Here is a 98,880-nt window from a genome sequence, read left to right as displayed (position 1 = left end):
CCGTCCCGCCCCCCCCCCCCCCCCGCCGCGTTTGTTGCTCATGGGGGGGGGCGGGCGGGGGGGGGGGCCCCCCCACCCCCCCCCCCCCCCCCCCACAACTACATTCTCGGCACGCCATACCTCATGATTCGGCGCGAGGTCTGTAGTCTGCGAACAGACGTTCGATGGAGGTGTCTGCGTGAGGGTGCTTGGGATCGACCCCGGCCTGACCCGGTGCGGGATGGGCGTGGTCGACGGATCGCTCGGCCGGCCGCTGTCGATGGTGGACGTCGGCGTGATCCGTACGTCCTCCGACCTTCCCGTCTGGGAGCGGCTGGTGAGCATCGAGAAGGGGATCGACGCCTGGATCGAGGAGCATCGGCCCGACGCGGTCGCGATCGAGCGGATCTTCGCGCGCTCGAACGTCTCCACGATCATGGGTACGGCTCAGGCCAGCGGCCTCGCCATGGTCTGCGCCGCCCGGCGCGGTCTGCCGGTCGCCCTGCACACGCCCTCGGAAGTCAAGGCGGCCGTCTCCGGCAACGGCCGGGCCGACAAGGCTCAGGTGACCGCGATGGTGACCCGCATCCTGCGGCTCCCGACGCCGCCGAAGCCCGCCGACGCCGCCGACGCGCTCGCGCTGGCCATCACCCACCAGTGGCGCGGAGGCGCCCAGAACCGCATCGAGGCCGCGCTCGCGGCTGCTGGAAGGCACCCAATGAAAGGGCACCAGAAGTGATCGCGTCCGTGCGCGGCAAGGTCGCCGCCGTCAGTCTCTCCACCGCCATCGTCGAGGTCGGCGGCGTCGGGATCGAGCTGCTCTGCACGCCCAACACGCTGGCCACGCTGCGCACCGGCGAGGAGGCCCACCTGCCGACCAGCCTGGTCGTGCGCGAGGACTCGCTGACCCTGTTCGGATTCACCGATACCGACGAGCGCACCCTCTTCGAGCTGCTCCAGACCGCCTCCGGCGTCGGCCCGAAGCTCGCCCAGGCCATGCTCGCGGTCCTCTCGCCCGACGGCATCCGTCTGGCCATCGCGGGCGAGGAGGCCAAGACCCTCACCAAGGTCCCCGGCATCGGCCAGAAGGGCGCCCAGCGGATCATCCTGGAGCTCAAGGACAGGATCGGCGCACCCACCGGCACCGCCTCCGCCCCAGCGCCCACCGCCGCTGCGGCCCCGTGGCGCGACCAGGTCACCGAGGCCCTCGTCGGCCTGGGCTACAACGCCCGCGACGCCGACAAGGCGGTCACCGCCATCGAGCCCGAGGCCGGCGACCAGGCCAACATCTCGCTGCTGCTCCGGGCGGCTCTACGCACCCTGTCGAAGGCATAAGAAACCATGCACGAGGACGACCTGGACCGGGCCGAGGAGGACTACTTCTCCTCGCTCACCATCGCCGAGGCCGACGGTGACGATCGGGCCGTCGAGGCGGCGCTGCGCCCCAAGACCCTCGACGAGCTGATCGGCCAGCAACGCGTCCGCGAGCAGCTCGGCCTCGTCCTGGAGGCGGCACGGCAGCGTGAGCGGGCCCCCGACCACGTACTCCTGTCCGGGCCGCCGGGGCTCGGCAAGACCACCCTCGCGATGATCATCGCCGCCGAGATGTCGGCGCCCCTGCGGATCACGTCGGGCCCGGCGATCACCCACGCCGGCGACCTGGCCGCGATCCTGAGCGGGCTCAACGAGGGCGAGGTGCTCTTCGTCGACGAGATCCACCGGATGAGCCGACCCGCCGAGGAGATGCTCTACCTGGCGATGGAGGACTTCCGGGTCGACGTGGTCATCGGCAAGGGCCCGGGCGCGACCGCGATCCCGATCGACCTGCCGCCGTTCACGCTGGTCGGCGCGACCACGCGGGCCGGCCTTCTCCCGGGCCCGCTCCGGGACAGGTTCGGCTTCACCGGACACCTCGAGCTCTACGACCCGGCCGACCTCGAGCTGATCGTGCGCCGTTCCGCGGGCCTGCTCGACGTCACCCTCAAGGACGACGGAGCCGCCGAGATCGCCGGCCGCTCCCGAGGCACGCCGCGGATCGCCAACCGACTGCTGCGCCGCGTACGCGACTATGCCCAGGTCAAGGCCGACGGCACGGTCACGCAGCAGATCGCCGAGAAGGCGCTCGATCTCTACGAGGTCGACCCGCTCGGCCTGGACCGCCTCGACCTGGCCGTCCTCGACGCCCTATGCCGCAGGTTCGGCGGTGGCCCGGTGGGCATCTCCACCCTCGCCGTGGCGGTGGGGGAGGAGCGCGAGACGGTCGAGGAGGTGGCCGAGCCGTTCCTGGTGCGCACCGGCTTCCTGGCACGTACGCCGCGGGGCCGGGTCGCGACCCCGGCCGCCTGGGAGCATCTCGGGCTGCCGGTTCCGGCCAACGCCGAGGCTGCGGCCTGGTCCAGGGACACGCTCTGGGATGAGGCCTGATTCACAGTCGCAACCAGGTGCCTGGTTAGACTTGCACGTCGCCGTGCGCCTGCCGGCGACCACTCAGACTGTCGGAGCCGAACCCCCGTGGAATTCCTTCCTTTTATCGTCATCATCGTCCTGTTCTACTTCTTGTTGATCAGGCCGCAGCAGAAGCGTGCGAAGCAGGCGCGTGAGCTCCAGCTCAACCTCCAGCCGGGTGACCGGGTGATGCTGACCGCCGGGCTCTTCGGCACGGTGACGGAGGTCGAGGAGACCACGACGAACATCAAGGTCGAGATCTCCGACGGCGTCGTCATCCAGGTCGTGCGCCAGGCCGTGGCCCAGAAGGTCACCGAGGCGCCCGCGGAGGAGTCCGACGAAGAGTCCATCGAGGAGTCCGGCGAGGAGCGCGAGGTCGAGGCTGCGGCCGAGGAGACCTCCGCCGACGCCGAGAACGTCATCGTGGACCTCGACAAGAAGGACTGACCAACACATGGCACGCAAGAAAGCGCGCCCCGGCCGGACACTCGCACTGCTCTTCTTGGCCATTGCGATCATGTTCGGCGGCATCGCGTTCGCCGGCACCTGGAAGCCCGAGCTGGGCCTCGACCTGCGCGGCGGCACCGAGATCTCGATGACCGCGGAGAACTCCGAGGGCGGATCGGTCCCGAGGGAGAGCCTCGACGAGGCCAAGTCGATCATCGACCAGCGAGTCAACGGCTCCGGCATCACCGGCGGCCGAGTGACCACCGAGGGCAACGACGTCATCAAGGTCTCCATCCCCGGCACCGGCAAGGTGCAGCAGGAGACCGCAGAGCGCGTACGTCAGACCGCGAAGCTCCGCTTCCGCCTGGTCGCCTGCAGCCCGCAGAAGCCCTGTGGCGCCGCGGACTCGAGCGGCTCGATGGTCGAGGACCCCTCGACGAGCACCGTGCCGGGCACCTCCCCGCGCGCGGCGTTCGGCAGCGAGACCGCCAGCGCATCCGAGACCGCGAGCGCTTCGGAGAAGGCCTCGGAGAAGGCGTCCGAGAGCGCCGACCCGAGCGCCAGCCCGTCGGCCTCGGCGGGTGCCGATGCCGAGAAGCGGAGCAAGAACTCGGTCGTCCCGGTCGACGAAGCGGTCGAGTTCATGCGCAACGTCCCGCAGGAGTGGGCGACTGCCTACAACTCCTTCACCTGCCCCGCCCCGGGCGCCGAACCGGCCGAGGACATCGCCGGTGAGCCGCTGCTGACCTGCGACGAGGACGGCGTCCCCTACCTGCTGACTCCGGCAGTGATCGAGGGCACCGAGATCAGCGAGGCCTCCTACGGCATCCCGCAGCAGCAGGCCAACTACGTGGTGACCCTGGACTTCAAGTCCGACGGCAACAAGGTCTTCGCCGACACCACCGGCGCCATCGCCGGCACCGGCGAGCAGTTCGCGATCGTCCTGGACACCCAGGTGATCTCGGCCCCGACCGCTGACTCCCGGATCAGCGGAGGCGCCCAGATCAGCGGCGACTTCACTCAGGAGTCCGCCGCCGCGCTGGCCAACAACCTGAAGTACGGCTCGCTGCCGCTCGACTTCCCCGAGGACGGCATCCAGACCCGGGTGATCGGCCCGACCCTGGCCGGCAACCAGCTCACCGCCGGACTCTGGGCCGGCCTGATCGGTCTGATCCTGGTGGTGATCTTCTCGATCCTCTACTACCGCGCGATGAGCATCGTGGTGATCGGCTCGCTGCTCGTGGCGGGTGCTCTGACGTACGGGATGATCCTGCTGCTCAGCGAGACCGCCGGCGTCACCCTGGACCTTCCGGGCGTGGCCGGTCTGATCGTCGGTATCGGTATCACCGCCGACTCCTTCATCATCCTCTACGAGAGGATGCGTGACGACATGCGTGATGGTCGCTCGATGCGGGTGGCCGTCGACACCGCCTGGGTCCGGGCCCGCAACACGTGTCTGGCCTCCGACGGCGTCTCGTTCCTGGCCGCGTTCGTGCTCTACGTCTTCGCGACCAACGAGGTCAAGGGCTTCGCGTTCATGCTCGGCCTGACCACGATCATCGACGTGCTGGTGTTCTTCTGGTTCACCCACCCGATGACCAAGCTGATGGCCGGTTGGGGCTTCTTCAACAAGGGCCACGTGCTCTCCGGCATGGACAAGCGCGCTATCGGCACCGTCGACGCCCCCACGGGCACCACTCTGGTCGGAGGCAAGGCCTGATGAGCAAGTTCTCCTTCTCCCGGCTCGGCAAGGAGCTCTACACCGGCGAGAAGTCCTTCGACTTCGTCGGTCGCCGGATGCTCTGGTACGCCGTGTCCGCGGTCGTGCTCGTGGCTGTCGTCCTCGGTGTCTGGCTCCAGGGCATCAACCTCGGCATCGACTTCACCGGCGGCACGCGCTACACCGTGACCGTCGCGCAGGCCGACCAGGAGCTCGCCGACGATCTGCGTACGGCGGTCGGTGACACGGCGGTCGAGGCCGCCGACGGCGCCACCGTGCGTACGGCCGGTGGCAAGTCGATCGTCATCGAGACCAAGGCGATCGCCAACAACTCCGAGGCCGACGACTCGATCATGGCGGCGATCACCAAGACCGCCGACGTGGCCGAGGACGACATCAGCCGCACCGGCATCGGCCCCAGCTGGGGCCAGCGGGTCGCCTCCAAGGCGGCCCTCGCGCTGGGCATCTTCCTCGTGGGCGTGGTTCTGTTCATCTGGATCTACTTCCGCGAATGGAAGATGTCGGTCGCGGCCGTCGTCGCGCTGCTCCATGACGTGGTGATCACCGTCGGCGTCTACGCGATCGTCGGGTTCGAGGTGACCCCGGCAACGGTCACCGGCTTCTTGACGATTCTCGGCTATTCGCTCTACGACACCGTGGTGGTCTTCGACAAGGTCAAGGAGAACACCCGCAACCTGTCGCAGAAGAAGCAGACCTACGCCGCCGCGGCCAACCTGGCGGTCAACCAGACCCTGGTCCGGTCGATCAACACCTCGATCATCGGTCTGCTGCCCGTCGTCGCGATCCTCTACGTCAGCACCGTCCAGCTCGGCACCTCCTCGCTGAAGGACATCTCGCTGGTCCTCTTCATCGGTATGGCCGTCGGCACCTACTCCTCGATCTTCATCGCCACCCCGCTGCTGGTGCACCTGAAGTCGAAGGAGAAGGACGTCGTCGACGCCGAGAAGCGTGCCGCCGCGCGGATGAAGGAAGCCGACAAGTACGCCGCGGTCCCGGTCTTCGACGAGGGCATGCCGGTCGCGGAGAGCGACGAGCCGGACGAGCTGCGTGAGTCCGAGGACCTTCACGAGGCCGGCGTGAGCCGGGGCACCAGCCCCAACCGCTCCGCGACCGGTCGGGGCCGCAACGTACCCGACCAGCACCGTGAGGTCTCCGACAGCGGCGCCGCCGGGCGTCCGCAGCCGAAGCGCGAGTCGAGGTCGAAGCGCAAGTGACTGTCTCCGAGACGGCCGCTGGTGGCCGGTCGCTCGAGGAAACCCTCGAGCGGCTGGTCGCCGACGTTCCTGACTTCCCGGAGCCGGGCGTCGGGTTCAAGGACATCACCCCGCTGCTGGCCGACTACGAGGGCTTCACCCAGGTGGTCGAGGCGCTCGCCGCTCCGGGGCGCGATGCCGACGGCAACGTGAGCGTGACCAAGGTGCTCGGCATGGAGTCGCGAGGCTTCATCCTCGGCGCTCCCGCGGCCCTGCACCTCGGTGTGGGCTTCGTGCCCGTACGCAAGGCCGGCAAGCTGCCCCGCGAGACCCACGCGGTCTCCTACTCGCTGGAGTACGGCGAGGCCACCCTGGAGCTCCACACCGACGCGGTCGCGCCGGGGGAGCGGGTGCTGGTCATCGACGACGTCCTCGCGACCGGCGGCACCGCGGCCGCCACGATCGAGCTCGTCGAGCGTTGCGGCGGAGTCGTCGTTGGCGTCTCGGTGCTGCTCGAGCTCGGCTTCCTCGACCCGCGCAGCAAGCTGCCGGACACGCAGGTGCACGCACTGCTGGTCAGTTGACAGGTCCATTCTGCAGGTGCCGTCCTAGCCAACGCTCCGGGTGCGGCCGGTAGACTCGGGACATGGCAGAGGATCGCATCGTCGCGCAGCCTCGTGCGCACAACATCGAGGCGCGGGAGAGCAGTGGCCCGGCCCCGTCGGGCCGCAGCGTCCGTGCGCGCCTGGCCCGGATCGGCGGACGCGGCACGCCGGGCAATCCTGTGCTGGAGCCGTTGTTCCGGGCGGTAAGGTCCAACCACCCGAAGGCTGACCTAGCCCTGCTCGAGCGGGCCTACGTCACCGCCGAGCGCCTTCACGGCACGCAGATGCGCAAGAGCGGCGACCCCTACATCACCCACCCGCTCGCGGTGACCACGATCCTCGCCGAGCTCGGCATGACCGAGCCGACCCTGGTGGCGGCGCTGCTCCACGACACCGTCGAGGACACGCCCTACACGCTCAAGGAGCTCACCCGGGACTTCGGTGAGGAGGTCGCCCACCTCGTCGACGGTGTCACCAAGCTCGACAAGGTCACCTACGGCGACTCCGCGCAGGCCGAGACGATCCGCAAGATGGTCGTGGCGATGTCGCGCGACATCCGGGTGCTGGTGATCAAGCTCGCCGACCGGCTGCACAACATGCGTACGCTGCGCTACGTCCCGCAGAAGAGCCAGGAGCGCAGCGCTCGCGAGACCCTCGACATCTACGCTCCGCTGGCCCACCGGCTCGGCATGAACACCATCAAGTTCGAGCTCGAGGACCTCGCCTTCGCGACCCTCTACCCGAAGATGTACGACGAGCTCGTCCGCCTCGTCGCCGACCGCAACCCGTCACGGGAGAAGTTCCTGGCCCAGGTCATCGACCAGGTCGAGCGTGACCTGCACGAGGCCCGGATCAAGGCGACCGTCACCGGTCGACCGAAGCACTACTACTCGATCTACCAGAAGATGATCGTCGGCGGTAAGGACTTCTCCGACATCAACGACCTGGTCGGCATCCGGATCCTGGTCGAGGACGAGCGCGACTGCTATTCCGTCCTCGGCATCCTGCACTCGCGGTGGAACCCCGTCCTGGGGCGTTTCAAGGACTACATCGCGATGCCGAAGTTCAACATGTACCAGTCGCTGCACACCACCGTGATCGGCCCGCAGGGCAAGCCGGTCGAGCTGCAGATCCGCACCTTCGCGATGCACCGCCGCGCCGAGTTCGGCGTCGCCGCCCACTGGAAGTACAAGGAGGACGGCCGCGCCGGTGTCGACACCGACCGGCCGATGGACAACGACATGAGCTGGGTCAAGCAGCTCATGGACTGGCAGTCGGAGGTCAACGACCCCGGCGAGTTCCTGGAGTCGCTGCGCTTCGAGATGAAGCGCACCGAGGTCTACGTCTTCACGCCCAAGGGCGACGTGATCGCGCTGCCCGCCGACGCGACCCCGGTCGACTTCGCGTACGCCGTGCACACCGAAGTCGGCAACAAGACCATCGGCGCCCGGGTCAACGGCCGTCTGGTGCCGTTGGAGTCGACCCTGGAGAGCGGCGACGTCGTGGAGGTCTTCACCTCCAAGTCGCCCAACGCCGGCCCGTCGCGCGACTGGGCCTCCTTCGTCAAGTCCAACCGGGCCAAGGCGAAGATCCGGCAGTGGCACACCCGCGAGCGCCGCGACGAGGCCATCGAGAAGGGCCAGGACGCGATCGCCCGGCTGATGCGCAAGGAGGGCCTGCCCCTCAAGCGGCTGATGTCGCGCGAGTCCCTCATGCTCGCCGCCGACCACTTCGACCTCGCCGACGTCGACGCGCTCTACGCCGCGGTCGGTGAGAGCCACCTCTCCGCCCAGGCGGTCGTACGCCGCGTCATCGAGGACCACGGCGGCGACGAAGGTGCCGCCGAGGACCTCGCCGAGGCCATCAACGTCGGCCGCAGGCGCCACGGCAAGGTCTCCACAGCCAACTCCGACGCCGGTGTGATCGTCAAGGGTTCCCCCGACGTCTGGGTCAAGCTCGCCAAGTGCTGCACACCGGTGCCCGGCGACGACATCCTCGGCTTCGTGACCAAGGGCGGGGGAGTCTCCGTCCACCGCACCGACTGCACCAACGCCGCCGAGCTCCGCTCCCACCCCGAGCGCCTGCTCGAGGTCGAGTGGGGCTCCACCTCCAACTCGGTCTTCCTGGTCAACATCCAGGTCGAGGCGCTGGACCGGGCCCGGCTCCTCTCCGACATCACGATGGCGCTCTCGGATGCCCACGTGAACATCCTGAGCGCCCAGCTCACCACCACCCGCGACCGCGTCGCGAAGTCCCGGTTCTCCTTCGAGATGGCCGACTCCAAGCACCTCGACACCGTCTTGAAGCAGGTACGCACCGTCCCCGGCGTCTTCGACGCCTACCGCGTCACCCAATAGAAGTCACCCAGTGAAAGTGAGCATCTCGTGGATCCGTTCACCTGGTTTCTGATCGCCGCAGGCGTCGTCTTCATCGGCGCGATCGTGTGGGTGGTGCTGAGAAAGCCGACAGGAGGCATCGACGATTCCCAGGCGTCCCGAAACAGAGGACAGGCCTTGGGCGAGGCCGAATATCAGGGCCGACCGCACCACGGCGGTTCCGACGGCGGGATCTCCGGCGTCCTGTGACCATCACCGAGTCAGCGCGTCGAAGGTCGCGTCGGCTCGGAGGCCGAGAGAGACGCCAGTCGAGCCCGAAGACGTCCGCCAGGCCCAGAAGGGAAATGTCGGCCAAGGGCGACTACTACGGCGGCCTGTGAGAAACCGAGTCGTCGCAAACTGACGCCGCAACCTGCCGAGTCGGCGCGTTATGACGCGCCGACTCGGCAGGTTCTCTGGTCAAGATGAGCCGAGTCGGGGTGAGGGTCAGCTGAAGTCGGCGCTGGCGCGCTTGGCCATCTCCAGGAACTGACGGCGCGACTCGAGGTTCTCCTCGAGGCTCTTGATCTTGCGGGCGTCACCCGAGGTCTGCGCCTTGGCGAGGTCGCTCTCGACCTGGGCGATGGCCTCCTCGAGCTTGGCGATCATGTCGTCGGCTCGGGCGGACTTCTCCGGGTCGGACTTGCGCCACTGGTCGTCCTCGGCGGACTTGATGGCCTGCTCGACCTTGCGCATCGCGCCCTCGAGCTCCTTGATGCGGTCGCGCGGGACCTTGCCGGCCTCGTCCCAGCGCTCGGCGATGTCACGGAAGGAGCGCTTGACGCTGTCGAGGTCGTCGCCCTTCTCCACGAGCGGGAGAAGCTCCTGCGCCTCGACGAGCAGCCCTTCCTTGACCACGGCGTTCTGCGCGAACTCGGCGTCGAGCGCCGCGTTGGCGTCGTCACGGGCACCGAAGAAGACGTCCTGGGCGGCCCGGAACTGCTTCCAGAGCTTGTCGTCGACGTCCTTGGGCGCCGGCCCGGCGGCCTTCCAGTCGCGCATCAGGTCGCGGTAGCGCCCGGCGGTGGGGCCCCAGTCGGTGGAGGCGGAGAGCTGCTCGGCCTCGACGATGATCCGCTCCTTGATCACCTTGGCGTCCTCGCGCCGGGCGTTGAGCTCGGCGAAGTGGGCCTTGCGGCGCCGCGTGTAGGCGGTGCGTGCGGTCGAGAAGCGTCGCCACAGCGCGTCGTCGGACCCGCGGTCGATGCGGGGGAGCGCCTTCCACTGGTCGAGCAGCTCACGCAGCCGGTTGGCACCGTTGCGCCAGTCGTTGCTCTGGGCCAGCTTCTCGGCCTCGGCGACGAGAGCCTCCTTGGCGACCTTCGCCTCGGCCGCCTTCGCGGCCCGCTCTGCCTTGCGGGCCTCGCGCTGGGTGGCGATGACCGGAGCGAGAGCCTCCAGCCGGGCCACCAGCGAGGCCAGATCACCGACCGCGTTGGCGTCGGTCACCTTCTCCACGACGGTCTTGACCGCCGCGGTCGCCTCGTCGGGCGACGTCTTACCCGCATGCACGCGCCGCTCGAGCTGCTCGACCTCGAAGGCGAGCTGGTCGAACCGGTTGGTGAAGAAGGCAAGCGCCTCCTCTGGCGTGCCTTCCGGGTATTGCCCCACGGAACGTTCGCCCTCAGCGGTCTTCACGTAGACCGTTCCGTCTTCCTCGACCCGACCCCACTGCTCGCTGGTCACAATGTCCCTACTCTTCGCATGAGGCGCTAACCTCTTATGAAATCTCCCCCGCCGGACACCGTGCTCGTCACAGTCCCGGTCGGCTCAACTTGCAGGTCCCCGCGGTGTCCCGGCACACCTCGGGATGCCCATCGTAGTCAGACGCCACGATGCGGCGCTGCACTGTACCGCTGGATAGGGTGTTTCTCGTGTTGATCGCAGGCTTTCCCGCCGGTCCGTGGGGCACCAACTGCTACGTCGCCGCCACCGGTCCGGGCACCGAGTGTGTCGTGATCGACCCCGGGAAGGATGCGGCGAAGGGCATCGAGGAGATCGTCCGGGAGCAGCGCCTCAAGCCGGTCGCCGTGCTCCTCACCCACGGCCACGTCGACCACATGTGGTCCGTGACCCCGGTGAGCAAGACGTACGACTCCACGGCCTGGATCCACCCCAACGACCGTCACCTCCTCGCCGATCCGCTCCAGGGGATCTCGCCGGAGTCGGCGCAGATGCTGCTGGGCATGCCGCAGGGGACCTACGACTTCGTGGAGCCCGACGATGTCCGTGAGCTCGTCGACGGCCAGGCCATCGATCTGGCCGGGATGAGCTTCCTGATCGACCATACGCCCGGGCATACCGAGGGATCGGTCACCTTCCGGACTCCCTACCCCGACCACGCCGAGGTCAGTGACGTGATGTTCTCCGGCGACCTGCTCTTCGCGGGCAGCATCGGGCGTACGGACCTCCCCGGCGGTGACCACGCCACGATGCTGCAGTCCCTGACCACCAAGGTGCTGCCCCTCGCCGACGACATCGTGGTGCTCCCCGGCCATGGCGAACAGACCTCGATCGGGCGCGAGCGCGCCACCAACCCGTTTCTTCAGGACCTGATCACCACACCATGAACAAGCCAACACCGCTCTCCGGGTTCCCGGAGTTCCTTCCGAGCCAGCGCACCGTCGAGCGCGAGGTCATCGCGACTCTGAGCCACACCTTCGAGCTGCACGGCTTCGGCAACATCGAGACCCGCGCCGTCGAGCCGATGGACCAGCTGCTGCGAAAGGGCGACACCAGCAAAGAGGTGTACGTCCTCAAGCGGCTCCAGGAGCAGGACGAGTCTCGCGACAAGGGCATGGGGCTCCACTTCGACCTCACCGTCCCCTTCGCCCGCTACGTGCTCGAGAACGCCGGCAAGCTGGAGTTCCCCTTCCGCCGCTACCAGATCCAGAAGGTCTGGCGAGGTGAGCGCCCTCAGGAGGGCCGCTTCCGCGAGTTCGCGCAGGCCGACATCGACATCGTCGGCCGCGACACGCTCCCGTTCCACCACGACGTCGAGGTCGCCCGAGTCATGCTCGAGGCGCTCGGCAAGCTGACCTTCCTGCCCGGGTTCACGCTCCAGGTCAACAACCGCAAGCTGATCCAGGGCTTCTACGCCGGCCTCGGCGCCCCCGACGTCGAGGAGACCATGCGGCTCATCGACAAGCTCGACAAGATGCCCGCCGACGAGGTCGGCAAGCTGCTGGTCTCCGAGGCCGGGCTGAGCGACGAGCAGGCCGCGAAGTGCCTCGAGCTCGCCACGATCACCGCCACCGACGACTCCTTCGTGGAGAAGGTCCGTGCCCTCGGCGTCGAGAGCGAGCTGTTCGAGGAGGGCCTGACCGAGCTGGCCACGCTGATCACCGCCACCGCGCCGCTCAACACCGACTCCGTACGCGTCGTGGCCGACCTGAGCATCGCCAGGGGCCTGGACTACTACACCGGCACCGTCTTCGAGACCCGCCTCGACGGCTACGAGTCCCTGGGCAGCATCTGCTCGGGTGGCCGCTACGACGCGCTCGCCAGCGATGGCAAGACGACCTACCCGGGCGTCGGGATCTCGCTCGGCGTGAGCCGCGTCCTGGTGCCGCTGGTGGCCAAGGGCGTGCTCGACGGGGACCGCAAGGTCCCGAGCACCGTGCTGGTCGCCGTCGCCGACGAGGAGAGCAGGGCGGAGGCCGATTCGGCGGCCCAGCAGCTGCGCGCTCACAATGTTGCCTGCGAGGTCTCGCCGAACGCCGCCAAGTTCGGCAAGCAGATCCGCTTCGCGGAGCGCCGCGGCATCCCGTACGTCCTCTTCGCGACCGAAGGCGGCTACGAGATCAAGGACATCCGCACCGGCGATCAGGTCCCGGCCGACCCGGCCACCTGGACGCCGCAGAACGAGAGCGACCTGAAGCCCCAGGTCGTCGCGAACAACGAGGAGAAGAAGTGATCCGCACCCACGACGCCGGCACCCTGCGTGCCGAGCACGTCGGCCAGACTGTGACCCTCGCCGGCTGGGTAGGCCGTCGACGCGATCACGGCGGGGTCGCGTTCCTCGATCTGCGTGAGTCCAGCGGCGTGGTCCAGGTCGTCGTGCGCGACGAGGAGATCGCCCACGCGCTCCGCAACGAATACTGCATCAAGGTCACCGGCGAGGTCGTCGCGCGCACCGAGGAGAACCGCAACCCCAACCTCGCCACCGGCGAGATCGAGATCGTCGCGAAGGACCTCGAGGTCCTCAGCGCGGCCGCGGCCCTCCCGTTCCCGATCGACGACCACGTCGAGGTCGGCGAGGACGTACGTTTCAAGCACCGCTACCTCGACCTGCGCCGCACCGCGCCCGGCAACGCCATCCGGCTGCGCTCGAAGGCCAACAAGGCCGCCCGCGACGTGCTGGCCGGTCACGACTTCGTCGAGATCGAGACCCCGACGCTGACCCGCAGCACGCCCGAGGGTGCCCGTGACTTCCTGGTCCCGGCCCGCCTGCAGCCGGGCTCGTGGTACGCGCTGCCGCAGTCCCCGCAGCTGTTCAAGCAGCTGCTCATGGTCGGTGGCATGGAGCGCTACTACCAGCTGGCCCGCGCCTACCGCGACGAGGACTTCCGCGCCGACCGGCAGCCGGAGTTCACCCAGCTCGACATCGAGATGAGCTTCGTCGAGCAGGACGACGTGATCGCGCTGGGCGAGGAGATCGTCGCGGCGCTGTGGAAGCTGATCGGCTACGACGTGCCGCTCCCGCTGCCGCGGATGACCTACGCCGACGCGATGGCCAAGTACGGCTCGGACAAGCCCGACCTGCGCTTCGGCATCGAGATCACCGAGTGCACCGACTACTTCTCCGAGACGACGTTCCGCGTCTTCCAGGCGCCCTACGTCGGCGCCGTGGTGATGCCGGGCGGCGCGAGCCAGCCGCGGCGCCAGCTCGACGGTTGGCAGGACTGGGCCAAGCAGCGTGGCGCCAGGGGCCTGGCGTACGTCCTGGTCCAGGAGGACGGCTCGCTGACCGGTCCGGTCGCCAAGAACCTCTCCGAGACCGAGGCCGCCGGACTGGCCGCTCACGTCGGCGCCAACCCCGGCGACTGCATCTTCTTCGCCGCCGGCGCGCCCAAGTCGAGCCGCTCCCTGCTGGGTGCCGCCCGGCTGGAGATCGGCAACCGTCTCGACCTTCGTAAGGACGGCGACTGGAGCTTCCTGTGGGTCGTCGACGCGCCGCTGCTCGAGCCGGCCTCCGAGGCCGTCGAGTCCGGTGACGTCGCGGTCGGTGCGGGGGAGTGGACCGCGGTCCACCACGCCTTCACCAGCCCGCAGGACGTCGAGGGCTTCGACAAGGACCCCGGCAACGCGCTCGCCTGGGCCTACGACATCGTCTGCAACGGCAACGAGATCGGTGGCGGTTCGATCCGTATCCACCGCGAGGACATCCAGAAGCGGGTCTTCGACCTGATGGGGATCGGCGAGGAGGCGGCCGAGGAGAAGTTCGGCTTCCTGCTCGACGCGTTCAAGTTCGGCGCTCCGCCGCACGGTGGCATCGCCTTCGGCTGGGACCGCGTCGTCGCCCTCCTTGCCGGCACCGACTCGATCCGCGACGTCATCGCCTTCCCGAAGACGGGTGCCGGCTACGACCCGCTCACCGCCGCTCCGGCGCCGATCACCCCCGAGCAGCGCAAGGAGGCGGGCGTCGACGCCAAGCCTGCCGCCGAGGGCGAATCGGCGAACTGAGCCCACCTCGGCTGAATCCAACAGAGTCTCCGGGACCGGTCCGCCGGTCCCGGAGACTCTTGGCATTCTCTAAGGAATTGCGAGAAGGCATCCCGATCTGCCGTATCACTGGTTGAAATCGGATCGTTACCGGTCCGGGGCGCATCCTGGCAAAAGGATCACATAGAGTTCCATCCGTCGACCTCGTGGGTCGGACGCTGCCGTGCGACGGCGGCACCCACAAATACGACTAGACAGAGGAACCATGAGCGAATCGGCCACCGTGTTCGAAGGTGAAGAACTCTCGGGTGGATCGACACCTTCTGCTTCGCCTGAGGAGGCGAAGAAGATCGCCGGCAAGTCCCCGATGAAGCTGGCATGGATGCGGCTTCGCAAGGACAAGTTGACGATGGTGTCGCTGACGGTGGTCATCCTGGTGGTCCTGGCTGCCGTCCTGGCCCCCCTTCTCGTCAAGATGGGCGTGCTGGACCCGTTCAGCTACAACCAGGACCTGCTCGACGCCAACACCATCCCCGAGGGCAGGTTCAGCGGCGCGAGCGCCGCACACCCGCTCGGCGTGGAGCCCGGCACCGGCCGCGACGCGTTGTCCCGGTTCTGGTACGGCATCACGTTCTCGCTGATCATCGCCCTCACCGCCGCCATCTTGTCGGTGGTCATCGGCGCGATCGTCGGGATCATCTCCGGCTTCAGCGGTGGCTGGGTCGACGCAGGCCTGAGCCGCTTCACCGACCTGACGCTCTCGTTCCCTTCGACGATGATGCTGCTGGCGCTCTCGGCGCTCGGCCTCGAGCTCATCCAGATGGTGACGGGACTACCCAACGGCCCATTTGTCCAGGGGATCTACTGCACCGTGGTGCTCGCGATCTTCGGCTGGACCAGCACCGCCCGCGTGGTCCGAGGACAGGTCCTCTCGATCAAGCAACGAGAGTTCGTCGAGGCGGCGATCGTCCTGGGTGCCTCGAAGTCGCGGATCTACTTCAAGGAGATCCTGCCGAACCTGTGGGCCCCGCTGCTGGTCCTGGTCACCCTGATGATGCCGGCCTACATCTCGGCCGAGGCGGCACTGAGCTACCTCCAGGTCGGTGTGAAGCCGCCGACGCCCACGCTCGGCAACGTGCTCACCGACTCGTTGAAGTACGCGCAGGTGGACCCGTTCTACTTCTTCATGCCCGCGATCATCATCGCGACGATCGTGATCTCGTTCAACCTTCTCGGGGACGGGTTGCGAGACGCCCTTGACCCCAAGGGTGACAGGTGAGCCTCGGGGCTCCGTCCACACACAGGTGACCCGCCCGGGACACCGTTACGGCGTCAGTTGTCAGAGGCTGACGGCGACCACACCAAGGAGAAACGAATGCTCAAGAAGCGAGCTAAGTACGTAGCGGTCAGTGCCGCTGGCGTGCTCGGTCTTTCGCTGGGCCTGGCTGCCTGTGGCGGCGGGGACGGCGGCGGCTCGAGCTCGGCAAGCACGCTGACCATCGTCGCTGAGGACCCGATCGACCACCTGGACCCGCAGCGTATCTACGTCGGTGAGACCATCTCGCACACCACGCGTCTGGTCTACCGCAAGCTGCTCTCGAACCCGGCGTCGACCGACCCCAAGGTCTCGAGCAAGCCGATCCCCGACCTGGCCACCGACGAGGGCACCTCGACCGAGGGCGCCAAGACCTGGTCGTTCACGATCAAGGACGGCGTGAAGTGGCAGGACGGCTCCGACATCACGTGTGAGGACTTCGCCTACGGCGCCTCGCGCAACTTCGCCGCCGACGAGCTCACCGGTGGTCCGGGCTTCTACCTGACCGCGAAGCTCGCGCTCAAGGGTGAGTACCCCGGCCCCTACACCGCGACGCCGGAGCAGCAGGCCGACTTCGACCAGGCGGTGACTTGCGACGGCAAGACCATCACCTACAAGTTCAAGTCGCCGTGGCCGGACTTCCCGCTGGCGATCTCGTCGCTGCACATGATGGACCCCTACAAGGAGTCCGAGGACAAGGGCGCCAAGAACGACGACGTCATCTTCTCCAACGGCCCCTACAAGGTCGACACCTGGAACGCCCAGAAGGGCGGCACCCTGGTGCGTAACGACGAGTACGACCCGGAGACCGACGACAAGTCGCTCCGTGAGGCGAAGCCGGACAAGGTTGTCTTCAAGTTCGGTGAGAAGGCCACGACCACCTACGAGAAGCTCTTCTCCGACAGCCCCGACTCGCAGGCGACCATCGTCAGCGGCTCGCGCGTCCCGCCGGAGTTCTACCCGCGTCTGACCGAGGCCGGCGTCAAGGACCGCTACACCCAGGTCCAGTCGCCTTACGTCGACTACCTGGTGCCGAACCAGAACCAGATGAAGGACCCGAAGGTCCGTCAGGCGCTGGCGGTCGCGACCAACGTCGAGTCCTGGATCGCCGCCGGTGGTGGCGAGAAGGCCTACACCCCGGCCGACTCGATCGTGAACCCGGCCGTTCCGGGCTACGTCGCCAACCCGGCGTACAAGGACCGCAACCTCAAGGGCGACCCGGCCGCTGCCAAGAAGCTGCTCGCCGAGGCCGGTGCCAAGACGCCGTACCCGATCACCTTCACCTACCCGCAGAGCGACACCGCTGACAAGCAGGCCGCCGCGCTGGTCGAGGGCTGGGAGGCCGCCGGCTTCAAGGTCACCCTGGACCCGCTGGGCGACGTCTACTACTCCAACATCCAGAAGCCTTCCAACAAGGCCGACGTGATGTGGGGCGGTTGGGGTGCCGACTGGGGCTCCGCGATGACCGTCACCGCGGCGCTGTTCGACAGCCGTCAGATCGAGAAGTCGACCAACGGCCAGAACTACGGCAACTACAACAACCCGGCGGTCGACAAGCTGTTCGACCAGGCCGCCAACTCCGCCACCATCGAGGAGCAGAACAAGTTCCTCCAGGAGGCAGACGCGGTCATGGGTGAGGACGTCGCCTACATCCCGCTGGAGATCGCGACCTTCAACTGGGTCAACGGCTCCAAGGTGAAGGACTTCATCACCACCGATGCCTCCTCGTCCTACCCGGACCTGGGGCCCATCGACGTCGAGGACTGATCCTTCAGCTCCGCAACACCGTTCGGACGGCCCTGAGCCGTTCCGACCTTGGAGGCGGGGCTCGCCAGAGCCCCGCCTCTCCCCATGTACCTGGACACGATTCCCCCCGGACGACACCCCATAACGGTGCTCCGGCCGATCCCAATGAAGGTGAGACCCACCGATGGTCGCCTACATCATCCGGCGCGTGATCGTCGGTTTGCTCATGCTGGTGGCGATGAGCTTCATCGTCTTCGCACTGTTCATGAAGAACCCGGTCGACCCGGCGCAGTTCTCGTGCGGTAAGAACTGCCCCCCGGAGCGCATCGAGGAGACCCGCCAGGCCCTCGGCTACGACCAGCCGCTGCTGGTCCAGTGGGGCAACTTCGCCAAGGGCGTCGTCGTCGGCCGCGAGTACCCCGCCGACGAGGCGATGCGCGAGGCCAACCCCGAGCTGGTCACCGAGTGCGCGGCGCCCTGCCTGGGCTTCTCCCAGCAGCTGCAGATGACGGTCAACGAGGAGATCGCGGAGGCAGCCCCCATCTCGATCTCGATCGCCCTGGTCGCGGTCACCATCTGGGTCGTCTTCGGCGTTCTGTTCGGAGTGCTCGCAGCGGTCTTCAAGGGGACCCTCGTGGACCGCGGAGTCGTCGGAGCCACGCTGTCCCTCTACGCGTTCCCGACCTTCTTCGTGGGTGCCTTGCTGATCAACTTCGTAGCCATCAAATGGGGGATCTTTCCCGCACCGGGATACGTGCCGATCGCTGAAGGTGGCGTCGGGCAATGGCTGGTCCAGCTCATGCTCCCCGGGTTCACCCTCGCGGCGGTCTACATGGCGGGCTACGTACGCATGACCCGGGCGTTCGTCCTCGAGTCGATGAGCGAGGACTACATCCGCACCGCGAAGTCCAAGGGCCTCAAGGGTGGCAAGGTGCTGTTCAAGCACGCTCTGCGCGCCGCGCTGACCCCGCTGGTGACGATGTTCGGCCTCGACGTCGCTGCCGTCCTCGGCGGCGCGATCATCACCGAGGACGTCTTCAACTACTACGGTCTCGGAAAGCTCGCGGTGACCGCGAACGAGACCTACGACCTTCCCACCATCGTGGGCCTGGTGCTGCTTCTCGGCGCTCTGGTGATCATCGCCAACATCGTCGTCGACGTCCTGTACGCCTTCATCGACCCGCGCGTGCGCGTCGCCTGACCCGGGAGTTGATCCATGACTGACCTCTCCAAGACCCCCGAGACGACGCTGGCCAAGGACGGCGCGTTCCTCTCGGTGCGGGACCTGAAGGTTCACTTCTCCACCTCCGACGGCATCGTCAAGGCGACCGACGGCCTCTCCTTCGACCTCGAGCGTGGCAAGACGCTCGGCATCGTGGGCGAGTCCGGCTCCGGCAAGTCCGTCTCCAGCTCGGCGATCATGGGGCTGCACCGCGGCACCAACGCCATCCTCAGCGGCGAGATCATGCTCGACGGCGTCGACCTGCTCAAGGTGAGCAACGAGGACATGCGCAAGCGTCGCGGCCGCGACGTGGCGATGATCTTCCAGGACCCGCTCTCCGCGATGCATCCCTACTACTCGGTGGGCAACCAGATCATGGAGGCCTACCAGGTCCACAACGACGTGACCAAGAGGGAGGCGCGCAAGCGCGCCATCGAGATGCTCGACCGTGTCGGCATCCCGCAGCCCGACCGTCGCGTGGACGACTACCCGCACCAGTTCTCCGGCGGTATGCGTCAGCGCGCGATGATCGCGATGGGGCTGATCAACAACCCGAGCCTGCTCATCGCCGACGAGCCGACCACGGCTCTCGACGTGACCGTCCAGGCGCAGATCCTCGACCTGCTCCAGGACCTGCAGCGCGACTTCGACGCAGCGGTCATCATCATCACCCACGACCTCGGTGTCGTGGCTGAGATGGCCGATGACGTACTCGTGATGTACGCCGGCCGCGCGGTCGAGTACGGCCCGTGCAAGGAGATCCTCACCAACCCGGAGATGCCCTACACCTGGGGTCTTCTCTCCAGCGTGCCGGATCTGACCGCCTCGACCGAGGCCAAGCTGATCCCGATCCGGGGCAACCCTCCCTCGCTGCTCAACCCGCCGCCGGGATGTGCCTTCGAGCCGCGCTGCGACCACGTGGCGAAGGTGGGTGGCGACCTGTGCAGGACCGTGCTGCCCGAGCTCACCCCTGCCAAGAGCGGTGGCAACCACATCAGGCGCTGCCACATCAAGAATGCCGACGAGGTCTACGAGGCAGAGATCCTGCCCGAGATCGCCCCTGACCTGGTGGAGGACTGATGAGCGACACCACGACTGCCACTGCGGCCTCGGTCGCGCCGGCGAGCACCGAGACGGTGCTCTCGGTCGAGAACCTGAAGATGCACTTCCCGGTCAAGGGCAGCGGCGTGATCCGGCGTACGGTCGGACACGTCAAGGCCGTCGACGGGGTCTCCTTCGAGGTGGCCAAGGGCACCGCCCTGGGCCTCGTCGGTGAGTCGGGCTGTGGCAAGTCCACCACCGGGCGGATGGTGACGCGGCTCTACAAGCCCACTGAAGGATCGATCAACTTCGAGGGCACCGACATCGCCAACTACTCGGGGCGGCAGCTCCACCCGATGCGCCGGGAGATCCAGATGATCTTCCAGGACCCGTCGACCTCGCTGAACCCGCGTCACACCGTCGGCTCGATCATCGGCGCACCGCTCCGGATCCACAACATGGTGCCGAAGAACAAGGTGCTCAGCCGGGTCCAGGAGCTGCTCGAGGTCGTCGGTCTCAACCCGGAGCACTACAACCGTTACCCGCACGAGTTCTCCGGCGGTCAGCGCCAGCGCATCGGCATCGCCCGGGCGCTGACCCTGCAGCCGAAGCTGCTCGTCGCCGACGAGCCGGTCTCCGCGCTCGACGTCTCGATCCAGGCTCAGGTGATCAACCTTCTGCAGGACCTGCAGAAGGAGTTCGACATCTCCTTCCTGTTCATCGCGCACGACCTCGCCATCGTCCGCCACTTCTGCCCCGAGGTCGCGGTGATGTACCTCGGCAAGATCGTGGAGATCGGTGACCGCGAGTCGATCTACGAGCGGGCTCACCACCCCTACACCCAGGCGCTGCTCTCGGCCGTGCCCGACGTGAAGCAGGCCGCCGTCGGCGGTCGACGTGAGCGGATCCGGCTGGAGGGCGACGTACCTTCGCCGATCAACCCGCCCTCGGGCTGCCACTTCCGCACCCGCTGCGCCATCGCCAAGGACATCTGCTCCGTGGTCGAGCCGCCGCTGCTGCAGATCGGCAAGAAGCACAAGGTCGCCTGCCACTTCCCGGGTGAGATCCACCAGCACCCGGAGAAGCCGATCACCGCGCCGCTCCTCGGCGTCGACGAGTTCGGTGCACCGGACCCGGGCGCCAGCCCGGCCGAGGTCCCCGGCGACGGTCCCGGTTACGCCGACACCTGGTACGACCTGGCGAACAACTCGCGGGGTCGCGCCTGAGGATCTCCCGCGTCTCGGCGAGATTACGAAAGACGGTCCGCAGCCTATGGCTGCGGACCGTCTTTGTTTCGTATGTGTCACACGTCACCGTCGGTATCGAACCGTTATCTGTAGTCCCGCCCGAACCGCTGCAACTTGGCATAACTTGATCAGCGCGCCGGCTCGGGGCTGCGCGAAGTGGTCTGTTCTTGGGCGTACCGAGCCTTGGCATCGAACGGAGATCCGAGCGTATGACTGTGTCCGAAGTGTTGATCCAGGGTCCTGACCCCAAGGTCGATCCGGAACCGAGGAATGGCGACGTCGCCGGCCGTTCGCCGATGCGGATCGCCATGGACCGCCTCCTCTCGGACAAGGTCGCGATGATCTGTGCCGGCATCGTGCTGCTCTTCGTCCTGATCGCGATCTTCGCGCCGCTGCTGTGCAAGCTGTTCGGCGTCGAGGTGCGTGCCGGTGACCCGGTGACAGACACCGACTCGTTCAACTACCCCGTGATCGGACCGCCCAACTACGGGTTCACCTGGGAGGCCCCGCTCGGCCTGGAGCCCAACTCCGGCAACGACCTGCTCGCGGAGTGGTTCTACGGCGCGCGTACGTCCCTGCTGGTCGCCACGATCGCCACGGTCGTCTCGACCGTCGTCGGCGTGGTCCTCGGCCTGATCGCGGGCTACAGCCGCGGCTGGGGTGACCGGGTGATCACGTTCGTGATCGACCTCTTCCTCACGCTGCCGTTCCTGCTGGTCGCGATCGCGATCTCGCCGATGCTGGTCGAGCGCTGGCGGGAGAACCCGACGATGCTCGACAACGCCTCGTTGATCGCGCTCATCGTGATCCTCTCGATCTTCGGGTGGATGGGCCTGGCCCGGCTGATCCGCGGTGAGGTGATCTCGCTGCGTGAGCGCGAGTTCATCGAGGCCGCGCACGTCCTCGGGATGCCGACCCACCGGATCCTGTTCAAGGAGCTGCTGCCCAACCTGGTGGCGCCGATCGTCGTCTCGTTCTCGCTGAGCCTGCCGGCCACGATCGCCGCCGAGGCGACGCTGGCCTACCTCGGCGTCGGTGTCACCGGGCGCCCGTCCTGGGGGCAGACGATCCTGCGCGCCCAGAGCTGGTTCGACGAATACCCCCTGTACCTCTACGCGCCGATCGTCGGGATCGTGGTCCTGGTCTTCGCGCTCAACCTGCTCGGAGACGCCATCCGCGACGCCTTCGACCCCAAGTCTTTCCGGTGAGCACGTCGTCGGAGAGAGGCATCAACCATGGAAGGTGGAGACCTACGATGCGATTGAAGAGAACAGTGATCGCCGCCAGTGCGATCGCTGCGCTGACGCTCACCGCGGCTTGTGGTGGCGGGGGCGGCGGTGGCGAGGACCCGGCCGGCGAGTTCAAGGCCGGCGGCGGCGCCGGCGCCGGCAAGGACGCCACGGCCGAGGGGCCGCTGGAGGTCCCGTCCGACGCCAAGATGGGTGGCACGATCACCGTGCTGTCCAACAACGCCCCCCACACCCTCGACCCGACCCGGACCTACTACACCGACTCCGGTGCGATCATGTCCGGCCTGGTGACCCGTTCGCTGACCCAGTACGTCTACGACGAGAAGAGCGGCGACTCCGTTCTCGTCCCCGACCTCGCCACCGACCTCGGTCAGGCCTCCGAGGACGGTCTGACCTGGACCTTCACGCTGAAGGACGGGATCAAGTACGAGGACGGCACCGACGTCACCGCCGAGGACGTCGTCTACGGCATCAAGCGCTCCTTCGCGATCGACACCCTGACCGACGGCCCGACGTACCAGACGACGTTCTTCAAGGACGGCCAGAAGTACAAGGGCCCGTTCGCGGACACCGACGCCGAGCTGAAGAAGCTCCCCGACTACGACGCCAGCGCCGGCTGGTACGGCGGTGAGGACTACGACGGCGTCGAGGCCGACGGCAACAAGGTGATCATCCACCTGGCCCAGCCGTTCCCCGAGCTCGACTACTACGCCTCGTTCCCGGTCTTCTCGCCGATCCCGAAGGCCAAGGACAAGGACCCGCTGGCCTACGAGAGCCACCCGATGGCGACCGGCCCCTACAAGTTCGAGTCCTACAAGCCCGGCACCTCGCTGACGCTGGTCAAGAACGACCAGTGGGACGCCGACTCCGACCCCGGCCGTATCCAGGCCGCCGACGCGTTCGACTTCAAGTTCGCCCAGGACACCGCCAAGCTCGAGAATCAGATCCTCGGTGACAAGGGCGCGGCGCAGGCGATGATGACCTACGACGACGTCACGCCTCCGACCTACAAGTCGATCAAGGAGAGCGCGCCGGACAACCTCATCGAGGGCACCTCGCCGTGCACCTACATGTACCGTCCGGACCAGACCAAGATCACGGACAAGAAGGTCCGCGAGGCGATCAGCTGGGCCTACCCCTACCAGGCTGCCTGGAAGGCCTCCGGCGAGATCGTCGGCGTCACCATCCAGCCCGGCACCTCGCTGCTTCCCCCGGGCACCGCGGGCCGCGTCGAGTACCAGTACCCGAAGGGTCAGGACGGTCAGACCACCGACCCGGAGAAGGCCAAGGCGCTGCTGAAGGAGGCCGGGGCCGAGGGCTTCGAGCTGAAGTGGCACTACCAGCGTGACGACGAGAACTCGGTGGCCAAGAAGGACCAGATGGTCAAGGGCTTCGAGGCGGCCGGCTTCAAGGCGACCCCGGTGGCCTCGACCGACGAGACGTACCGCGACGACGAGAGCAACCTGGACGCTCCGATCAACCTCCGCTACGGCGGCTGGTGCTCCGACTGGCCCTCGGGCGGCTCGTGGTTCCCGGCGCAGTGGATCGGCTCGAACGCCAACAAGCCGGGCATGCCGAACCCGACCAACTTCAAGGAGGCCGACGCCGACGCGAAGCAGGCCGAGATCCTGAAGATGGACGCCGACAAGGTTCCCGCGGCCTGGGGCGAGTTCGACAAGTGGATGCAGGAGACCTACATGGTCGAGATCAACGCCGGCTACGACGCGAACGCCTTCATCAAGGGCTCGCAGGTCGGCGGGGTCGTCAACGACCCGGTCAAGGGCATGCCGAGCTTCTCCATCATGTACCTCAAGTGAGCTGATCCGGCCGGCGTGGGCGCACCCCACGCCGGCCGGACCCACACATAGGACACCGCAACGCCGGGCAAGCGCCCGTGGACAACTTCTAGGAAGCGAGACCTCCGTCCCATGATCGGTTTTGTCGTACGCCGGTTGATCTCGGCAGTGCTCGTGCTGTTCGTGATCTCGGTGGCGGTCGTCGCGCTCTTCACCTATGGCCCGAGCGACCCGGCGGACGCGATGTGCCCTGAGCCCAAGTGCACCGCGGAGCGTCAGGACGCGATCCGGGAGGCGCTCAACCTGGATGCGCCGCTCCATGTTCAGTACACCGAGTACATGACCGGCATCTTCCAGGGCCGCGAGATCGCCTTCGGCTCCGAGTCGTACGACTGCGAGGCCCCGTGCTTCGGGGTCAGCTTCATCTACCGGGTCAACGTCTGGGACGACATCAAGGACCGGATCGGGCCGACGGTCTCGGTCGCGGTCGGGGCCGGCGTCACGATCCTGCTCATCGGCGTGCCCATCGGGATGTTCGCGGCAAGACGCAGAGGGACCTCGGCGGACAAGACCGTGATCGGCGCGACGCTGGTGATCGAGTCGATCCCGTACTACCTGTTCGTCCTGCTCGCCTTCCTCTATCTCGCGGTCAGCGCCGGGATCTTCCCGCAGGAGGGCTATCACCCGCTGACCGACTCACCGCTGAAATGGGCATGGGGCCTGCTGCTGCCCTGGCTCGCCCTCGGCCTGGTCAACTCCTCCAAGTACGCCCGGTTCACCCGCGGGTCGATGATCGAGGCGTTCAACCAGGACTACGTCCGCACGGCGCGCGCCAAGGGCCTTCACGAGCGCCGGATCGTCAACAAGCACGCGCTGCGCGCGGCCGTCGTGCCGATCGTGACGATCTTCGGCATCGACTTCGGGGCGCTGCTGACGGGCACCATCTTCACCGAGCTCATCTTCGGTATCCCGGGCCTGGGTCTGCGGGCGCTCAACGCGGTCAGTCAGAGCGACCTGCCGGTCATCGAGGCGACCACGCTGATCTCCGCCCTCATCATCGTGGTCACCAACCTCCTGGTCGACCTCTTCTACAGCGTGCTCGACCCACGCGTACGCCTCACCTGACCCCACCCCTGTCGGCTGAGTCTGTCGGTGCCGGCCACTAGGGTTGGCGTGTGGATGGGTTGTTCGAGATGGGGGCGAGCGCCTCGCGTGGCGGGTCGCTGAGCCACAGTGACCATGCGGCCGCGCCACTGGCGGTGCGGATGCGGCCGCGTACGCTCGAGGAGCTCGTGGGTCAGAGCTCGCTCAAGGCGTCCGGGTCGCCGCTGCACCAGGTGGTCGAGGGCGGACAGTCGCTCTCGCTGCTGCTGTGGGGGCCGCCGGGTACCGGGAAGACGACCATCGCCTCGATCGTGAGCGGCTCCACCGACCGCCGGTTCGTCGAGGTCTCCGCGGTCTCGGCCGGGGTCAAGGAGGTCCGCGCGGCGATCGACGCGGCCCGCGCCGAGCTGGTCGCCACCGGCAAGGAGACCGTCCTCTTCGTCGACGAGGTCCACCGGTTCAGCAAGGCGCAGCAGGACGCGCTGCTTCCGGGTGTCGAGAACCGCTGGGTCACGCTGGTCGCCGCGACCACGGAGAACCCGTTCTTCTCGGTGATCTCGCCGCTGCTGTCCCGATCCCTGCTGCTGCGGCTGGAGTCGCTGACCGACGACGACATCCGCGGTGTACTCCTGCGGGCGCTCGAGGACGAGCGTGGCCTGGGCGGTGCGGTGACGATCTCCGAGGAGGCACTCGACCATCTCGTACGCCTCGCCGGCGGTGACGCGCGCCGGTCGCTGACCTATCTGGAGGCGGCCGCGGGAGCGGCCACCGAGGGCGAGATCAGCCTCGAGGCTGCCGAACGCGCCGTCGACCAGGCGGCGGTGCGCTACGACCGGCAGGGCGACCAGCACTACGACGTGGTCAGCGCGTTCATCAAGTCGGTGCGCGGGTCGGACGCCGACGCCGCCCTGCACTACCTGGCGCGGATGATCGAGGCGGGGGAGGACCCGCGCTTCATCGCCCGCCGGCTGATGATCCTCGCCTCCGAGGACATCGGCCTGGCCGACTCGACGGCGCTGCAGACCGCGGTCGCCGCGGCGCAGACGGTGCAGCTGATCGGGATGCCGGAGGCGCAGCTCACGCTGGCGCACGCGACGATCGCGCTCGCGGTCGCGCCGAAGTCCAACGCGGTCACCAACGCCATCTTCGCCGCCCGCGCCGACGTCGCGGCAGGGAAGATCGGCAACGTGCCACCGCACCTGCGCGACGCCCACTACGAGGGTGCGAAGAAGATCGGGCACGGGAAGGCGTACAAGTACGCCCACGACGAGCCGTTCGGCATCGCGACGCAGCAGTACGCGCCCGACACGGTCGCCGACGCGGTGTACTACCAGCCGACCACCCACGGAGCCGAGGCCGGAGTGAAGGAACGTTGGGAGCGTGTCCGGAAAATCGTGCGCGGCCAGGATGGATAGGGTAGGCGCACCATGACGAACTCGAGCATGCCCGCGTGGGCGCTGGTGGCGACACTGACGGCGGTGGGGGTCCTGGTCCTCATCTCGCTGGCGGCCGTGCTGCTCGCGCTCGGGGCACGCCGCCGCGCGCGGCGCCGGCTCGAGGAGACGGAGGCCAGCGAGGCCGAGCTGCGCGAGCGGCTCGAGGCGCTGGAGAAGCGGCTGACCCCACCCGAGCCGGTCGGTCGGCGACGGCGCCGGGACCTGGCCGAGAGGGAGTATGTGATCACCTCCCTCGGGGAGGACGGCGAGCCTGCCGAGGTGGAGCAGGTGGTGCAGCGTACGTTGACCGCACCCGCCTTCGCGGACGCCGTGTTCCGGGAGACCGTGGTGCACGGTGTCGCGCTGGTCCACGGGGTGCGCCGGGCGCTCTCGCCCGAGGTGCGGTTCAAGATCCGCTACGAGATGCACCGCGAGGTCAAGCGGGCACGCAAGGACCGGAAGAGCGAGATGCGCGAGGCGCTGCGCGAATACCGTGCGCGCCAGCGCGCGGCAGTTGACGAGGACGTACGTATGGAGGACTCCCGATGAGGGGCGCGATCTGGTTCGTGGTCGGCGCGGGCGCCGGCGTGTACGCGGTGGTCAAGGGGCGGCGGGCCGCCGAGGCGTTCACCGCCGACGGCCTGCGCGACCGTGCCCAGGCGCTCGGGGTCGGCGCGCGGATCTTCCGCGACGAGCTGGCCACCGGCAAGGCCGAGAAGGAGCTCGAGCTGCGCGAGTGGATCGAGGCCAGGACCGCTGGGCCGAAACAGATTGGCGCCAACGGTGCCGGTCAGCAGAAACTTGGATTGAACGGGCCAACCGAGGACCCGAGGCAGAACATGGAAGGCAGTAACCCCTGATGGAGTGGTTGAGCACGGCGGAGATCCGCCGCCGTTTCACGGCGCATTTCGCCGAGAACACGAGTGTCGGCGAGCACACGGTGGTGCCCTCGGCATCGCTCCTGCTCGACGACCCCAACCTGCTCTTCGTCAACGCAGGCATGGTTCCCTTCAAGCCCTACTTCCTGGGTCAGGCCACTCCGCCCTACGACCGGGCGACGTCGGTGCAGAAGTGCATCCGCACGCCCGACATCGAGGAGGTCGGCAAGACCACCCGGCACGGCACATTCTTCGAGATGTGCGGCAACTTCTCCTTCGGTGACTACTTCAAGGAGGGCGCGATCACGCTCGCCTGGGAGCTGGTCACCAAGTCGGTCGCCGACGGTGGCTTCGGCTTCGACGAGTCGGCCCTCTATCCGTCGGTGCTCAACGGCGACGATGAGGCGGTCGCGCTCTGGAAGAAGATCTCCGGCCTGCCCGACGACCGCATCGTCCGGCTGCCCCCGAGCGAGAACTACTGGTCGATGGGCGTGCCCGGGCCGGGTGGTCCGTGCTCGGAGATCCTGATCGACCGGGGCCCGGAGTTCGGTGCCGACCGCGACTGGGACGCCGGTGACCGCTACCTGGAGTTCTGGAACCTCGTCTTCATGCAGGACAACGTCGTCGCGGCGCGGTCCAAGTACGACGTCGACATCGACGGCCCGCTCGCCCAGACCGGCATCGACACCGGCCTCGGCCTCGAGCGCGTCGCCTACCTGATGCAGGGCAAGTCGAACATGTACGAGACCGACGTGGTCTTCCCGGTCATCGAGAAGGCGATGGAGCTGACCGGGAAGAAGTACGGCGCCTCCTATGAGGACGACGTGCGCTTCCGGGTCGTCGCCGACCACGTGCGCTCCTCGCTGATGCTGATCAGCGACGGGGTGACCCCCGGCAACGAGGGCCGCGGCTACGTCCTGCGGCGGCTGATGCGCCGCGCGATCCGCAACATGCGCCTGCTGGGCTACGAGGACCCGGCGATGCCCGAGCTGCTGCCGATCTCCCGCGACAAGATGGGGGAGACCTACACCGACCTGCACACCGGCTGGGACCGGATCAAGCGGGTCGCGGACTCCGAGGAGGAGGCCTTCCGCAAGACGCTCGCGGCCGGCACCCAGATCTTCGACCTGGCCGCGACCGAGGTGAAGTCGAGCGGCTCCACCACGTTCACGGGCGCCAAGGCGTTCCAGCTCCACGACACGTACGGATTCCCGATCGACCTGACCCTCGAGATGGCCGCCGAGGCGGGCCTCGAGGTCGACGAGCCAGGCTTCCGCGGTCTGATGACCGAGCAGCGGGAGCGGGCCAAGGCCGACGCGCGCGCCAAGAAGGGTCAGCACGCCGATGTCTCGGTCTACCGAGGCATCCTGGACAGCAACGGTCCGACCGACTGGCAGGCCTACACGACCCTCGACACCGAGTCGAAGCCGATCGCTCTTCTCAAGGAGGGCAAGCGGGTCGACGTGCTCGGCCCCGATGAGATCGGTGAGATCGTCCTCGACCGCACCCCGTTCTACGCCGAGTCCGGAGGCCAGTCCGCCGACGCGGGCATCATCGAGTTCGACGGCGGCCGGCTCGAGGTCGTCGACGTGCAGCGGCCTGTCAAGGGCCTCGTCGTGCACCAGGTCCGCGTCGTCGACGGTGAGTTCTCTGCGCGTGGACCGGCTGGCGGCCTCGTGCACGCGCAGGTCGACCCCGAGTGGCGTCTCGGAGCTCGCCAGGCCCACTCCGGCACCCACGTGGTGCACGCGGCGCTGCGCGAGGTGCTCGGCCCGACCGCGCTGCAGTCTGGTTCGTACAACCGCCCCGGCTATCTGCGTCTCGACTACGGCTGGACCAAGGGCCTGACCCCTGAGCAGATGCACGAGATCGAAGAGGTCTCGAACAACGCGCTGCGGGCCGACCTGCCGGTCGCCTGGGACTACATGACCCTCCCGCAGGCCAAGGAGTGGGGCGCGATCGCGCTCTTCGGCGAGACCTACGACGACACCAAGGTGCGGGTCGTCGAGATCGGCGGCCCCTGGTCGCGTGAGCTGTGCGGTGGCACGCACGTGGACCACTCCGCTCAGATCGGCACCGTCGTGGTCACCTCGGAGGCCTCCGTCGGCTCCGGCAACCGGCGCATCGAGGCCTACACGGGCGTCGAGGGCTTCAACTACCTCGCCCGCGAGCGCGACGTGGTCTCCGAGCTCAACCTGCTGCTCAAGACGAAGTCCGACGACGTCGTCGGCCGGGTCTCCGACCTGATGGAGCGGCTCAAGGCCGCCGAGAAGGAGATCGCCCGGGCGCGTACGGCACAGCTGCTCGCCTCCGGTGGCTCGATCGCGGCCTCCGCGGTCGACGTCAACGGCGTCCAGCTCGTCGCCCAGCGGGTCCCGGGGGTGGGCGGCGGCGACGCTCGCACGCTCGCCCAGGACGTACGCTCCCGGCTCGGTGAGGCTCCGGCGGCCGTCGTGCTCGTCGGCGACGCTGACGACAAGGTGGCGATCGTGGCCGCGGTCAACCCGGCCGGCATCGCCAGGGGCGTCAAGGCGGGTGACCTGATCAAGGAGCTCGCGCCGGTCGTCGGCGGTCGTGGCGGCGGGAAGCCGGACTTCGCCCAGGGCGGTGGCAGCGACGTCTCCAAGATCGACACCGCGCTCGGAATGGTCGCGACGCTGGTCGCGCAAGCCTGATGCGCCACGGCGTGCGCCTCGGTCTCGATCCTGGCGACGCCCGGATCGGCGTCGCCAGGAGTGACCCCACGGGGTTCCTGGCGACGCCGCTCGAGACGGTCAAGAAGGGCCGCGGAGACCTGGCGCGTCTGCAGGAGATCGTCGCCGAGATCGCCGAGGAGTCGATGATGCTCGAGGTGGTCGTCGGGCTGCCCCGGTCCCTCAAGGGAGGGGAGAACCCGGCGACTGCTAAGGTCCGGGACTTCGCCGCGTCCTTGGCGCGACGAGTGGCTCCGGTCCCGGTACGCCTCGTCGACGAACGACTTACAACCGTTTCCGCGGAGGCTATGCTCCGAGACCGAGGTCGCAAGGGCCAGGACCGCCGAGCCGTGGTGGACATGGCCGCGGCGGTTGTGATCCTGCAACACGCATTGGACAGTGAGCGCGCTTCGGGGACCGCGCCTGGAGAGATCGTTGAGGTCGGTCATTGAGTGAGCGCTACTACCCCCCGGACCCGCGCGACCCACGTCGCCCTGGCCAGGGGTCATATGGTCGCGATCCGCGCGGTGGCCCCCCGCCGCGGCAGCAGCCGCCGCAGGATCCCCGAGACCCGCGCCGGATGCCGCCGCAGATGCCCGGCCAGAGGCAGGGTCAGATGCCGGGTCAGCTGCCGGGTCAGCTGCCTCCGCAGCAGGGCCAGCCGGGCCGACGCCCGGGGCCGCGTCCGGTGCCCGGTGCCGGGACACCCCCGCCGGGCTACGGCCGGCAGGAGCCGCCGCAGCGTCCGGGCGGCTACGGCGGGCCGACCTATCAGCAGCAGCCGGCGTTCTTCGAGGATGGCCCCGCAGATCACGATCCCTACTTCGACGAGAAGCCGCCCAAGCGCAAGCGACGCTTCGGTGGCTGCCTAGCCGTCCTGGTGGCCATGGCGGTGGTCCTCGGCGGGTTCTACTTCGTGGGGGACCGGGCGATCGACTACGTCAGGGACATGGTCGCCCCTCCGGCCGACTACGCCGGTCCCGGCACCGACCCCGTCTCCTTCGAGGTGCACGAGGGTGACTCGGTCTCGGCGGTCGGGCGCAGCCTGAAGGAGGTCGGCGTGGTGAAGTCCGTCGACGCCTTCATCGAGGCGGCCAACGCCGAGGGGCTGACCGTCCAGGTCGGCTTCTACCCGCTGAAGAAGCAGATGAAGGCCGCCGACGCCGTCGAGATCCTCGCCAACCCGGAGAACATCGACACGGTCAACGTCACCATCACCGAGGGGTCGCGTGCCAAGGCGATCTACAAGGTGCTCGCCGAGAAGACCGGGAAGAAGCCGGCCGACTTCAAGAAGGCCGCCCAGGACACCGAGGCGATCGGTCTGCCCGACTACGCCGAGGGCAACGTCGAGGGTTACCTGTTCCCGGCGACGTACGCCTTCCCGCCCGACGCGACGCCGACCGAGATGCTGGCGATGATGGTCGACCGGTGGGAGCAGGCGCTCGGCGACAACGACATCGAGGCGCGCGCCAAGCAGCTCAAGTGCGGCGGCGGCAAGGCATGTACACCGGAGCAGATCATGACCGTTGCCTCGCTCGTCGAGGCCGAGGGGCGCGGCGACGACATGGCCAAGATCGCCCGGGTGATCTACAACCGTGTCGAGAACCCCGGCACGGCCGGCCAGGCGGGCTTCCTGCAGATCGACGCGACGGTCAACTACGCGCTCGGGAAGTCTGGAAGCACCGAGCTCGGTGGCGTCGACGTGCAGTCCGTCGACTCGCCTTACAACACCTACACCAACAAGGGCTTGCCTCCGGGGCCGATCGGAGCGCCGGGTGACGACGCGATCCAGGCCGCGCTCAATCCGGCGGACGGTGACTGGTACTACTACGTGACCGTCAACCTGAAGACCGGTGAGACGAAGTTCGCCAAGAACTACGACCAGTTCCTGAAGTTCAAGGCCGAGTACAAGGACTACTGCGCAACCGAGTCCAAGAGCTGCTGAGGGGAAGACCTGAGTGAAGTGTGCTGTCCTGGGTGATCCGATCGATCACTCGCTCTCGCCGACCCTCCACCAAGCCGCGTACGCAGAGCTGGAGATGCCCGACTGGTCCTACACCTCCACGCGGGTGGCTGCCGGCGGTCTGGCTTCCTATGTCGCCGACCTCGGCGGCGACTGGCCGCCCAGCCGGTGGCGTGGGCTGTCGGTGACGATGCCGCTCAAGCGGGAGGCGTACGAGCTGGCTCGGTCGATCTCGCCGCGGGCGCGGCTCGTGGGGGCGGTCAACACCCTGGTGCGCTCCTCGCACGGCTGGGTGGGGGACAACACCGACCTGCCCGGCGCGGTCGCGGCGATCCGGGAGCGGGCCGGTGACGGGTTCTCCTGCTCGCACGGTGTCGTTCTGGGTGCCGGTGCCACGGCGGCCTCGACCGGGCTCGCGCTCGCCGAGCTGGGTGCCTCGCGGATCACGCTGCTGGCCCGGAACCCGGGCACGGCGGGGGAGACGATCGAGATGATCTCGCGTCACCGTAGCAAGCCGGTCGTCTCGGTGCTGCCGCTGGAGGCGGCTGGCCCGGAATCGGTGACCAGTGGCGCGGACGTGGTCGTCTCCACCGTTCCCGCGAAGGCGCAGACCCCGCAGCTCGTCGACCGCTGGGCGTCGACGCCGGTCGTCTTCGACGTCGTCTACGACCCGTGGCCCTCGCCGCTGCTCTCGGTCACGCCCGGCGTGGCCGTCAGTGGCCTGGACCTGCTCGTGCACCAGGCGGTGCTGCAGTTCGAGCTCTTCACCGGCCGTCCGGCGCCGCTGGCCGCCATGCGGGCAGCAGGGGAGAAGGCGCTGGCCAGTAGAGAGTCCAGCGCGGAGCCCATCTCGGTATGAGCTCCGGGGCGGTCGTGCTGGTGAGTGCGGCCGTCGCCGGTCTGCTCGCTCTCGGCGTGCCGGCACTGCTTCGCCGTCTCCCCGAGCCGGTCGACGACCCACCGGCGCTCTCCTATGCCACCGTGGCCGGCTGGGCGCCGCTCCTACCTCTGGCGGTAGCCGTCTCCGGTGTGCTCGCCGGGCTGCTCGCCTGGTGGGTGGAGCCCTCACGGCTGATGGTGGCGCTGGTGCCGCTGCTACCGCTGTGCGTGCTGCTCGCCTACGTCGACTGGCGCGTCCAGCGGCTGCCGAAGGTGCCGATCCTGGTGGCCACCGCGGTCGGGCTCGGCCTGCTCGTCGCCGAGTGGTTCTGGACCCGCGACACGCAGGCGGCCCTCGGTGCCCTTGCCGGGCTGGTGATCGCGCGCTCGGTGTTCTGGCTGCTGTGGCGGATGGTGCCGCACGCGATGGGCTTCGGCGACGTACGTCTCGCAGCGCTCGTCGGCCTGGTCCTCGGCCGCCTCGGCTGGGAGTCGCTGGCGGTCGGGCTCTGGGCCGGGCTGGCGATCTTCGGCGTCTGGGGCATCGGACGCGCCGTCGCGCAGCGCTCACGCACGGCGATGCGCGAGCCCCTCGCGTACGGGCCGTTCATGATTCTGGGCATGCTCGTGGGTGCGCTCACCGTCTCGCTTTGAGCCCGGGTGCACAGGGTTGCGTGACGGGGATGAAAGACTGGCGTCATGTTGCGTTGGCTCACTGCGGGCGAGTCCCATGGTCCGTCCTTGACGGCCGTGATGGAGGGTCTGCCCGCCCACGTCCGGATCACCTCTGACGACATCGCTGATGCCCTGGCTCGGCGCCGGCTCGGCTATGGCCGCGGTGCCCGGATGAAGTTCGAGAAGGACCAGGTGCGGATCACCGGCGGCGTACGCCATGGGGAGAGCCAAGGCGGTCCGGTCGCGATCGAGGTCGGCAACACCGAGTGGCCCAAGTGGGAGACCGTGATGGCCTCCGACCCGGTCGAGCCCGAGGTGCTCGAGAAGCAGGCGCGCAACGCGCCGCTGACCCGGCCTCGGCCCGGTCACGCCGACCTGGTCGGGATGCAGAAGTACGACTTCGACGACGCCCGCCCGATCCTGGAGCGTGCCTCGGCCCGCGAGACCGCGGCCCGGGTCGCGCTCGGCGCGGTCGCCTCGGCCTTCCTCGAGCAGGCGCTCGGCGTCCGGCTGGTCTCGCACGTCCTGGAGATCGGCGGAGTCCGTACGCCGAGCCACGAGGTGCCCTCGCCCGAGGATGTCTCCCGGCTCGATGAGGACCCGGTGCGCGTCCTCGACCCCGACGGCTCCAAGCAGATGGTCGCCCGGATCGACGAGGCCCACAAGGAGGGCGACACCCTCGGCGGCGTCGTCGAGGTCGTCGTCCACGGCCTGCCGCCGGGCCTCGGCTCCCACGTGCACTGGGACCGGCGCTTGGACGCGCGCCTGGCCGGTGCGCTGATGGGCATCCAGGCGATCAAGGGTGTCGAGGTCGGTGACGGCTTCGAGCTCGCCGCGACCCCGGGCTCCAAGGCCCACGACGAGATCGTTCCCTCCGCCGACGGGATCCGCCGCGCCTCCGGGCGTTCCGGTGGCACCGAGGGCGGCATGTCGACCGGCGAGATCCTGCGGGTGCGCGCCGCGATGAAGCCGATCGCGACCGTGCCGCGAGCGCTGCGCACCATCGACGTGGCCACCGGGGAGGAGGCGGTCGCGCACCACCAGCGCTCCGACGTCTGCGCCGTGCCCGCCGCCGGTGTGGTCGCCGAGGCGATGGTCGCGCTCGTGCTGGCCGAGGCGGCGCTGGAGAAGTTCGGCGGCGACTCGGTCGCCGAGACGGCGCGCAACGCCAAGGCCTACCTCGAGAACCTGAGGTACTCGTGATGCCGGCTGTCGTGCTCGTCGGCCCGATGGGCGCGGGCAAGTCGACCGTCGGGGCGCTGCTCGCCTCCCGTTTGGGCGTTGCGCTGCGTGACACCGATGAGGACATCGCCGCGGCCGCCGGCAAGAGCGTGCAGGACATCTTCGTCGACGAGGGCGAGGCTCATTTCCGCGCGGTCGAGGCTGACGCCGTCGCCGCCGCGCTCGCCGAGCACGACGGGGTCGTCTCCCTCGGCGGAGGCTCCGTCCTGGCTGAGCAGACCCAGATCCTGCTCAAGGAGCACACCGTCGTCTACCTGCGGGTCGGGGTCGCGGATGCGGTCAAGCGGGTCGGGCTCGGCTCGGGCCGTCCGATGCTGCTCGGCAACGTACGCGGCCGCATCAAGACGCTCCTGGAGGAGCGCGCACCGATCTACGAGTCGGTCGCGACCCTGGTCGTCGACACCGACGGCCGCTCGGCCGACGACGTCGCCGCCGAGCTCGCCACCGCCCTCACCGCGCTGAACACCACGGAGTAGAAGTGACTGACCCCGCAAGCACCGTCATCAGGGTCGAGAGCGCCGCGGCGTACGACGTCGTCATCGGCTCCGGCCTCGCCGGCCGGCTCCAGGGGCTCCTGGGCACCAGCGTCCAGCGGGTGGCGTTCCTCTACGCCGCCGAGCTGGCCGAGTACGCCGAGCCGGTGCTCGAGGAGCTGCTGAAGCACTACGACGTCCTCGGCCTCGGGCTGCCCAGCGGCGAGGACCAGAAGACGGTCGCGGTCGCCAACGACTGCTGGGAGGCGCTGGGGGAGAGGGGCTTCACCCGCTCCGACGCCGTCGTCACCTTCGGTGGCGGTGCGACCACCGACCTCGGCGGGTTCGTCGCGGCCGGCTGGCTGCGCGGCGTACGCGTGGTGCACGTGCCCACCACGGTGCTCGCCATGGTCGACGCCGCGGTCGGCGGCAAGACCGGCGTGAACACCGGTGCCGGGAAGAACCTCGTCGGTGCCTTCCACGAGCCCGCCGGTGTCCTGTGCGACCTCGCGCTGCTCCAGACCCTGCCGGAGGCCGACCTGATCGCCGGGCTCGGCGAGGTCGTCAAGTGCGGCTTCATCGCCGACCCCGAGATCCTGCGTCTGGTCGACGAGACCGACAAGATCACCGCCGACTCGCCGGTTCTCGCTGAGCTGGTCGAGCGCGCGATCCGGGTCAAGGCCGAGGTCGTCGCCGCCGACCTGAAGGAGACCGGCGGCGCCGACGGCCACCCCGGCCGCGAGACCCTCAACTACGGCCACACGCTCGCGCACGCGCTCGAGAAGCACTCCGGCTTCTCGATCCGCCACGGTGACGCGGTCGCGGTCGGCTGCGTGTACGCCGCCGAGCTCGCCCGCCTCGCCGGCGTACTCTCCGACGACGTCGCGGCTCGGCACGCGCCGGCCTTCGCGAAGGTCGGCCTCCCGACCACCATCAAGGAGCTGGGCGTCGAGGCCGGCTTCGACGACCTCATCGGTGCCATGCGCGTCGACAAGAAGACCCGTGGCTCCGTCCTCCGGTTCCTCGTCATCCACGACCTCGCCGACCCCCGCATCCTCACCGGGCCGACCGAGGAGCAGCTGCGGGAGGCGTACGCGGTCGTCGGCGGGTAGCGCAAAGCGACGGCGCCGGCTATGACAGGGGATCCGACCTTGTGAAACGTTCACAAGGTCGGATCCCCTGTTGTAAGGCCATGGGCCAGCCGAGGGATCGGACGGATCTGTGCGCAGCGGCGATCGATGTCACCTAGGGTTCGCGCATGACCCCGCCCGCCGCCACGACAGGAGTTCGAACGGCGATCCCGGTCCCTGTCGTTCTCGCCGCGATCACCGTCTTCATCACCTTGGGTCTCGGGCTACCGTTCAAGTTGATTCCGGTCCTGCTGATCGGCGCGGAGCCCGGCATCAGCCCCGTCGTCGATGGGACCAGCCTGGCGACGATGACGATCGTGGTGGTTGCTCGCAGCATCCTCGAGGTCGTTTCCGCGGCGTTGCTCCTCCGCCGGTCGGCAGCAGCTCGAGCCGTCCTGACTGCTGCATGTATGGCTGGCTTCGTCGTGACGTTCCTGTCGCTGACTCCCGACGTGGACGAGATCGGGGGAGTCGTCGTCCCGACGATGATCTCGGTGGCCGTGATCGTGCTCGTCCACCTGCCCGGGGTGAACCGCTGGTTGGCACCGATGCCGGGGAACCCTCGTGACCTGCGTCGTCCGCCGCAGGTCACCATCGGTGCCTTGATAGCGCTGGCTTGGTCGCTTCCCCTCCTGGTCGTGGCGGTCTTCTTCATCGCCAGGGTGGACTGGTCCTACGAGGCGGCACAGCCGTGGTTCGCCTTGCTCGTCCCGGGTCTCATCGGCGGCGACATCGCGCTGCTCCTCGGCCTGGAGATGGTCGCGCTCTCCTTGCCGGCCTTCGTCGCCGCGCTGGCCTGCTTTCGGCGGGTGGGGCCGGCGCCTGCACTGCTGGTGTTGTCCGCAGCCGTCGCCATCGGTTACGTGCGCCACGCTGCAGGATCCGTGGCGCCGTCAGACCCGCTCGTCGCGACGATCCTCGGGATAGTGGCGCTGGCCGCGCTGGCGTCGGTGGCGCTGCTTCACTCCCGCCCGGTCCTGGCGTGGCTCTCCGGTGGATCGGACGCGCCCGCGGACGAGGTAGCAGAAGCCTCCTGATACGGGTGCGAGTGCCGCGGGTGGTGAGCGGCGTACCAAGGCTCTTGGCTCCTGCTCACTCCCCGGACCAGCGGGCGATGTCCTCGTCGGTGACCTCGACCGGGCCGGCGACGCGCTGGGTGGCGCGGATGTGGTTGCCGAAGGGGTCGCGGAAGGCGCAGTCGATGCCGTAGGGCTGCTTGGTCGGCTTGTCGGTGAACTCGACACCCTGGGCGGAGAGGTCGTCGTAGAGCTTGTGGCAGTCGTCGGTGTTGAAGATGACCACGGCACCCATGGCGCCCTTGGTGACCAGGTCGCGCAGCTGGGCGGCGGTCTCGTCGCTGTGCGCGGGGGAGCCGCCGGGGACCTCCAGCAGCAGCTGGTGGTCGGGGTCGCCGGGAAGGTGGATGGTGAGCCAGCGCATGAAGCCCATGTCGACGTCGCTGCCGACCTCGAGCCCGAGCTTGCCGACGTAGAAGTCGAGCGCCTCGTCCTGGTCGAGCACGTAGATTCCGGTGATGTTGATGTTGGTCAGCACGTGACCAGTCTGCGTGCCGCGAACGCCAGGCGCTTCTCCGAAACTGCTCAGCTCGCCGGCCGCATCCAGGCACGGGCCACACACCCGGGCACGGCCGGACTGTCGGCCCGGGCGCGGTAGTCGCTCGGGGAGGTGCCGACGATGTCGCGGAACGTACGGCTGAAGGTGCCGAGGCTGGTGAAACCGACCCTGAGCGCGACGTCGGTGACCGGGGTCGCGGTGTCGCGCAGCAGCGCCATCGACCGCTCGATCCGGCGGCGTTGCAGGTAATGGTGCGGCGTCTCGCCGAAGACCGCCTTGAACCGGCGGCTGAAGTGCGCGGGGGAGACGTACGCGACTCGGGCGATCGCGGCGACGTCGAGCGGCTCGGCGTAGTGCCGGTCCATGGCATCACGCGCCCGCAGCAGGCGACGGTTCTCGTCCTCGCGCGGCGTCATGTGCCCGAGCCTAGGCCGAGTCGGCTCGTCATGACGAGCCGACTCGGCAGGGCTTCTAGCAGGTCACAGACCCATGTCCTTGGCGATGATCAGCTTCATGACCTCGGAGGTGCCGCCGTAGATGCGGTTGACGCGGTTGTCGGCGTAGAGGCGGGCGATCGGGTACTCGTTCATGTAGCCGTAGCCGCCGTGGAGCTGGAGGCAGCGGTCGATGACCCGGTGGGCGACCTCGGTGCAGAACAGCTTGGCCGAAGCGGCCTCCGCAGCGGTGAGGGTGCCGGCATCCTCGGCCTCGATCGCGCGGTCGACCACGGCCTCGGCGGCGTCGACCTCGGCCTTGCACGCGGCCAGCTCGAACTTGGTGTTCTGGAAGGAGGCGACGGTGGTGCCGAAGACCTTGCGGTCGTGGACGTACGCCTTGGCGAACTCGACGGCGGCCGCGGCCTGGGCGTAGGCGCCGACAGCGATGCCGAGGCGCTCGACGGGGAGGTTCTGGCCGAGGTAGGAGAAGCCCTTGCCGACCTCGCCGAGGACGTCCTCGACCGGGACGTGCACGTCGGTGAAGGAGAGCTCGGCGGTGTCGGAGACCTTGAGGCCGAGCTTGTCGAGCTTGCGGCCGACCTCATAGCCCGGCAGCGAGGTGTCGACGGCGAGCAGGGTGATCCCGCCACGCCGGTCGTCGGCGGAGGCCGGTGCGGTGCGGGCGCAGACGATCACCCGGTCGGCGTTGACGCCGCCGGTGATGAAGGTCTTGGCGCCGTTGAGGACGTAGTGCTTGCCGTCCTCGGTGAGCTTCGCCGAGGTGAGCATGCCGGCGAGGTCGGAGCCGGTGCCCGGCTCGGTCATCGCGATCGCCCACATCTCCTCACCGGCGACGAAGCCGGGCATCCAGCGCTCCATCTGCTCCTTCGTGCCGAGCTTGAGCAGGTAGGGCAGGCAGAGGCCGACGTGGGTGCTCGAGCCGCCGAAGGAGACCCCGGCGCGGGCGAGCTCCTCGGTGATGACGGCGGAGTACTTGAACGACTCGATCCCGGCGCCGCCGTACTCCTCGGGCACCTGGATGCCCCACACCCCGAGCTCACCGAGCTTGAGGTAGAAGTCGTGGGGAACGATCCCGGCCGAGTACCACTCCTCGTAGACGGGAGTGACCTCCTTCTCGATGAACGAGCGGATGGTCTCGCGGAAGGACTGGTGGTCCTCGGTGTAGATGGTGCGGCGCATGACGGTGCTATCTCCTCGAGTGCAACTTGTAGGGGTCAGGGGCGGACGCCGACGACGCGGAGCGCCAGGTCGGCATAGAAGTCGGCGAGGGCATCGGGGGTCCAGGAGCCGTCGTCGCGGTACCACCGGGCCAGGTCGATGCCGAGGGAGAGCAGGGCGGTCGCGGCCTTGGCGGGGTCGGGGGTGTCGAAGTCGCCGCTGCGTACGCCTTCCTCGACGACCTCGCGCATGACGGTGTCGATGGCGCGGCGCAGTCCGGCGATCTCGCGGAAGTGCTCCTCGGTCAGCGCGGCGAGCTCGTAGTTGATGACCCGGGCCGTCGTGTGGGAGCGCGCGTGGAAGAGGACATAGGTCCGTACGGCGGCCGCGACCCGCTCGGCGGGCGTGGCGTCGGTGCGGGTCGCTTCGATGACCGCCTCGAGGATCACCTCGTGGCCGCGCACCGCGATCGCGTGCAGGAGCTCCTCCTTGGAGCGGTGGTGGACGTAGACCGCGGCCGGGCTCAACCCGGCCGCCGTGGCGATGTCGCGGGTGCTGGTGCCGTGGAACCCCTTGGCGGAGAAGGCCTGGACCGCCGCATCGAGCAGACGGGCACGGCTACGGTCGCCGCGCGCCTGGGTGCTGGTGCGGAGCTCGTTCATCAGGCATCCTCGTGTCGGAGTCGTGGCTGTCGGATCCAGTGTCGCACAATATAAGTGACCGCTTAGATTTGGTTCGTGACAGGATGACCCGGTGAGCAAGAAGCTGCAGCCGGTCCTGGTCCTCAACGGCCCCAATCTCGGACGACTCGGGAAGCGTCAGCCCGAGATCTACGGGCACACCACCCACGACGAGCTCGCCGCGATGTGCGTCGACTGGGGTCATGCGCTCGGCTTCGCCGTGGACGTACGTCAGACCAACCACGAGGGCGACATGGTCGACTGGCTCAACGCCGCGGCCGACAAGGGCGTCCCGGTCGTGCTCAACGCGGCCGCCTGGACCCACTACTCCTACGCCATCTACGACGCCTGTGCGCAGCTGACCGCCCCGCTCGTCGAGGTGCACATCTCCGAGCCGCTCGAGCGGCCCGAGGTCTTCCGGCACACCAGCGTCATCACCCCGCACGCGGTCGCGGTCGTGGCGGGCAAGGGCATCGACGGCTACCACGAGGCGCTCTCGGTCATCGCCGAGAAGCTCGTCGACGCCTGACCTGACCCATATTGGCGATCGCCGCCGACTGATTCCTGGCCGGCCGACTTCGGGGGCCACGGTGAGCACATGGGTCGGCTGCTGGCAGGTCTCGCGCGGGTCCTCGCCGTGCTGCTCGCCGGCGGAGTGCTCGGCGCGCTGATCGGCGGCGTCGGTGGGCGGGTCGTGATGTACCTGCTGATCCGGCTCAGTCCGGAGGCCGGCGGCGTCACCAGCGACGACGGGTTCGAGATGGGCCGGTTCACCCTGGACGGCTCGCTGAACCTCGTCGTGGTCTGCACGGTGCTCGGCGTCGTCGGTGCGGTGGTCTACCTGATCATCCGGTGGCTGCTGTTCGGGCCCTGGTGGTTCCGCGTCCTCAGCGTCACCCTCGCCGCCGGCGTCGGAGTGGGCAACATCATCGTCCACGCCGACGGCGTCGACTTCAGCCTGCTCCAGCCGGCCCTGGTCTCCGTGCTGGCGTTCGTGGCGATCCCCGCGGCGTACGGGGCGGCGCTGACCGTCGTCGCGGAGCGATGGATCCTGGCTGCCTGGCCCGTTCCGCCGGAGACCGGGGCAGTGGGGCGCGCCACGCTGTGGGTGTTGCGCGCGGTGGCGCTGGCCGTCGGCGTACTCTCGCTGGTGGATCTCGCCGGGAAGACCGCGGTCGTTGCTTGATTCGGCCCTGTGCGGACTCGCGGATAGGATTCTCCGAGGCCCTTGGGGGCCCTACGAACCTTGACGGACATTGACAATTGAAGCCTGCATCGGTGCAGGTCAAAGAGACGAAGGCTGACGGACGGTTATGGCGACGACGAACGACCTCAAGAACGGCATGGTGCTGAAGATCGAGGGCCAGCTCTGGCAGGTGGTCGAGTTCCAGCACGTGAAGCCCGGCAAGGGTCCGGCCTTCGTCCGCACCAAGCTGAAGAACGTCGAGTCGGGCAAGAACGTCGACAAGACCTTCAACGCCGGCACCAAGGTCGAGACCGCCACGGTCGACCGCCGCTCGTTCCAGTACCTCTACAACGACGGCTCGAACTTCGTCTTCATGGACGTCGCCGACTTCGACCAGGTCGAGGTCGACCCGGAGATCATCGGCGACAGCGCCGGCTTCCTCCTGGAGAACCAGGAGGTCATCCTGGCCACCAACGAGGGCCGCGTGCTCTTCGTCGAGCTCCCGCCGTCGGTCGAGCTCGTCATCTCCTACACCGAGCCCGGTGTCATGGGTGACTCGGCCACCGGCCGCACCAAGCCCGCCACCCTGGAGACCGGCGCCGAGATCCAGGTGCCGCTCTTCATCGAGCAGGGCGAGAAGATCAAGGTCGACACCCGCGAGGGCGGTTCCTACCTCTCCCGCGTCAAGGGCTGACCTGTGGCTCACGTCGCCACCGCCCGCACCAAGGCCCGTAAGCGCGCGCTCGACCTGCTCTTCGCCGCTGAGGCCCGTGGACTCTCCGCCGGCGATCTGCTCGACCAGCAGATCCGCGAGGGGGAGGTGCCCAACAACCCGTTCACGGTCAAGCTCGTCCGTGGTGTGGTCGCCGAGTCCGAGCGCATCGACGCTCTGATCGCCGCCTTCGCCAAGGACTGGTCGCTGGCCCGGATGCCCGCGGTCGACCGCAACGTGCTGCGCCTCGGCGTCTGGGAGCTCATCGACGGCGACGTCGCCGCCGAGGTCGCGATCAGCGAGGCCACCGCCCTGGTGACCGAGCTGTCGACCGACGACTCGCCGTCCTTCGTCAACGGTGTGCTCGCCGCGGTCGCGAAGGACCTCGCCAAGGCCTGATCAGCATGAGGCGTACGCCTGTCCGGGAGCGTTCCGGGCAGGCGTAGCGTCATTTCAGGGTGCGGCGCGACGCGTGTGTTTTCCGGTTATCGACGATTGCTTCGGTCGGGACCGTATGTTTGACCCAAGGCTGAGATGGAGGCCGTAACCCAGCACCCGTATTCGGAGAGCGCATGACGCAGGAGAACAACCCCTACGACGAGCCGGACTCGCGCACCCGGCCGACCGGAGCACCCTCGCACTGGGTGACGCCGCCTCCGCCGCAGACGGCGGGACGGCCGCCGACGCCCCCCACGCAGCCCCGTCCCGACCCGAGTCAGGAGGCGACTCGCATCACCAACCCACAGGTCACCACGACACCCGCCCCGCCCCCTCCGGCGGCGGTGACGCCGCCGCCTCCGGGCGTCCACGGCCTCGAGGTCCCCAGCGCGACCGACTTCCTCGACCGGCGCGCTGAGTCGGCCGGGTTCGGTCCCGCGACCTGGGGCTGGCGAGGCGCGATCCGCAAGATGTCCGGCGGGCTGATCAGCCCCAAGATGGGCCAGGCCGAGGTCGCCTACGAGCAGGACCGGGCGATGATCCAGCGCGACTTCGACGGGCCTCGCACCATCGTCTTCATCAACCCCAAGGGCGGCGCCGCCAAGACCACCGGCGTGCTGGCGGCGGGCTACACCTTCGGCACCGTACGTGGTGGCGGGATCGTGGCCTGGGACAACAACGAGACCCGCGGCACCCTCGGCATCCGCGGCATGCGGAGCACCCACCGCAACACCACCCGCGAGCTGCTCGACAACCTGGCCGCGTTCAACAACGTGCACCAGTCCCGCATCGGCGACCTCGGTGCCTTCGTACGCTCCCAGGGTGACGCCCACTTCGACGTGCTCGCCTCCGACGAGCGCCCCGACGTCACCGGCCAGATCCACGCCGACGACTTCGGGCAGGTGCACCAGCTCCTGGAGCGCTTCTACAAGGTGATCCTGGTCGACACCGGCAACAACATGCGTGCCGAGAACTGGCTGGCCGCCGCCGACACCGCCGACCTGCTGGTGGTGACCTCGACGGTGCGCGAGGACACCGGCTACAGCGGCCTGTGGATGCTCGACGCGCTCCAGGAGTCGGGCTACGCCGACCTCAAGCTGAAGACGATCACGGTGCTCTCCGACCCGTCCCCAAAGGTCGACACCAACCTGGCTCGTGACCTCACCGAGGTCTACCAGCAGCGCACCCGTGGGGTCTACCGGGTCCCGTTCGACCCGGTGCTCGTCGCCGGGTCCACGGTCCAGTACTCCCAGCTCTCCGAGGACACCAAGATGTCGTGGCTGAAGGCCTGCGCTGGGATGGCGCACGCTCTCTAGCCATGGGCCGCTAACGTCGGAGTCATGCGCGCAGTCGTCTACTCCGAGAACGGTCCCTCCTCCGCCATGCGTCTGACCGATCGCCCGGTGCCGAAGCCCGGCCCGGGCGAGGTCCTGGTCAGGCTGGTGCGGGCCGGCGTCAACCCCACCGACTGGAAGGTACGCGCCGGCCTGAGCGCCACCCTCACGACTCCCGAGGCGACCCCGGGTCAGGACGGTGCGGGCGTGGTCGAGGAGATCGGCGCGGGTGTCACGACCCATATCGTCGGTCAGCCGGTGTGGCTCTTCATGGTCCAGCACGGGCAGGCCTGGGGCACCGCGGCGGAGTACGTCACCGTCCCGGCCCACAAGGCCGTCGAGCTGGCCGCTGGTGCCTCCTACGACCTCGGCGCCTCGCTCGGCGTCCCGGCGATGACGGCCCACCGGGCGCTCACCTCCGGCGCGGTGGAGCGGGTGGCCCCAGGGTCGTTCGACGGCCTCACCATCCTCGTCCACGGCGGTGCCGGGGCGGTCGGCAACGCCGCGATCCAGCTCGCCGTGTGGGCAGGAGCGACGGTGATCACCACGGTCAGCTCGGCGGAGAAGGCCGCGCTGGCGAAGACCGCCGGTGCGCACCACATCGTCAACTACCGCGAGGGTGACGGGGCCGCGGCGATCCGCGAGATCGCGCCCGACGGCGTCGACCTGATCGTCGAGGTCGCCCCGGCCGACAACAACGACCTGGACCGCGCGGTCATCGCCAAGCGCGGCACGATCGCGATCTACGCCAACAACGGCGGCGACGAGCTCACCATGCCGCTGCGGGCGACCTTCTCGCTCAACCTGCGCTACCAGTTCATCCAGCTCTACGGCATCGAGCCGGAGCAGATCCAGGCCGCGGCCGACGACGTCGCCGCCGCCGTGGCGGCAGGGGCGCTGCGGGTTGGCCCGGAGGGCGGCGTACCTCTTCACCACTACCGGCTCGAGGAGACCGCCGCCGCCCACGACGCGGTCGAGGCGGGTGCGGTCGGGAAAGTGCTGATCGACCTGGAGTGAGGATAGGGTTGGCCCGATCCTTTAACGAGCCGTCCCGTGAGGCGGAGAAGGAGACCACAACCTTGTCTGATGTTGTCCCAGCCGTTGACTCAGAGCCGTCGACCGATGGTCGCGTCGTGCTCGATGCCCGTGACATCTCCCGGGCGCTGACCCGGATCTCCCACGAGATCCTGGAGCGCAACCGCGATGCGGAAGACCTGGTGCTGCTGGGTCTGCACACCCGCGGGGTGCCGCTGGCCAAGCGGATCGCCGCGCGGATCGAGGCCGCCGAAGGCCATCCGGTCGCGCACGGCGCGCTCGATGTGACGATGTACCGCGACGACCTGCGCACCCATCCCACCCGCGCCCCGCACCACACCGAGATCCCGCCCGGCGGCATCGACGGCAAGACCGTGGTGCTGGTCGACGACGTGCTCTTCTCGGGCCGCACCGTCCGCGCCGCCCTCGACGCGCTGGCCGACTACGGCCGCCCCGCCGTCGTACGCCTGGCAGTTCTCGTCGACCGCGGCCACCGGCAGCTGCCGATCCGGGCCGACCACGTCGGCAAGAACCTCCCCACCGCCCGCTCCGAGCGGGTCGGGCTGCGCCTGGAGGAGATCGACGGCATCGACGAGGTACGCATCGTCGAGCTCGAGGGGGTTTCGGCATGACGAGGCATCTGCTGTCCATCGACGACGTGAGCGCTGAGGAGATCCAGCGGCTCTTCGCCACCGCGGCCGAGATGCACGACGTCCAGAAGCGCGAGGTCAAGAAGCTGCCGGCGCTGCGCGGGCGTACGGTGATCAACCTCTTCTTCGAGGACTCGACCCGCACCCGGTCCTCCTTCGAGATCGCGGGGAAGTGGCTCTCGGCCGACGTGATCAACCTGTCCGCGAAGGGCTCCTCGACCTCGAAGGGCGAGTCGCTGCGCGACACCGTGCTGACCGTGACCGCGATGGGAGTCGACGGCCTGGTGATGCGTCACTCGGCCTCCGGCGCGGCTCATCAGGTCGCGGGCTGGCTCGACATCCCGGTGATCAACGCCGGCGACGGGATGCACGAGCACCCGACCCAGGCCCTGCTCGACGGCTACACGCTCCAGCGCCAGCTCGGCGGACCCGGCTCCCTGGAGGGCAAGCGGATCGCCATCGTCGGCGACCTGACCCACTCGCGGGTGTTCCGGTCCAACGTGAAGTCGCTGATCAAGCTCGGCGCTTCGGTGACCGCCGTCGCTCCGCCCACGCTGATGCCCTCGGGCATCACCGAGTGGGCCAAGGCCGACGGCTTCGCCACCTCCTACTCGCTCGACGACGTGCTGCCCGAGGTCGACGCGGTGATGATGCTGCGCGTCCAGCGGGAGCGGATGAGCGGTGGCTACTTCCCGACGTCGCGGGAGTACACCGTCGGCTACGGGCTCACCCGTCAGCGGCTCGGCATGCTGCGCGAGGGCGCGCCGATCCTGCACCCCGGGCCGATGAACCGTGGCCTGGAGATCTCTCCCGAGGCCGCCGACGCCGCCTCCTCGCGGATTCTCGACCAGGTCTCGGCCGGGGTCGCGATCCGGATGTCCGTCCTCTACCACTTGCTTGCCGGCGAGGAGTCCGCATGAGCCTGCTGATCAAGGGAGTCTCGGTCCTCGGGGCCGAGCCGACCGATGTCCACGTCGAAGGGGGAGTGATCCGAGAGATCGGCACCCTCTCGGCGAACGTCGACGAGGTGGTCGACGCCTCCGGCCTCGTCCTCCTCCCGGGGCTGGTCGACCTGCACACTCACCTGCGTCAGCCGGGTCGCGAGGACGCCGAGACGGTCGCCTCGGGCGCGGCGGCGGCCGCTGCCGGCGGCTACACCGCTGTGCTGGCGATGGCCAACACCTCGCCGGTCACCGACACGGCCGAGGCCGCGGTCTCGGTGTGGGACCTCGGCCGCGAGGCAGGGCTGGCCGACGTGTTCCCGGTCGGCGCGGTGACCAAGGGACTGGCCGGCGAGGAGCTCGCCGAGCTGTCCCTGATGAACCGTTCCCGGGCAGGCGTCAAGGTCTTCTCCGACGACGGCCGCTGCGTCTCGGACCCGCGGGTGATGCGGCGGGCGCTGGAGTACGTCAAGGCGTTCGGCGGCGTGATCTCCCAGCACTCCCAGGACCCATCGCTGGCACCTTACGGTTCGGCCTGCTGCCATGAGGGTGAGCTCTCCGGCCGGCTCGGTCTGCCCGGCTGGCCGGGTGTCGCGGAGGAGGTCATCGTCGCCCGCGACGTGATGCTCGCCCGCCACACCGGCTCCCGCGTCCACGTCGCTCACGCCTCCACCGCGGGCACCGTCGAGGTGCTGCGCTGGGCGAAGGCGCAGGCGGAGAAGGACGGCAGCTGGGCGGTCACCGCGGAGGTCACCCCGCACCACCTGCTGCTCACCACCGACCTGCTCGCCGGCTACGACCCGACCTTCAAGGTCAACCCGCCCCTGCGCCCCGCCGAGGACGTCGAGGCCCTGCGGGCAGCCCTGGCCGACGGCACCATCGACGCGGTCGCCACCGACCACGCCCCGCACGCGCGCCAGGACAAGGAGCACGCCTTCGTCGACGCGGCCTTCGGGATGCTCGGGCTCGAGGAGGCACTCTCGGTCGTCTCGACCGTCATGGTCTCCTCGGGGCTGCTGGACTGGGCCGGCGTCGCCCGGGTCATGTCCACGACCCCGGCCCGGATCGCCGGGCTCGAGGAGCACGGGCGCCCGATCGCGGTCGGTGAGCCGGCGAACCTGGCGCTGATCGACCCGGCCGCGACCTACGTCGTGGATCGCGACCGCTCGCTCTCGCTCTCCCGCAACAACCCCTGGCACGACCGCAAGCTCACCGGCCGCGTCGTGTCCACGTTCCTGCGGGGGAAGCAGACCTACGCCGGTTAGGCTCCACCGCCGTGACCGACGTCTTCTCAGAGAAGCTGGCGCAGTGGCGCGCCTACACCGCGACCCCGTGGGGCCGCATCCGCTACACCGTGGTCGAGGAGATCCTCCGACGCCAGTGTGCCGAGCTGGGTGAGGGGCTCCGGATCCTCGACGTCGGCGGCGGGGACGGAATGGACGCGTTGCCGCTGGCACTCGCCGGGCACGACGTCACGATCCTCGACCCGTCAAAGTCCTGGCTGGCCGAGGCGGAGCGGCGGGCGGTGGAGGCGGGCACGTCGGTGACCACGCTCGTCGGCGGTCTCGACGACCTGCCGGAGGGGGAGTGGGACCTGGTGCTGTGTCACTTCGTGCTGCGTTATCGGGCTGGTGATGCCGGGGACGTAGGCCGGTTGGCGGCCGCCGTCCGCCCCGGCGGCCGGCTGTCGGTGATGGAGCCCAACCCGGCGAGCATGGTGCTGCGCCAGCTGGTCACGGGCGGTCCTGAGGCCGCTCTCACCGAGCTGCGCGCGGACACCAAGCGCACCGTGACCTTCGACCATGACGTACGCAAGGTCGCGATGGGCGACCTCGAGGCCGAGCTCGCGTCGGCGGGGCTGCGGCTCACCGGCCGCTTCGGCACCAGGATCGCCAACGACCTGCTCACCGACGACACCGCGAAGGCCGACCCCGCCTACCTCGACCGCCTCCTCGAGCTCGAGCGCGAGCTGTGCGACCAGGAGCCGTTCGTACGCATCGCCGGGATGTACCAGCTCGTCGCAGAACGTCCAGGCGGGTGAACGACGAGTTGAGCTATGCTCGCCGGGCTGGATCCGTACGTCGATGGCCAGGCGCCGCCGCTGAAAGGCGCCACTTCTCATGATCATGTCGGGAGCATCCACCACGCGCCGATGAGTGGCGCGAAGACCAAGCCTCGCGAGCTGCGAGCCAAGCGTCGATCTGGTCGCCATTCCTGCTGGGACCACCTCGTGGTCGCGCCGCTGTGGGTTGCGTACGGGGCGAATCTCGGCACCTTGTTGCGCACCTGTGACGCGATCGGCGCCTGTCTGGCGGTGCCGCGCACCAAGCACTACCTCGACGCGCTCCAGGTCGGCGACACGCTGCGGGGACGGAGGCCCTGCCTTCACTGGGTGGCACCCAGCAAGGAGGAGTGGATCGCGGCCCAGCGTCGTGCCGGGAAGCGGATCGTCGCCGTCGAGCTCGCCGACGGAGCGACCCCGCTCACCCGGCTGACCCCGGCACGTGAGCCGACGGTGCTCCTGCTCGGGCACGAGCACCACGGGGTGCCCGACGACGTGCTCGCCGAGGTGGCGGAGTGCGTCGAGATCCCGATGGTCGGCTGGGGTGCGAGCCTCAACGTCGCGGTCGCGGGGAGCCTGGTGGCCTACCGGTTGGCCGGGCTGTCGTGACGCGCCCGCGGGCCGGGTTAGGCTCGGGAGCGTGGATAACCTCGAGCGCGTCTACAAGATGCCCTTCGGCTCCGTCTACCCGCACTATGTGACGAAGGTGGAGAAGAAGGGCCGCACCACGGCCGAGCTGCACCAGGTGATCACCTGGCTGACCGGCTTCGACGACGACGCGATCGCCAAGCACATCGAGGCGGAGACGAGCTTCGAGGAGTTCTTCGCCGCCGCCGACCTCAACCCGAGCTCGGAGCTGATCACCGGTGTGGTGTGCGGCGTGCGGGTCCAGGAGATCGAGGACCCGGTGATGCGCCAGGTGCGCTACCTCGACAAGCTCGTCGACGAGCTGGCCAAGGGAAAGGCGATGAAGAAGATCCTGCGCGGTTAATCGGTTGGACGGAGCAGCGGTCGCCGCGTACTCTTTACTCATCATGAAGTTCCTGCGCTGACCTCCGACCCGCGCCCGAGGCACATGCCCGGCGGGTCGTCCTCGAACCCGAAGGCCAGCGCTCTGATGTCATCTTCCATCGTCTCCGGACCGATCGTCGTCCGCGACCTCTCCGTCTCCTTCCGCAGCGGCTCCGTCCTCGCCGGGATAGACCTCACCGTCTCCCCGGGCGAGCGGATCGCGCTCGTGGGGGAGAACGGTGCCGGCAAGTCCACGCTGCTCCGCGCTATCGCAGACCGGCTTCCGCGCACCGCCCAACGCACCGGCACGCTCGAGGCTCCTGCCGACCTCGTCTGGCTGCCGCAGGAGCCGCCGTTCCGCGACGCGGCGAGCATCGAGGACGTACTCGCGACCACCCTGCGCCCGCTCCGTGAGGCCGTCGCCACGGTCGAGACGCTTGCGGACCGTCTCGACGACCCCGAGGTCGCCGAGACGTACGCGAGCGCGCTCGACTTCGCGGTGGCCCACGACGCCTGGGACGCCGACCGGCGGGCCATCCTGGCCGCCGAGCGTCTCGGTCTCAGCGGCCTGGACCGGGAGCGCCCGATCAGCACGCTCTCGGGCGGGCAGCGGACCAGGCTGGCGCTGGCGACCGCGATCACCCGCCGTCCCGACGCGCTGCTGCTCGACGAGCCGACCAACCACCTCGACGACGAGGCGGTCGCGGTCCTGGGGGAGTTCCTGCGCGATCTCCCCGGCGTCGTGCTGATGGCCTCCCACGATCGCGTCTTTCTCGATGAGGTCGCCACCGGCCTCTTCGACCTCGACCCCACGGCCTTCGGCACCGACGGTGCCGGCGGCCGTCTCTTCGGTGGCGGCTGGAGCGCCTACGAGGAGGCTCGACAGGCCGCTCGTGAACGGTGGGAGCAGACGTACGCCGAGCAGCAGGACGAGCTCAAGCGTCTCCGGACCGCGACCAAGATCGGCAACGACGCGATCGCCCACAACCGCGGCCCGACCGACAACGACAAGTTCATCTACAAGTTCAAGGGCAGCAACGTCGAGCGCACCGTGGCCCGCCGCAAGAAGGACGCCAACCGGCGCCTGGAGGAAGCCGAGGACGCCCAGGTACGCAAGCCGCCGCCGCCTCTGCGGCTCAACGCCGCGCTGTCGGCTGCGGGCACGAGCGGGAGGATGGTCGTCGTACGCGACCTGGTGGTCGAGGAGCGGGTCAGCCTGCCGGTCCTGGACATCATGGCGGGTGGGCACCTGCTGATCACGGGGCCCAACGGCAGCGGCAAGTCTACGCTGCTCGGCGTGATCTCCGGCCGGGTGAAGCCGACCTCGGGGGAGGTCCAGGTCAGCGCCCGTCATGTCGAGGAGCTCACCCAGGACCCTCAGTTCGGGGACCTGCGCCGCAAGGTCGCTGACGTCTACCTGGAGTCGGTGGGGGAGGTGCTGGCGACCCAGGTGCCGCTACGTGACCTCGGCCTGGTCCACCCGCGCGACCTCAACCGGCCCGTCGGCGCGCTGAGCGTCGGACAGCGTCGCCGGCTCGACCTGGCGATCGCCATCGCCACCGGCCCGGACCTGCTGCTTCTCGACGAGCCCACCAACCACATCTCGCTCACCCTGGCAGGCGAGCTGGAGGAGGCGATCGGGGTCACCCCGGGCACCATCGTCGTCGCCTCCCATGACCGTTGGCTGCGGCGGCGCTGGTCGGGTCCAGAGCACCGTCTCGTGCCCTGAGGTGTCGTCGGCGGGCCACTTGCGGGCGAAACCCTGTGGATGAGCAGAGTTATCCACAGGCGCCGATATCGTCGTTGTCCTCCTCGACGGGCCATGGTGCCGTTGACCCATGACCGACAAGATTCCGTACGCTCCAGTCCTCCGCACCCAGGCCGACGTCGAGGCGGCCTGGCGACACCTGATCAACCCGCTCGGCTGGCCCGAGCCACGGCTGTGGTTCATGCTCGTCGGCGCGGACGGCGTCCCGCTCCCGCAGCTGTGCCAGATCGAGGAGGTGCCCGTCGAGATCGGCGACGACGGCGCTGCCCAGGTTGCCGCGATGCTCCATGACCTGGTCGATGATCTGGGCCTCGACCGGGTCGAGCTGCTGCTGTGCCGGCCGGGCGGTGGCCCACCGAGCCGGTCCGACCGGAAGAACGCCGCACATCTCTACGGAGCGTGTGCCGTGGCCGCGGTGCCGCTCGATGTCGTCCACCTCGCGACCGACCAAGACTTCTGGCCCGTCCCGTTGGACGCGCTCGGCGAGCTCAGAACTCCAGCGTGACCTTCGTGTCGCCGAGCTCGCGCGAGACGATGCTGTCGAACTCTGCCGCGGCGGCCTCACGCTCGACGAGGTCACGCAGCGCGTGGTCGATCGCAGCCTGGTTGGTCGTCGTCCCGGCGATCTTCCTCGCTTCGGCCAACAGCTCTTCGTCGATGCTGATCGACGTCTCGGTCATGGCGTACCCCCGCACGGAAATCTGGATGAAACATCGAAACGCTAGCGGTGCACAACCATGCAACGCAATGACCTGCGACAACCGTCACATCGTGTCGCACTCACCCGGCTATGGTGCACGACCATGAGCCCGGAGGACCGACTGCTGACCGACATCTCGATCATGGTGGACTCGATCGAGCCGATGGACACCGAAGAGGGCGGCCACATCGCCGATGCGTCGGCCTGGCTGTGCGTGACCGACGACGTCTTCCGACGCACCACCGATCCGACCGAGCCGGCCAAGCACCTGGTCTCCTACTTCCTGCTCCTCGACCCGGTCAGCGGCCACGTCCTGCTGGGCGACCACCGCAAGTCGGGCCTCTGGCTGCCCTCGGGCGGTCACGTCGAACCAGGGGAGAATCCCGCCGACACGGTCCGTCGGGAGTGCGTCGAGGAGCTCGGCGTCGAGGCTCGTTTCCATCCCTCCCTCGGACCGCGCCCGCTGTTCGTCACCGTCACCAGGACCCGGCCCGACCGCCCCGACGTGCACACGGACGTCAGCCTCTGGTTCGTCCTTGCGCACGACCGCCACCGGCCTTTGCAGCCCGACGAACGGGAGTACGCCGGTGTGCGCTGGTGGACGCCCAGCGAGATCCGAGCCACCGATCCGCGTTCGTTCGACCCGCACATGGGCCGGATGCTCGACAAGCTGAAGACCCTCTGAGTCCGAGCGTCACTCAGGCCCGCTCAGCTCTTGCTGGAGTCGCTCGACACTCGGCAGGCTGGCCCGCAACTGATACTCGGCGACTCCGAGCGGCTGTGTCGAACCGCGCAGCGAGTACTCCGCCACAACCTGGTTGCGGCTCTGGCACAGCAGGATCCCGATCGTCGGCGCATCCTCGGGATGAGCCATCTCGCCATCGACCGCCGCCAAGTAGAAGTTGAGCTGCCCCAGGTGCTCGGGCTTGAACTTCCCGGCCTTGAGCTCGATGACGACGTAGCAGCGCAGCCTCAGGTGATAGAAGAGCAGGTCGATGAAGAAGTCTTCCCCGCCGACCTCGAGGGACACCTGACGCCCGACGTACGCGAATCCGACTCCGAGCTCGACCAAGAACTCGGTGACGTGGTCGACCAGGGCCTTCTCGATATCGCGCTCCCTGGCTTCGCCCCCGACGCCCAGGAACTCGAAGTTGTAGGGGTCTTTGACGATCTCTCGCGCGAGATCCGATGTCTCCGGCGGAAGCGTGCGTTCGAAGTTGCTGATCGCTCGTCCGGAGCGCTCGAGGGTCTGGAGGCTGATGTGATGGACGAGCACGGCCCTGGACCAGCCGTGTTCGACTGCTGCGGCGGCGTAAGCCAGCCGTTCATCGGTGTTCTTCAGCTTGCTGAGCAACTCGATGTTGTGACCCCAGGACAAATTGTCCAACGGCCGTTGGACAATTGCCTCCCTGGTCCAGGCCGCCGCGAACGAACGCATGTACATCAGGTTGGCACGTGAGAATCCGGTCATCCCGGGGAAGGACTGCCGCAGATCGCAGGCGAGTCGTTCGACGACCTTGCTGCCCCAGCCTTCAGCTTCTTGCTTGACGACGATCTCGTGGCCGATGTCCCAGTAGAGCCGGATCATGGCTGCGTTGAGCGCGACTGCCGCCTGTTGCTGCGCGCTTCGGATGTGGGTCTTGAGGTCGTTGAGCCAGGTGGCATAGCCGTCGGGCAGCGAAACAGAGTCGGTCACGGCGCGTTCTCCTTGAAGGCGTACGAATCACCGCCTGCGATTGCAGGCGGGATGTTCGCCGCTCCTGGAGGCACCTGAGGCGCTATTACTTACCCTCGCGACTGGCGGCCCCTTCTCACAGACCTGGCTGGCCCGGTACTTCGGAGTGATCGCCTGAGTTGCCTTGATTAAATCATCTGTTCGTGGCCTGAGCCAGGAGGCGCGGCCCGAGCGAGGCGATCGACGAGTCGCAAGGCATCAGGTAGGCGGGCGGAGCCGGCCATGTCGCTGACCATGTGGGCCGCATCTGCCAGCGACATTCCGGCGGCTGTCACGTACAGCGGGTTCGTCGAGATTCCGCGGAGGACCGGCTCGGCGTGGGTGGCGGCGCGGAACCTGGTCTTGGCGACGCCGATGACCGCCGGCGCGAGACCCGCGTCCCAGACGTGCCAACCCAGGCCGGGCCGTCCGGTCGGGTCGAGGTCGACGTAGCCATCGACGATGAGCACGTCGAGGGAGCGAGCGTCGGCGAGGAGAGCTTCCAGCGCGGGGAGCTCACGCTCATAGAACCTTCCCGGGACGTAGTCGGCGACCTCGTCGAGCCAGGCCGTACGTTCCTCCGCGATCGAGGTGAACTCCGCCTCGCGGCTCGTCACGAGCGCGGCGTGACCCCCTCCCGATGGCGGGTAATGGACGTCGGTGGCCCCGAACCTGATCGTCACGGTCACAGAATAGGGCGACCGAGGGGAACACCGGCGAGTCCTCCATCCAGCACATGCCAGGATGGAGGCGAGAAGGGCCGATGTGGGTCCATAGACGTAGGGGTTAGAGATGACGGACGCGAACTGGTACCCGGACCCGACGGGTCAGGCCGAGCTTCGCTACTACGACGGGAGCCAGTGGACCGAGCACGTGTCCACGGGCGGGCAGCAGTCGACGGCACCCCTGACGCCGCCTCAGGCCACTGTGGAGCAGGAGGCGCCGACGCAGGTCGGTTCGGCGCAGGCGGTGCAGGCCGCGTACGGCGAGAGCGCCCAGGCGCAGCCGGCCCAGGCTGCGTCGGCTCAGTACGCCCAGCAGGCCGCGCACGCGCAGGCCCAGCCCCAGCCCACCGGCGACCCGTTCGCCGGGATCTCGGGGGACCTGATCGACGGCCGCTTCGCCGAGATCGAGGACAGCGGTGCGGTGCTGCAGAACAAGAAGCTCCTGCGCGTACGCGTCGGGGAGCCGTTCCAGGCGCGCCAGGGCTCGATGGTGGCGTATCAGGGCAACGTGCAGTTCAAGTACCAGGGCGGAGGCGTGGGGAAGTTCCTCAAGAAGGCCGTCACCGGTGAGGGCCTCAGCCTGATGGGTGTCGAGGGTCAGGGCGACGTCTTCCTGGCCGACGCGGCCAAGGAGGTCCACATCCTCCAGCTGAACAACTCCGGCATCTCGATCAACGGTGACCACGTGCTCGCCTTCTCCGGGAGCCTGCAGTGGAACATCGAGCGGGTCCAGGGTGCCGGCATGCTGACCGGCGGTCTCTTCAACACGACCCTGCGCGGCACCGGCTGGATCGCCGTCACCACCGAGGGCGACCCGGTGGTCCTCAACGCCGGCGAGGCGCCGACCTTCGCCGACACCAACGCGGTCGTCGGCTGGTCGCTCGGTCTGCAGACCAGCCTGCAGAAGTCGTTCACCGCCGGTGCGCTCATCGGCCGGGGTAGCGGCGAGGCGTTCCAGGTCGCCTTCCACGGCGCCGGCTTCGTCATCGTGCAGCCGTCCGAGGGCGGGGTCGTGCCGCCCCACTCGCACAGCTGAGCGCGACCCGACTGGCGCAATGCCGCGTACGTCACATGGTGGCGTACGCGGCGGACGCCAACTGCCGTCAACCGGCATCGGCTTGATACTGTCACCAACAAGTTGACCGACATCCTTTAAGCACCGTCCTGTGAGGCGGAGAAGGAGGTACGGCGTGCCGCTGCATGCCCACAAAGAAGCACTCCTCGTACTCGAGGATGGTCGATCGTTCCGGGGGGAGTCGTTCGGCGCCGAGGGTGAGACCTTCGGCGAGGCGGTCTTCTCCACCGGTATGACGGGCTATCAGGAGACGCTGACCGACCCGAGCTACCACCGGCAGGTGGTCGTGATGACCGCGCCGCACGTCGGCAACACCGGCGTGAACGACGAGGACCCCGAGTCCCGCCGGATCTGGGTGGCCGGGTACGTCGTCCGCGACCCTGCCCGGGTCTCCTCCAACTGGCGTGCCCAGCGCACCCTCGACGACGACCTGCGTGACCAGTCCGTGGTCGGCATCAGCGGGATCGACACCCGCGCCCTGACCCGCCACCTGCGTGAGCGCGGCGCGATGCGCGTCGGGATCTCGACGATCGAGACCGACCCCGAGGTCCTGCTGAAGAAGGTGCTCGCCAGCGCCGAGATGAGCGGTGCGAACCTCTCCGACGCGGTCAGCACCGCCGAGGCGTACGTCGTCCCCGCCAAGGGCGAGAAGCGGTTCACCGTCGCGGCCCTCGACCTGGGCATCAAGGAGATGACCCCGGAGCGGATGGCCGAGCGCGGCATCGAGGTCCACGTCCTCCCTGCGACCGCGTCCCTCGAGGACGTCCTCGCGACGAACCCTGACGGGCTCTTCTACTCCAACGGCCCCGGCGACCCGGCGGCGACCACCGGCCAGGTGGAGCTGCTCAAGGCGGCGCTGGCCGAGAACATCCCCTACTTCGGCATCTGCTTCGGCAACCAGCTCTTCGGCCGCGCGCTCGGGTTCGGGACGTACAAGCTCAAGTACGGCCACCGCGGGATCAACCAGCCGGTCATGGACCTCACCACCCGCAAGGTCGAGGTCACGGCCCACAACCACGGCTTCGCGGTCGATGCCCCGATCGGCGAGGAGACGACGACCGAGTTCGGCATCGCGACCGTCTCCCACGTCAACCTCAACGACGACTGCGTCGAAGGCCTCGAGCTCAAGGACGCCGAGACGGGGAAGCTCAAGGGCTTCTCGGTCCAGTACCACCCGGAGGCAGCGGCAGGTCCGCACGATGCCGCCTACCTCTTCGACCGGTTCATCTCTCTCATGGCGAAGGAGGTCTGAGCGATGCCCAAGCGCGAAGACATCAAGTCCGTGCTCGTGATCGGCTCCGGCCCGATCGTCATCGGCCAGGCCTGCGAGTTCGACTACTCCGGCACCCAGGCCTGTCGCGTGCTGCGCGAGGAGGGGATCCGGGTCGTCCTGGTCAACTCCAACCCGGCCACGATCATGACCGACCCGGAGTTCGCCGACGCGACCTACGTCGAGCCGATCACCCCGGAGTTCGTCGAGAAGGTCATCGCCAAGGAGCGCCCCGACGCGCTCCTGGCCACCCTCGGCGGCCAGACCGCGCTCAACTGCGCGGTGGCGCTGGACGAGCGCGGGATCCTGGAGAAGTACGACGTCGAGCTGATCGGCGCGAGCATCGAGGCGATCCAGCGCGGTGAGAACCGCGAGCAGTTCAAGGAGATCGTCGCCGAGCTGGGCGGCGAGTCGGCCAAGAGCGTGATCTGCCACTCCGTCGAGGACCTGATCGCCGGCGCCGAGGTGCTCGGCTACCCGCTGGTCATCCGGCCGAGCTTCACGATGGGCGGATCGGGCTCGGGCTTCGCGTACGACGAGACCGAGCTGCGACGCCTGGGCGGGGCCGGTCTCGCGGCCAGCCCGACCACCGAGGTGCTCCTGGAGGAGTCGATCCTCGGCTGGAAGGAGTACGAGCTCGAGGTCATGCGGGACCGCAAGGACAACTCGGTCATCGTCTGCTCCATCGAGAACCTCGACCCTATGGGCGTGCACACCGGTGACTCGATCACCGTCGCCCCGGCGATGACGCTGACCGACCGCGAGTACCAGAAGCTCCGCGACCTGGCGATCGGCATCATCCGCGCCGTCGGCGTGGACACCGGTGGATGCAACATCCAGTACGCCGTCAACCCGGCCGACGGCCGGATCATCGTCATCGAGATGAACCCGCGCGTCTCGCGCTCCTCCGCGCTGGCCTCCAAGGCGACCGGCTACCCGATCGCCAAGATCGCCGCCAAGGTCGCCATCGGCTACACCCTCGACGAGATCGAGAACGACATCACCGCCGGGCCCAACGGCTCGACCGCCGCCTCCTTCGAGCCGACGCTCGACTACGTCGTGGTCAAGGTCCCGCGCTTCGCCTTCGAGAAGTTCCCGGGCGCCGACACCAAGCTGACCACGCACATGAAGAGCGTCGGCGAGGCGATGGCGATCGGCCGCAACTTCACCGAGTCGCTCCAGAAGGCTCTGCGCTCCCTGGAGAAGCCCGAGGCGGTCTTCGACTGGACCCAGGAGGTCGTCGAGCTCGACAAGCCCGCGCTGCTGGAGGAGATCAAGGTCCCCACCGACGGCCGGCTCAAGCGGGTCATGGACGCGATCCGCTCCGGTGCTACGCCGGAGGAGATCTTCGAGAGCACCAAGATCGACCCCTGGTTCGTCGACCAGCTCTTCCTGATCAACGAGATCGCTCAGGAGATCATCGCGGCGCCCGAGCTGACCGCCGAGGTGCTCCGCTACGCCAAGCGGCACGGCTTCTCCGACTTCCAGCTCGGCAAGATGCGCGGCATGACCGCGGACGTGGTCCGAGGCGTACGCCACGCGCTGAACATCCGTCCGGTCTACAAGACCGTCGACACCTGCGCGGCGGAGTTCGAGGCACGTACGCCCTACCACTACTCCTCCTACGACGAGGAGACCGAGGTCGCGCCGCGGGAGAAGGAAGCGGTCATCATCCTCGGCTCCGGGCCCAACCGGATCGGGCAGGGGATCGAGTTCGACTACTCCTGCGTGCACGCCTCCCTCGCGCTGAGCGAGGCCGGCTACGAGACCGTCATGGTCAACTGCAACCCGGAGACGGTGAGCACCGACTACGACACCTCCGACCGGCTCTACTTCGAGCCGCTCACCCTGGAGGACGTGCTCGAGATCGTCCACGCCGAGCAGCAGGCCGGACCGGTCGTCGGAGTGATCTGCCAGCTCGGTGGCCAGACCCCGCTGGGTCTCGCCCAGGCGCTGAAGGACAACGGGGTGCCGATCGTCGGCACCAGCCCCGAGGCCATCCACCTCGCCGAGGAGCGCGGCGCGTTCGGGCGGGTGCTGGCCAAGGCCGGTCTGGTCGCGCCGAAGCACGGCATGGCCACCACGTTCAACGAGGCCCGAGAGATCGCCGCCGAGATCGGCTACCCGGTCCTGGTGCGCCCGTCCTACGTGCTCGGCGGTCGCGGCATGCAGATCGTCTACGACGACGAGGCGCTGCGCTCCTACATCGAGGCCGCGACCGAGGTGACCCCCGACAAGCCGGTCATGGTCGACAAGTTCGTCGACGACGCCGTCGAGATCGACGTCGACGCCCTCTACGACGGCACCGAGCTGTTCCTCGGTGGCGTCATGGAGCACATCGAGGAGGCCGGGATCCACTCCGGCGACTCCTCCTGCGCGCTGCCGCCGATCACCCTCGGCGCCGCCGAGGTCGAGCGCATCCGCGTGGCCACCCTCGCGATCGCCGAGGGTGTGGGCGTACGCGGCCTGCTCAACATCCAGTACGCCCTCGGCTCCGACGTGCTCTACGTCATCGAGGCCAACCCGCGCGCCTCCCGCACCGTCCCGTTCGTCTCCAAGGCGACCGCGACCCCGCTGGCCAAGGCCGCGGCGCGGGTCATGCTCGGCGAGTCGATCGCGGAGCTGCGTACCGCTGGGGTCCTCCCGGCCACGGGCGACGGGGGAGCGCTGCCGCCCAACCAGCCGATCGCGGTCAAGGAAGCGGTCATGCCGTTCAACCGGTTCCGCACCCCGGAGGGCCAGCAGGTCGACACGGTGCTCGGTCCGGAGATGAAGTCGACCGGCGAGGTCATGGGGCTCGACTCCGACTTCGGCCGCGCCTTCGCCAAGAGCCAGGCCGGCGCGTTCGGTCCTCTGCCGACCTCCGGCCGGATCTTCGTGAGCATGGCCAACCGCGACAAGCGCACCATGATCTTCCCGATCAAGGTGCTCGCCGACCACGGCTTCGAGATCTTCGCCACCGAGGGCACCGCCGAGGTGCTGCGCCGCAACGGCGTCGCCTCCCGGGTGATGCGCAAGCACTCCGCGGGCACCGGGCCCGACGGGGAGAAGACCACCGTCGAGCGGATCCTCGACGGAGAGGTCGATCTGGTCATCAACACGCCCAACGGCACCTCCAACGCGAAGTCGGCCCGGATGGACGGCTACGAGATCCGCACGGCGGCGATCGTCTCCAACATCGCCTGCATCACCACGGTCCAGGGTCTGGGCGCAGCGGTGCAGGGCATCGAGGCGCTGAGCCGCGGTGAGATCGACGTACGCAGCCTGCAGGAGTGGCGCGACGTCGTCGGCCACCACGACGGTGGGGTGTCCGCCACATGAGGCCCTACCGGACCCTGTTCGACAAGGTGCTGACGAAGACGGATCCGGAGCGTGCCCACCAGCAGGCGTTCGCCGCGATCCGTGCGGCCGGCCCGGCGCTGTCCAGGACGCGTACGCCGGGTTCCCCGGTCCACGCGATGGGACTCACCTTCCCGAACGTGATCGGCCTGGCCGCGGGCTTCGACAAGAACGCGGTCGGCATCGACGCGCTGGGCGGGCTCGGCTTCGGGCACGTCGAGATCGGCACGGTCACCGGGGAGGGGCAGCCGGGCAACCCCGCGCCGCGCCTCTTCCGGCTGCCTGCCGACCGCGCCGTGATCAACCGGATGGGCTTCAACAACGACGGCGCCGAGGCGGTCGCCGCCCGGCTGGCGAGCCGTCTGGAGCGCCGGGGCACGGCAGCCGGCGGACCGGTCCTCGGCATCAACATCGGCAAGACCAAGCTCGTCCCGGAGGACGACCAGGCGGCCGTCGAGGCCGACTACGCCAAGTCGGCCCGGCTGCTGGCTCCCTACGCCGACTACCTGGTGGTCAACGTCTCCTCGCCCAACACGCCCGGCCTGCGCAGCCTGCAGTCGGTCGAGAAGCTGCAGCCGCTGCTGGAGCACGTCCGCTCCATCGCCGACCAGGTCACCAAGCACCGGGTCCCGCTGCTGGTCAAGATCGCCCCCGACCTGGCCGACTCCGACGTCGTCGAGGTCGCCGACCTGGCCGGCGCGATCGGCCTGGACGGGATCATCGCGACCAACACCACCATCGGTCGTGAGCACCTCGCCTCGGCGCCTGACGAGATCACCGCGGCCGGTGCCGGCGGACTCTCCGGCGCCCCGCTCAAGGCGCGTGCCCTCGACGTCCTGCAGCTGCTCCGCAGCCGGGTCAGCCCCGAGATGACCCTCGTCGGCGTCGGTGGCATCACCACCGCCGAGGATGCCCGCGAGCGCCTCGCCGCCGGTGCCGACCTGCTCCAGGGCTACACCGGGTTCATCTACGAAGGACCCGGCTACGCCCGCCGGATCGCGAACGGGGTGGGTCGATGACGTTCGGTGCTCGCTATGCCGCCGCCCTCGATGAGCGTGGGAGGCTCTGTGCCGGGATCGACCCGCATGCCTTGCTGCTCCTCGACTGGGGGCTCAACGACGACGTCGCCGGCCTGGAGAGGTTCGCCCTGACGGCCGTCGAGGGTCTGGCTCCCTACGTCCCCGTCGTCAAGCCGCAGAGCGCGTTCTACGAGCGCTTCGGCTCGCGTGGCGTCGCGGTGCTGGAGCGGGTCATCGCCGAGTCGAAGGCCGCCGGCGCGCTGGTGCTCCTCGACATCAAGCGCGGCGACATCGGCTCCACCAGCCAGGCGTACGCCGACGCCTACCTCGATCCGACCAGCCCGTTGGGCGCCGACGCGGTGACGGTGAGCCCCTATCTCGGGTTCGGCTCGCTGACGCCGTTCGTCGAGACCGCCACGAAGTTCGACGCCGGGCTGTTCGTCCTCGCCCTGACCTCCAACAAGGAGGGACCCGAGGTGCAGCACGCGACGGTCGAGGACGGCCGCAGCGTCGGCCGGGTCATGCTCGACCACCTGCGCCGGCTGAACGAGGCCGAGACCCCACTGGGCTCCTTCGGTGCGGTCGTGGGCGCGACGATCGACGGCGTGGACGGTGCGGGGGTGGCGTACGACTTCGGGTTCAACGGCCCCATCCTGGCGCCGGGCTTCGGTGAGCAGGGCGGCACCCCGGCCGACCTCGCCCGGATCTTCGGTGCCGCGAACGCGAACGTGGTCGCCAGCACCAGCCGCGGGCTGCTCCGCAAGGGCCCGGACGTGGCCGCGCTGCGCGACGAGGCGCTGCGGCTGCGCGACGCGCTCGGCTGAGGTCTGTTCCTTCATCGAGGTATGTAGTCGAAGGGACACATCCCGTGCTGAGCTCCGCACGGGATGTGTCCCTTTCCCTGCATACCTCGACGAAGGACCCACCCCCGCCCCTGCGAGACTGGCCCGATGACCAGTCTCCGGATGGCCGCCCAGCTCCTCGTCCTGCCGATCCTCGCCACGAGCCTGAGCTCGTGCGGTGATCCGATCGACGACTACTGCGAGTCCCTCAAGGGCCACCAGGAGCAGCTGACGAACACCCTGGGGGAGGACGGCACCGGCGGCCTGATCGCCGCCCTGCCGATCTTCGAGGACCTCGAGCGCAACGCGCCCGACGACATCGCGAAGGACTGGAAGACGCTCACCACCGCGATCTCCGGGCTCAGCACGGCCCTCGAGGACGCGGGTGTCGACGCCGACGACTTCGAGAACGGCGAGCCACCCGAGGGCGTCAGCGAGGCCGAGGCGAAGAAGATCGCCGAGGCGGCCACGAAGGTGAGCAGCACGAAGACGCAGGAGGCATCCGTACGCGTCCAGCAGCAGGCCCGGGACGTGTGTCACACGTCCTTGACCCTGTGAACCGAATGGACACCAGATAGGCGACCCCGATTGCCGCCCCGGCAACGTAATGGCTAGATTGGCGCGAGCGCTTACTTTCAGCGCTCAGCCGGGGGGCGAGATCCCTGTACCGCGCGACCCGGTTGCCCTGTCGACTACACATCTGATCGTGAAAGGGAGTCTTCGTGGCTCTGCCTCCGGACATCACCCCTGAACAGCGCGCTGCCGCGCTCGTCAAAGCCGCGGCCTCGCGCCAGGAGAGGGCTGCTGTCAAGAACAAGGTCCGCACTGGCGGCATGTCCGTCCTCGAGGTCATCGAGGAAGGGAAGAAGAACGAGGTCGTCGGCAAGATGAAGGTCATCGACCTGCTGACCTCCCACCCCGGCCTCGGTGAGGTGCGGGCAACCCAGATGATGGAGCGTCTCGGCATCGCGATGAGCCGCCGTGTGCAGGGCCTCGGCCCCAAGCAGGTGGCCGCGTTGGTCGAGGAGTTCGCTCGCCGATGAGTCTGATGGCGGACGAGAAGACCCCGGCCGGCGCCGGCGAGGGCCACGAGAAGCGACTGGTCGTCCTGGCCGGTCCGACCGCGGTCGGCAAGGGCACCGTCGCAGCGGCGGTGCGCGACGACCACCCCGAGGTCTTCTTGTCCGTCTCGGCGACGACCCGCAAGCCCCGGGCGGGTGAGGTGCACGGGGTGCACTACCTGTTCGTCTCCGACGAGGAGTTCGACGCGATGATCGCCGGTGGCGAACTGCTGGAGTGGGCCACGGTCCACAACCTGGCGCGCTACGGCACCCCTCGTGGTCCCGTCGACAAGGCGCTGGCCGAGGGCCGCCCGGCGATGCTCGAGATCGACCTGCAGGGCGCCCGGCTCGTGCGCGAGACCATGCCCGAGGCCATCTTCGTCTTCCTGGCCCCGCCGAGCTGGGACGAGCTCGTACGCCGGCTGGTCGGTCGAGGCTCCGAGACCGAGGCCGAGCGGGAGCGTCGCCTGGAGACCGCGAGGGTCGAGCTGGCGGCGGAGAAGGAGTTCGACGTCACGATCGTGAACCACGAAGTTCATCAGGCAGCCGATGAGTTGGTAACCTTGATGACGCTCGGGCTTCCGAGCAAGAAATCCGACCAAGCCGACAAGTGAGGCTCACGTGGCTGCCCCTCAGATCGACGCCCAGGGCGTGACCAACCCCTCGATCGACGACCTGCTGACGAAGACCGACAGCAAGTACAAGCTGGTTCTCTACAGCGCCCAGCGGGCTCGCCAGATCAACGCCTACTACTCCCAGCTCGGCGAAGGCCTCCTCGAGTACGTCGGCCCCCTGGTCGACACCCACGTTCAGGAGAAGCCCCTCTCGATCGCGCTGCGCGAGATCAACGAGGACCTGCTGACCTGCGAGGACATCGACCCGGCCGAGCTGGCCGCCCAGGCCGCGGCTCAGGCCGCTGCTGCCGAGGCGCCTGCCGCCGACGCCTGATCGTTCAGGTCTTCAGCTGTCCACCAACAGCACCACTCCGGCCGCTCCCCTCGAGGGGGAGCGGCCGCGCGTGGTCCTAGGGGTCGCCGGCGGCATCGCCGCCTACAAGGCGGCCGAGCTGCTACGCCGGTTCACCGAGTCCGGCCATGACGTGACCGTGGTCCCCACGGCCGCCGCCCTCGAGTTCGTAGGCGCCCCCACCTGGGCGGCGCTGTCGGGCAAGGAGATCGCCACCGGCGTCTTCGAGAACATCACCGAGGTCCCGCACGTACGCATCGGGCAGCAGGCCGACCTCGTCGTGGTCGCACCCGCGACCGCCAACACGCTCGCCCGCGCGGCCCACGGCCTCGCGGACGATCTGCTCAGCAACGTACTGCTCACCGCGCGCTGCCCGGTCGTGTTCGCCCCGGCGATGCACACCGAGATGTGGGAGCACCCGGCGACCCAGGCCAACGTCGCCACCCTGCGCGAGCGCGGCAACATCGTCATCGAGCCCGCCGAGGGCCGGCTGACCGGCAAGGACACCGGCAAGGGCCGCCTGCCCGAGCCGGCCGAGATCTTCGAGCTCTCCCGTGCCGTCCTCACCCATGGCGGGCGTGCCGACCTCGTCGGTCGCCGCGTCGTCGTCTCGGCCGGCGGCACCCGGGAGTACCTGGACCCGGTTCGCTTCCTCGGCAACCGCTCCTCCGGGCTCCAGGGCTATGCCATCGCCCGTGCCGCGGCCGCCCGGGGTGCCGAGGTGACCCTGGTCGCCGCCAACGTGACCCTGCCCGACCCGGCCGGCCTGAAGGTCGTACGCGTCGGCACGACCGCCGAGCTGCGCGACGCCGTGGTCTCCGCGGCCACCGGTGCGGACGCGGTCGTCATGGCCGCCGCCCCTGCCGACTTCCGGCCGACCGGGGTGAGCGAGTCCAAGATCAAGAAGGCCGCCGACGGGTCGGCGCCGACGATCGAGCTCGTGCAGAACCCCGACATCTTGGCCGAGATCTCCCACCACCGGACCAAGCCGGGTCAGGTCGTCGTGGGGTTCGCGGCCGAGACCGGCGACGCGACCGGATCGGTGCTCGAGCTCGCCACGGCCAAGCTGAAGCGGAAGGGCTGCGACCTGCTCGTCGTCAACGACGTCAGCGGCGGCGCGGTCTTCGGCAGCGAGGTCAACAAGGCGGTCATCCTGGGCGCCGACGGAGGACACGTCGACGTGGCCGAAGGGGCGAAATCAGCCCTCGCAGAGGTGATCTTGGACCAGATCTCCTTACGCCTGGATGAACAACGTACAAACTGAACGACACGCCACGCGCCACGATGAGGACCACCCCTGTGGACCTGGGGTATGGGGTCTATGTTTGTCGACCAGAACGATTGACGTTTATCTGCCTGAACAACCACACGAACCTGTGAAACGGAGCTACACGTGACCGGACGTCTCTTCACGTCGGAGTCGGTGACCGAGGGGCACCCGGACAAGATCGCCGACCAGATCAGCGACACCGTGCTCGACTACCTGCTCGAGCACGACCCCAAGAGCCGGGTGGCTGTCGAGACCCTGCTCACCACCGGCCTGGTCGTCGTCGCCGGCGAGGTGACCACCGACGCCTACGCGCCGGTCGCCCAGCTCGTGCGCCAGAAGATCCTCGACATCGGATACGACTCCTCCCTCAAGGGCTTCGACGGTCACTCCTGCGGTGTCCAGGTCGCCATCGGCGCGCAGAGCCAGGACATCGCCCAGGGCGTCGACACCGCCGAGGAGCACCGCCTGGACAGCTCCGTCGACGAGCTCGACCTGCAGGGTGCCGGTGACCAGGGCCTGATGTTCGGTTACGCCTGCGACGACACGCCCGAGCTGTTCCCGCTGCCCATCAAGATGGCGCAGACGCTGGCGGAGAAGCTGACCGCGGTCCGCAAGGACGGCACGCTGGACTACCTGCGTCCCGACGGCAAGACCCAGGTCACCATCGAGTACGACGACGAGAACAAGGCCGTCCGCGTGGACACCGTCGTCCTCTCGACGCAGCACTCCGAGGAGACCACCCAGGAGCAGCTTCACGCCGACATCAAGAAGTACGTCATCGAGCCGGTGCTCGAGCAGTTCAAGTCGTCGGTTCCCTTCGACGGCTACAAGCTGCACATCAACCCGACCGGCCGCTTCGTCGTCGGCGGTCCGATGGGTGACGCCGGCCTGACCGGCCGCAAGATCATCGTCGACACCTACGGCGGCATGGCCCGCCACGGCGGCGGCGCCTTCTCGGGCAAGGACCCCTCGAAGGTCGACCGGTCGGCTGCGTACGCCATGCGCTGGGTGGCCAAGAACATCGTCGCCGCGGGCCTGGCCCGTCGCGCCGAGGTGCAGGTCGCCTACGCGATCGGCAAGGCTCAGCCCGTCGGCGTCTTCGTGGAGACCTTCGGCACCCACACCGTGCCCGAGGCCAACATCCAGAAGGCCGTCCTGGAGGTCTTCGACCTCCGTCCGGCCGCGATCGTGCGCGACCTCGACCTGCTCCGCCCGATCTACGCCAAGACCGCTGCGTACGGTCACTTCGGCCGCGAGCTCCCCGAGTTCACCTGGGAGCGCACCGACCGCGCCGACGCCCTCAAGGCTGCCGCCGGCGCCTGATCCACCCCAACCACTGCCGAGTCGGCGCGTTATAACGCGCCGACTCGGCATGGTTTTCGGTCAGGACGAGCCGACTCGGCGTTGTGTCGGTGGGGGCTGGTAGGAATGTCGATTGTGAGCCGGGGACCGCAGGAGGCAGCCGGGGCAGCCGAGCTGGAGCTGCCCGGGCTGGTTCGCGACCGGGTCAAGGAGGGGCGGGCGAAGGCGGCGGCCACGCGGGCCCGGAAGGCCGCGGAGGCACAGGTCGCCGAGGTCGATCCGGTCGCCAAGGTCTTGGTCGACCTGCCGATGGCCCACCTGGACCGGCCCTTCGACTATGCGGTCCCGGCCTCGATGGCCGAGGAGGCGCAGCCCGGCGTCCGGGTGAAGGTGCGGTTCGGCCCCAAGGACGTCGACGGGTTCGTCGTGGCGCGGGCCGAAGCCTCCGAGCACGCGAAGCTGCAGCCGCTCAAGCGTGTGGTCAGCTCCGAGCCGGTGCTCACACCGCAGGTCGCTGCGCTGAGCGAGTCGGTCGCCCGGCGCTACGCAGGTGCCCGGGCCGACGTCCTCCGGCTGGCGATCCCCCCTCGGCACGCCTCGACCGAGAAGGAGCCGTCAGCGCTCGCCCCGGCCCAGCGCCCCTTCGACGCCGCAGCCGCGGCGCAGGCATGGGCCGGTCATGAGCCCGCGGCCGCGTTCCTACGACACCTGGCCTCCGGCGGTGCCCCGCGCGCGGTCTGGCACGCCGCGGCCGGGACCGATCACGCCGACCTGATCGCCCACGCGACCGCGGCGACGCTGGCCTCCGGACGCGGTGCGCTGGTCGTGGTGCCGGACTGGAAGGACCTCGCCCGTCTCGACAAAGCGATGACCAAGGTGCTGGGGGAGGGGCAGCACGCGGTGCTGGCCGCCGACGCCGGACCCGCCTCGCGCTACCGGGAGTTCCTCCGGGTCGCCCGGGGTGCGGTGAAGGTGGCGATCGGGACCCGCGCGGCCGCCTTCGCGCCGGTGCACGACCTCGGCCTGGTGGTCGTGTGGGAGGACGGTGACGACCTGCTCGCCGAGCAGCGCGCGCCCTACCCGCACGCGCGCGACGTGCTGCTGCTGCGGGCCGAGCAGGAGCAGGCGGCCGCGCTCGTGGGTGGCTTCGCCCGGACCGTGGAGGCCGAGTTCCTGGCCGAGACCGGCTGGGCGCAGGAGATCCGTCCCACCCGGGCGCTGGCCCGCGAGCGGGTGAGCATCGAGATCACCGGCGACACCGACTTCGACCTCGAGAAGGACCCGCTCACCCGGGCCTCCCGGGTGCCCCGCGAGGCCCACGAGATCGTCCGGGCCGCGCTGGCCACCGGCCCCGTCCTGCTGCAGACGCCGCGGCGCGGATACGCGGCCTCGCTGGCCTGCGACCGGTGTCGTACGCCGGCCAGGTGCTCGGCCTGCCAGGGGCCGCTGCGGCTCGGGGGTCCCGCCGAGCCGCCGACGTGTGGCTGGTGCGGTCACGTCGAGGCGGCCTGGGCGTGCGGATCCTGCGGCGGGTTCGGGCTGCGGGCGCCGATCATCGGTGAGGCGCGCACCGCCGAGGAGATGGGTCGCTCGTTCGCCGGGGTGCGAGTGGTGACCTCATCGGCGGGGGCGGTCAAGCAGACGGTGCCGGGCACACCGGCGATCGTGGTCGCGACCGTCGGTGCCGAGCCGGTCGCGGAGGGCGGTTATGCCGGCGTGCTGCTGCTCGACACCTGGCTGCTGCTGGGGCGGCCGGATCTGCGTACGGACGAGGAGGCGCTGCGTCGTTGGAGCAACGCTGCGGGGCTGGTGCGGCCCGGTGGGCGGGTGCTCGTGGTCGGTGACCCGGCGCTGTCGGTGCTGCAGGCGCTGGTGCGCTGGGACCAGCCGGGGTTCGCTCGACGCGAGGCGGCCGCGCGACAGGAGGCCCACCTTCCGCCGGCCTCGCGCCTGGCGACCATCACCGGCACGCCCGGGGCGCTCGACGACGCGCTCACCCTGCTGGCGCTGCCGCCGGGTGCGGAGGTGCTCGGGCCGGTGCCCGCCGAACCCACCTCCACCGGAGAGCCACGGCTGCGGGCGGTCGTACGGGTGCCGCGCTCTCTCGGGGTGAGGCTCCCCGAGGCACTCGGTGAGCTGCAGCGGGTGCGGTCGGCGCGCAAGCTCGACCCGGTGCGGGTCCAGGTGGATCCGCCGACGCTCTGACCCACGCTCAGCCCACGTATTGTGGTCCCGACACGCTCGACCATCTAGGAGACCAGTGGCAGTCCAGTCCATCCGACTCTTCGGCGACCCCGTGCTGCGCAAGCCAGCGATCGAGGTCGTCGACTTCGACAAGGAGCTGCACAAGCTCGTCGCCGACCTGACCGACACCATGCTCGAGGCGCCCGGCGCCGGGCTGGCCGCTCCCCAGATCGGAGTGAGCCTGCGGGTCTTCACCTGGTACGTCGACGGCCAGGTGGGTCACCTGGTGAACCCGGACCTGACTCTGTCGGAGGAGACGCAGGACGGGGGAGAGGGCTGCCTCTCGCTGCCCGACATCACCTTCGACTGCCGCCGGGCTCTGTCGGTGGTCGCGAAGGGGTTCAGCATGCACGGTGAGCCCGTCACCATCGAGGGCTCCGAGCTGCTCGCCCGGGCCATCCAGCACGAGACCGACCACCTCGACGGCATCCTCTTCATCGACCGGCTCGACGAAGTCGCGCGCAAGGCGGCGATGAGGGAGATCCGGGAGTCGGAGTGGTTCGGCCTCGAGAAGCCGACCGTGAAGATCTCGCCGCACGCGACGAACGGGTTCGGGTTCTGATGAGGGTCGTCTTCGCAGGTACGCCCGAGGTCGCCGTCCCCTCCCTGGACGCCATCGCCGCCTCGCGTCACGAGCTCGTCGGTGTCGTCACCCGGCCCGACGCCGCGCAGGGCCGCAGCAAGCGGCTGGTGCCCTCGCCGGTGGCGCAGCGGGCCGAGGAGCTGGGAGTGCCGGTGCTCAAGCCGGAGCACCCCCGCGAGCCCGAGTTCCAGGCCGAGCTGAAGGCGCTGGAACCCGACTGCTGCCCGGTGGTCGCCTACGGCGCGATGCTGCCGCAGTCGGCGCTGGACATCCCTCGCCACGGCTGGGTCAACCTGCACTTCTCGCTCCTGCCCGCCTATCGCGGCGCCGCTCCGGTGCAGCGTGCGGTCTGGGCCGGCGAGGAGATCTCCGGCGCCACCACCTTCCGGATCGTGAAGGCGATGGACGCCGGTCCGGTCTTCGGCACCATGACCCAGGCGCTGGCCGTCGACGAGACCTCGGGGTCCCTCTTCGAGAAGCTCACCGAGGGTGGTGCCGGGCTGCTGGTGTCCACGCTCGACGGCATCGAGGACGGCTCGCTGGAGGCGCGCGAGCAGCCCGCCGACGGGGTCTCCTACGCCGACAAGATCACCGTCGAGGACGCCCGGATCGACTGGACGCAGAACGCGGTCGCCATCGACCGGCAGGTTCGCGCCTGCACCCCGGCGCCCGGCGCCTGGACGCTCCTCGACGGGGAGCGGTTCAAGGTCGGGCCGGTCACGATGGCCGACGAGACGGTGACGCCCGGAGAGCTGGTCGTCCGCAAGAACGAGGTCCTCGTCGGCACCGGCACCACCGCGGTCCGGCTCGGCCGGGTGAAGGCCTTCGGCAAGAAGGAGATGCCGGCGCCGGACTGGGCCCGCGGCGTACGTCTGGAGTCCGGTGTCACCTTCGAATAGGGCCCAGCCGGGTAGACGCCCCGGCAGGAGGCCGCAGGGACCGCGAGGACCGGGGACGCGGGGCGGCACCAAGGCCGCCGATCCGGCCCGGCTGGCCGCGTTCGAGGTGCTCAAGGCGGTGCGGGTCGATGAGGCGTACGCCAACCTGGTGCTGCCCCACGTCCTCGGCCGCCTCGGGTTGGAGGGCCGGGACGCGGCCTTCGCCACCGAGCTCGCCTCGGGGACGCTGCGCCAGCAGGGGACCTACGACGCCGTGTTGGCCGCCTGCATCGACCGGCCGCTGGCGAAGGTCGAGGCGAAGGTGCTCGACGTGCTGCGGCTGGGCGCGCACCAGGTGCTCTCCATGCGGGTGCCCGACCATGCCGCGATCTCGACGAGCGTCGACCTGACCCGGTCGAAGGTCGGCCAGGGGCCGGCAGGCTTCGTCAACGCCGTCCTGCGCAAGGTCACCCGCAAGTCCCTCGACGAGTGGGTCACCGAGGTGGCGCCCGCACGCGAGCGGGACCACGACGGCTGGGCCGCGGTGGCCTTCAGCCACCCTCGCTGGGTCGTCGAGCGGCTCGCCGAGGCCGTCGGCCGTGACCAGGTCGACGCGCTGCTCGAGGCCGACAACGTGCCACCGTCGGTCACGCTGGTCGCCCGTCCCGGACGGGCGACGGTCGACGAGCTAGGCGGCGCGCGCACCCCCTACTCGCCCTTCGGCGTCACGCTCGAGTCCGGCTCGCCAGCCGGAGTCACCGCCGTGGCCGAGGGGCGTGCGGGCGTACAGGACGAGGGCTCGCAGCTCGTGGCGATCGCCCTGGCCGAGGCCGACATCCACCGGGAGGATGCCCGGGCGGAGTCGTGGCTGGATCTGTGCGCCGGCCCGGGCGGGAAGTCGGCGCTGCTGGCTGCCCTCGCCGCCCAGCAGGGTGCGGCGCTGGTGGCCAACGAGCGCCAGCCGCACCGCGCCGGACTCGTCCTCGCCAACCTGACCGACCGGTCGGCCGGGACGCAGGTGGCCGGGGTCGCCGGGGTCGTGGCGGGCGACGGAACCACGCCGCCGTTCAAGGACGCGACCTTCGACCGCATCCTCGTCGACGCGCCGTGCACCGGCCTGGGCGCGCTGCGCCGCAGGCCGGAGGCACGGTGGCGACGGGCGACGGCCGATCTGGACGTACTCGTCGACCTCCAGCGCTCCCTCCTCGACCGGGCGATCGACCTGACCCGGCCGGGCGGCGTGGTCCTCTACGCCACCTGCTCACCGGTGCTCGCCGAGACGAAGGGCGTCGTGGAGAGCGTGCTCGAGGGCCGGTCCGACGTCACCCTCGAGCCCGTCTCCGCCACGGCCGGCAACGTGCCCGACAGCGCCGGACCGATGCCGGGCACCGTTCAGCTGTGGCCGCACCGCCACGGCACCGACGCGATGTTCCTGGCGCTGCTGCGACGCACCCCGGAGGGGATCAGCCGACCCACCTGAGCGAGTCGGCCAGCGCCTGGAGCTCGGCGTCGGTCGTGCCCTGTCCGCTCTGCACGCTGATGAAGATGTCGCCGTGCACATCGGTGACGTAGGCACCGGAACCCGGGCCACCCTTGTCGGGACTCGTGCTCCATGTCGCGTAGTCCTCCGCTGGGCGGATCACCAGAGCGGCAACTCCGCCGTCCTGCGACGTGCAAGACGCGCTGTCGTCGATGAGGGACCACTCACAGGTCCACCCGTCGGGTACCTCGACCGGGACGGTGGTCACGAGCCCGTGGCGAAGGCCCTCGGTAGCGAACCGAAGCCCGACATATTCCTGGCCGATCGGGAAACCCTCCGCCCAGTAGTCCTGCACGGCCGCTTCGGGGCCGGACAGGACCATCGTGAACCCGGTCCCGGACCCGGTCATCGAGGAACCGCCCTGGATGGTGATCTCCATCGTGCCGGCGGTCGCGTCGGTGACGACCAGACCGGTGACACCGTTCCCGAGGTCCATCTTCTGGCCGGGGACGAGGGCGGCAGGCGAGGCGGAGGGCGCGCTTGCGATACCGAGGGGAGCCTGGTCGACGGCGGTCGTCGACAGCAGCTGGGAGAGCCCGAGCCCTCCTGCCGCGAAGGCGCCCACGGCCGCAGCGGCTCCGACGGTCACGGTGATGCGCCGGCGACGCCGGATGCGTGAGCCCGCGCTGATCGCGCCGGACGAGATCCGGGCGTAGTCGGGGTGCTGGCCGTCGACACGGTCGTGCAGTGCCGTACGGAAGCTGTTCTCTGGGTCGTTCATCGGGTGGTCCTCTCCGGGAAGATGTCCGCGACCAGCGGGCGCAGCCGTTCCAGGGCACGCTTCGAGCGGGTGCGGACCGCCGTCTCGGTCAGTCCGAGGTCGGCAGCTGTCTGGGACACGGACCGGTCCTCCCAATAGCGCGCGACGAGCACGGCCCGGTCGGTCGGCGACAGCCGCTGGAGGGCGGCAAGCAGGTCGATCCGGGCGCTGGGGTCGGCATCGCTGCCCGGATCGTCCGGCAGCGTGGAGGTCGGCATCTCGGCGTTGCGCCGGAGCCGTCGGTGGGAGATGAATCCGTTGAGGAGCACACGTCGCGCGTAGGCCGCCGGGTTGTCCGCCCTGCTGACTCGCCGCCAGGAGGCGAAGACCCGGGCGTACGTCGTCTGGGTCAGGTCCTCGGCCAGGTGATGGTCACCCGTCAGCAGCAGCGCGGTGCGGTAGAGCGTGCCACCCGTTGCATGGACGAAGTCGGCGAACTCCTCGGCGGAGGTCTTCGCGGTCGATGTGCTCACATCCCTTCGACGCCTCGGCCTGAGGTCCACGTGACACCCCCGTACGGATTCGGATGAGCGAGTTTCGGGTCACCGCATCATCGCAGCGCCTACGCTGGCGAGCATGGCCAAGTCATCGCCGTCGGTCGAGATCGAGGTGGACAACCGCGTCGTCCGGATCTCCAACCCGGACCGGGTTTACTTCCCTGAGACCGGGGCGACGAAGCTCGACGTGGCGCAGTACTACCTCGCTGTCGGCCCCGGCATCGTCAACGCGCTGTGGGAGCGGCCGTGCATGCTGCACCGGTTCCCCAAGGGCCTGGCCGGGCCGAAGGTGCACCAGAAGCGGCTGCCGCAGGGTGCGCCCGACTGGGTCGAGACCGTACGCCTCTACTTCCCGCGCTGGGGCCGCACCGCCGATGAGCTCTGCGTGACCGAGCTCGGTGCGGTGATCTGGGCGGTGCAGATGTCGACGGTCGAGTTCCACCCCTGGAACAGCCGCCGCGAGGACACCGAGAAGCCCGACGAGTGGCGCATCGACCTCGATCCCGGTCCGGCGTGCCCGTTCTCGACGGTCCAGACGGTGGCGGGAGTCGTCCGCGAGCTCCTCGACGAGCTCGGCGCGGTCGGCTACCCGAAGACGAGCGGTGGCTCGGGCATGCACGTCTATGTCCGGATCCCGGCCGAGCACGGGTTCGCTGACGTACGCCGCGCCGCGCACGCCTTCGCCCGTGAGGTCGAGCGCCGGGCACCGAAGCTGGTCACCACCGCCTGGTGGCGCAAGGACCGCGACCCGGCGCAGCTCTTCGTCGATTTCAACCAGAACACTCGAGATCACACGATCGCGTGCGCCTACTCGATCCGCGGCGTTGCAGACGGCCGGGTCTCCACCCCGATCACCTGGGAGGAGACCAAGGACGTCGACCCGCGTGAGTTCACGATGCGTACGGTGCCGGCACGGTTCGCGGAGATCGGCGACCTGCATGCCGACATCGACGACCATCCGTTCTCGATCCAGCCGCTGCTCGAGTGGGCCGACCGGGACGAGCGCGACGGCGCCGAGGAACCGCCCGAGCCCGACGACGCCGGGTGAGCCTCACCAGACCTCGAGGCGCTCGCCCAGGGTGCGACCGAGCTCCTTGGAGTAGGTCGCGGTGAGGTGGTGGCCGTCGCGATGGGTGATCGTGTCGCCCACGACGGTGGTGCAGATGCCGACGCTGTCGCAGAACATGTCGTCGAGGTCGACGGTCTCGACGCGCGCCGCCTTGGCCGCCTGCATCTGCAGGTCGGCGCCGTCCTGCTGGCTCTCGAGCGGCTTGTAGGTGCAGGGCGAGAGCGTCTTGTTGCTGCTCAGGCAGGTGGCCGGGTCGAACTCGAGCGCCGGTACGTCGCGCAGCCACACCGTGCGCTCGGCGGCGGGCTTCACCTGGGCCAGCAGGCGCTGGTAGCCGCGGTAGACGGCGCGGCGTACGTCCTCGCGGTCGGTGTGCCGGCCCGAGGAGTCGTGGTAGGCGGCGCTGATCGGGCGCGAGGAGATCAGCAGCAGGTCGGGGCGGAGCTTCTTGACCGAGGAGAGCATGAAGTCATGGAAGTCGTCGCACGAGGTCATCGGGTCGGTGCTGTCGATCTTGTCGGGGGTGACCAGCGAGACGGTGCACTGAGGCATCGCCAGGATGTAGGCGCGGTAGCCGGAGCGCTCGGCGATCTCCTCGACCGCGGGTGTCCAGTGGCGGGCGTGGGAGTCTCCGATGACCACGATCGTCTTCTCGGCGTCGGCGTCACCGCGCGGGCACAGCTTGCGTACCTTCGTCGAGTAGTAGTTGCACTCGCCGACCGACTCGACGTCGTCGGAGAGGTTGGTGAGGCCCGGCTTCAGATTGGTGGGGATCGCCTGGTTCTTGCGGGCCGCGAGCACCGAGGCTCTCACCAGCGCGGGGAGGGCGTCGGGCTCCTGCGGCTCGGCGGCGGGCGGTGCGGCGCTCGACGCGGGTCGGTCGGGTTGCTTGGACGGTCCCGAGGAGGCGGAGGAATCGGCCTCGGCCAGCGTGATCGCCGGCTCGTAGCCGTCGCGGGCGGTCCCGGTGGCGTAGGTGTTGGCGCCGAAGCAGGTCACCGCGACGAGGGTGATGCTCAGCGGGTAGAGCGCCACCGGGCCCAGCGTGGCGGCTCGACCGAACGCCGGACGGCGCCAGATGATGCCGCGCCGGAACGGTTCCTCGACGAAGTGGTAGGAGAGCCCCGACAGGCCGAGCGCGAGTGCGACGAGGAGCACCTGCTCCCACCAGCGCAGCTCGCGGCCCAGCTGCAGCTCGGCGAGGACCAGCACGGGGAAGTGCCACAGGTAGAGCGAGTAGGACCAGTTGCCGACGACCTGCAGCGGCGGCACCGACAGCAGCCGGCCGACCACCGTCGGGCCGTGCCACAGCGTGCCGGCCACGATGATGAAGACGCTGCCGAGAACCGGCACCAGTGCCGGGGTGCCGGGGAACGGGGTCGCGTCGTTGAACTGCAGGCAGGCGCACACGATGAAGAACATCCCGAACGCCGAGAGCACCTGTGCCCGCCAGCGCGCGGTGGCGTCCTGCGGCCCGTCGTCGCGGAACGCGATCGCCGCGATCGCGCCCAGGCCGAGCTCCCAGGCGCGGGTGAACGGCGAGAAGTACGCCGCCTCCGGGCTGGTCCGGGTCAGCACCGCCGAGGCCAGCAGCGATGCCACGATGACGGCGCCGAGTGCGATGACCAGCACGCGCCTGCGCCCGCGTTGGTCTGGCTTGGCGGGGCCTTCGGTCGCGGTGCTCCGGCGGTGCCGCTTCATCGCCCACAGGCAGCCCAGGATCATCAGAGGCCAGACCAGGTAGAACTGCTCCTCGACCGCGAGGGACCAGAAGTGCTGCAGCGGCGAGGGCGGCAGCGCCGCCGAGAAGTAGTCGGTCTCCAGCGACGCGAACCGGAAGTTGGCGGCGAACGCTGCCGACCACAGCGCGTCGAGGGCGATCACGCGGGTGCGTACGAAGCCGAGGAAGAGCGCTGCGTAGACGACGGTCGCGAGCAGCACCAGCGTCGCTGCCGGCAGGATCCGGCGGGCCCGGCGCGCGTAGAAGCCGAGCAGGCTGACCCGGCCCTCGGTGCGTACCTGCCGCATGAGCTGCTGGGTGATCAGGAAGCCCGAGATCGCGAAGAAGACGTCGACGCCGACGAAACCGCCGGTCAGCGACCCGAAGCCGACGTGCAGCGCGACGACCGCGAGCACCGCGATCGCACGGAGGCCCTGGATGTCGGGACGATGCCGAGACGGGGTGGGGCCTGTCGACTCCACGAGCAGCCGCACCTCCCTCAGCCAAGCCCATTCGTCACATTCGTCGCGACGATAACTCTCGTAACCGGCCGATCCTGGTAGACGCGCCTAGGGGCTGTTTCGGAAGGTGGCCCTAGTCCAGGTCGAGGTCGTCGCCTGCCGCGACGGGTCCTGGCGTCGCCGGAAGTGGGGGAGGAGTGCCACCGAAGGCGGGGCACAGCGGCTTGTGGGCGCACCATCCGCACAGCTTTCCCGGGTTCGGCTGCCACTCGCCGGTCTCCTGGGCGGTGCGGATGGCCCGCCAGATCGCCTCGGCTTTGCGCTCGGTGGCGAGCAGGTCGGCCTCGTCGGGCACGTAGCGCAGGATGTCGCCGGAGCCGAGGTAGATCAGCTGCAGCATCGCCGGCACCACGCCCCGCGTCCGCCAGATCACCAGGGCGTAGAACTTGAGCTGGAACAGCGCCTTCGCCTCGTACGCCTCGCTGGGAATCCTCGAGGTCTTGTAGTCGACCACCCGGATCCGGCCGTCGACGGCCACGTCGACACGGTCGATGAACCCGCGCAGCAGCAGCTTGGAGTCGAGCAGCGCCTCGACGTAGTGCTCGCGCTCGGCGGGCTCCAGACGGCGCGGGTCCTCCAGGTCGAAGTAGCGCCGCAGCACCTGCCGGCACGACTCCAGCCAGCCCTCCTCCGCCTCGTCGGACTCGTCGGACTCGTCGGTCTCGGAGGTGAACAGCGTCGCCAGGGCCGGATCGAGGCTGCGTACGTCCTCCCACGCCTGCTCCACCATCGACCTCGCCTGCCGGGGCGTGCGCTCCGGAGCGGGCAGGTCGAAGAGGTCCTCGAGCACCTTGTGCACCACGGTCCCGCGCGCGGCCGCCTCCGAGGGTGGCTCGGGAAGCTGGTCGATGGTGCGGAACCGGTAGAGCAGCGGACACGAGGTGAAGTCGCTCGCGCGGCTCGGGGACAGCGACCCCAGCACGTTGACGCCGTCGACCGGGGTCGACAGCGAATCGGCGGGTGAGGTGCTCATGACCTCGACATTATTCGCAAGCACCGACAACCGGGCCGACACCTTCTGGCAACCGTCTTTAAAGTACGCTCGGAATGTGGCAGACCCTGACCCACGCCCCGGCGGCGACAAGCCGGTCGAAGAGGCGGAGCCCAGCTCCCGAGTCCCGGGCACGATCAAGGTCGGCTCCGTCGCGGGCAGCGACATTCTGGTGACGCCGTCCTGGTTCCTCATCGCGGCGCTGATCGCCTGGTGGATGGCGCCTCAGATCGATGAGGTGGAGCCGGGCCTGGGCTGGCTGACGTACGTCGCCGGCTTCGCCTTCGCGGTCGTCCTCTACGGGGCCGTCCTGCTGCACGAGGCGGCCCACGCGGTCGTCGCCAAGCGGCTCGGCTACCCCGTCGGTGTGATCATGCTCCACTTCCTCGGCGGCGCCACTTCCGTGGAGAAGGAGGCGAAGAGGCCCCGCGACGAGTTCTGGATCGCCGTCGTCGGACCGCTGGTCTCGCTGGCCGTCGCCGCAGCCGCCTTCGGTGTCTCCTTCCTCACCCCTGGCGGCCTGATCGGGCTGTTCGTCACCGGCCTATGGTTCACCAACCTCTTCGTCGGCGTGCTCAACCTCGTCCCCGGTCTGCCTCTCGACGGCGGCCGGTTGCTCAAGGCGGGTGTGTGGGCCGCGACCGGCGACATCAACCGCGGCAACATCGTCGCCGGGTGGGCCGGCCGGGTCCTTGCGGTCGTCGTGCTGCTGTGGCCCTTCATCCAGGGTCAGATCCTCGGCGTCCAGCCCGACCTGACCGACTACGTCCTCGCTGTCATCATCGGCGTCTTCCTCTGGAGCGGCGCCTCCGCGGCGATCATGTCGGCGAGAGCGCGCATGCGGCTCCCGCTCCTCGTCGCCCGCGACCTCGCCCGCCGCACCCTGGCCGTCCCCGCCGATCTTCCGCTCGCCGAGGCCGTACGCCGTGCTCAGGAGGCCGAGGCCGGCAGCATCGTCACGGTGAGCAGCGGCGGCGAGCCGATCGGTCTCGTCCACGAGGGCGCGCTGCTGGCGACCCCGGAGGACCGTCGTCCCTGGATGGCCACCTCGACGGTCACCCGTCAGCTCGAGGACGGGCTCACCCTCCCGGCCGACATCGACGGGGAGTCCCTGGTCAAGGCGATCTCCAAGACGCCGGCACCCGAATACCTCCTGGTCGAGCCGGACGGCTCGATCTACGGCGTACTGGTCACCTCCGACGTCGACGCGGCCTTCCGCGCGGGAGCATAGGAGATCGCGCGGTTTGCCGGGTTGGCCCAGGAAACGGGTAGCCTCGGCGGGTGTCAAGCGCTGATATCCCAGACATTCCGGCCGAGGCCCGAGCGGGCGTGCACCGCGGGCCGCTTCGTGAGGGCGAGTGGGTGCGGCTGACCGACACCAAGGGTCGCCGCCACAACTTCGAGCTCGTCGCCGGCAAGCGCTTCTTCTCCAACAAGGGCCACATCGATCACGACGAGCTGATCGGCCGCGAGGAGGGCTTCACGGTCACCGCCTCGACGGGCGGCGAGTACCTGGTCTTCCGCCCGCTCCTGTCGGAGTTCGTGGTCTCGATGCCGCGCGGCGCTGCGGTGGTCTACCCCAAGGACGCCGCCCAGATCGTCGCCATGGCCGACATCTTCCCGGGTGCCTCCGTGGTGGAGGCCGGGGTCGGCTCCGGTGCCCTGACCTGCTCGCTGCTGCGCGCGGTGGGCCCGTTCGGCACGGTCACCTCCTTCGAGCGTCGCGAGGAGTTCGCCGAGGTCGCTCGCAAGAACGTCGACCAGTTCTTCGGTACGCCGGCGGGGGAGTCCCACCCGAGCTGGTCGCTCAACCTCGGCGACCTCCAAGAGGAGCTTCCGCGCCAGCAGATCCGCTGCGACCGGCTGATCCTCGACATGCTCGCTCCGTGGGAGTGCGTCGACGCCGCGGCCGAGGCGCTCTACCCCGGTGGCATGGTCTGCGCCTACGTCGCGACCACCACCCAGCTGTCCCGCTTCGTCGAGACCGTCCGCGCCCACGGCGGGTTCACCGAGCCGCAGGCGTGGGAGTCGCTGGTGCGCGACTGGCACGTCGAGGGTCTCGCGGTCCGTCCGGGCCACAAGATGATCGGCCACACCGCCTTCCTGGTCACGGCCAGGAAGCTGGCACCGGGGGAGCGTGCGCCGCGCAAGACGCGTCGACCTGCTCCCGGGGCGTACGGACATGACTACACCGGCCCGCGCCCGGCCGACATGCCGGCTCCCGAGCCGGTCGTGGAGGCCCTGCCCGAGGATGGCGCCGAGGTGGACTGAGTCCGCTCCGCAACGGCGCACAACTTCCGGTGTGCCACGGGTCGACACGAACGTGGCCGCTGTCGACGAATAGTGTCCAACACCGGTAAATCCTTCTCCTCTCCTGCCCCTCTCCCTTGTAGGGTCGAAGCAGTAGAGGAGGTGTGCTGATGTCGACATCCGACGGATTCCATTCCGAGGGGCGCAGCCCCGAGGAGCTCGAGAGTCATGTCCGTTTCCTCGAAGCTGAGGTGACCGACCTGCGGCACAGACTGACCGAGATGCCCGGATCTTCGCGTGGCCTGGAGGCGCGGCTCGCCGACGCGCAGCGCTCCCTGGCCGCCGTTACGTCGCAGAACGAGCGACTCACCGTGACGCTTCGGGATGCCCGAGACCAGATCATCAAGCTCAAGGAGGAGGTCGACCGGCTGGCACAGCCGCCAGCAGGCTTCGGCACCTTCATCGAGCGCAACGAGGACGACTCGATCGATGTCTTCACCGGCGGGCGCAAGCTCCGGGTGACCGCATCGCCCAACGTCGACCTCGACGAGCTGCGCTATGGCCAGGAGGTCATGCTCAACGAGGCGCTGAACGTCGTGGCCGCGATGGAGTTCGAGAAGGTCGGCGAGGTGGTGATGTTCAAGGAGCTGCTCGCCGACGGTGAGCGCGCCCTGGTGATCGCCAATGCCGACGAGGAACGGGTCGTGCGTCTCGCCGAGCCGCTCCTTCAGGACGCCATCCGCGCCGGCGACTCGCTGCTGCTCGAACCACGCTCGGGATACGTCTATGAGAAGGTCCCGAAGTCCGAGGTCGAGGAGCTCGTCCTGGAGGAGGTGCCCGACATCTCGTACGAGTCGATCGGTGGCCTCGCCGGCCAGATCGAGCAGATCCAGGACGCGGTCGAGCTGCCGTACCTCTACCCCGACCTCTTCATCGAGCACCAGCTCAAGCCACCCAAGGGTGTGCTGCTCTACGGTCCTCCGGGCTGTGGCAAGACCCTGATCGCGAAGGCTGTCGCCAACAGCCTGGCGAAGAAGGTCGCCGCGAAGACGGGAGCGGACGGCAAGTCCTACTTCCTCAACATCAAGGGCCCCGAGCTCCTCAACAAGTACGTCGGCGAGACCGAGCGCCACATCCGTCTGGTCTTCCAGCGGGCTCGGGAGAAGGCCGCGGCCGGCACCCCGGTGATCGTCTTCTTCGACGAGATGGACTCGCTGTTCCGCACCCGTGGCACCGGTGTCTCCTCCGACGTGGAGAACACCATCGTTCCGCAGCTCCTCTCCGAGATCGACGGCGTCGAGGCTCTGGAGAACGTGCTGGTGATCGGTGCCTCCAACCGTGAGGACATGATCGACCCGGCGATCCTGCGTCCGGGCCGTCTGGACGTGAAGATCAAGATCGAGCGTCCCGACGCCGAGGGTGCTCGTGACATCTTCTCGAAGTACCTGGTGCCCGATCTGCCGCTGCACCCGACCGACGTGGGCGAGTTCAACGGCGACAAGCAGGCCACCGTCGACGAGCTGATCCGTACGGTCGTCGAGCGGATGTACACGGAGTCCGAGGAGAACCGCTTCCTGGAGGTCACCTACGCCAACGGCGACAAGGAGATCCTCTACTTCAAGGACTTCAACTCCGGCGCGATGATCCAGAACATCGTCGACCGGGCCAAGAAGATGGCCATCAAGTCCTTCCTGGACTCCGGCGAGGACTCCGGCCAGAAGGGTCTGCGGGTGCAGCACCTGCTCCAGGCCTGCGTGGACGAGTTCAAGGAGAACGAGGACCTCCCCAACACCACCAACCCCGACGACTGGGCCCGCATCTCCGGCAAGAAGGGCGAGCGGATCGTCTTCATCCGCACGCTCATCACCGGCAAGCAGGGCACCGAGCCCGGCCGTTCGATCGAGCAGGTCTCCAACACAGGTCAGTACCTGTAGGAGCCTGACGACAGGGCCCGCTGCCATCGTGGCAGCGGGCCCTGCGTACGTCTGGGCGTCGGTCAGCGCGCCTGGACCGAGACGAGCGCCGCGTTGCCGCGCGAGTCGACCTTGACCACCGCGACGGCGTCGCCGCCGTTGACGTCGGCCTCGATCTCCCGGGCCCGGTCCTGCGGGACGAAGAAGCTCTCGATGCCGCAGCTGAGCCGCCAGCCGTCGTCGTGACACTTCAGGAACGGGCGCTCGGCAGGCCGCTCCGTCGACACAGTGGTGGCCTTCCAGACCTTGCCGCTTCGTGCCAGCGAGACGTACACGTCCTCGGTCTTCTCCGTCGAACGACTGCTGAGGTCGGGGTAGGCGAGGTCAACGTAGGCACCGCGGAGCGGGTCGATCGGGTCGACCGGCTCGACGCGGAGCCGGATCTCCTCACCGGTGACGCGGGCGGAGAGCTGGCCGGCGACGGCGAAACCGACGAGGCCGAGGTTGAGGATGCACACGAGGGCCACCCAGGTACGTGTGTTCATGAGAGCGCCTCGCCGAGGTTGGCGGCCACGCCTCGCCGGGCGCGGTCGAAGACAAATCCGGTGGCCAGCAGGAGCACACCCAGCATCAGGAAGAGGGTCGCGCCGGACATGATCGGCGCGAAGACGGCGAAGCTCTGCATGGTCGTGAAGACGACGAGCGCGCCGGTGGCGAGCACGACGAGCAGCGTCTGGTCGCGCACCGAGCCGTCGACGGCGACCGCACCGGCGACCACGACGTACACCGCGATGCTGACGAAGGCGGACAGCCACGCCGCGCCCGACACCGAGCCGAGATCGTCCACGTGCGGGTCCCAGGCGACCAGGGCGAGCCCGATCGGCACAATGAGCGCCGAGGCCAGCACCTCCCATCGCGACAGCACGGTCGTACGGCCGACGGCCACCGCGGCGAGGACCACGGCCACCACCAGCGCCACGAGGAGGGTCGGGCTCAACGCCAGGTCGTGATCGCCGATCTGCGGAATGGCGGCGACGAAGAGGCCACCCAGGACGAGTACGCCACCCGCCAGCCGCCACACGTCGGCGAACCCCTTCCGGCCTCGGTCGTGCAGCGCAGCCATCGCGGTCGCGACCACGCCCCCGACCAACACCGCGACCACGCCGGCGAACGTGGACTCGCTGCTCGCCACCACCTGCCAGTCGAACCAGATCATCGTGGTCACGATGCCGACGACCAGCGGTGCCAGTCCGGCGCTCGCGTAGGCGTACACAAGCGCCCCGAGCCCCCACAGACCCACCAGCGAGGGCTCGAACGCCGGCACCTGGAGGCTCTGCGCGGCCTGGAAGATCACGCCGCCGAAGGCGATCGCCGCGATCCCGCGAAATGCGCCGCGCAGGGGCCGGGGGAGCGGGAGCGTCTCCGCGGCGGCGGTGAACCCGAGCCAGACCACGACGATCCCCACGAACCGCACCAGCGGGGAGAGCGCGTCGAGGTTGGTCGCCACGAGCCACAGCAGCCCGACCCCCAGGAACCCACCACCGAGGTAGGAGATGACCCGCGTCAGCGAGCCGGCGCGGGAGGCGACGTACTGCCTCGTGATCGTCTCCGCGGCCTCCTCGGTGAGGATGCCGTCGTCCACCCAGCGGGCGGTCTCGTCGTTCAGCCAGTCGAGCCGCCTCGGCGCGATGGGTCGTGCTCGTGTGTCCATAGGACCATTGCAGCGGCTCGCAGGGGATCGGCGCGTGAGCACACGTACTCAACTCCGGCCGTCCACTGCTCCCGCAGGCGGCGGCCAGGGTCTATTCGGCTGCGGGTGGGAGGCTCGCGGGGCTAGTGTTTGAGCGTTCGCGGGGCGGGCCTGCACGGACGGGGGAGTCGGATGGCATCGTGGTTGTTGATCATGGTCGGAGCTGTGGTGCTCGTGGCCGTGCTCGGCGTCGTGGCGCTGGTCTGGGTCCTGTCCGGACGAGCCGAGCCGGGTGGCGTGATCGACCCGAACAACGACCCCGGGGTCCAAGCGGCCCAAGCTCAGGCGCAGCGAACCAACATCCAGCACAACGTCGGGGACATGGGCCCCAGCATCTGAATCGCTAAGGTTGACTGACGTGGCAGACGAGATGGCGCGCAAGGACATCGAGGCGGGTCTGGAGACCCGCCATGAGCTGGGCGATGCGTTCGACGCGGAGCTGGTGGCCGGTTTCGCCGACCGCATCGAGAAGACTGTCCAGGATCGGGTCGGCGCCACCGCTGCCGCCCGGACCCTCGCCGAGCGCAACGAGTCGCGCACCTCGGTCTTCCAGTTCGTTCTGGGCGCCGGCTCGGCCGTGGCCGGCATCCCGATCAGCATCACCCTCGGCGTCACCGACAACCTCGGCGCCCTGGTGATCTCCTGGGTCGGCCTCGTCGGCGTCAACGTCGCCCACGCGCTGCGTACTCGTAAGCGCTGAGGCCGCTGGGTGTTCCTACGAAGGAACCGCGCGCCCGACCGAGAGATACCCCCACGGCCGCGAGAACGACGGCCCGGGCAGGTAGGACTGCTCCAGAGCGTCGATGGTGAAGCCGGCGGCCTCGACCAGCCGCGGGATGTCGCGGGCGAGGTGGCAGCCGCCGAAGAGGCGCTGCTGGAGGCCGTCGAGGCGGTGCTGCCAGCGGGCGACGCCGGGATCGGGGGAGAGGCCGTGCTCGAGGAAGCCGAGGGTGCCGCCGGGGCGCAGGACGCGGCGCAGCTCGGCCAGGGCACCGGCGACGTCGGGGATCGTGCACAGCGAGAAGGTGACCAGCCCGGTGTCGACCGAGGCGTCGGCGAGCGGGAGCTGGGCGCCGTCGAGCCCGACGCGGCTCACCGGGACCGATGAGCCCGAACGGCGCGCGGCCGAGAGCTGCCAGGCCACGTCGGAGGGCTCGACGGCGATGATCTCGGTGACCGCAGACGGATAGCGGCCGATGTTGCTCCCGCTGCCGAAGCCGATCTCGACGACCTGGCCGCGGAGACCGTCACAGGCCTGCTCGCGCAGCGGCTCGAGCTGCGCGATGCCGCAGGTGCGGTCCACGATGTGTGGCACCACCCGCGCTTCCCAGAGGCCCATGGGAGCTCACTCTTCCATCTCGCCGGTCCACTGGACACCGAGAAGCATCGAATCCTCGCCCTCGACGAGCGTGGTGAAGCCGACGCGCTGGTAGAACCCGATCGCGCGGGTGTTGGCGGAGCTGACGCCGAGGTGCGCGCCGCGTACGCCGGCGACGTGGAAGGAGCCGAGCATCATCCCGATCAGCTCCTTGCCGATGCCTTGGCCCTGGGCGCGGGGGAGCAGGTTGATGTGCAGGTGTGCCGGGAACTCGCTGAGGATCTCGCCCAACATCCGCGGCGGGCGGTGGATCTGGGACCGCAGACGGGCGTTCCAGTCGGTGCGGTCGTGGTCGGGCCCCGGGTCGGGGTTGACGACGCGGAGCGCGGGCCACCAGTCCTCCTCGCACTCCTTCTCGAAGGCACGGGTGAACGGGGTGCCGACGACGTAGCCCACGACGCCCTCGGAGTCGACCGCCACGAACCCGAGCCCCAGGCGCAGCACGATGTAGGGGGCGGCGTAGATGTTCCCCGGCAGCCGCGGGTCGTCGTAGAACTCGGTGGCGTCCTCGCCCGATGCCCCGGTCAGCAGACAGATCGAGAAGAGATCGTCGAGGTCGTCGGCGGTAGCCCGCCGGATCTCAGGAGTGCCCATGGGCCAACCTCACCATGACCACTGCCACGCTCCCCTCACCAGGTCTCCTCTCGGTGCCGCCCAGCCGAACAACCTCGGGCAACCTCAGCGTGGCGGGTGGATGCTCACGTGCCTTCGTGCACGTGGCCGGTAGCCTTGCAGGCATGAGCGAGCGTCAGCGAGCGACAGTCGGCCTCAAGCCGCCACGTCCGTATTCTTGCGCTTGCGCTACGGAGGTGGCGGGATGAGCGTACGACGGGTGATGGGCACGGAGGTCGAATACGGAATTTCCGTGGCCGGGCAGCCCCAGGCGAACCCGATGGTCGCCTCGAGCCAGGTCGTCAATGCGTACGCATCCTCGACCCTGAAGGCGAGGAGAGCGCGCTGGGACTTCGAGGAGGAGTCGCCGTTGCGCGACGCGCGCGGCTTCGACATGTCGCGGCAGGTGGCCGATCCCAGCCAGCTGACCGACGAGGATCTGGGGCTGGCCAACGTCATCCTCACCAACGGAGCCCGGCTCTACGTCGACCACGCCCACCCGGAGTTCTCCTGCCCCGAGGTGACCAACCCGCTCGACGTGGTGCGCTGGGACAAGGCGGGTGAGCAGGTGATGCTCGACGCCTCCCGCGCGGCCGCGCGGCTGCCGGGCAACCCGCAGATCCACCTCTACAAGAACAACACCGACAACAAGGGTGTCTCCTACGGCGCGCACGAGAACTTCCTCATGCGCCGCTCGACCGCGTTCGCCGACATCGTCAAGCATCTGACCCCGTTCTTCGTCTCGCGGCAGGTCTTCGCCGGCGCCGGGCGGGTCGGGATCGGCCAGGAGCGTCCCAAGCACGGCTTCCAGATCTCCCAGCGCGCCGACTTCTTCGAGGTCGAGGTCGGGCTGGAGACGACCCTCAAGCGGCCGATCATCAACACCCGCGACGAGCCCCACGCCGACCCGGAGAAGTACCGCCGCCTCCATGTGATCCTCGGCGACGCCAACCTCGCCGAGATCTCGACCTACCTCAAGGTCGGGAGTACGTCACTGGTGCTGGCCATGATCGAGGACGGCTACATCACCCGTGATCTCAGCGTCGACGGCCCGGTCTCGTCGCTGCGCGCGGTCTCGCACGACCCGTCGCTGAAGACGCTGATCACGCTCAAGGACGGTCGCAAGCTGACCGGTGTCCAGCTGCAGATGGAGTATCTGGACCTGGCCAAGAAGTTCGTCGAGGAGCGCTACGGCTCCGACGCGGACTACCAGACCAAGGACGTCCTGGAGCGCTGGGAGTCGGTGCTCGACCGCCTCGAGCGCGACCCGATGGAGTGCGCCGGCGAGCTCGACTGGGTGGCCAAGTACAAGCTCCTGCTCGGCTACCGCGACCGGGACGGTCTGGAGTGGGACGACCCGAAGCTCCATCTGATCGACCTGCAGTACGCCGACATCCGCCCCGAGAAGGGTCTCTACCACCGTCTCGTCCGCGCCGGGCGGATCCAGCGCCTGATGACCGACGACCTGGTGGAGAAGGCGATGCACGAGCCGCCGAGCGACACCCGGGCCTACTTCCGCGGCCGCTGCCTGGAGAAGTACTCCGAGAACGTCGCCGCGGCCAGCTGGGACTCGGTCATCTTCGACCTGCCCGGCCGCGAGTCGTTGCAGCGGGTGCCGACGATCGACCCGCTGCGCGGCACGAAGAAGCACGTCGGAGGCCTGCTCGACTCCTCCGACACCGCCGTCGACCTCTTCAACCGGCTGACCGGTTCCTGAGCGTCGATCGCGACTCGTGCCACATCTCGGTCCAACGTTCGACTTCTGCTTCCTCCCGTAGCGAAATCGGGCATTGTTTCCTCAGGTTTGTCGGTGCTAGTGGATAGGTTGAAGACATGGCACAGGAGCAGAAGCAGCCGAAGAAGTCCTCCGAGACGGAGGAGTCCGTCGAGACCGCGCCCGAGACCGATGTGAATGAGCGCAAGGAAGCGCTTGACTCCGACGTCGACGACATCCTGGACGAGATCGACGACGTCCTGGAGACCAACGCCGAGGACTTCGTGAAGTCCTTCATCCAGAAGGGCGGGCAGTAGGAGATGTCCGAGTCCCGTATCCCGGCCGCCTACATGACGCCGGGCACCTCGTCCTTTGCCGATTTCCTGACCGCGCAGTCCCCAGAGCTGCTCCCGGGTCATCACCCGGTCCCGGCCAACCTGGGCGACATCGCGCCGCACGGCACCACGATCGTCGCGGCCACCTTCCCCGGTGGCGTGATCATCGCCGGTGACCGGCGGGCCACGCAGGGCAACCTGATCGCCGAGCGCGACATGCGCAAGGTCTTCCCGTCCGACGAGTACTCCGCGGTCGGCATCGCCGGCTCCGCGGGGCTCGCGGTCGAGCTGGTCAAGCTCTTCCAGACCGAGCTGGAGCACTACGAGAAGATCGAGGGCACCACGCTCTCGATCGAGGGCAAGGCCAGCCGGCTCTCCGCCCTCGTCCGGGGCAACCTCGCGATGGCCATGCAGGGCCTGGTCGTGGTGCCGCTCTTCGTCGGGTTCGACCCCGATGCCGGCACGGGGAAGATCTACGGCTACGACCCGACCGGCGGCCGCTACGAGCAGACCGGATACTCCGGCGTCGGATCCGGCTCGCTGTTCGCCAAGGGTGCCCTCAAGAAGCTCTACCGACCCGACCTCGACGAGGCCACCCTGGTCGCGGTCCTGGTCCAGGCGCTCTACGACGCGGCCGACGACGACTCGGCCACCGGCGGGCCGGACCTGTCCCGCAAGCTGTTCCCGCTGGTCCACGTGATCACCGCCGACGGTGGGCGCACCCTGCCCGACGCCGAGGTCGCGGCGGTCGCCGAGGCTGTCATCACCGGGAGGCTCCAGCGGCCCGACGGTCCCATCGCCGAGCTGGAGGGTCGCCCATGAGCACTCCGTTCTATGTGAGTCCCGAGCAGCTGATGCGCGACCGTGCGGACTTCGCGCGCAAGGGCATCTCCCGAGGTCGGGCGCTGGTCTCGCTGCAGTACGCCGACGGCATCGTGTTCGCCTCCGAGAACCCCTCGGCGGCGCTGCACAAGGTGAGCGAGATCTACGACCGGATCGCCTTCGCCGCGGTCGGCCGCTACAACGAGTTCGAGAACCTCCGCATCGCCGGGGTTCGGCTGGCCGACATGCGCGGCTATGCCTACGACCGGCGCGACGTCACCGGCCGCGGCCTGGCCAACGCCTACGCCCAGACCCTCGGCACGATCTTCTCCTCGGGCGGGGAGAAGCCCTACGAGGTCGAGCTGTTCGTCGGCGAGATCGGCGACACCGCGGAGGCGGACCAGCTCTACCGGCTCACCTACGACGGCCAGGTCGTCGACGAGCACGGCTTCGCTGCCATCGGCGGTGCCGCCGAGGCTGTCGGTGGCTACCTCAAGGAGCGCTACACCGAGGGCGCCTCGCTCGAGGACGCCATCAAGCTGGCGGTCGCCGCGCTCGGCCACACCGAGACCGAGGACCGGGAGATCGAGGCGAAGAACCTCGAGGTCGCGGTCCTCGACCGCAACCGCACGCAGCCGCGCAAGTTCCGCAGGATCCGGCCGGCGACGCTGGTCGAGATCCTCGGTGCGGCCACCGCGCCGGCGCAGGTCGAGGCAGCCGAGCCGGCCGCCGTTGAACCGCCCGCTGCGAAGCCCGTCGACGAGGCCCCGCTGGCCCCGCCGGCAGACGACGACGGCGAGCCGCCGATCGCCCCGCCGATCGGCTGAGCTCGGCGAGGTGGGAGTGCTGAGGCGGTTGCCTCAGCACTCCCACGTCACATCTGAGGCTTCAGCCGATCTGGTCCGAGAGCGAGACGACGATGCCTTCGGGCCCGCGCACGTACGCCATCCGCACGATGTCCTCGTAGACGCCGATTCCGCCGACCAGCCCGTAGCCCTTCTCGGCCAGGCCCGCGAGAACCGCGTCGAGGTCGTCGACCTGGAAGCAGACGTTGCGCAGACCCAGGACGTTGGCCATCGCCTCGGGCGTGCCGGGCACATGGTCGGGACGTACGAACCGGGCGAGCTCGAGGGTGGTGTCGCCACCCGGCGGGCGCAGCATCACGACCTCGCAGCGTGATCCCGGGAGTCCGCAGACGGTGTCGATGAACTCGCCCTCCACGAACGTACGTCCCTCGATCTCCAGGCCCAGGCCGACGAAGAACTCCGTGGCCAGGTCTAGGTCGGCGACGGTGATGCCGACGTGGTCGAACTTCAACAGGTGTGTCATGACTGCCATCCTCGTGTTCGTCGGGTGTCTCTGCCTGGTGAACGAGGCCGGCAGGCCGTTCTCTACACCTCAGGGTGGTTGGTTAGGGTCGCGTCTGTGGAGGTCGAGGCGGAGAACGGCACGCGCTCGGCGCCGGCGGGGTCGACGTGGCGACGCGGAAGGCCGCTGGTGCTCATTGCGGTGCTGCTCGCCCTGGTGATCGCGCTGCACGAGCTGGTGCCGAACCGCTGGGGCAACCTGGGCTCGCTGGTCGCGACGTTCCTGCCGTGGTTCGTCCTGGCGGTCCCGCTGCTGCTCCTCGCAGCGGCCCTGCGTCGCTCGGCCCTCGCCGCGCTGCTCGCGCTGGCCCCGCTCGCCGCCTGGGTGGGCGTGTTCGGCCCGCAGCTGATGCCCGTCGAGGCGGAGGCGTACGACCTCACGGTCGTCCAGCACAACGTCGCCGACGACAACCACGATGTCGAGCGGACCGTCAATCTCCTGCTGGCCGAGGATCCCGACATCGTGGCGCTCGAGGAGCTCACCTCCGAGAATCTCCCGCAGTACGAAGCCGCCCTGGAGCCGACGTTCGAGCATCACACGACCCAGGGAACCGTCGGGCTCTGGTCGCGTCACCCGATCTCGGAGCGTACGCGGGTCGACATCCGCCCCGCGGGCATCGACGCGTCCTGGGACCGGTGTCTGCGAGCCGTCGTCCAGACCCCGGAGGGCGAGGTGACCGTCTACGTGGCGCACCTTCCCTCCGTCCGGGTGGGCCCGCGTGGGCTCGCGGCCTACAGCCGCAACCGGAGCGCGGAGCTGCTGGGGGAGGCGATCGCCGCGGATCCGGCGCCGGCGGTGGTGCTGGCCGGCGACCTCAACGGGAACCTCCTCGACCCCGGCCTCGCCCCTCTGACCGACGAGGTCTCGCGCGAGGAGCACGGGTTCCGGTTCACCTTCCCCTCCGCGCTCCCCGTCGTCCAGCTCGACCACGTGCTCGCGCGCGGTGCCGAGGTGAGGGATCTACGGGTGCTCCCGCGCTCGGGCAGCGACCATCTGCCGGTGGTGTCGCGCGTGTCGCTGGGTCAGTGACCGCTGAGCTGACCGGTCAGCCGCTCGTGCCGGTCGGCGCTGGACCGGTTCAGGCCGACGATGCGTACGGACTTGTTCTTGGCCTCGTACTTGTGGGTGATCGCGTCGAGGGTCGCGACCGTGGAGGCGTCCCAGATGTGGGAGTCGGAGAGGTCGATGACGATCTCGTCGGGGTCGTCGGCGTACTCGAACTGGGTGTAGAGGTCGTTGCTCGAGGCGAAGAAGAGCTCGCCGGCGACCCGGTAGACGGCCCGCACGCTCCCGTCGGCGTCCTCGACGAGCTCCCGGTGCGTCTCGGTCAGGTGCGCGACACGGCGCGCGAACAGAGTGATCGCGACCAGGACCCCGACGATGACACCGATCGCCAGGTTGTGGGTCGCGACGGTGAACGCGACGGTCGTGAGCATCACCGCCGTCTCCGAGAGCGGCATCCGGCGCAGGGTGGCGGGCCGGATCGAGTGCCAGTCGAAGGCGCTGACCGAGACCATGATCATCACCGCGACCAGGGCGGCCATCGGGATCAGCGCCACGGTGTCGCCGAACCCGACGACCAGGATGAGCAGGAAGAGGCCGGCGAGGAAGGTGGACAGGCGCGTACGGGCGCCGGAGACCTTGACGTTGATCATCGTCTGACCGACCACCGCGCAGCCGCCCATGCCGCCGAAGAGGCCGGTGATCAGGTTCGCGAGGCCCTGAGCGCCGGCCTCGCGGGTCTTGTCGGAGTGGGTGTCGGTGATGTCGTCGACCAGCTTGGCGGTCATCAACGACTCGAGCAGGCCGACCAGCGCCATCCCCAGTGCGTACGGGGCGATGATCTGCAGCGTGTCGAGGGTGAGAGGTACGTCGGGGATGAACCAGGTCGGCAGGCTGTCGGGCAGCTTGCCCTGGTCGCCGACGTTCGGCACGTCGACCGCGCCGATGACGGTGAAGGCGGTGAGCGCGACGATCGCGACCAGCGGCGCCGGGATCACCTTGTTGATCCGCGGGAACCCCACGATGACGGCGATACCGACGGCGATCATCGGGTAGACGGCCCAGGGCACGTCGACCATGTGGACGATCTGCGCCTGGAGGACGAGGATCGCGAGCGCGTTCACGAAGCCGACCATCACCGAGCGGGGCAGGAAGCGCGTCAGCCGGGCCACCCCGGCCAGCGCCAGGGCGATCTGGATCAGACCGCCCAGGAGCACCGTCGCGATCAGGTAGTCATAGCCGTGGTCCCGCATCACCGGCGCGATCACCAGCGCGACCGCGCCGGTGGCGGCCGAGATCATCGCCGGTCTCCCGCCCAGGAACGAGATCGCCACCGCCATCGTGAACGAGGCGAACAGCCCGACCCGCGGGTCGACCCCGGCGATGATCGAGAACGAGATCGCCTCGGGGATCAGCGCGAGCGCGACGACGAGACCCGCCAGCACCTCCGTACGCAGCAGGCGCGGTGAGCGCAGCGCGGCGAGCACGGTGGGCTCGGCCGGCCTGGAGGTGGCCAGGGGTGAAGGCACTGAAGAGGGTCCGATCGGTCGCGGCTGGCAGGATGAGCAGGACGAGAGAACGGTACTCTCACGTAACGTAAGGGTTGGCCTCGTCGACCGTGTGAGAATGGACACCATGACGCGCAGTGCTGCCCCCGAAGGGGCGATGCAGATCGGCGAGGTGGCGGCGCGCACCGAGCTGTCTCTGCGCAGCCTCAGGCACTGGGAGGAGGTCGGCCTGCTGAGTCCCTCGGGACGCAGCGAGGGCGGCTTCCGGCTCTACACCGAGGAGGACGTCGACAAGATCCTGGTGATCCGCCGGATGAAGCCCCTCGGCTTCAGCCTCGAGGAGATGAAGGCGGTCATGGTCGACATCGAGATCCTGCGTGGGTCCGCGCCCGACCCTGCCGACGCCACCGCGGCTCGCGAGCGCCTTGCCGCGGTCGGGGCAGAGGCCGGCGTACGCCGCGAGAAGCTGGAACGACAGCTGGGGATGGCGGACGAGTTCATCGCGATTCTCAGGCGCGAGCTGCGCTGACGTTCCGGAGGGTGGTCCGCCCCGCCGTGTCGTACCTCTGAACGCCTCCGGAGTGACCGCCGACCGTCTAGGGTTTCAAGTATGGACAGGCGCATCTTCGGCATCGAGAACGAGTACGGCGTGACCTGCACGTTCCGCGGCCAGCGGCGGCTGAGCCCGGACGAGGTGGCCCGCTATCTCTTCCGCAAGGTGGTGAGCTGGGGCCGCAGCTCGAACGTGTTCCTCCGCAACGGCGCGAGGCTCTACCTCGACGTCGGCTCCCACCCCGAGTACGCCACGCCCGAGTGTGACGACGTGGTCTCGGTCGTCACCCACGACAAGGCGGGGGAGCGGATCCTGGAGGGCCTGCTCCTCGACGCCGAGCAGCGGCTGCACGACGAGGGCATCGCCGGCGACATCTACCTGTTCAAGAACAACACCGACTCGGCCGGCAACTCCTACGGCTGCCACGAGAACTACATGGTCAGCCGCGCCGGGGAGTTCTCCAAGCTCGCCGACGTGCTCATCCCGTTCCTGGTCACCCGTCAGCTCATCGTCGGCGCCGGCAAGGTCACCCACACCCCGCGGGGTGCCGGGTTCGCGGTCTCTCAGCGTGCCGAGCACATCTGGGAGGGTGTGTCGTCGGCGACGACACGGTCCCGGCCGATCATCAACACCCGCGACGAGCCGCACGCGGACGCCGAGAAGTACCGGCGACTCCACGTCATCGTCGGTGACTCGAACATGTCCGAGACCACCACGATGCTCAAGATCGCGAGCTGCCACCTGGTGCTGCGGATGATCGAGGAGGGCGTCGTCCTGCGGGACATGACGATGGAGAACCCGATCCGCGCCATCCGCGAGATCGCCCACGACCTGACCGGCCGCCGCAAGGTGCGGCTGGCAAACGGCCGCGAGGCCAGCGCGCTGGACATCCAGAACGAATACCTGTCCAAGGCCCGCGAGTTCGTCGACCGCCGAGAGATCACCGATCCGACCATGCTCGCCTCCCTCGACCTGTGGGAACGCGGCCTGAAGGCGATCGAGTCCGACGACCTCTCCCTGGTCGACCGCGAGATCGACTGGGTGATCAAGTGGAAGCTGATCGACCGCTACCGCGCCAAGCACGGCCTTCCGCTGGGCCACGCCCGCGTCGCCCAGCTCGACCTCGCCTACCACGACATCCACCGCAACCGCGGCCTCTACTACCTGCTGGAGAAGAAGGGCGCGGTCAAGCGCGCAACCACCGACCTGAAGATCTTCGAGGCCAAGTCGGTGCCGCCGCAGACCACCCGCGCCCGGCTCCGTGGCGAGTTCATCAAGAAGGCACAGGAGCGCCGCCGCGACTTCACCGTGGACTGGGTCCACCTCAAGCTCAACGACCAGGCCCAGCGCACCGTGCTGTGCAAGGACCCGCTCAAGGCGTACGACGAGCGCGTCCAGCGGCTCATCGACGGCATGTGACACCCCTGCCGGGGTGGCTTCGCTGCGGGGTAACCACCGGGCGGATATGGTGTGCTCCGCTGTCGTCTCTCTCTATTTCACGTCACGAAGGTTTGCACTGTGCCCACTGCTCCTCGGCCTCGACTGCGCCACGCGCTGAGCGCGCTGGCCGTCACCCTGCTCATCCCGGCTCTGGTCGCCTGCGGCGGCGAGGAGAAGACGGGGTACGGCGACGAGACCGTCTCCGGCTTCGACGGCGTCACGGTCTCGGCCGCGGTCGACAAGGCGCCCACGCTGAAGTGGGAGTCCGCGATCGCCTACCCCAAGGACCCCAAGGTCAAGACGCTGACCGAGGGCGAGGGTGAGGAGATCCCCAAGGGTCGCGGCGTGTTCGCCAAGATCTACATCGGCAACGCCACCACCCTGGACAAGGACTGGGCCTACGAGAGCCAGGCCGCCGAGGGTGAGGAGCTCCCGGCGGACAAGCCGTGGAGCACCATCTTGAAGGGCGCCAAGGTCGGCGACCGGATCGAGGCCATCGTCGGCTCGGCCGACCTGCTCGGCGAGGGCGGCAACCCGCAGATGGGCATCGGCAACCACGACACGCTGCTGGTCGTCGTCGACGTGGTCAAGGCCGCCGCCGACAAGACGCCGCACGACGTCGACGCCTCCGAGCTCCCGAAGGTCGTCGAGAAGAACGGCAAGCCGACCGGGTTCGACTTCAAGGGCATCGCCAAGCCGAAGGCCGACGACGGGCTCAAGCGGGTCATCGTCACCGAGGGCGACGGTGAGGAGATCACCACCGACCAGACGGTCACCGCCAACTACCTCGGTATGACCTACGGCGCCAAGAAGCCCTTCGACGAGAGCTTCAGCAAGGAAGCCGTCCCGTTCGCCCTCAACCAGGTGGTCGCAGGCTGGACCAACGGCTTGGAGGGCGTCAAGGTCGGCAGCCGTGTTCTGCTGCAGATCCCGCCGGAGCTGGGCTACGGTGCTGAGGAGAAGCCGGGCCAGGGCGGCACGCCGGGGATCCCGGCCAACAGCACGCTCTACTTCGTCATCGACGTCGTCAAGGCCGAAGCCACCTCGGCGACGCCGTAGCAGAGTCTCTAGGGGGAGAAACACACCGTGGCGGCGGGTAAGACCGAGCGGTTGATGAACCTGCTCATCATGCTGCTCGTGCAGCGTGACAACGTGTCGAAGGAGCGGATCCGCGAGGTCCTCTACCCGTCGTCCCACGGTGAGGCGTTCGAGAAGATGTTCGAGCGCGACAAGGAAGAGCTGCGCAGCCTCGGGGTGCCGATCGAGACCGGCGTGATCGACTCCTTCTTCGAGGACGAGATCGGCTACCGGGTCAGCCCCGAGCAGTTCGCGCTGCCGCCGATCACCCTCGAGGCCGACGAGCTCGCGGTCGTCGCCCTGGCCACCAAGGTCTGGGAGAACGCCTCGATGGCGGAGGCGACCACGGAGGCCGTACGCAAGCTCAACGCCGCCGGGCTCGAGACCGACGTCTCGGCGCTGGAGATCGTCCAGCCACGGCTGGCCGCGGAGGAGGGCTCCTTCGACGTCTTCGTGGCCGCCACCCAGGACCGGCAGGTCGTCGAGTTCGACTACCGCGGGTCGCGGGCGGCCGAGCCGTCCCATCGGCGGCTGCAGCCGTGGGGCGTGGTGCGCTACTCGGGCCGTTGGTACGCCGTCGGCCATGACGTCGACCGCGACGACACCCGCATCTTCCGGCTCTCCCGCGTCCTGGGTGAGGCCCGGGCGGTCGGTGACTTCGATGCCTTCGAGGTCCCGGCCGAGGTGGACGTACGCGATATCGCACGAACCCTGGCGCCGGCGCCGCCCACAGGGAAGGCCGTCCTGCTGCTGCGGCAGGGGAGCGGCTACACGCTGCGCAGGGCCGCCGACTCGACCGAGGGCGGGGTGACCGGTCCCGACGGCCGTGACGACTGGGACCGGGTGGTGCTGACCCGGGTGCCCGCCGACCTGGTGGGGGCGGTGCTGGGGCACGGCCCCGACGCCTACGTCGAGGAGCCCGAGGACCTGCGCCGCGAGGTCGGGACCCGGCTCGAGCGGCTGGCCGCGCGTCTGGACGGAGCCGACCGATGAGCGCCGCCGGAGCGAACGCGACGGGTGCCAAGGGGCAGGTGGGACGGCTGCTGACGCTGGTGCCCTACCTCTACTCCCAGATCGAGGACGTACGCCTCGACAAGGCCGCCGCCGACCTCGGCGTCGAGGAGAAGCAGCTGGTCAAGGACCTGCAGGTGCTCTTCATGTGCGGCCTGCCCGGCGGCTATCCCGACGACCTGATCGACGTCGACATCGACGCCTTGACCGAGCCCGACGGCGACCGGGTCATCCGGATCTCCAACGCCGACTACCTCGACCGCCAGCTGCGGCTCACCCCGATCGAGGCCACCGCCGTGATCGTCGCGCTGCGTGCGTTGCGGGGCGGAGCGGTGAGCGTGGAGACCAAGGAGGTCGTCGACCGGACCCTGGCCAAGCTCGAGCAGGCCGCCGCCGAGGGGGCCGCGGGCAGCGTCGACCCCGGCGAGGAGCCGGTCGACACCTCGCTCGTCCAGATCCATGCCGCGATCGCGACCGCGATCGACCAGGGTCGCCAGGTACGCATCGACTACTGGGTCCCGGCGCGCGACGAGGAGTCGTCCCGCGTCGTCGACCCCCGCGCCCTGGTCTCGATCCGTGACATCGAGTACCTCGACGCCTGGTGCCACACCGCCGAGGCGCCGCGCAGCTTCCGTCTCGACCGGATCAGGGGCGCCGAGGTGCTCGACACCCCGATCGTGGCCGCTCCGGAGACGGGTGAGGGGGCGGACCTCGACGACGAGAGCGGGTCGGTGCTGCGTACGGACTCGGGCAGGGTGGTCCGGGTGCGACTGTCTCCGGAGGCTCGCTGGGTCGGTGAGTACTATGCCGTGCTCGACCCGGTGGAGGTGCCGGGCGGCGGGCTCGAGGTGGGGCTGCGGGTCTACGACGAGCGCTGGCTCACCCGGTTGCTGCTTCGACTGGCCCCCTATGCTGAGATCCTCGACGAGCAATCGTTCACCGAATCGTTTGCCGCGACTGCACGACTGGCTCTCGGCCTGTACCGTTCGGACGCGTAGACTTCTGACGTTCCCCCTAAGACGTAGATGAGGTAGTTCATGTTCACTCCATTGATCGGTATGCCGCAGGGAGCCGAGTGGCTCATCATCTTGGCGATCGTGATCCTCGTCTTCGGTGCCGCCAAGCTTCCTGAGCTCGCCCGCGGCACCGGTCAGGCGCTGCGCATCTTCAAGACCGAGACCAAGGGCCTTCGCGACGAGGACGAGAAGGAGAAGGGCGACAAGGCCGAGAAGCCGGCCGAGCTGACCGCCTCCGAGCAGGAGCGGATCGCCGAGCTCGAGCGTCGTGAGGCCGAGATCAGGGCCGAGCGCGAGCGCCTCTCCGGCAACTGAGGTCGACCTTGTCCATCGCCGGTGTTGTCGCGATTCTTCGCGGCACCCCCAAGCACGCCATCGGCGACGACGGCCGGATGGCTCTCTCCGACCACCTGCGCGAGCTTCGCGGGCGGGTGATCAAGGCAACCCTGGCCCTGGTCGTCGGGTTCGTCGTCGCGCTGTTCTTCTTCGAGCAGCTCTTCGATCTGGTCATGGACCCCTACCTCAAGGCCGTCGAGATGATGGACCGGGAGGGCGGCGCCGCCTCGCTGAGCTCGGTCAACGGCGCCGCGGGTGGCTTCATGCTCTACCTGAAGCTGTGCGGCCTGGCCGCGCTCATCGGCACCGCGCCGATCTGGCTCTACCAGATCTGGGCATTCCTGATGCCGGGCCTGCACGCCCACGAGAAGAAGATGTCGAGGATCTTCGTGGCCGTCGCCGGCCCGCTCTTCCTCGCCGGTGTCGTGCTGGGCTACGTCACCATGCCCAAGGGCCTGGAGATCCTGTTCGCCTTCGTCCCCGACGGCCTGACCAACATCGTCGAGTTCAGCGAATATCTCAGCTTCCTGAGCCGTACGCTGCTCGTCTTCGGCATCGCCTTCGAGATCCCGGTCTTCGTGATCCTGCTCAACCGGATCGGGGTCCTGCCCGGTGCGGCCCTGGGCAAGTACCGCGCCTGGATCATCGTCGGCTCCTTCGTCTTCGCCGCCGTCGCGACCCCCTCGGGTGACCCGTTCACGATGACGATCATGGCCGGCCCGATGGTCGTCCTCTTCGGGATCTCCGAGGTGATCGCCAGGGCACACGACAGGCGGAAGGCCGGAAAGCGCAAGGACATGATCGGGGATCCGGACGTCCCGTCGGTGATCTGACCAGTACGATTCGGCGGGTGACGCGCCAGATCGCCCTGCTCGCCAACCCCACCGCCGGCCGTGGCCATGCAGACCAGATCCTCGAGGCGGTCACCGAACGTCTCGAGGCTTCCGGGGCCCTGGTCGAGCACCTGATCGGTGACGATGCCGAGCACGCTCTCGAGCTGGCCCGGAAGGCGGCCGCGGACGGGTTCGACACCGTCGTGAGCCTCGGCGGCGACGGCATGGTCCACGTCGCCGTCCAGGCGCTGGCCGGCACCGAGGTCGGTCTCGGCGTCGTCCCGCTCGGGACCGGCAACGACTTCGCGCGGGCGCTCGGGATCCCGGCC

99 protein-coding genes (1 of these 99 cut by a window edge) are annotated in these 98,880 nt (G+C 69.0%); 81 read left to right on the top strand and 18 right to left on the bottom strand.

Annotation, left to right across the window (positions count from 1 at the left end):
• Positions 1 to 178: 178 nt before the first annotated feature.
• From ruvC to ACIRON_RS11740, 9 genes are all read left to right on the top strand, one after another.
• Complete coding sequence (gene ruvC / locus ACIRON_RS11780; protein ID WP_091042380.1) at positions 179 to 718, top strand: crossover junction endodeoxyribonuclease RuvC; 540 nt, start codon at positions 179 to 181, stop codon at positions 716 to 718.
• Positions 715 to 1,314, top strand: coding sequence for a Holliday junction branch migration protein RuvA (gene ruvA / locus ACIRON_RS11775; protein ID WP_402992485.1), 600 nt, complete (start codon positions 715 to 717; stop codon positions 1,312 to 1,314). The genes ruvC and ruvA overlap by 4 nt, the downstream gene beginning before the upstream one ends.
• Positions 1,315 to 1,320: 6 nt before the next feature.
• The gene (gene ruvB, locus ACIRON_RS11770) at positions 1,321 to 2,403 is read left to right on the top strand and encodes a Holliday junction branch migration DNA helicase RuvB (protein ID WP_091041244.1); all 1,083 of its coding nucleotides are present in this window, start codon (positions 1,321 to 1,323) and stop codon (positions 2,401 to 2,403) included.
• A gap of 87 nt (positions 2,404 to 2,490) precedes the next feature.
• Positions 2,491 to 2,871, top strand: coding sequence for a preprotein translocase subunit YajC (gene yajC, locus ACIRON_RS11765; protein WP_402992484.1), 381 nt, complete (start codon positions 2,491 to 2,493; stop codon positions 2,869 to 2,871).
• Positions 2,872 to 2,878: 7 nt separating this feature from the next.
• On the top strand, positions 2,879 to 4,591 hold the full coding sequence (gene secD / locus ACIRON_RS11760; protein ID WP_402992483.1) for a protein translocase subunit SecD: 1,713 nt from the start codon (positions 2,879 to 2,881) through the stop codon (positions 4,589 to 4,591).
• Entirely contained in the window at positions 4,591 to 5,826 is a 1,236-nt protein-coding gene (gene secF, locus ACIRON_RS11755) for a protein translocase subunit SecF (RefSeq protein WP_402992482.1), read from the top strand. The genes secD and secF overlap by 1 nt, the downstream gene beginning before the upstream one ends.
• A complete protein-coding gene (locus tag ACIRON_RS11750) occupies positions 5,823 to 6,389 on the top strand; it encodes an adenine phosphoribosyltransferase (protein ID WP_402992481.1) in 567 nt (188 codons plus the stop codon). Before secF ends, ACIRON_RS11750 begins: the two co-directional genes overlap by 4 nt.
• Before the next feature lie 62 nt (positions 6,390 to 6,451).
• Complete coding sequence (locus tag ACIRON_RS11745; protein ID WP_091041252.1) at positions 6,452 to 8,767, top strand: bifunctional (p)ppGpp synthetase/guanosine-3',5'-bis(diphosphate) 3'-pyrophosphohydrolase; 2,316 nt, start codon at positions 6,452 to 6,454, stop codon at positions 8,765 to 8,767.
• Positions 8,768 to 8,794: 27 nt separating this feature from the next.
• Positions 8,795 to 8,995, top strand: coding sequence for a hypothetical protein (locus ACIRON_RS11740; protein WP_402992480.1), 201 nt, complete (start codon positions 8,795 to 8,797; stop codon positions 8,993 to 8,995).
• Positions 8,996 to 9,232: 237 nt separating this feature from the next.
• On the opposite strand, the gene ACIRON_RS11735 is transcribed toward ACIRON_RS11740, so the two are convergent.
• Entirely contained in the window at positions 9,233 to 10,471 is a 1,239-nt protein-coding gene (locus ACIRON_RS11735; protein ID WP_402992479.1) for a DUF349 domain-containing protein, read from the bottom strand.
• Between the two features lie 188 nt (positions 10,472 to 10,659).
• Here ACIRON_RS11735 and ACIRON_RS11730 point away from each other — a divergent pair, with 188 nt between their 5' ends.
• The 23 genes from ACIRON_RS11730 (at position 10,660) to ACIRON_RS11620 (ending at position 37,576) form a co-directional block, all read left to right on the top strand.
• Positions 10,660 to 11,355: an MBL fold metallo-hydrolase gene (locus ACIRON_RS11730; protein WP_402992478.1), complete on the top strand. Its 696-nt coding sequence runs from the start codon at positions 10,660 to 10,662 to the stop codon at positions 11,353 to 11,355.
• Complete coding sequence (gene hisS / locus ACIRON_RS11725; protein ID WP_402992477.1) at positions 11,352 to 12,701, top strand: histidine--tRNA ligase; 1,350 nt, start codon at positions 11,352 to 11,354, stop codon at positions 12,699 to 12,701. Before ACIRON_RS11730 ends, hisS begins: the two co-directional genes overlap by 4 nt.
• Entirely contained in the window at positions 12,698 to 14,470 is a 1,773-nt protein-coding gene (aspS, locus tag ACIRON_RS11720; RefSeq protein WP_402992476.1) for an aspartate--tRNA ligase, read from the top strand. Before hisS ends, aspS begins: the two co-directional genes overlap by 4 nt.
• Before the next feature lie 244 nt (positions 14,471 to 14,714).
• On the top strand, positions 14,715 to 15,728 hold the full coding sequence (locus ACIRON_RS11715) for an ABC transporter permease (RefSeq protein ID WP_402992475.1): 1,014 nt from the start codon (positions 14,715 to 14,717) through the stop codon (positions 15,726 to 15,728).
• Positions 15,729 to 15,824: 96 nt separating this feature from the next.
• Entirely contained in the window at positions 15,825 to 17,531 is a 1,707-nt protein-coding gene (locus ACIRON_RS11710; RefSeq protein WP_402992474.1) for an ABC transporter substrate-binding protein, read from the top strand.
• A 163-nt stretch (positions 17,532 to 17,694) separates the two neighbouring features.
• The gene (locus ACIRON_RS11705; protein ID WP_402992473.1) at positions 17,695 to 18,711 is read left to right on the top strand and encodes an ABC transporter permease; all 1,017 of its coding nucleotides are present in this window, start codon (positions 17,695 to 17,697) and stop codon (positions 18,709 to 18,711) included.
• 15 nt (positions 18,712 to 18,726) lie between these two features.
• Complete coding sequence (locus ACIRON_RS11700) at positions 18,727 to 19,812, top strand: ABC transporter ATP-binding protein (RefSeq protein ID WP_091041265.1); 1,086 nt, start codon at positions 18,727 to 18,729, stop codon at positions 19,810 to 19,812.
• Positions 19,812 to 20,999: an ABC transporter ATP-binding protein gene (locus ACIRON_RS11695; RefSeq protein ID WP_402992472.1), complete on the top strand. Its 1,188-nt coding sequence runs from the start codon at positions 19,812 to 19,814 to the stop codon at positions 20,997 to 20,999. Before ACIRON_RS11700 ends, ACIRON_RS11695 begins: the two co-directional genes overlap by 1 nt.
• A gap of 230 nt (positions 21,000 to 21,229) precedes the next feature.
• On the top strand, positions 21,230 to 22,228 hold the full coding sequence (locus ACIRON_RS11690) for an ABC transporter permease (RefSeq protein WP_402992471.1): 999 nt from the start codon (positions 21,230 to 21,232) through the stop codon (positions 22,226 to 22,228).
• 47 nt (positions 22,229 to 22,275) lie between these two features.
• Positions 22,276 to 24,087, top strand: coding sequence for an ABC transporter substrate-binding protein (locus ACIRON_RS11685; RefSeq protein WP_402992470.1), 1,812 nt, complete (start codon positions 22,276 to 22,278; stop codon positions 24,085 to 24,087).
• A gap of 111 nt (positions 24,088 to 24,198) precedes the next feature.
• Positions 24,199 to 25,191 carry an ABC transporter permease gene (locus tag ACIRON_RS11680; protein WP_402992469.1) on the top strand — a complete coding sequence of 331 codons (993 nt, stop codon included), beginning with the start codon at positions 24,199 to 24,201 and terminating at the stop codon, positions 25,189 to 25,191.
• Between the two features lie 68 nt (positions 25,192 to 25,259).
• The gene (locus tag ACIRON_RS11675) at positions 25,260 to 26,585 is read left to right on the top strand and encodes a replication-associated recombination protein A (RefSeq protein WP_402992557.1); all 1,326 of its coding nucleotides are present in this window, start codon (positions 25,260 to 25,262) and stop codon (positions 26,583 to 26,585) included.
• A 12-nt stretch (positions 26,586 to 26,597) separates the two neighbouring features.
• The gene (locus ACIRON_RS11670; RefSeq protein ID WP_402992468.1) at positions 26,598 to 27,155 is read left to right on the top strand and encodes a hypothetical protein; all 558 of its coding nucleotides are present in this window, start codon (positions 26,598 to 26,600) and stop codon (positions 27,153 to 27,155) included.
• Positions 27,152 to 27,466: a DUF6167 family protein gene (locus tag ACIRON_RS11665; protein WP_402992467.1), complete on the top strand. Its 315-nt coding sequence runs from the start codon at positions 27,152 to 27,154 to the stop codon at positions 27,464 to 27,466. Before ACIRON_RS11670 ends, ACIRON_RS11665 begins: the two co-directional genes overlap by 4 nt.
• Before the next feature lie 8 nt (positions 27,467 to 27,474).
• Positions 27,475 to 30,159: an alanine--tRNA ligase gene (gene alaS / locus ACIRON_RS11660; RefSeq protein WP_402992556.1), complete on the top strand. Its 2,685-nt coding sequence runs from the start codon at positions 27,475 to 27,477 to the stop codon at positions 30,157 to 30,159.
• Positions 30,159 to 30,629, top strand: a complete 471-nt coding sequence (gene ruvX, locus ACIRON_RS11655; protein ID WP_402992466.1) for a Holliday junction resolvase RuvX — start codon at positions 30,159 to 30,161, stop codon at positions 30,627 to 30,629. Before alaS ends, ruvX begins: the two co-directional genes overlap by 1 nt.
• Positions 30,630 to 30,793: 164 nt before the next feature.
• The gene (gene mltG / locus ACIRON_RS11650) at positions 30,794 to 32,122 is read left to right on the top strand and encodes an endolytic transglycosylase MltG (protein WP_402992465.1); all 1,329 of its coding nucleotides are present in this window, start codon (positions 30,794 to 30,796) and stop codon (positions 32,120 to 32,122) included.
• 13 nt (positions 32,123 to 32,135) lie between these two features.
• On the top strand, positions 32,136 to 32,999 hold the full coding sequence (locus ACIRON_RS11645) for a shikimate dehydrogenase (RefSeq protein WP_402992464.1): 864 nt from the start codon (positions 32,136 to 32,138) through the stop codon (positions 32,997 to 32,999).
• The gene (locus ACIRON_RS11640) at positions 32,996 to 33,673 is read left to right on the top strand and encodes a prepilin peptidase (protein WP_402992463.1); all 678 of its coding nucleotides are present in this window, start codon (positions 32,996 to 32,998) and stop codon (positions 33,671 to 33,673) included. The genes ACIRON_RS11645 and ACIRON_RS11640 overlap by 4 nt, the downstream gene beginning before the upstream one ends.
• 45 nt (positions 33,674 to 33,718) lie before the next feature.
• Positions 33,719 to 34,897: a chorismate synthase gene (aroC, locus tag ACIRON_RS11635; RefSeq protein ID WP_402992462.1), complete on the top strand. Its 1,179-nt coding sequence runs from the start codon at positions 33,719 to 33,721 to the stop codon at positions 34,895 to 34,897.
• Entirely contained in the window at positions 34,897 to 35,412 is a 516-nt protein-coding gene (locus ACIRON_RS11630) for a shikimate kinase (protein WP_091041284.1), read from the top strand. Before aroC ends, ACIRON_RS11630 begins: the two co-directional genes overlap by 1 nt.
• 2 nt (positions 35,413 to 35,414) lie before the next feature.
• Complete coding sequence (gene aroB, locus ACIRON_RS11625; protein WP_402992461.1) at positions 35,415 to 36,521, top strand: 3-dehydroquinate synthase; 1,107 nt, start codon at positions 35,415 to 35,417, stop codon at positions 36,519 to 36,521.
• A gap of 146 nt (positions 36,522 to 36,667) precedes the next feature.
• Positions 36,668 to 37,576, top strand: coding sequence for a hypothetical protein (locus ACIRON_RS11620; protein WP_402992460.1), 909 nt, complete (start codon positions 36,668 to 36,670; stop codon positions 37,574 to 37,576).
• Positions 37,577 to 37,631: 55 nt separating this feature from the next.
• On the opposite strand, the gene ACIRON_RS11615 is transcribed toward ACIRON_RS11620, so the two are convergent.
• From ACIRON_RS11615 to ACIRON_RS11600, 4 genes are all read right to left on the bottom strand, one after another.
• On the bottom strand, positions 37,632 to 38,093 hold the full coding sequence (locus ACIRON_RS11615) for a VOC family protein (RefSeq protein ID WP_402992459.1): 462 nt from the start codon (positions 38,091 to 38,093) through the stop codon (positions 37,632 to 37,634).
• Between the two features lie 47 nt (positions 38,094 to 38,140).
• Positions 38,141 to 38,530 carry a helix-turn-helix domain-containing protein gene (locus ACIRON_RS11610; protein ID WP_402992458.1) on the bottom strand — a complete coding sequence of 130 codons (390 nt, stop codon included), beginning with the start codon at positions 38,528 to 38,530 and terminating at the stop codon, positions 38,141 to 38,143.
• Between the two features lie 63 nt (positions 38,531 to 38,593).
• Complete coding sequence (locus ACIRON_RS11605; protein WP_091041292.1) at positions 38,594 to 39,751, bottom strand: acyl-CoA dehydrogenase family protein; 1,158 nt, start codon at positions 39,749 to 39,751, stop codon at positions 38,594 to 38,596.
• A 35-nt stretch (positions 39,752 to 39,786) separates the two neighbouring features.
• Entirely contained in the window at positions 39,787 to 40,392 is a 606-nt protein-coding gene (locus ACIRON_RS11600) for a TetR/AcrR family transcriptional regulator (protein WP_402992457.1), read from the bottom strand.
• 91 nt (positions 40,393 to 40,483) lie between these two features.
• On the opposite strand from ACIRON_RS11600, the gene ACIRON_RS11595 reads away from it, so the two are divergent.
• From ACIRON_RS11595 to ACIRON_RS11530, 14 genes are all read left to right on the top strand, one after another.
• A complete protein-coding gene (locus ACIRON_RS11595; protein WP_402992456.1) occupies positions 40,484 to 40,939 on the top strand; it encodes a type II 3-dehydroquinate dehydratase in 456 nt (151 codons plus the stop codon).
• Positions 40,940 to 41,008: 69 nt separating this feature from the next.
• Complete coding sequence (locus ACIRON_RS11590) at positions 41,009 to 41,596, top strand: hypothetical protein (RefSeq protein ID WP_402992455.1); 588 nt, start codon at positions 41,009 to 41,011, stop codon at positions 41,594 to 41,596.
• A gap of 127 nt (positions 41,597 to 41,723) precedes the next feature.
• A complete protein-coding gene (efp, locus tag ACIRON_RS11585; protein WP_091041298.1) occupies positions 41,724 to 42,290 on the top strand; it encodes an elongation factor P in 567 nt (188 codons plus the stop codon).
• Between the two features lie 3 nt (positions 42,291 to 42,293).
• Positions 42,294 to 42,707, top strand: coding sequence for a transcription antitermination factor NusB (gene nusB / locus ACIRON_RS11580; protein WP_357339179.1), 414 nt, complete (start codon positions 42,294 to 42,296; stop codon positions 42,705 to 42,707).
• Positions 42,708 to 42,880: 173 nt separating this feature from the next.
• Positions 42,881 to 44,062 (top strand): MinD/ParA family protein, encoded by a 1,182-nt coding sequence (locus ACIRON_RS11575; RefSeq protein ID WP_402992454.1) that lies wholly within the window; start codon positions 42,881 to 42,883, stop codon positions 44,060 to 44,062.
• A 24-nt stretch (positions 44,063 to 44,086) separates the two neighbouring features.
• Positions 44,087 to 45,097, top strand: coding sequence for an NADPH:quinone reductase (locus tag ACIRON_RS11570; RefSeq protein ID WP_402992453.1), 1,011 nt, complete (start codon positions 44,087 to 44,089; stop codon positions 45,095 to 45,097).
• 62 nt (positions 45,098 to 45,159) lie between these two features.
• The gene (pyrR, locus tag ACIRON_RS11565) at positions 45,160 to 45,747 is read left to right on the top strand and encodes a bifunctional pyr operon transcriptional regulator/uracil phosphoribosyltransferase PyrR (protein ID WP_402992452.1); all 588 of its coding nucleotides are present in this window, start codon (positions 45,160 to 45,162) and stop codon (positions 45,745 to 45,747) included.
• Positions 45,744 to 46,685, top strand: coding sequence for an aspartate carbamoyltransferase catalytic subunit (locus ACIRON_RS11560; protein WP_091041304.1), 942 nt, complete (start codon positions 45,744 to 45,746; stop codon positions 46,683 to 46,685). Before pyrR ends, ACIRON_RS11560 begins: the two co-directional genes overlap by 4 nt.
• On the top strand, positions 46,682 to 47,971 hold the full coding sequence (locus ACIRON_RS11555; RefSeq protein WP_402992451.1) for a dihydroorotase: 1,290 nt from the start codon (positions 46,682 to 46,684) through the stop codon (positions 47,969 to 47,971). The genes ACIRON_RS11560 and ACIRON_RS11555 overlap by 4 nt, the downstream gene beginning before the upstream one ends.
• Before the next feature lie 11 nt (positions 47,972 to 47,982).
• Complete coding sequence (locus tag ACIRON_RS11550; RefSeq protein ID WP_402992450.1) at positions 47,983 to 48,747, top strand: methyltransferase domain-containing protein; 765 nt, start codon at positions 47,983 to 47,985, stop codon at positions 48,745 to 48,747.
• A gap of 111 nt (positions 48,748 to 48,858) precedes the next feature.
• Entirely contained in the window at positions 48,859 to 49,377 is a 519-nt protein-coding gene (locus ACIRON_RS11545) for a TrmH family RNA methyltransferase (RefSeq protein ID WP_402992449.1), read from the top strand.
• Between the two features lie 31 nt (positions 49,378 to 49,408).
• Positions 49,409 to 49,759, top strand: a complete 351-nt coding sequence (locus tag ACIRON_RS11540) for a DUF2200 domain-containing protein (protein ID WP_402992448.1) — start codon at positions 49,409 to 49,411, stop codon at positions 49,757 to 49,759.
• Positions 49,760 to 49,885: 126 nt separating this feature from the next.
• Entirely contained in the window at positions 49,886 to 51,508 is a 1,623-nt protein-coding gene (locus ACIRON_RS11535; RefSeq protein ID WP_402992447.1) for an ABC-F family ATP-binding cassette domain-containing protein, read from the top strand.
• A 109-nt stretch (positions 51,509 to 51,617) separates the two neighbouring features.
• Positions 51,618 to 52,052, top strand: a complete 435-nt coding sequence (locus ACIRON_RS11530) for a hypothetical protein (protein ID WP_402992446.1) — start codon at positions 51,618 to 51,620, stop codon at positions 52,050 to 52,052.
• Here ACIRON_RS11530 and ACIRON_RS11525 read toward each other — a convergent pair.
• Positions 52,036 to 52,227 carry a type II toxin-antitoxin system VapB family antitoxin gene (locus ACIRON_RS11525; protein ID WP_091041311.1) on the bottom strand — a complete coding sequence of 64 codons (192 nt, stop codon included), beginning with the start codon at positions 52,225 to 52,227 and terminating at the stop codon, positions 52,036 to 52,038. The genes ACIRON_RS11530 and ACIRON_RS11525 overlap by 17 nt on opposite strands.
• A gap of 123 nt (positions 52,228 to 52,350) precedes the next feature.
• Here ACIRON_RS11525 and ACIRON_RS11520 point away from each other — a divergent pair, with 123 nt between their 5' ends.
• The gene (locus ACIRON_RS11520) at positions 52,351 to 52,932 is read left to right on the top strand and encodes an NUDIX hydrolase (RefSeq protein WP_402992445.1); all 582 of its coding nucleotides are present in this window, start codon (positions 52,351 to 52,353) and stop codon (positions 52,930 to 52,932) included.
• 9 nt (positions 52,933 to 52,941) lie between these two features.
• Here ACIRON_RS11520 and ACIRON_RS11515 read toward each other — a convergent pair whose 3' ends face one another.
• Positions 52,942 to 53,943 (bottom strand): YhcG family protein, encoded by a 1,002-nt coding sequence (locus ACIRON_RS11515; RefSeq protein WP_402992444.1) that lies wholly within the window; start codon positions 53,941 to 53,943, stop codon positions 52,942 to 52,944.
• Positions 53,944 to 54,110: 167 nt separating this feature from the next.
• On the bottom strand, positions 54,111 to 54,644 hold the full coding sequence (locus tag ACIRON_RS11510) for an endonuclease V (RefSeq protein ID WP_402992443.1): 534 nt from the start codon (positions 54,642 to 54,644) through the stop codon (positions 54,111 to 54,113).
• A 109-nt stretch (positions 54,645 to 54,753) separates the two neighbouring features.
• Here ACIRON_RS11510 and ACIRON_RS11505 point away from each other — a divergent pair, with 109 nt between their 5' ends.
• From ACIRON_RS11505 to ACIRON_RS11435, 15 genes are all read left to right on the top strand, one after another.
• On the top strand, positions 54,754 to 55,722 hold the full coding sequence (locus ACIRON_RS11505) for an AIM24 family protein (RefSeq protein WP_402992442.1): 969 nt from the start codon (positions 54,754 to 54,756) through the stop codon (positions 55,720 to 55,722).
• Positions 55,723 to 55,876: 154 nt separating this feature from the next.
• Entirely contained in the window at positions 55,877 to 57,013 is a 1,137-nt protein-coding gene (gene carA / locus ACIRON_RS11500; RefSeq protein ID WP_402992441.1) for a glutamine-hydrolyzing carbamoyl-phosphate synthase small subunit, read from the top strand.
• 3 nt (positions 57,014 to 57,016) lie between these two features.
• Positions 57,017 to 60,352 carry a carbamoyl-phosphate synthase large subunit gene (gene carB, locus ACIRON_RS11495; RefSeq protein WP_402992440.1) on the top strand — a complete coding sequence of 1,112 codons (3,336 nt, stop codon included), beginning with the start codon at positions 57,017 to 57,019 and terminating at the stop codon, positions 60,350 to 60,352.
• Positions 60,349 to 61,389, top strand: a complete 1,041-nt coding sequence (locus ACIRON_RS11490) for a quinone-dependent dihydroorotate dehydrogenase (protein ID WP_402992439.1) — start codon at positions 60,349 to 60,351, stop codon at positions 61,387 to 61,389. Before carB ends, ACIRON_RS11490 begins: the two co-directional genes overlap by 4 nt.
• The gene (gene pyrF / locus ACIRON_RS11485; protein WP_402992438.1) at positions 61,386 to 62,213 is read left to right on the top strand and encodes an orotidine-5'-phosphate decarboxylase; all 828 of its coding nucleotides are present in this window, start codon (positions 61,386 to 61,388) and stop codon (positions 62,211 to 62,213) included. Before ACIRON_RS11490 ends, pyrF begins: the two co-directional genes overlap by 4 nt.
• Before the next feature lie 126 nt (positions 62,214 to 62,339).
• Positions 62,340 to 62,789, top strand: a complete 450-nt coding sequence (locus tag ACIRON_RS11480; protein WP_402992437.1) for a hypothetical protein — start codon at positions 62,340 to 62,342, stop codon at positions 62,787 to 62,789.
• A gap of 164 nt (positions 62,790 to 62,953) precedes the next feature.
• Positions 62,954 to 63,274, top strand: coding sequence for an integration host factor, actinobacterial type (mihF, locus tag ACIRON_RS11475; RefSeq protein WP_168381123.1), 321 nt, complete (start codon positions 62,954 to 62,956; stop codon positions 63,272 to 63,274).
• Positions 63,271 to 63,906, top strand: a complete 636-nt coding sequence (gene gmk / locus ACIRON_RS11470) for a guanylate kinase (RefSeq protein ID WP_402992436.1) — start codon at positions 63,271 to 63,273, stop codon at positions 63,904 to 63,906. Before mihF ends, gmk begins: the two co-directional genes overlap by 4 nt.
• Positions 63,907 to 63,913: 7 nt before the next feature.
• Positions 63,914 to 64,240 carry a DNA-directed RNA polymerase subunit omega gene (rpoZ, locus tag ACIRON_RS11465; protein WP_091041322.1) on the top strand — a complete coding sequence of 109 codons (327 nt, stop codon included), beginning with the start codon at positions 63,914 to 63,916 and terminating at the stop codon, positions 64,238 to 64,240.
• A gap of 70 nt (positions 64,241 to 64,310) precedes the next feature.
• Positions 64,311 to 65,522 (top strand): bifunctional phosphopantothenoylcysteine decarboxylase/phosphopantothenate--cysteine ligase CoaBC, encoded by a 1,212-nt coding sequence (gene coaBC, locus ACIRON_RS11460; protein WP_402992435.1) that lies wholly within the window; start codon positions 64,311 to 64,313, stop codon positions 65,520 to 65,522.
• Between the two features lie 129 nt (positions 65,523 to 65,651).
• Positions 65,652 to 66,851 carry a methionine adenosyltransferase gene (gene metK, locus ACIRON_RS11455; RefSeq protein ID WP_402992434.1) on the top strand — a complete coding sequence of 400 codons (1,200 nt, stop codon included), beginning with the start codon at positions 65,652 to 65,654 and terminating at the stop codon, positions 66,849 to 66,851.
• 114 nt (positions 66,852 to 66,965) lie between these two features.
• Positions 66,966 to 69,035, top strand: coding sequence for a primosomal protein N' (locus ACIRON_RS11450; protein WP_402992433.1), 2,070 nt, complete (start codon positions 66,966 to 66,968; stop codon positions 69,033 to 69,035).
• 55 nt (positions 69,036 to 69,090) lie between these two features.
• Positions 69,091 to 69,636 carry a peptide deformylase gene (gene def, locus ACIRON_RS11445; RefSeq protein WP_402992432.1) on the top strand — a complete coding sequence of 182 codons (546 nt, stop codon included), beginning with the start codon at positions 69,091 to 69,093 and terminating at the stop codon, positions 69,634 to 69,636.
• Positions 69,636 to 70,556 (top strand): methionyl-tRNA formyltransferase, encoded by a 921-nt coding sequence (gene fmt / locus ACIRON_RS11440; protein WP_402992431.1) that lies wholly within the window; start codon positions 69,636 to 69,638, stop codon positions 70,554 to 70,556. Before def ends, fmt begins: the two co-directional genes overlap by 1 nt.
• A gap of 91 nt (positions 70,557 to 70,647) precedes the next feature.
• A complete protein-coding gene (locus ACIRON_RS11435; protein WP_402992555.1) occupies positions 70,648 to 72,015 on the top strand; it encodes an RsmB/NOP family class I SAM-dependent RNA methyltransferase in 1,368 nt (455 codons plus the stop codon).
• Here the strand turns inward: ACIRON_RS11435 and ACIRON_RS11430 are convergent.
• Both ACIRON_RS11430 and ACIRON_RS11425 read right to left on the bottom strand, forming a co-directional pair.
• Positions 71,999 to 72,796 carry a hypothetical protein gene (locus tag ACIRON_RS11430; RefSeq protein ID WP_402992430.1) on the bottom strand — a complete coding sequence of 266 codons (798 nt, stop codon included), beginning with the start codon at positions 72,794 to 72,796 and terminating at the stop codon, positions 71,999 to 72,001. The two genes, ACIRON_RS11435 and ACIRON_RS11430, sit on opposite strands and share 17 nt — an antisense overlap.
• On the bottom strand, positions 72,793 to 73,308 hold the full coding sequence (locus ACIRON_RS11425) for a SigE family RNA polymerase sigma factor (RefSeq protein WP_402992429.1): 516 nt from the start codon (positions 73,306 to 73,308) through the stop codon (positions 72,793 to 72,795). Before ACIRON_RS11425 ends, ACIRON_RS11430 begins: the two co-directional genes overlap by 4 nt.
• A 103-nt stretch (positions 73,309 to 73,411) precedes the next feature.
• Here ACIRON_RS11425 and ligD point away from each other — a divergent pair, with 103 nt between their 5' ends.
• Entirely contained in the window at positions 73,412 to 74,380 is a 969-nt protein-coding gene (ligD, locus tag ACIRON_RS11420) for a non-homologous end-joining DNA ligase (protein ID WP_402992428.1), read from the top strand.
• A gap of 3 nt (positions 74,381 to 74,383) precedes the next feature.
• Here the strand turns inward: ligD and ACIRON_RS11415 are convergent, their stop codons facing one another.
• Positions 74,384 to 76,603: an acyltransferase family protein gene (locus tag ACIRON_RS11415; protein ID WP_402992427.1), complete on the bottom strand. Its 2,220-nt coding sequence runs from the start codon at positions 76,601 to 76,603 to the stop codon at positions 74,384 to 74,386.
• Positions 76,604 to 76,715: 112 nt separating this feature from the next.
• Positions 76,716 to 77,615: a RecB family exonuclease gene (locus ACIRON_RS11410; protein ID WP_402992426.1), complete on the bottom strand. Its 900-nt coding sequence runs from the start codon at positions 77,613 to 77,615 to the stop codon at positions 76,716 to 76,718.
• A gap of 76 nt (positions 77,616 to 77,691) precedes the next feature.
• On the opposite strand from ACIRON_RS11410, the gene ACIRON_RS11405 reads away from it, so the two are divergent.
• From ACIRON_RS11405 to arc, 3 genes are all read left to right on the top strand, one after another.
• Positions 77,692 to 78,864 (top strand): site-2 protease family protein, encoded by a 1,173-nt coding sequence (locus ACIRON_RS11405; RefSeq protein WP_402992425.1) that lies wholly within the window; start codon positions 77,692 to 77,694, stop codon positions 78,862 to 78,864.
• 50 nt (positions 78,865 to 78,914) lie between these two features.
• The gene (locus tag ACIRON_RS11400; protein WP_402992424.1) at positions 78,915 to 79,904 is read left to right on the top strand and encodes a tRNA (adenine-N1)-methyltransferase; all 990 of its coding nucleotides are present in this window, start codon (positions 78,915 to 78,917) and stop codon (positions 79,902 to 79,904) included.
• Between the two features lie 149 nt (positions 79,905 to 80,053).
• Positions 80,054 to 81,817 (top strand): proteasome ATPase, encoded by a 1,764-nt coding sequence (gene arc / locus ACIRON_RS11395; RefSeq protein ID WP_091041342.1) that lies wholly within the window; start codon positions 80,054 to 80,056, stop codon positions 81,815 to 81,817.
• A 62-nt stretch (positions 81,818 to 81,879) separates the two neighbouring features.
• Here the strand turns inward: arc and ACIRON_RS11390 are convergent, their stop codons facing one another.
• Positions 81,880 to 82,341 carry a GDYXXLXY domain-containing protein gene (locus ACIRON_RS11390; protein ID WP_402992423.1) on the bottom strand — a complete coding sequence of 154 codons (462 nt, stop codon included), beginning with the start codon at positions 82,339 to 82,341 and terminating at the stop codon, positions 81,880 to 81,882.
• Positions 82,338 to 83,507, bottom strand: a complete 1,170-nt coding sequence (locus tag ACIRON_RS11385) for a DUF2157 domain-containing protein (protein WP_402992422.1) — start codon at positions 83,505 to 83,507, stop codon at positions 82,338 to 82,340. Before ACIRON_RS11385 ends, ACIRON_RS11390 begins: the two co-directional genes overlap by 4 nt.
• Positions 83,508 to 83,699: 192 nt before the next feature.
• Here ACIRON_RS11385 and ACIRON_RS11380 point away from each other — a divergent pair, with 192 nt between their 5' ends.
• Together ACIRON_RS11380 and ACIRON_RS11375 are read left to right on the top strand one after the other, a co-directional pair.
• Positions 83,700 to 83,885: a hypothetical protein gene (locus ACIRON_RS11380; RefSeq protein WP_402992421.1), complete on the top strand. Its 186-nt coding sequence runs from the start codon at positions 83,700 to 83,702 to the stop codon at positions 83,883 to 83,885.
• Positions 83,886 to 83,904: 19 nt separating this feature from the next.
• Positions 83,905 to 84,246, top strand: coding sequence for a hypothetical protein (locus ACIRON_RS11375; protein ID WP_091041348.1), 342 nt, complete (start codon positions 83,905 to 83,907; stop codon positions 84,244 to 84,246).
• A 15-nt stretch (positions 84,247 to 84,261) separates the two neighbouring features.
• On the opposite strand, the gene ACIRON_RS11370 is transcribed toward ACIRON_RS11375, so the two are convergent.
• Together ACIRON_RS11370 and ACIRON_RS11365 are read right to left on the bottom strand one after the other, a co-directional pair.
• Positions 84,262 to 84,885, bottom strand: coding sequence for a class I SAM-dependent methyltransferase (locus ACIRON_RS11370; RefSeq protein WP_402992420.1), 624 nt, complete (start codon positions 84,883 to 84,885; stop codon positions 84,262 to 84,264).
• 6 nt (positions 84,886 to 84,891) lie between these two features.
• Positions 84,892 to 85,518, bottom strand: a complete 627-nt coding sequence (locus ACIRON_RS11365; RefSeq protein ID WP_402992419.1) for a GNAT family N-acetyltransferase — start codon at positions 85,516 to 85,518, stop codon at positions 84,892 to 84,894.
• A gap of 223 nt (positions 85,519 to 85,741) precedes the next feature.
• Between ACIRON_RS11365 and dop the strand changes: the two genes are divergently transcribed.
• From dop to prcA, 4 genes are all read left to right on the top strand, one after another.
• A complete protein-coding gene (dop, locus tag ACIRON_RS11360; protein ID WP_091041354.1) occupies positions 85,742 to 87,253 on the top strand; it encodes a depupylase/deamidase Dop in 1,512 nt (503 codons plus the stop codon).
• Positions 87,254 to 87,369: 116 nt separating this feature from the next.
• Entirely contained in the window at positions 87,370 to 87,567 is a 198-nt protein-coding gene (locus ACIRON_RS11355; protein ID WP_008356645.1) for a ubiquitin-like protein Pup, read from the top strand.
• 3 nt (positions 87,568 to 87,570) lie between these two features.
• Entirely contained in the window at positions 87,571 to 88,407 is an 837-nt protein-coding gene (gene prcB, locus ACIRON_RS11350; RefSeq protein WP_378725937.1) for a proteasome subunit beta, read from the top strand.
• Complete coding sequence (gene prcA / locus ACIRON_RS11345; RefSeq protein ID WP_402992418.1) at positions 88,404 to 89,234, top strand: proteasome subunit alpha; 831 nt, start codon at positions 88,404 to 88,406, stop codon at positions 89,232 to 89,234. Before prcB ends, prcA begins: the two co-directional genes overlap by 4 nt.
• Before the next feature lie 61 nt (positions 89,235 to 89,295).
• Here the strand turns inward: prcA and ACIRON_RS11340 are convergent, their stop codons facing one another.
• Positions 89,296 to 89,736 carry a VOC family protein gene (locus ACIRON_RS11340; RefSeq protein WP_402992417.1) on the bottom strand — a complete coding sequence of 147 codons (441 nt, stop codon included), beginning with the start codon at positions 89,734 to 89,736 and terminating at the stop codon, positions 89,296 to 89,298.
• Positions 89,737 to 89,832: 96 nt separating this feature from the next.
• Between ACIRON_RS11340 and ACIRON_RS11335 the strand changes: the two genes are divergently transcribed.
• Positions 89,833 to 90,804, top strand: coding sequence for an endonuclease/exonuclease/phosphatase family protein (locus tag ACIRON_RS11335; RefSeq protein WP_402992416.1), 972 nt, complete (start codon positions 89,833 to 89,835; stop codon positions 90,802 to 90,804).
• On the opposite strand, the gene ACIRON_RS11330 is transcribed toward ACIRON_RS11335, so the two are convergent.
• Complete coding sequence (locus ACIRON_RS11330) at positions 90,798 to 92,264, bottom strand: SulP family inorganic anion transporter (protein ID WP_402992554.1); 1,467 nt, start codon at positions 92,262 to 92,264, stop codon at positions 90,798 to 90,800. The genes ACIRON_RS11335 and ACIRON_RS11330 overlap by 7 nt on opposite strands.
• Positions 92,265 to 92,412: 148 nt before the next feature.
• On the opposite strand from ACIRON_RS11330, the gene ACIRON_RS11325 reads away from it, so the two are divergent.
• From ACIRON_RS11325 to ACIRON_RS11290, 8 genes are all read left to right on the top strand, one after another.
• Positions 92,413 to 92,814 carry a MerR family transcriptional regulator gene (locus tag ACIRON_RS11325; protein WP_402992415.1) on the top strand — a complete coding sequence of 134 codons (402 nt, stop codon included), beginning with the start codon at positions 92,413 to 92,415 and terminating at the stop codon, positions 92,812 to 92,814.
• 81 nt (positions 92,815 to 92,895) lie between these two features.
• On the top strand, positions 92,896 to 94,257 hold the full coding sequence (gene pafA / locus ACIRON_RS11320) for a Pup--protein ligase (RefSeq protein WP_402992414.1): 1,362 nt from the start codon (positions 92,896 to 92,898) through the stop codon (positions 94,255 to 94,257).
• A gap of 99 nt (positions 94,258 to 94,356) precedes the next feature.
• Positions 94,357 to 95,337, top strand: a complete 981-nt coding sequence (locus ACIRON_RS11315) for an FKBP-type peptidyl-prolyl cis-trans isomerase (RefSeq protein ID WP_402992413.1) — start codon at positions 94,357 to 94,359, stop codon at positions 95,335 to 95,337.
• A 27-nt stretch (positions 95,338 to 95,364) separates the two neighbouring features.
• Positions 95,365 to 96,348 (top strand): helix-turn-helix transcriptional regulator, encoded by a 984-nt coding sequence (locus ACIRON_RS11310; RefSeq protein WP_402992412.1) that lies wholly within the window; start codon positions 95,365 to 95,367, stop codon positions 96,346 to 96,348.
• Entirely contained in the window at positions 96,345 to 97,364 is a 1,020-nt protein-coding gene (locus tag ACIRON_RS11305) for a helix-turn-helix transcriptional regulator (RefSeq protein ID WP_402992411.1), read from the top strand. Before ACIRON_RS11310 ends, ACIRON_RS11305 begins: the two co-directional genes overlap by 4 nt.
• A 39-nt stretch (positions 97,365 to 97,403) precedes the next feature.
• Positions 97,404 to 97,697 (top strand): twin-arginine translocase TatA/TatE family subunit, encoded by a 294-nt coding sequence (gene tatA, locus ACIRON_RS11300; protein ID WP_402992410.1) that lies wholly within the window; start codon positions 97,404 to 97,406, stop codon positions 97,695 to 97,697.
• Positions 97,698 to 97,705: 8 nt separating this feature from the next.
• On the top strand, positions 97,706 to 98,551 hold the full coding sequence (tatC, locus tag ACIRON_RS11295) for a twin-arginine translocase subunit TatC (RefSeq protein ID WP_402992409.1): 846 nt from the start codon (positions 97,706 to 97,708) through the stop codon (positions 98,549 to 98,551).
• 17 nt (positions 98,552 to 98,568) lie between these two features.
• Positions 98,569 to 98,880: the 5' end (the start) of a YegS/Rv2252/BmrU family lipid kinase gene (locus ACIRON_RS11290; protein WP_402992408.1), read on the top strand. Its footprint extends 618 nt past the window's final position; 312 of the gene's 930 nt are visible here — the first part of the coding sequence; it begins with the start codon at positions 98,569 to 98,571; its stop codon lies off the right edge, out of view.

Origin of the sequence: Nocardioides sp. NPDC101246 (genome assembly GCF_044767415.1) — a bacterium.
GTDB lineage: Bacteria > Actinomycetota > Actinomycetes > Propionibacteriales > Nocardioidaceae > Nocardioides.
This window is presented reverse-complemented; position numbering and strand designations above follow the sequence as displayed.

Excerpts from the sequence above, each read along its gene's own strand:
- ruvB (WP_091041244.1), top strand. The coding sequence starts at position 1,321 with ATGCACGAGGACGACCTGGACCGGGCCGAGGAGGACTACTTCTCCTCG.
- secD (WP_402992483.1), top strand. The coding sequence starts at position 2,879 with ATGGCACGCAAGAAAGCGCGCCCCGGCCGGACACTCGCACTGCTCTTC.
- secF (WP_402992482.1), top strand. The coding sequence starts at position 4,591 with ATGAGCAAGTTCTCCTTCTCCCGGCTCGGCAAGGAGCTCTACACCGGC.
- ACIRON_RS11745 (WP_091041252.1), top strand. The coding sequence starts at position 6,452 with ATGGCAGAGGATCGCATCGTCGCGCAGCCTCGTGCGCACAACATCGAG.
- hisS (WP_402992477.1), top strand. The coding sequence starts at position 11,352 with ATGAACAAGCCAACACCGCTCTCCGGGTTCCCGGAGTTCCTTCCGAGC.
- ACIRON_RS11715 (WP_402992475.1), top strand. The coding sequence starts at position 14,715 with ATGAGCGAATCGGCCACCGTGTTCGAAGGTGAAGAACTCTCGGGTGGA.
- ACIRON_RS11710 (WP_402992474.1), top strand. The coding sequence starts at position 15,825 with ATGCTCAAGAAGCGAGCTAAGTACGTAGCGGTCAGTGCCGCTGGCGTG.
- ACIRON_RS11705 (WP_402992473.1), top strand. The coding sequence starts at position 17,695 with ATGGTCGCCTACATCATCCGGCGCGTGATCGTCGGTTTGCTCATGCTG.
- ACIRON_RS11700 (WP_091041265.1), top strand. The coding sequence starts at position 18,727 with ATGACTGACCTCTCCAAGACCCCCGAGACGACGCTGGCCAAGGACGGC.
- ACIRON_RS11695 (WP_402992472.1), top strand. The coding sequence starts at position 19,812 with ATGAGCGACACCACGACTGCCACTGCGGCCTCGGTCGCGCCGGCGAGC.
- ACIRON_RS11690 (WP_402992471.1), top strand. The coding sequence starts at position 21,230 with ATGACTGTGTCCGAAGTGTTGATCCAGGGTCCTGACCCCAAGGTCGAT.
- ACIRON_RS11685 (WP_402992470.1), top strand. The coding sequence starts at position 22,276 with ATGCGATTGAAGAGAACAGTGATCGCCGCCAGTGCGATCGCTGCGCTG.
- ACIRON_RS11680 (WP_402992469.1), top strand. The coding sequence starts at position 24,199 with ATGATCGGTTTTGTCGTACGCCGGTTGATCTCGGCAGTGCTCGTGCTG.
- ACIRON_RS11675 (WP_402992557.1), top strand. The coding sequence starts at position 25,260 with ATGGGGGCGAGCGCCTCGCGTGGCGGGTCGCTGAGCCACAGTGACCAT.
- ACIRON_RS11670 (WP_402992468.1), top strand. The coding sequence starts at position 26,598 with ATGACGAACTCGAGCATGCCCGCGTGGGCGCTGGTGGCGACACTGACG.
- ACIRON_RS11665 (WP_402992467.1), top strand. The coding sequence starts at position 27,152 with ATGAGGGGCGCGATCTGGTTCGTGGTCGGCGCGGGCGCCGGCGTGTAC.
- ruvX (WP_402992466.1), top strand. The coding sequence starts at position 30,159 with ATGCGCCACGGCGTGCGCCTCGGTCTCGATCCTGGCGACGCCCGGATC.
- mltG (WP_402992465.1), top strand. The coding sequence starts at position 30,794 with ATGCCGGGTCAGCTGCCGGGTCAGCTGCCTCCGCAGCAGGGCCAGCCG.
- ACIRON_RS11640 (WP_402992463.1), top strand. The coding sequence starts at position 32,996 with ATGAGCTCCGGGGCGGTCGTGCTGGTGAGTGCGGCCGTCGCCGGTCTG.
- aroC (WP_402992462.1), top strand. The coding sequence starts at position 33,719 with ATGTTGCGTTGGCTCACTGCGGGCGAGTCCCATGGTCCGTCCTTGACG.
- ACIRON_RS11630 (WP_091041284.1), top strand. The coding sequence starts at position 34,897 with ATGCCGGCTGTCGTGCTCGTCGGCCCGATGGGCGCGGGCAAGTCGACC.
- ACIRON_RS11620 (WP_402992460.1), top strand. The coding sequence starts at position 36,668 with ATGACCCCGCCCGCCGCCACGACAGGAGTTCGAACGGCGATCCCGGTC.
- ACIRON_RS11610 (WP_402992458.1), bottom strand. The coding sequence starts at position 38,530 with ATGACGCCGCGCGAGGACGAGAACCGTCGCCTGCTGCGGGCGCGTGAT.
- ACIRON_RS11605 (WP_091041292.1), bottom strand. The coding sequence starts at position 39,751 with ATGCGCCGCACCATCTACACCGAGGACCACCAGTCCTTCCGCGAGACC.
- ACIRON_RS11600 (WP_402992457.1), bottom strand. The coding sequence starts at position 40,392 with ATGAACGAGCTCCGCACCAGCACCCAGGCGCGCGGCGACCGTAGCCGT.
- ACIRON_RS11590 (WP_402992455.1), top strand. The coding sequence starts at position 41,009 with ATGGGTCGGCTGCTGGCAGGTCTCGCGCGGGTCCTCGCCGTGCTGCTC.
- efp (WP_091041298.1), top strand. The coding sequence starts at position 41,724 with ATGGCGACGACGAACGACCTCAAGAACGGCATGGTGCTGAAGATCGAG.
- ACIRON_RS11575 (WP_402992454.1), top strand. The coding sequence starts at position 42,881 with ATGACGCAGGAGAACAACCCCTACGACGAGCCGGACTCGCGCACCCGG.
- ACIRON_RS11570 (WP_402992453.1), top strand. The coding sequence starts at position 44,087 with ATGCGCGCAGTCGTCTACTCCGAGAACGGTCCCTCCTCCGCCATGCGT.
- ACIRON_RS11560 (WP_091041304.1), top strand. The coding sequence starts at position 45,744 with ATGACGAGGCATCTGCTGTCCATCGACGACGTGAGCGCTGAGGAGATC.
- ACIRON_RS11555 (WP_402992451.1), top strand. The coding sequence starts at position 46,682 with ATGAGCCTGCTGATCAAGGGAGTCTCGGTCCTCGGGGCCGAGCCGACC.
- ACIRON_RS11545 (WP_402992449.1), top strand. The coding sequence starts at position 48,859 with ATGAGTGGCGCGAAGACCAAGCCTCGCGAGCTGCGAGCCAAGCGTCGA.
- ACIRON_RS11535 (WP_402992447.1), top strand. The coding sequence starts at position 49,886 with ATGTCATCTTCCATCGTCTCCGGACCGATCGTCGTCCGCGACCTCTCC.
- ACIRON_RS11530 (WP_402992446.1), top strand. The coding sequence starts at position 51,618 with ATGACCGACAAGATTCCGTACGCTCCAGTCCTCCGCACCCAGGCCGAC.
- ACIRON_RS11525 (WP_091041311.1), bottom strand. The coding sequence starts at position 52,227 with ATGACCGAGACGTCGATCAGCATCGACGAAGAGCTGTTGGCCGAAGCG.
- ACIRON_RS11520 (WP_402992445.1), top strand. The coding sequence starts at position 52,351 with ATGAGCCCGGAGGACCGACTGCTGACCGACATCTCGATCATGGTGGAC.
- ACIRON_RS11505 (WP_402992442.1), top strand. The coding sequence starts at position 54,754 with ATGACGGACGCGAACTGGTACCCGGACCCGACGGGTCAGGCCGAGCTT.
- carB (WP_402992440.1), top strand. The coding sequence starts at position 57,017 with ATGCCCAAGCGCGAAGACATCAAGTCCGTGCTCGTGATCGGCTCCGGC.
- ACIRON_RS11490 (WP_402992439.1), top strand. The coding sequence starts at position 60,349 with ATGAGGCCCTACCGGACCCTGTTCGACAAGGTGCTGACGAAGACGGAT.
- pyrF (WP_402992438.1), top strand. The coding sequence starts at position 61,386 with ATGACGTTCGGTGCTCGCTATGCCGCCGCCCTCGATGAGCGTGGGAGG.
- ACIRON_RS11480 (WP_402992437.1), top strand. The coding sequence starts at position 62,340 with ATGACCAGTCTCCGGATGGCCGCCCAGCTCCTCGTCCTGCCGATCCTC.
- gmk (WP_402992436.1), top strand. The coding sequence starts at position 63,271 with ATGAGTCTGATGGCGGACGAGAAGACCCCGGCCGGCGCCGGCGAGGGC.
- fmt (WP_402992431.1), top strand. The coding sequence starts at position 69,636 with ATGAGGGTCGTCTTCGCAGGTACGCCCGAGGTCGCCGTCCCCTCCCTG.
- ACIRON_RS11430 (WP_402992430.1), bottom strand. The coding sequence starts at position 72,796 with ATGAACGACCCAGAGAACAGCTTCCGTACGGCACTGCACGACCGTGTC.
- ligD (WP_402992428.1), top strand. The coding sequence starts at position 73,412 with ATGGCCAAGTCATCGCCGTCGGTCGAGATCGAGGTGGACAACCGCGTC.
- ACIRON_RS11410 (WP_402992426.1), bottom strand. The coding sequence starts at position 77,615 with ATGAGCACCTCACCCGCCGATTCGCTGTCGACCCCGGTCGACGGCGTC.
- arc (WP_091041342.1), top strand. The coding sequence starts at position 80,054 with ATGTCGACATCCGACGGATTCCATTCCGAGGGGCGCAGCCCCGAGGAG.
- ACIRON_RS11390 (WP_402992423.1), bottom strand. The coding sequence starts at position 82,341 with ATGAACACACGTACCTGGGTGGCCCTCGTGTGCATCCTCAACCTCGGC.
- ACIRON_RS11385 (WP_402992422.1), bottom strand. The coding sequence starts at position 83,507 with ATGGACACACGAGCACGACCCATCGCGCCGAGGCGGCTCGACTGGCTG.
- ACIRON_RS11380 (WP_402992421.1), top strand. The coding sequence starts at position 83,700 with ATGGTCGGAGCTGTGGTGCTCGTGGCCGTGCTCGGCGTCGTGGCGCTG.
- ACIRON_RS11370 (WP_402992420.1), bottom strand. The coding sequence starts at position 84,885 with ATGGGCCTCTGGGAAGCGCGGGTGGTGCCACACATCGTGGACCGCACC.
- ACIRON_RS11365 (WP_402992419.1), bottom strand. The coding sequence starts at position 85,518 with ATGGGCACTCCTGAGATCCGGCGGGCTACCGCCGACGACCTCGACGAT.
- dop (WP_091041354.1), top strand. The coding sequence starts at position 85,742 with ATGAGCGTACGACGGGTGATGGGCACGGAGGTCGAATACGGAATTTCC.
- ACIRON_RS11355 (WP_008356645.1), top strand. The coding sequence starts at position 87,370 with ATGGCACAGGAGCAGAAGCAGCCGAAGAAGTCCTCCGAGACGGAGGAG.
- prcB (WP_378725937.1), top strand. The coding sequence starts at position 87,571 with ATGTCCGAGTCCCGTATCCCGGCCGCCTACATGACGCCGGGCACCTCG.
- prcA (WP_402992418.1), top strand. The coding sequence starts at position 88,404 with ATGAGCACTCCGTTCTATGTGAGTCCCGAGCAGCTGATGCGCGACCGT.
- ACIRON_RS11340 (WP_402992417.1), bottom strand. The coding sequence starts at position 89,736 with ATGACACACCTGTTGAAGTTCGACCACGTCGGCATCACCGTCGCCGAC.
- ACIRON_RS11325 (WP_402992415.1), top strand. The coding sequence starts at position 92,413 with ATGACGCGCAGTGCTGCCCCCGAAGGGGCGATGCAGATCGGCGAGGTG.
- pafA (WP_402992414.1), top strand. The coding sequence starts at position 92,896 with ATGGACAGGCGCATCTTCGGCATCGAGAACGAGTACGGCGTGACCTGC.
- ACIRON_RS11305 (WP_402992411.1), top strand. The coding sequence starts at position 96,345 with ATGAGCGCCGCCGGAGCGAACGCGACGGGTGCCAAGGGGCAGGTGGGA.
- tatA (WP_402992410.1), top strand. The coding sequence starts at position 97,404 with ATGTTCACTCCATTGATCGGTATGCCGCAGGGAGCCGAGTGGCTCATC.